This window comes from Salinivibrio sp. SS2 (genome assembly GCF_001722075.1).
Classification (GTDB): domain Bacteria; phylum Pseudomonadota; class Gammaproteobacteria; order Enterobacterales; family Vibrionaceae; genus Salinivibrio; species Salinivibrio proteolyticus.
In genome coordinates, this window is the sequence record NZ_MEBP01000062.1 from 1 (window position 1) to 114910 (window position 114910).

117 protein-coding genes and 5 tRNA genes (1 of these 122 cut by a window edge) are annotated in these 114910 nt (G+C 50.6%); 62 read left to right on the forward strand and 60 right to left on the reverse strand.

What is annotated here, in order from left to right; genetic code table 11:
* Positions 1–382: 382 nt before the first annotated feature.
* The 5 genes from BGK46_RS04360 to BGK46_RS04380 form a co-directional block, all read right to left on the reverse strand.
* Positions 383–1390, reverse strand: a complete 1008-nt coding sequence (locus tag BGK46_RS04360; RefSeq protein ID WP_069587354.1) for a hypothetical protein — start codon at positions 1388–1390, stop codon at positions 383–385.
* Between the two features lie 133 nt (positions 1391–1523).
* Entirely contained in the window at positions 1524–1946 is a 423-nt protein-coding gene (locus tag BGK46_RS04365; RefSeq protein WP_025674526.1) for a CBS domain-containing protein, read from the reverse strand.
* Positions 1943–2293, reverse strand: a complete 351-nt coding sequence (locus BGK46_RS04370; RefSeq protein ID WP_069587355.1) for a P-II family nitrogen regulator — start codon at positions 2291–2293, stop codon at positions 1943–1945. The genes BGK46_RS04365 and BGK46_RS04370 overlap by 4 nt, the downstream gene beginning before the upstream one ends.
* A 9-nt stretch (positions 2294–2302) precedes the next feature.
* Positions 2303–3085, reverse strand: coding sequence for a DUF1538 domain-containing protein (locus BGK46_RS04375; protein ID WP_069587356.1), 783 nt, complete (start codon positions 3083–3085; stop codon positions 2303–2305).
* Positions 3082–3807 carry a DUF1538 domain-containing protein gene (locus BGK46_RS04380; protein WP_069587357.1) on the reverse strand — a complete coding sequence of 242 codons (726 nt, stop codon included), beginning with the start codon at positions 3805–3807 and terminating at the stop codon, positions 3082–3084. The genes BGK46_RS04375 and BGK46_RS04380 overlap by 4 nt, the downstream gene beginning before the upstream one ends.
* A gap of 235 nt (positions 3808–4042) precedes the next feature.
* Between BGK46_RS04380 and BGK46_RS04385 the strand changes: the two genes are divergently transcribed.
* Positions 4043–4936: a TIGR01777 family oxidoreductase gene (locus tag BGK46_RS04385; protein ID WP_069587358.1), complete on the forward strand. Its 894-nt coding sequence runs from the start codon at positions 4043–4045 to the stop codon at positions 4934–4936.
* Between the two features lie 132 nt (positions 4937–5068).
* Here the strand turns inward: BGK46_RS04385 and BGK46_RS04390 are convergent, their stop codons facing one another.
* Positions 5069–7510 carry an ABC transporter permease gene (locus tag BGK46_RS04390; RefSeq protein ID WP_069587359.1) on the reverse strand — a complete coding sequence of 814 codons (2442 nt, stop codon included), beginning with the start codon at positions 7508–7510 and terminating at the stop codon, positions 5069–5071.
* On the reverse strand, positions 7500–8186 hold the full coding sequence (locus BGK46_RS04395) for an ABC transporter ATP-binding protein (RefSeq protein WP_069587360.1): 687 nt from the start codon (positions 8184–8186) through the stop codon (positions 7500–7502). Before BGK46_RS04395 ends, BGK46_RS04390 begins: the two co-directional genes overlap by 11 nt.
* Here BGK46_RS04395 and tesA point away from each other — a divergent pair.
* From tesA to BGK46_RS04410, 3 genes are all read left to right on the forward strand, one after another.
* Positions 8185–8799 (forward strand): multifunctional acyl-CoA thioesterase I/protease I/lysophospholipase L1, encoded by a 615-nt coding sequence (gene tesA, locus BGK46_RS04400; RefSeq protein ID WP_069587361.1) that lies wholly within the window; start codon positions 8185–8187, stop codon positions 8797–8799. The genes BGK46_RS04395 and tesA overlap by 2 nt on opposite strands.
* Positions 8800–8810: 11 nt before the next feature.
* The gene (locus tag BGK46_RS04405) at positions 8811–9656 is read left to right on the forward strand and encodes an SDR family oxidoreductase (protein WP_069587362.1); all 846 of its coding nucleotides are present in this window, start codon (positions 8811–8813) and stop codon (positions 9654–9656) included.
* 392 nt (positions 9657–10048) lie between these two features.
* On the forward strand, positions 10049–10903 hold the full coding sequence (locus tag BGK46_RS04410; protein ID WP_069587363.1) for a co-chaperone YbbN: 855 nt from the start codon (positions 10049–10051) through the stop codon (positions 10901–10903).
* Between the two features lie 21 nt (positions 10904–10924).
* Here BGK46_RS04410 and cueR read toward each other — a convergent pair whose 3' ends face one another.
* On the reverse strand, positions 10925–11371 hold the full coding sequence (cueR, locus tag BGK46_RS04415; protein WP_069587364.1) for a Cu(I)-responsive transcriptional regulator: 447 nt from the start codon (positions 11369–11371) through the stop codon (positions 10925–10927).
* Between the two features lie 107 nt (positions 11372–11478).
* Here cueR and BGK46_RS04420 point away from each other — a divergent pair, with 107 nt between their 5' ends.
* Both BGK46_RS04420 and BGK46_RS04425 read left to right on the forward strand, forming a co-directional pair.
* Positions 11479–14421 carry a cation transporter gene (locus BGK46_RS04420; RefSeq protein ID WP_254659657.1) on the forward strand — a complete coding sequence of 981 codons (2943 nt, stop codon included), beginning with the start codon at positions 11479–11481 and terminating at the stop codon, positions 14419–14421.
* A 12-nt stretch (positions 14422–14433) separates the two neighbouring features.
* The gene (locus tag BGK46_RS04425) at positions 14434–14871 is read left to right on the forward strand and encodes a DUF411 domain-containing protein (protein WP_069587365.1); all 438 of its coding nucleotides are present in this window, start codon (positions 14434–14436) and stop codon (positions 14869–14871) included.
* A 173-nt stretch (positions 14872–15044) separates the two neighbouring features.
* Here the strand turns inward: BGK46_RS04425 and BGK46_RS04430 are convergent.
* Positions 15045–15121: transfer RNA gene (locus tag BGK46_RS04430), tRNA-Pro, on the reverse strand.
* Positions 15122–15173: 52 nt separating this feature from the next.
* A tRNA-Pro gene (locus BGK46_RS04435) sits at positions 15174–15250 on the reverse strand.
* Positions 15251–15556: 306 nt separating this feature from the next.
* On the opposite strand from BGK46_RS04435, the gene BGK46_RS04440 reads away from it, so the two are divergent.
* Positions 15557–15694, forward strand: coding sequence for a DUF3149 domain-containing protein (locus tag BGK46_RS04440; RefSeq protein ID WP_069587366.1), 138 nt, complete (start codon positions 15557–15559; stop codon positions 15692–15694).
* A 147-nt stretch (positions 15695–15841) separates the two neighbouring features.
* The gene (gene smrA, locus BGK46_RS04445) at positions 15842–16426 is read left to right on the forward strand and encodes a DNA endonuclease SmrA (protein WP_084781267.1); all 585 of its coding nucleotides are present in this window, start codon (positions 15842–15844) and stop codon (positions 16424–16426) included.
* Between the two features lie 101 nt (positions 16427–16527).
* On the opposite strand, the gene BGK46_RS04450 is transcribed toward smrA, so the two are convergent.
* The 6 genes from BGK46_RS04450 to BGK46_RS04475 form a co-directional block, all read right to left on the reverse strand.
* Entirely contained in the window at positions 16528–17142 is a 615-nt protein-coding gene (locus tag BGK46_RS04450; RefSeq protein ID WP_069587367.1) for a LysE family translocator, read from the reverse strand.
* 18 nt (positions 17143–17160) lie between these two features.
* A complete protein-coding gene (gene ybaK / locus BGK46_RS04455; RefSeq protein WP_069587476.1) occupies positions 17161–17634 on the reverse strand; it encodes a Cys-tRNA(Pro) deacylase in 474 nt (157 codons plus the stop codon).
* A 98-nt stretch (positions 17635–17732) separates the two neighbouring features.
* Positions 17733–19406, reverse strand: a complete 1674-nt coding sequence (gene ushA, locus BGK46_RS04460) for a bifunctional UDP-sugar hydrolase/5'-nucleotidase UshA (RefSeq protein WP_069587368.1) — start codon at positions 19404–19406, stop codon at positions 17733–17735.
* A 308-nt stretch (positions 19407–19714) separates the two neighbouring features.
* Complete coding sequence (locus BGK46_RS04465) at positions 19715–21076, reverse strand: Na+/H+ antiporter NhaC family protein (RefSeq protein ID WP_069587369.1); 1362 nt, start codon at positions 21074–21076, stop codon at positions 19715–19717.
* A gap of 306 nt (positions 21077–21382) precedes the next feature.
* The gene (locus BGK46_RS04470) at positions 21383–22930 is read right to left on the reverse strand and encodes a DHA2 family efflux MFS transporter permease subunit (RefSeq protein WP_069587370.1); all 1548 of its coding nucleotides are present in this window, start codon (positions 22928–22930) and stop codon (positions 21383–21385) included.
* 2 nt (positions 22931–22932) lie between these two features.
* Positions 22933–23973, reverse strand: coding sequence for an HlyD family secretion protein (locus tag BGK46_RS04475; RefSeq protein ID WP_069587371.1), 1041 nt, complete (start codon positions 23971–23973; stop codon positions 22933–22935).
* Between the two features lie 131 nt (positions 23974–24104).
* On the opposite strand from BGK46_RS04475, the gene BGK46_RS04480 reads away from it, so the two are divergent.
* Positions 24105–25031, forward strand: coding sequence for a LysR family transcriptional regulator (locus BGK46_RS04480; RefSeq protein ID WP_069587477.1), 927 nt, complete (start codon positions 24105–24107; stop codon positions 25029–25031).
* Positions 25032–25122: 91 nt separating this feature from the next.
* On the opposite strand, the gene kdsA is transcribed toward BGK46_RS04480, so the two are convergent.
* The 6 genes from kdsA to hemA are packed head-to-tail and all read right to left on the reverse strand — an operon-like array spanning position 25123 to position 30442.
* A complete protein-coding gene (gene kdsA, locus BGK46_RS04485; RefSeq protein ID WP_069587372.1) occupies positions 25123–25974 on the reverse strand; it encodes a 3-deoxy-8-phosphooctulonate synthase in 852 nt (283 codons plus the stop codon).
* A gap of 33 nt (positions 25975–26007) precedes the next feature.
* The gene (locus BGK46_RS04490) at positions 26008–26814 is read right to left on the reverse strand and encodes a SirB1 family protein (RefSeq protein WP_069587373.1); all 807 of its coding nucleotides are present in this window, start codon (positions 26812–26814) and stop codon (positions 26008–26010) included.
* 4 nt (positions 26815–26818) lie between these two features.
* Complete coding sequence (locus BGK46_RS04495) at positions 26819–27202, reverse strand: SirB2 family protein (RefSeq protein ID WP_069587478.1); 384 nt, start codon at positions 27200–27202, stop codon at positions 26819–26821.
* Between the two features lie 32 nt (positions 27203–27234).
* Positions 27235–28080 carry a peptide chain release factor N(5)-glutamine methyltransferase gene (gene prmC / locus BGK46_RS04500; RefSeq protein WP_069587374.1) on the reverse strand — a complete coding sequence of 282 codons (846 nt, stop codon included), beginning with the start codon at positions 28078–28080 and terminating at the stop codon, positions 27235–27237.
* Positions 28081–28082: 2 nt separating this feature from the next.
* A complete protein-coding gene (gene prfA, locus BGK46_RS04505) occupies positions 28083–29171 on the reverse strand; it encodes a peptide chain release factor 1 (protein WP_069587375.1) in 1089 nt (362 codons plus the stop codon).
* Positions 29172–29182: 11 nt separating this feature from the next.
* Positions 29183–30442: a glutamyl-tRNA reductase gene (hemA, locus tag BGK46_RS04510; protein WP_069587376.1), complete on the reverse strand. Its 1260-nt coding sequence runs from the start codon at positions 30440–30442 to the stop codon at positions 29183–29185.
* A 270-nt stretch (positions 30443–30712) separates the two neighbouring features.
* Between hemA and lolB the strand changes: the two genes are divergently transcribed.
* The 8 genes from lolB to BGK46_RS04550 all read left to right on the forward strand — a co-directional run bounded on the left by lolB (position 30713) and on the right by BGK46_RS04550 (position 35571).
* The gene (lolB, locus tag BGK46_RS04515) at positions 30713–31303 is read left to right on the forward strand and encodes a lipoprotein insertase outer membrane protein LolB (RefSeq protein ID WP_069587377.1); all 591 of its coding nucleotides are present in this window, start codon (positions 30713–30715) and stop codon (positions 31301–31303) included.
* Positions 31293–32153: a 4-(cytidine 5'-diphospho)-2-C-methyl-D-erythritol kinase gene (gene ispE / locus BGK46_RS04520; protein ID WP_069587378.1), complete on the forward strand. Its 861-nt coding sequence runs from the start codon at positions 31293–31295 to the stop codon at positions 32151–32153. The genes lolB and ispE overlap by 11 nt, the downstream gene beginning before the upstream one ends.
* A 32-nt stretch (positions 32154–32185) precedes the next feature.
* Positions 32186–33133 carry a ribose-phosphate pyrophosphokinase gene (locus BGK46_RS04525; RefSeq protein ID WP_131825056.1) on the forward strand — a complete coding sequence of 316 codons (948 nt, stop codon included), beginning with the start codon at positions 32186–32188 and terminating at the stop codon, positions 33131–33133.
* A 170-nt stretch (positions 33134–33303) separates the two neighbouring features.
* Positions 33304–33894: an aminoacyl-tRNA hydrolase gene (gene pth, locus BGK46_RS04530; RefSeq protein WP_069587379.1), complete on the forward strand. Its 591-nt coding sequence runs from the start codon at positions 33304–33306 to the stop codon at positions 33892–33894.
* 25 nt (positions 33895–33919) lie between these two features.
* The gene (ychF, locus tag BGK46_RS04535) at positions 33920–35011 is read left to right on the forward strand and encodes a redox-regulated ATPase YchF (protein ID WP_069587380.1); all 1092 of its coding nucleotides are present in this window, start codon (positions 33920–33922) and stop codon (positions 35009–35011) included.
* 256 nt (positions 35012–35267) lie between these two features.
* Positions 35268–35344: transfer RNA gene (locus BGK46_RS04540), tRNA-Met, on the forward strand.
* Between the two features lie 49 nt (positions 35345–35393).
* Positions 35394–35480, forward strand: a tRNA-Leu gene (locus BGK46_RS04545).
* A gap of 16 nt (positions 35481–35496) precedes the next feature.
* Positions 35497–35571, forward strand: a tRNA-Gln gene (locus BGK46_RS04550).
* Positions 35572–36064: 493 nt separating this feature from the next.
* Here the strand turns inward: BGK46_RS04550 and BGK46_RS04555 are convergent.
* The 5 genes from BGK46_RS04555 to BGK46_RS04575 form a co-directional block, all read right to left on the reverse strand.
* The gene (locus tag BGK46_RS04555; protein ID WP_069587381.1) at positions 36065–36562 is read right to left on the reverse strand and encodes a hypothetical protein; all 498 of its coding nucleotides are present in this window, start codon (positions 36560–36562) and stop codon (positions 36065–36067) included.
* Entirely contained in the window at positions 36543–36902 is a 360-nt protein-coding gene (locus tag BGK46_RS04560) for a hypothetical protein (RefSeq protein WP_069587382.1), read from the reverse strand. The genes BGK46_RS04555 and BGK46_RS04560 overlap by 20 nt, the downstream gene beginning before the upstream one ends.
* 544 nt (positions 36903–37446) lie before the next feature.
* Positions 37447–37812 carry a hypothetical protein gene (locus tag BGK46_RS04565; RefSeq protein WP_069587383.1) on the reverse strand — a complete coding sequence of 122 codons (366 nt, stop codon included), beginning with the start codon at positions 37810–37812 and terminating at the stop codon, positions 37447–37449.
* Between the two features lie 142 nt (positions 37813–37954).
* Positions 37955–38566 carry an HAD family hydrolase gene (locus tag BGK46_RS04570; protein WP_069587384.1) on the reverse strand — a complete coding sequence of 204 codons (612 nt, stop codon included), beginning with the start codon at positions 38564–38566 and terminating at the stop codon, positions 37955–37957.
* A gap of 27 nt (positions 38567–38593) precedes the next feature.
* The gene (locus BGK46_RS04575) at positions 38594–39754 is read right to left on the reverse strand and encodes a 2-octaprenyl-3-methyl-6-methoxy-1,4-benzoquinol hydroxylase (RefSeq protein WP_069587385.1); all 1161 of its coding nucleotides are present in this window, start codon (positions 39752–39754) and stop codon (positions 38594–38596) included.
* A 304-nt stretch (positions 39755–40058) separates the two neighbouring features.
* Between BGK46_RS04575 and miaB the strand changes: the two genes are divergently transcribed.
* From miaB to BGK46_RS04605, 6 genes are all read left to right on the forward strand, one after another.
* On the forward strand, positions 40059–41483 hold the full coding sequence (gene miaB, locus BGK46_RS04580) for a tRNA (N6-isopentenyl adenosine(37)-C2)-methylthiotransferase MiaB (protein ID WP_069587386.1): 1425 nt from the start codon (positions 40059–40061) through the stop codon (positions 41481–41483).
* 54 nt (positions 41484–41537) lie between these two features.
* Complete coding sequence (locus BGK46_RS04585) at positions 41538–42614, forward strand: PhoH family protein (RefSeq protein ID WP_069587387.1); 1077 nt, start codon at positions 41538–41540, stop codon at positions 42612–42614.
* Entirely contained in the window at positions 42611–43081 is a 471-nt protein-coding gene (gene ybeY / locus BGK46_RS04590; RefSeq protein WP_069587388.1) for an rRNA maturation RNase YbeY, read from the forward strand. Before BGK46_RS04585 ends, ybeY begins: the two co-directional genes overlap by 4 nt.
* Positions 43082–43099: 18 nt before the next feature.
* Positions 43100–43972 carry a CNNM family magnesium/cobalt transport protein CorC gene (gene corC / locus BGK46_RS04595; protein ID WP_069587389.1) on the forward strand — a complete coding sequence of 291 codons (873 nt, stop codon included), beginning with the start codon at positions 43100–43102 and terminating at the stop codon, positions 43970–43972.
* On the forward strand, positions 43968–45533 hold the full coding sequence (gene lnt / locus BGK46_RS04600) for an apolipoprotein N-acyltransferase (RefSeq protein WP_084781274.1): 1566 nt from the start codon (positions 43968–43970) through the stop codon (positions 45531–45533). The genes corC and lnt overlap by 5 nt, the downstream gene beginning before the upstream one ends.
* 71 nt (positions 45534–45604) lie before the next feature.
* Entirely contained in the window at positions 45605–46183 is a 579-nt protein-coding gene (locus tag BGK46_RS04605) for a YSC84-related protein (RefSeq protein WP_069587391.1), read from the forward strand.
* Positions 46184–46284: 101 nt separating this feature from the next.
* Here BGK46_RS04605 and BGK46_RS04610 read toward each other — a convergent pair whose 3' ends face one another.
* Positions 46285–47439, reverse strand: coding sequence for a DUF2066 domain-containing protein (locus BGK46_RS04610; protein ID WP_069587392.1), 1155 nt, complete (start codon positions 47437–47439; stop codon positions 46285–46287).
* Positions 47440–47690: 251 nt separating this feature from the next.
* On the opposite strand from BGK46_RS04610, the gene BGK46_RS04615 reads away from it, so the two are divergent.
* Positions 47691–48941, forward strand: a complete 1251-nt coding sequence (locus BGK46_RS04615) for a uracil-xanthine permease family protein (protein ID WP_069587393.1) — start codon at positions 47691–47693, stop codon at positions 48939–48941.
* Between the two features lie 64 nt (positions 48942–49005).
* Here BGK46_RS04615 and gltX read toward each other — a convergent pair whose 3' ends face one another.
* From gltX to zipA, 3 genes are all read right to left on the reverse strand, one after another.
* Complete coding sequence (gltX, locus tag BGK46_RS04620; protein ID WP_069587394.1) at positions 49006–50430, reverse strand: glutamate--tRNA ligase; 1425 nt, start codon at positions 50428–50430, stop codon at positions 49006–49008.
* Between the two features lie 105 nt (positions 50431–50535).
* Positions 50536–52545 (reverse strand): NAD-dependent DNA ligase LigA, encoded by a 2010-nt coding sequence (gene ligA, locus BGK46_RS04625; RefSeq protein ID WP_069587395.1) that lies wholly within the window; start codon positions 52543–52545, stop codon positions 50536–50538.
* Positions 52546–52660: 115 nt separating this feature from the next.
* Positions 52661–53569 carry a cell division protein ZipA gene (gene zipA, locus BGK46_RS04630; RefSeq protein ID WP_069587396.1) on the reverse strand — a complete coding sequence of 303 codons (909 nt, stop codon included), beginning with the start codon at positions 53567–53569 and terminating at the stop codon, positions 52661–52663.
* A 262-nt stretch (positions 53570–53831) separates the two neighbouring features.
* Here zipA and cysZ point away from each other — a divergent pair, with 262 nt between their 5' ends.
* The 5 genes from cysZ (at position 53832) to crr (ending at position 58653) form a co-directional block, all read left to right on the forward strand.
* Positions 53832–54590 (forward strand): sulfate transporter CysZ, encoded by a 759-nt coding sequence (gene cysZ / locus BGK46_RS04635; RefSeq protein WP_069587397.1) that lies wholly within the window; start codon positions 53832–53834, stop codon positions 54588–54590.
* A 191-nt stretch (positions 54591–54781) separates the two neighbouring features.
* Complete coding sequence (gene cysK / locus BGK46_RS04640) at positions 54782–55750, forward strand: cysteine synthase A (protein ID WP_069587398.1); 969 nt, start codon at positions 54782–54784, stop codon at positions 55748–55750.
* Between the two features lie 318 nt (positions 55751–56068).
* Positions 56069–56326 (forward strand): HPr family phosphocarrier protein, encoded by a 258-nt coding sequence (locus BGK46_RS04645; protein ID WP_069587399.1) that lies wholly within the window; start codon positions 56069–56071, stop codon positions 56324–56326.
* Between the two features lie 50 nt (positions 56327–56376).
* Complete coding sequence (ptsI, locus tag BGK46_RS04650) at positions 56377–58104, forward strand: phosphoenolpyruvate-protein phosphotransferase PtsI (RefSeq protein ID WP_069587400.1); 1728 nt, start codon at positions 56377–56379, stop codon at positions 58102–58104.
* 39 nt (positions 58105–58143) lie between these two features.
* Positions 58144–58653 carry a PTS glucose transporter subunit IIA gene (gene crr, locus BGK46_RS04655; RefSeq protein WP_069587401.1) on the forward strand — a complete coding sequence of 170 codons (510 nt, stop codon included), beginning with the start codon at positions 58144–58146 and terminating at the stop codon, positions 58651–58653.
* Between the two features lie 58 nt (positions 58654–58711).
* On the opposite strand, the gene BGK46_RS04660 is transcribed toward crr, so the two are convergent.
* Together BGK46_RS04660 and BGK46_RS04665 are read right to left on the reverse strand one after the other, a co-directional pair.
* A complete protein-coding gene (locus BGK46_RS04660; RefSeq protein WP_069587402.1) occupies positions 58712–59635 on the reverse strand; it encodes a Dyp-type peroxidase in 924 nt (307 codons plus the stop codon).
* Positions 59632–60135: a DUF2919 domain-containing protein gene (locus tag BGK46_RS04665; protein ID WP_069587403.1), complete on the reverse strand. Its 504-nt coding sequence runs from the start codon at positions 60133–60135 to the stop codon at positions 59632–59634. Before BGK46_RS04665 ends, BGK46_RS04660 begins: the two co-directional genes overlap by 4 nt.
* Before the next feature lie 120 nt (positions 60136–60255).
* On the opposite strand from BGK46_RS04665, the gene BGK46_RS04670 reads away from it, so the two are divergent.
* Positions 60256–60603 (forward strand): DUF2956 domain-containing protein, encoded by a 348-nt coding sequence (locus tag BGK46_RS04670; RefSeq protein ID WP_069587480.1) that lies wholly within the window; start codon positions 60256–60258, stop codon positions 60601–60603.
* Positions 60604–60674: 71 nt separating this feature from the next.
* A complete protein-coding gene (locus BGK46_RS04675; RefSeq protein ID WP_157893177.1) occupies positions 60675–61046 on the forward strand; it encodes a DUF1499 domain-containing protein in 372 nt (123 codons plus the stop codon).
* On the opposite strand, the gene BGK46_RS04680 is transcribed toward BGK46_RS04675, so the two are convergent.
* A complete protein-coding gene (locus tag BGK46_RS04680) occupies positions 61043–61321 on the reverse strand; it encodes a winged helix-turn-helix domain-containing protein (RefSeq protein WP_025740011.1) in 279 nt (92 codons plus the stop codon). The two genes, BGK46_RS04675 and BGK46_RS04680, sit on opposite strands and share 4 nt — an antisense overlap.
* 233 nt (positions 61322–61554) lie before the next feature.
* On the opposite strand from BGK46_RS04680, the gene BGK46_RS04685 reads away from it, so the two are divergent.
* From BGK46_RS04685 to BGK46_RS04700, 4 genes are read left to right on the forward strand one after another with little or no spacing between them, the layout of a single operon-like run.
* Positions 61555–61902: an ArsC family reductase gene (locus tag BGK46_RS04685; RefSeq protein WP_069587405.1), complete on the forward strand. Its 348-nt coding sequence runs from the start codon at positions 61555–61557 to the stop codon at positions 61900–61902.
* 38 nt (positions 61903–61940) lie between these two features.
* The gene (gene dapE, locus BGK46_RS04690) at positions 61941–63074 is read left to right on the forward strand and encodes a succinyl-diaminopimelate desuccinylase (protein ID WP_069587406.1); all 1134 of its coding nucleotides are present in this window, start codon (positions 61941–61943) and stop codon (positions 63072–63074) included.
* Complete coding sequence (locus tag BGK46_RS04695) at positions 63071–63769, forward strand: M15 family metallopeptidase (protein ID WP_069587407.1); 699 nt, start codon at positions 63071–63073, stop codon at positions 63767–63769. Before dapE ends, BGK46_RS04695 begins: the two co-directional genes overlap by 4 nt.
* The gene (locus BGK46_RS04700; protein ID WP_069587408.1) at positions 63757–63939 is read left to right on the forward strand and encodes a DUF2897 family protein; all 183 of its coding nucleotides are present in this window, start codon (positions 63757–63759) and stop codon (positions 63937–63939) included. The genes BGK46_RS04695 and BGK46_RS04700 overlap by 13 nt, the downstream gene beginning before the upstream one ends.
* Before the next feature lie 62 nt (positions 63940–64001).
* Here BGK46_RS04700 and purC read toward each other — a convergent pair whose 3' ends face one another.
* Genes purC through dapA form a run of 3 tightly spaced genes read right to left on the reverse strand, consistent with a single transcriptional unit; the run spans position 64002 to position 66700 of the window.
* On the reverse strand, positions 64002–64715 hold the full coding sequence (gene purC / locus BGK46_RS04705; RefSeq protein ID WP_069587409.1) for a phosphoribosylaminoimidazolesuccinocarboxamide synthase: 714 nt from the start codon (positions 64713–64715) through the stop codon (positions 64002–64004).
* Between the two features lie 59 nt (positions 64716–64774).
* Entirely contained in the window at positions 64775–65806 is a 1032-nt protein-coding gene (bamC, locus tag BGK46_RS04710) for an outer membrane protein assembly factor BamC (protein WP_069587410.1), read from the reverse strand.
* Between the two features lie 15 nt (positions 65807–65821).
* Positions 65822–66700: a 4-hydroxy-tetrahydrodipicolinate synthase gene (gene dapA / locus BGK46_RS04715; protein ID WP_069587411.1), complete on the reverse strand. Its 879-nt coding sequence runs from the start codon at positions 66698–66700 to the stop codon at positions 65822–65824.
* A gap of 271 nt (positions 66701–66971) precedes the next feature.
* Here dapA and bcp point away from each other — a divergent pair, with 271 nt between their 5' ends.
* Positions 66972–67445 (forward strand): thioredoxin-dependent thiol peroxidase, encoded by a 474-nt coding sequence (bcp, locus tag BGK46_RS04720; RefSeq protein WP_069587412.1) that lies wholly within the window; start codon positions 66972–66974, stop codon positions 67443–67445.
* Between the two features lie 78 nt (positions 67446–67523).
* Here the strand turns inward: bcp and BGK46_RS04725 are convergent, their stop codons facing one another.
* From BGK46_RS04725 to BGK46_RS04735, 3 genes are all read right to left on the reverse strand, one after another.
* Complete coding sequence (locus tag BGK46_RS04725; protein ID WP_069587413.1) at positions 67524–68960, reverse strand: FAD-dependent oxidoreductase; 1437 nt, start codon at positions 68958–68960, stop codon at positions 67524–67526.
* A gap of 105 nt (positions 68961–69065) precedes the next feature.
* A complete protein-coding gene (locus BGK46_RS04730; RefSeq protein ID WP_069587414.1) occupies positions 69066–70145 on the reverse strand; it encodes an AI-2E family transporter in 1080 nt (359 codons plus the stop codon).
* Positions 70146–70155: 10 nt separating this feature from the next.
* The gene (locus BGK46_RS04735) at positions 70156–70377 is read right to left on the reverse strand and encodes a sulfurtransferase TusA family protein (RefSeq protein ID WP_069587415.1); all 222 of its coding nucleotides are present in this window, start codon (positions 70375–70377) and stop codon (positions 70156–70158) included.
* A 132-nt stretch (positions 70378–70509) separates the two neighbouring features.
* Between BGK46_RS04735 and BGK46_RS04740 the strand changes: the two genes are divergently transcribed.
* The 4 genes from BGK46_RS04740 to BGK46_RS04755 are packed head-to-tail and all read left to right on the forward strand — an operon-like array spanning position 70510 to position 73436.
* Positions 70510–72024 carry a beta-barrel assembly-enhancing protease gene (locus BGK46_RS04740; protein WP_084781269.1) on the forward strand — a complete coding sequence of 505 codons (1515 nt, stop codon included), beginning with the start codon at positions 70510–70512 and terminating at the stop codon, positions 72022–72024.
* A 24-nt stretch (positions 72025–72048) separates the two neighbouring features.
* Complete coding sequence (arsC, locus tag BGK46_RS04745; RefSeq protein WP_069587416.1) at positions 72049–72405, forward strand: arsenate reductase (glutaredoxin); 357 nt, start codon at positions 72049–72051, stop codon at positions 72403–72405.
* A complete protein-coding gene (gene wrbA / locus BGK46_RS04750; protein WP_069587417.1) occupies positions 72402–72992 on the forward strand; it encodes an NAD(P)H:quinone oxidoreductase in 591 nt (196 codons plus the stop codon). The genes arsC and wrbA overlap by 4 nt, the downstream gene beginning before the upstream one ends.
* 36 nt (positions 72993–73028) lie before the next feature.
* Positions 73029–73436 (forward strand): DUF2069 domain-containing protein, encoded by a 408-nt coding sequence (locus BGK46_RS04755; RefSeq protein WP_069587482.1) that lies wholly within the window; start codon positions 73029–73031, stop codon positions 73434–73436.
* 54 nt (positions 73437–73490) lie between these two features.
* On the opposite strand, the gene BGK46_RS04760 is transcribed toward BGK46_RS04755, so the two are convergent.
* Positions 73491–73976, reverse strand: a complete 486-nt coding sequence (locus BGK46_RS04760; protein WP_069587418.1) for a zinc ribbon-containing protein — start codon at positions 73974–73976, stop codon at positions 73491–73493.
* 107 nt (positions 73977–74083) lie between these two features.
* Between BGK46_RS04760 and leuS the strand changes: the two genes are divergently transcribed.
* From leuS to lipA, 12 genes are all read left to right on the forward strand, one after another.
* Complete coding sequence (gene leuS / locus BGK46_RS04765; protein ID WP_069587419.1) at positions 74084–76660, forward strand: leucine--tRNA ligase; 2577 nt, start codon at positions 74084–74086, stop codon at positions 76658–76660.
* A gap of 15 nt (positions 76661–76675) precedes the next feature.
* Positions 76676–77299 (forward strand): LPS assembly lipoprotein LptE, encoded by a 624-nt coding sequence (lptE, locus tag BGK46_RS04770; RefSeq protein WP_069587420.1) that lies wholly within the window; start codon positions 76676–76678, stop codon positions 77297–77299.
* A complete protein-coding gene (holA, locus tag BGK46_RS04775; RefSeq protein ID WP_069587483.1) occupies positions 77299–78321 on the forward strand; it encodes a DNA polymerase III subunit delta in 1023 nt (340 codons plus the stop codon). Before lptE ends, holA begins: the two co-directional genes overlap by 1 nt.
* Positions 78322–78391: 70 nt before the next feature.
* Positions 78392–78709: a ribosome silencing factor gene (gene rsfS / locus BGK46_RS04780; protein ID WP_069587421.1), complete on the forward strand. Its 318-nt coding sequence runs from the start codon at positions 78392–78394 to the stop codon at positions 78707–78709.
* A gap of 3 nt (positions 78710–78712) precedes the next feature.
* On the forward strand, positions 78713–79183 hold the full coding sequence (gene rlmH, locus BGK46_RS04785; RefSeq protein WP_069587422.1) for a 23S rRNA (pseudouridine(1915)-N(3))-methyltransferase RlmH: 471 nt from the start codon (positions 78713–78715) through the stop codon (positions 79181–79183).
* A gap of 6 nt (positions 79184–79189) precedes the next feature.
* Entirely contained in the window at positions 79190–81076 is a 1887-nt protein-coding gene (mrdA, locus tag BGK46_RS04790; protein ID WP_069587423.1) for a penicillin-binding protein 2, read from the forward strand.
* Positions 81073–82191 (forward strand): rod shape-determining protein RodA, encoded by a 1119-nt coding sequence (gene rodA / locus BGK46_RS04795; protein WP_069587424.1) that lies wholly within the window; start codon positions 81073–81075, stop codon positions 82189–82191. Before mrdA ends, rodA begins: the two co-directional genes overlap by 4 nt.
* A gap of 5 nt (positions 82192–82196) precedes the next feature.
* Positions 82197–83015 carry a septal ring lytic transglycosylase RlpA family protein gene (locus BGK46_RS04800; protein WP_069587425.1) on the forward strand — a complete coding sequence of 273 codons (819 nt, stop codon included), beginning with the start codon at positions 82197–82199 and terminating at the stop codon, positions 83013–83015.
* A gap of 91 nt (positions 83016–83106) precedes the next feature.
* Positions 83107–84279 carry a serine hydrolase gene (locus BGK46_RS04805; protein ID WP_069587484.1) on the forward strand — a complete coding sequence of 391 codons (1173 nt, stop codon included), beginning with the start codon at positions 83107–83109 and terminating at the stop codon, positions 84277–84279.
* Positions 84280–84421: 142 nt separating this feature from the next.
* A complete protein-coding gene (gene ybeD / locus BGK46_RS04810) occupies positions 84422–84691 on the forward strand; it encodes a DUF493 family protein YbeD (RefSeq protein ID WP_069587426.1) in 270 nt (89 codons plus the stop codon).
* Positions 84692–84775: 84 nt separating this feature from the next.
* Entirely contained in the window at positions 84776–85426 is a 651-nt protein-coding gene (gene lipB / locus BGK46_RS04815) for a lipoyl(octanoyl) transferase LipB (RefSeq protein WP_069587427.1), read from the forward strand.
* Positions 85423–86388 (forward strand): lipoyl synthase, encoded by a 966-nt coding sequence (gene lipA, locus BGK46_RS04820; RefSeq protein WP_069587428.1) that lies wholly within the window; start codon positions 85423–85425, stop codon positions 86386–86388. The genes lipB and lipA overlap by 4 nt, the downstream gene beginning before the upstream one ends.
* Positions 86389–86471: 83 nt before the next feature.
* Here lipA and BGK46_RS04825 read toward each other — a convergent pair whose 3' ends face one another.
* From BGK46_RS04825 to BGK46_RS04850, 6 genes are all read right to left on the reverse strand, one after another.
* Entirely contained in the window at positions 86472–87725 is a 1254-nt protein-coding gene (locus tag BGK46_RS04825; protein ID WP_069587429.1) for a glutamate-5-semialdehyde dehydrogenase, read from the reverse strand.
* 16 nt (positions 87726–87741) lie between these two features.
* Positions 87742–88899, reverse strand: a complete 1158-nt coding sequence (gene proB / locus BGK46_RS04830; RefSeq protein ID WP_069587430.1) for a glutamate 5-kinase — start codon at positions 88897–88899, stop codon at positions 87742–87744.
* Between the two features lie 85 nt (positions 88900–88984).
* On the reverse strand, positions 88985–89386 hold the full coding sequence (gene crl / locus BGK46_RS04835; protein WP_069587431.1) for a sigma factor-binding protein Crl: 402 nt from the start codon (positions 89384–89386) through the stop codon (positions 88985–88987).
* A 114-nt stretch (positions 89387–89500) separates the two neighbouring features.
* A complete protein-coding gene (gene frsA, locus BGK46_RS04840) occupies positions 89501–90754 on the reverse strand; it encodes an esterase FrsA (protein ID WP_069587485.1) in 1254 nt (417 codons plus the stop codon).
* A gap of 157 nt (positions 90755–90911) precedes the next feature.
* A complete protein-coding gene (gene gpt, locus BGK46_RS04845) occupies positions 90912–91367 on the reverse strand; it encodes a xanthine phosphoribosyltransferase (RefSeq protein WP_069587432.1) in 456 nt (151 codons plus the stop codon).
* A 56-nt stretch (positions 91368–91423) separates the two neighbouring features.
* The gene (locus tag BGK46_RS04850; RefSeq protein WP_069587433.1) at positions 91424–92716 is read right to left on the reverse strand and encodes an NCS2 family permease; all 1293 of its coding nucleotides are present in this window, start codon (positions 92714–92716) and stop codon (positions 91424–91426) included.
* Positions 92717–93455: 739 nt separating this feature from the next.
* Between BGK46_RS04850 and BGK46_RS04855 the strand changes: the two genes are divergently transcribed.
* Entirely contained in the window at positions 93456–94931 is a 1476-nt protein-coding gene (locus BGK46_RS04855; RefSeq protein WP_069587434.1) for an aminoacyl-histidine dipeptidase, read from the forward strand.
* Here BGK46_RS04855 and dinB read toward each other — a convergent pair.
* From dinB to bolA, 10 genes are all read right to left on the reverse strand, one after another.
* Positions 94928–95977: a DNA polymerase IV gene (dinB, locus tag BGK46_RS04860; protein ID WP_069587435.1), complete on the reverse strand. Its 1050-nt coding sequence runs from the start codon at positions 95975–95977 to the stop codon at positions 94928–94930. The two genes, BGK46_RS04855 and dinB, sit on opposite strands and share 4 nt — an antisense overlap.
* Positions 95978–96059: 82 nt before the next feature.
* The gene (nqrM, locus tag BGK46_RS04865) at positions 96060–96281 is read right to left on the reverse strand and encodes a (Na+)-NQR maturation NqrM (RefSeq protein ID WP_069587436.1); all 222 of its coding nucleotides are present in this window, start codon (positions 96279–96281) and stop codon (positions 96060–96062) included.
* Between the two features lie 30 nt (positions 96282–96311).
* Positions 96312–97328, reverse strand: a complete 1017-nt coding sequence (locus BGK46_RS04870; RefSeq protein WP_069587437.1) for an FAD:protein FMN transferase — start codon at positions 97326–97328, stop codon at positions 96312–96314.
* An 84-nt stretch (positions 97329–97412) separates the two neighbouring features.
* Positions 97413–98636 (reverse strand): NADH:ubiquinone reductase (Na(+)-transporting) subunit F, encoded by a 1224-nt coding sequence (gene nqrF / locus BGK46_RS04875; protein WP_069587438.1) that lies wholly within the window; start codon positions 98634–98636, stop codon positions 97413–97415.
* A 31-nt stretch (positions 98637–98667) separates the two neighbouring features.
* Positions 98668–99264, reverse strand: coding sequence for an NADH:ubiquinone reductase (Na(+)-transporting) subunit E (nqrE, locus tag BGK46_RS04880; protein ID WP_069587439.1), 597 nt, complete (start codon positions 99262–99264; stop codon positions 98668–98670).
* Between the two features lie 6 nt (positions 99265–99270).
* Positions 99271–99903: an NADH:ubiquinone reductase (Na(+)-transporting) subunit D gene (locus tag BGK46_RS04885; RefSeq protein ID WP_069587440.1), complete on the reverse strand. Its 633-nt coding sequence runs from the start codon at positions 99901–99903 to the stop codon at positions 99271–99273.
* A complete protein-coding gene (locus tag BGK46_RS04890) occupies positions 99896–100699 on the reverse strand; it encodes a Na(+)-translocating NADH-quinone reductase subunit C (protein ID WP_069587441.1) in 804 nt (267 codons plus the stop codon). The genes BGK46_RS04885 and BGK46_RS04890 overlap by 8 nt, the downstream gene beginning before the upstream one ends.
* Positions 100689–101930 carry an NADH:ubiquinone reductase (Na(+)-transporting) subunit B gene (locus tag BGK46_RS17395; protein WP_069587442.1) on the reverse strand — a complete coding sequence of 414 codons (1242 nt, stop codon included), beginning with the start codon at positions 101928–101930 and terminating at the stop codon, positions 100689–100691. Before BGK46_RS17395 ends, BGK46_RS04890 begins: the two co-directional genes overlap by 11 nt.
* Positions 101931–101933: 3 nt before the next feature.
* Entirely contained in the window at positions 101934–103274 is a 1341-nt protein-coding gene (locus BGK46_RS17400) for a Na(+)-translocating NADH-quinone reductase subunit A (RefSeq protein ID WP_069587443.1), read from the reverse strand.
* Between the two features lie 410 nt (positions 103275–103684).
* On the reverse strand, positions 103685–103993 hold the full coding sequence (gene bolA, locus BGK46_RS04905) for a transcriptional regulator BolA (RefSeq protein WP_069587444.1): 309 nt from the start codon (positions 103991–103993) through the stop codon (positions 103685–103687).
* Between the two features lie 193 nt (positions 103994–104186).
* On the opposite strand from bolA, the gene BGK46_RS04910 reads away from it, so the two are divergent.
* From BGK46_RS04910 to BGK46_RS04940, 7 genes are all read left to right on the forward strand, one after another.
* Positions 104187–105314 carry a methyltransferase gene (locus BGK46_RS04910; RefSeq protein ID WP_254659658.1) on the forward strand — a complete coding sequence of 376 codons (1128 nt, stop codon included), beginning with the start codon at positions 104187–104189 and terminating at the stop codon, positions 105312–105314.
* 19 nt (positions 105315–105333) lie between these two features.
* The gene (locus tag BGK46_RS04915) at positions 105334–105903 is read left to right on the forward strand and encodes a YajG family lipoprotein (protein ID WP_069587446.1); all 570 of its coding nucleotides are present in this window, start codon (positions 105334–105336) and stop codon (positions 105901–105903) included.
* A gap of 2 nt (positions 105904–105905) precedes the next feature.
* Positions 105906–106466: a peptidylprolyl isomerase gene (locus tag BGK46_RS04920; RefSeq protein ID WP_069587447.1), complete on the forward strand. Its 561-nt coding sequence runs from the start codon at positions 105906–105908 to the stop codon at positions 106464–106466.
* 21 nt (positions 106467–106487) lie between these two features.
* On the forward strand, positions 106488–107879 hold the full coding sequence (locus tag BGK46_RS04925; protein ID WP_069587448.1) for an AmpG family muropeptide MFS transporter: 1392 nt from the start codon (positions 106488–106490) through the stop codon (positions 107877–107879).
* 215 nt (positions 107880–108094) lie between these two features.
* Positions 108095–108910 carry an outer membrane protein OmpK gene (locus tag BGK46_RS04930; protein ID WP_069587449.1) on the forward strand — a complete coding sequence of 272 codons (816 nt, stop codon included), beginning with the start codon at positions 108095–108097 and terminating at the stop codon, positions 108908–108910.
* A gap of 110 nt (positions 108911–109020) precedes the next feature.
* Positions 109021–109908 (forward strand): 2-dehydropantoate 2-reductase, encoded by an 888-nt coding sequence (locus tag BGK46_RS04935; protein WP_069587450.1) that lies wholly within the window; start codon positions 109021–109023, stop codon positions 109906–109908.
* Positions 109909–109910: 2 nt separating this feature from the next.
* On the forward strand, positions 109911–110513 hold the full coding sequence (locus tag BGK46_RS04940) for a DJ-1 family glyoxalase III (protein WP_069587451.1): 603 nt from the start codon (positions 109911–109913) through the stop codon (positions 110511–110513).
* A gap of 56 nt (positions 110514–110569) precedes the next feature.
* Here BGK46_RS04940 and thiI read toward each other — a convergent pair whose 3' ends face one another.
* The 3 genes from thiI to pomA all read right to left on the reverse strand — a co-directional run bounded on the left by thiI (position 110570) and on the right by pomA (position 113907).
* Positions 110570–112018 (reverse strand): tRNA uracil 4-sulfurtransferase ThiI, encoded by a 1449-nt coding sequence (thiI, locus tag BGK46_RS04945; protein ID WP_069587452.1) that lies wholly within the window; start codon positions 112016–112018, stop codon positions 110570–110572.
* Between the two features lie 147 nt (positions 112019–112165).
* Positions 112166–113101 (reverse strand): flagellar motor protein MotB, encoded by a 936-nt coding sequence (locus BGK46_RS04950; RefSeq protein ID WP_069587453.1) that lies wholly within the window; start codon positions 113099–113101, stop codon positions 112166–112168.
* Positions 113102–113145: 44 nt separating this feature from the next.
* On the reverse strand, positions 113146–113907 hold the full coding sequence (gene pomA / locus BGK46_RS04955) for a flagellar motor protein PomA (RefSeq protein ID WP_069587454.1): 762 nt from the start codon (positions 113905–113907) through the stop codon (positions 113146–113148).
* 222 nt (positions 113908–114129) lie between these two features.
* Between pomA and xseB the strand changes: the two genes are divergently transcribed.
* The gene (xseB, locus tag BGK46_RS04960; RefSeq protein WP_069587455.1) at positions 114130–114375 is read left to right on the forward strand and encodes an exodeoxyribonuclease VII small subunit; all 246 of its coding nucleotides are present in this window, start codon (positions 114130–114132) and stop codon (positions 114373–114375) included.
* On the forward strand, positions 114368–114910 hold the 5' portion of the coding sequence (gene ispA, locus BGK46_RS04965) for a (2E,6E)-farnesyl diphosphate synthase (protein WP_069587456.1). The gene runs 357 nt beyond the window's last position; the window shows 543 of its 900 coding nt (coding positions 1–543); the start codon lies at positions 114368–114370; its stop codon lies off the right edge, out of view. The genes xseB and ispA overlap by 8 nt, the downstream gene beginning before the upstream one ends.

The window sequence follows — 114910 nt, forward strand, 5'->3', positions numbered from 1 at the left end:
GTTGTTTTATGTGGCAGATCTGAGACCGGTTTTGAGGCGTTGATGATCTGATCGCCGCTAGAGTGATAAGTTCAATGATTTAGGAAACAACGCCTACTGAAATGCTCAAGCCCGCGCTGAAAAGTGCGGGCTTTTTGGTATTAGGCGCACTCAAAACAAATCACGGATAAGCTACACTCAAGCGGTAATCTGGTGCCAAGGAGAGTCAGACCTATGCTAAACGCTCCAAACGCAAAGCTTCTCACTTTTGACCCAGCAGCGTTCTTGGACAACCAAGAAGCGGTGCAAACGGCCGATCCCGCATTTATCACCGACAAATTAGGTTTAAAATAATTTTTAATTAACACCTCCCCCTCCAGCCAGCGCATTAGATAAATAACGCTCAGTCAAATTTCATTAATTTTTCTAGATATTTCACCATTGGCTCAAATTCGTTTCTCAAAGCCTCTTTTTTATCAGGATCATTTTCGCTTAATAACAAACCATGAAGAATATTCCTCATCAAGTGATAAGATTTATTTGTATCCTCTAAAGCACTATAAATAAACCTTTTACTCGGATATTTAAATTTATCAACCAAATACCAAAAGGTTACCTTTCCTTTCTTTACATCAAGAATCGCTTTATTAATCATATGAAAGCACTGATCTGCACCTTTTTTAACAGGATGGACAACAAAAAGGCCAGTGCTATGACTTTGAATTTCGATCATTAAGGAGTCAAAAAATAAAGCATGCTTATCATTTACAGCTTGGTGCAAAGACAACTTACTATCGACACCACAGAAATCCAGGATTCTACTTAAACAGTCTTCCAACTGTTTTATTTTATCGTCTGGCTCATACATATTAAAAATAACTCTATTACTCTCTATATGAATCACATCTCCTACGCTAAGATTATGACTCGGATTAATATTTAAAAAAGCCTGAATAAGAGTAATATTAACACCGAACTTTCCGACACCTCCCTCATTAACACTCTCTTCTGCGTCTTTAACAAGCAACCTAATCTCTGATATCAGACTTTCATTAACCTTATTGCTGAAACTCTCTAATTTGCTACTAGGAAAAAAACGTTTGTACATTGCCGTCTTATTGTAAAAAGAGAATGAGGTCTCATTTTCTACGCTATTTAACAGGCTAAAGAACTCTTCTTTGTGAGTTTGATGTTTTTGAAACTCCCACAACTCATTTTGCTTTTTTCCTTGTAAAACAATAAAAATCAATGTTGCTGATGTTGAAATTGCAGCTAAAGCCGAGCTACTTGCAGCAAACAATGTTATCGATTTTTGCCATGCCAGATCATCAATGACACCTAGAAGCCCAACAAAAAAAATAAGCACAATTGGAAAAATAATAGCTAATGTAAAAAAAAGTAGTATTTTCATCTCTTTGATAGCTCGGAAACGTGATTTTAATATAGGAACACGAGAACATTAGTTAACTTGACAAATAATATATTTAAGATCAATGCAATAGGGCTATATGGATAATAAAAAAAGCGCTATTCGGCGCTTTTACTCAGTCCTTCCTATGCTGGCTCTCCACTTCTTCGGCGAGCATGCCGTAGATCACGATCAGGTTATAGCTGACCATGCCGAGGACTTGGCCGTTTTCGATCACGGGGGCGCGGCTGATGCCGAAGCGTTCGAATAAACGAGCGCAGTATTTCACATTCATATTGGGAGAGACGCTAAGCGCGGGTTTGGTCATAATTTCATAAACATTCACCCGTGATGGGGCGCGGTTTTTGGCGAGCACTTTTTTGGCAATGTCGTTCATTAACACAATGCCGAACTCGTCATGCTCATCGCGTTTATTGACGATAATCGCTTTCACTTCTTGTTCGCGTGCAATGCGGATCGCTTCTTCGACCGTGGTGAGCCCATCAATACACACGGCATGGGCATGCATCACATCTCTTACCGTTTTATGTTGTTTCATAACTCGTCCTTCACCACTTCAGTTAATTCTCGCATTTGGTGGGCCACGCCCACGGCATCTTCCACATCAATTTGCACCGCAATGCCACTGCCGGAGGTGGCATCAAACTCGCCCACGTCATTAATGGTTTCGAGTATGGCGCGTGATAAGTGCTCTTCCACCAGGAAGATGGCCACGTCTCGCTGCACATCCAGCGTCAGCCCTAAAAAGGTTTTCTTTTTCACCAAACCTTCGCCACGCGCGTTGTTAATGATGGTTGCGCCGGTGGCGCCGGCTTGTCTGGCGGCATCGAGCACCGCATCGGTTTTGGCATCTTCAATAAACGCCATGATTAATTTGAACCGCATAGGCTCTCCTTACGATGAACGCTGTGCGTGCTTTTTTTGTAAATAGGCTGTGATTTGGGCATAGCCCATCACGGTGATCATCGGAAACAAACTGGCAAACGCAATTAAGCCAAAACCATCAAGCATCGGGTTTCTTCCCGGTACGGTAGAGGCTAGCCCTAACCCCAGCGCCGTCACCAAGGGCACGGTGACGGTTGAGGTGGTCACCCCTCCAGAATCATAGGCCAAGGGCACGATAAACGGCGGGGCAAAATAGGTTTGGATCACCACCACCACATAGCCGGTGATGATGTAGTAATGGAGCGGGTCGCCCACCACAATGCGATAGCACCCCAAGGCAATCCCCATTGCCACGCCAAGCGCCACCGAGGCGCGCAACCCGTTCACTCGGATCGCCCCGCCCGAGACTTTGGCGGCTTTAATCGCCACTGCGATCAATGAGGGCTCGGCCACCGTGGTGCTAAAGCCAATCGCTGCGGCAAACAGATACACCCAGTAATAGGCTTGCCAATTAATCTCGCCGCCCGCTTTGAGTGCCGCGCCGACAAAATCGGGAGCGGTCAGCTGCTCGGCCATCGACGATCCCAGCGGGAATAGCGCCAACTCCAGCCCCATTAAAAACAGGCTCAAGCCCAAGATGACATAGAAAAAACCGAGAATGATCCGTTTGGGGTTATTGAGCGCTTTGCGTAGTACAAATAGCTGAAAACCAACAAGGATCGCAATAATGGGGATCACATCGCGCACGGTGGAGAAAAAGGTGTCGAGAAACAGGGTGAGTGGATTGTTCATGCCACCACCATGCCGTAGGCCATCACGAAGATCATCGGTGATAGCGAGGCGAATGCAATCAAACCAAAGCCATCCACCATCGGGTTACGCCCTTTGATCACGGTTGCCAACCCCACGCCGAGCGCGGTCACCAATGGCACTGTAATCGTGGAGGTGGTTACCCCACCCGAGTCATAGGCAATACCGATAATGCTGGGCGGTGCCACCATAGTCATCACCACCACTAGCAAGTAGCCGCCGATAATTAAGCGGTGGATCGGCCAACCTTTCATAATCCGCACTACGCCAAGCACAATCGCAAAGCCGACAGAAAGCGCCACGGTTAGCCGCAGGCCGTTGGCATAGCTGTCTTTGGCTGCCTCTGTGGTGTTTATCATCCCACCGTTAGCGGCGACATCTGCTGCTTCCGCCGCCACCGCGGTGAGTGCAGGTTCCGCAATCGTGGTGCCAAAGCCAAGTAGGAAGGCAAACGCAATTAACCACCCTAAACTGCCTTTGTGGGCCAGCGAATGCGCCATCGATTCGCCAATCGGGAACAGCCCCATGTCTAAGCCGTACACAAATAAGGTCAGCCCAACCACCACGAGCACTAGCCCAATGGTGATGGATAACCAATTGGGCAATGGCTGGTTAAGGACAACCACTTGAAAGAAACCAATCACTAAAATGATGGGTAAGAGATCGCGAAAACTGCCAAGTAGTGATTTGAACAACGCCTGCATGTGGGTGACATGACTCCCTGCGTAACGAACATCGACCTTGAAAAGGCATAGTGTTTATATGCCTATTTATGTTAGCACTCCCAATGTGCGGTGCGAGTGACAAAGCAGAAAACTGCGCGATCAAACCAATTTTCGCTGCCACACGTAACAGGATACAAAGCAACCACTTGCGCTTAGTGGAAAAGCCCCTTAGCGTTAACAGCAGAAATTTCGTCACCCTTTTAGGACTCTAGGCATGAATATTTTAATCACAGGTGGCACGGGCCTGATTGGCAAAGCCTTGGTCGCCAAGCTGCAGCCTCAACATCAACTCACCGTGCTCTCGCGCGACAAAGAAAAGGTGACAAAGGTATTCGGGGACTCGGTCGCCGCGATAGAGCGTCTTGACGACCTTCCCCACCTGAATGATTTTGATGCTGTGATTAACCTTGCCGGTGAGCCAATTGCCGATAAGCGTTGGAGCGAGCAGCAAAAAGGGATCATTTGTACCAGCCGTTGGGGGCTAACAGAAAAGCTGGTCGAGAAAATTCATGCCAGCAGCACGCCACCTCATACCTTTATTAGCGGCTCGGCAGTGGGGTACTACGGCGATCAGCAAGATCATCCATTCGATGAAACCTTGGTGGTTCATGCCGATGATTTTGCTCAGCACGTGTGTCATCAGTGGGAAAAAATTGCCTTAAAAGGCGCTTCACAACACACGCGGGTCTGCCTGCTGCGTACCGGTGTGGTGTTAAGCGCTGAAGGCGGCGCCCTAAAACGGATGATGTTGCCCTACCAACTTGGCCTTGGTGGCCCGATTGGTAAAGGCCAGCAATACATGCCGTGGATCCATATTGATGATATGGTCGCAGCGATCATACATTTGCTCGACTCGCCTGCACTGCAAGGGCCGTTTAACTGCACCGCGCCAGAGCCGGTCACCAATAAACGCTTTAGTCAGGCGCTAGCCAGTGCCTTAAAACGCCCGCACCTTTTCTTTGTGCCTACCGTGGCGATTAAGGCCATGATGGGGGAAGCCTCGCACTTGCTGCTCGATAGCCAGCGCGCCCTGCCCCATGCCCTTGAAGATTCAGGGTTTAAGTTCCAACACCCCAAAGTAGAAGAAGCGATGGCGTCACTGTTTTAAGCGCCCATTCGCTTTTCGCCTAAGCATGTTGCTGGTTAGATTTTTCGGGCGTTCTCCACAACAAAGCGGGTATCAAAAAAATTGATACCCGCTTTTTGCATATGAAAGGCGAAGCTTATCCGCCGCCCCGTATTAACGCCGCTGTGGATCAATCAGTTTGCGCAGCATTGAGGCGACCGTGACAAACACCAGCGCCACCGCCAACACCGGCAACACCGCCCAAAGCTCAGGGTGCAAGCGTACCTCCATTTCAAAGCCCCATTTCAGCAAACCAACCATCGCCGCTTCTGCGCCCAGCACCGCCATCAGGCCCGATACAAAGGCCATCACGCCATATTCGCTCCATAAGGTGCGCTGAATACGGGTGCGGCTCGCACCCAAGGTGCGATAGAGGTTTATCTCCTGCTGGCGTTCGCTCAGGCTGATACGCAGCAAGGTGAGCAGCAATAACAAGCCGCTGATCACCGCCAGCCCCGCTAACACCGAAAGCGACAAGCCAATTTGACGCAAAATCGATTGAATGCGGCTGCTCATGGTGCGTAAATCAAGCAGCGTAACGGTCGGGTACTCCCGTGCCAAGCGATTGAGCAAAGGCGTTTGCGATTCATCAAGCCTGAAGCTCACCAGCCAGTTAGCCGGTTTATCGGCAAGCGTCTCGCGGTCGAAAATAAAGTAGAAGTTAGGCCGCATATTGCGCCACTCGACTTCACGAATCGAGTTCACCGTGGCAGTAAAGTCTTGGCCGGTGACGCTAAAGATCAGGTTGTCGCCAATCTCAATCCCCAAGCGCTCGGCTATGTCTGCCTCCACCGACACGCCATTCTCGGTTGGCCAGTCTCCGGCAATCACCTCATTGTGCGACGGCAAACTGTCTCGCCAAGTGAAATTAAGCTCGCGACGTAGTGCTTCATCCACTTCATCGCGCTCAACTTCATCGGTTGGGATCTGGTAACGCTCACCGTTTTTGCCCACCAGCCGGCCACGCACTATGGGATAGGCATCAGATCGCATCAAGCTGGCGTCATCGAGTTTACCCACATAGCCTTGCTGCTCGCTCGGAGCAATATTCAGCGCAAACACATTGGGCGCATCGGGCGGCAGCATCCGTCCCCAATCAGCGAGCAAATCGGTACGCAGCAGCCAGATGATAGCCAACAGCATAAAGGAGATCGCCAGCGCCCCTAATTGCACGCTGCTAGCCAGTTTGTTGCGGGTAATTCGGCTAAGGGCTAATTTCACCGAAGGGGCACGCACCCGTGATTTCACCAACCGGAGCAAGCCTAACCCTGCCAGCGCCAGCAAGACGATCATCACTGCCATCGCCCCCAGCACCGTCCATAGCAAGGTGTTATCAAACGCCCACAGTGCAAGTGCTCCCACTGGTATCGCGATTAAGATCGCCGCAGTGCCGCGACGTTGACGCCCACGGGCAGCCTGAGATTGCACGGCAGCCAACGCAGGCGCATCCAGCAATTTAAGCAGCGGCACGCCCAAGGCAGGCAACGCCACCAAAAGCGCAACACCGGGCGCAAGCACCCAAGGCACCCAGCCATAGCTTGGCAGCGGTGAAGGCAGCACATCGGTCAGCGGCAAGCGCAATAACACTTCAAGTGTGTAACCGGCGGCCAAGCCTACGGCGGTGGCAAGGACAAACAATAAGGTTAACTGCCGAGCCAACCAGCGTCGCACCCATTGTTGGCTGGCGCCGAGGCTTTTTAGCATCGCCACCAAATCCGCGCGGCTTTTGGCGTAGTGCTGACAAGTTAAGGTTAACGTCGCCGCGGCCATCACAATCACCAGTACCACGGTTAATGACAAGTACTGACGGCTACGATCCAGCATATCCCCAGTGCGATCGGAGGTGTTTTCATCCACCCAGCGCTCACCATCTTGCAGCGTATAGCTGGCTTTAGCCGCGCTTAGGCTGGGCTCGTCACCGGTTAAAAAGTAGCGATAACGCACCCGACTGCCTTCGCGCACCACACCAGCGGCAGGCACATCGGCTCGATGCATCATCACCGCAGGCATTTGGCTAAAGGGGTTAAACGAAAGTTCCGGCTCTGCGGCCAAGGTACCGCTCACCGTTAAATCGAGGTTACCAATCGATACGGTGTCGCCCGCTTTCACATCCAGCAAGCTAAACACCCGCTCAGACAGCCATAGCTCACCGGGTTGAATGCGTCTGTCACCGCCAATGGCTTGACCGTTTTGCTCCAGCACCAAGTCACCGCGTAGCGGATAAAGGCTATCCACCGCTTTCACGCTCACAAGCTGCATCTTTTGCTCGCTGAATGCCATGGTGCCAAAGCGGGTTTGGGCAGATACTGTGGCGCCAGCTTGTTTAAACGCCTCAATTTGCTCGGTGTTAAGTGGCTGACGAGTACGCAGCACGGTATCGGCGGCAATCAGGTTACGCCCTTGCTGGGTGAGCACGTTTTCAATGCGATCGGCCAATGCTGATAGCGCAAACACACAGGTGATAATCAGTGCCAACGCCACCGCCACGGGCCAAATTTGCCCGTGTAACAGTTCGCGCCACGCCCAGCGATTGAGTAGTCCGTTGTTACTCGCCATTCACTCGCTCCTGTAGCTTGCCGCTGTCCATCATCAAGGTACGCTGACAACGCTTGGCCAGCGCCGGATCGTGAGTAACCAACACCAAGGTGGTGCCATGCTTTTCGTTCAGCTCAAACAATAAATCGATGATGGTCGCCGCGGTTTTTTGGTCGAGGTTGCCGGTCGGTTCATCGGCAAACAGCACTTGCGGGCGAATAATAAATGCACGTGCCAAGGCCACTCGTTGCTGCTCCCCGCCAGAGAGTTGCGACGGCAAATGGCTTTCGCGCCCTTGCAAGCCCACCGAGGCCAGCAGTTGCTTGGCGCGGGTTTCGTCTTCTTCCTCACCACGAATGGTCAGCGGCAGCATCACGTTCTCAAGCGCGTTCAGTGACGGCACCAGTAAAAAACTTTGGAACACAAACCCCACCGATTCGGCACGAAGCGCCGCACGCGCATCTTCATCCAAAGAGGAAAGCTTGTGGCCGAGCAGATCGACCTCGCCTTCACTGGGCGTATCTAGTCCTGCAAGCAAGGTCATTAAGGTGGATTTTCCTGCGCCGGACACGCCCATCAATGCAATCGACTCGCCTGCCTCGATTTGTAGCGAGACATCCTGCAGAATGGTAAGCGGCTGTTCGCGTGTCACGACATGTTTTGCAATTTTTTCGGCTCGAATAACAGGAGAGGCCATGTTACGCATCCTTACTTTGTTGTGTTTTTTGTGGGTGAGCAGTGCCAGTGCACAAACGCTCCTTGTCCTTGGTGACAGCTTAAGCGCTGGCTACCAAATGGCGGCTGAACAAGCCTGGCCTGCTAAGCTGCCGCGCGCGCTCAACGACCATGATGTCGAGGTTGAGGTGATCAACGCCAGCATTTCCGGCGACACCACCGCCAATGGCCTGCAGCGTCTGCCGCAATTATTAGAACGCCACCAGCCCGAATGGGTGCTGATTGAACTCGGCGGCAACGATGGCCTACGCGGTTGGCCATTTAATCGTATACGAGACAACCTTGAGCAATTGATCACCCAAACTCGCGCGGCCGATGCCACGCCTTTATTGGTACAAATCCAAATTCCGCCAAATTATGGCCAGCGCTATGCACAAGGATTTGCTGATATTTATCCTACACTGGCAGAGCAAACACAAACCCCCTTGCTGCCCTTTTTTATGGAGACTGTGATCCAAAAGCCTGAATGGATGCGTGATGATGGCATTCACCCGATGCCGGAAGCACAACCTTGGATTGCCGATTTTATGGCAGAAAAACTCGCGCCGTATTTGTCTGATGCGCCAAAATCATGAGTGAGGATGTCATGGAAACGGCTTCGCCATTAAACAACGCCATTTTAATCACCGGCTGCTCCACCGGCATCGGCTATGCCTGCGCCAAAGCTTTGCATGAGCAAGGGCACACGGTGATCGCTAGTTGCCGAAAGCCTGACGATGTCAGCCGTTTACAGCAAGAAGGCTTAACCTGTATTCAGTTGGATGTGTCAGACACGACTAGCATCAACCAAGCGGTCGACACCATCGAGCAAATGACAGGCGGCAAACTCTTTGCACTGTTTAATAACGGCGCTTACGGCCAACCCGGCGCGCTGGAAGATTTGCCCACCGATGCCTTACGCGCTCAGTTTGAGACCAATGTGTTTGGCTGGCACCATTTAACCCAAGCCTTGTTGCCGATGCTGCTTAATTATGGCGAGGGACGCATTGTGCAAAATAGCTCGGTGCTGGGCATAGTGGCATTGAAATACCGCGGCGCGTATAACGCCAGCAAATTTGCCCTCGAAGGCTGGACCGATACCCTGCGCTTAGAGCTTAGCGACACGCCGATTAAGGTAAGCTTGATTGAGCCTGGCCCGATTGAAACCGCGTTTCGTGCCAATGCGCTCAGCGCCTTTAAACACTGGGTCGACCCTAATAAAAGTCGCCACCAGCACGCATATCAAAGCCAAATCGACCGTCTTGCTGCAGACGAAGGCGGCAACAGATATACTCTGCCCGCCGACGCGCTCGTTGCACCACTGACGCATGCACTGTTCTCGCCTCGACCCAAGGTGCGTTATCGCGTCACTCAACCGACAGTGTGGATGGCGATCCTCAAACGGCTCCTTCCCAGCCGTTGGCTCGATCGTGTCTTGCTCAAAGGCAGTTAATGCAATGGGAAGGTGATCGCAAAAAAAACGTGTTTCATGTCGCAATTGTCACATCAATGTCATAGATCGCGATTAATCTAGCTTGCATGAGTGGAAGCGGCCACTTGCTGACACGCTTTCCTTCATTGGCAGCCAAGCTGCCAAGCCAATAACACCGACAATAATAAACAACAGGAGCCGGCTGATGACCTTGCATCAATTGAACTGGCTCTGCTTGAGCGTCGCTTTGTGCGTGGTGCTCGTGTTGTAACCCGCACTCGTCATCTTTGATGGACTCGCTTGCAGACCGACGAAATAGGCCACCCTTGGGTGGCTTTTTCGTATCTCAGCTGCTTGAATTTCGACGCATTTGCCCCCACCCTTATTGCAAACACACTTCGTCGGGATCCATGATGCACGCAAACTATATCGTTGAATTAACCGAACATAATTTTCAGCAAATTCTTGAGTCTTCTTCACGCACGCCGGTGCTGGTGTATTTTTGGGCCAACATGATGCCCGAAAGCGTTGAGCTGAAAACGGTTGTCGAGCAGGTGGCTCACGATAGCCACGGCACCTTTACGCTCGCCACGATCGACTGTGAAGCGCAGCAGCTGATTGCCGCCCAGTTTGGCGTCCGCGCACTGCCAACGCTGGCGCTGTTTAAAGATGGTCAACCGGTGGATGGCCTTGCGGGTCCGCAAAATGAAGAGACGGTGCGCGAAATGCTGAATAAGCACCTGCCAAGTCCAGAAGACCAAGCGTTTGACCAAGCGCGTCAATTGATGGCGGAAGGCAATTACACCGATGCCTTGGTGATCTTAAAACCCCTTGAAAGCAGCCACGGTGAGAAGGGAGACTTTAAACTGGCGCTGGCCGAATGTCTGGTCGAGACCCAGCAGTTTGATGCAGCGCAAGCCGTGCTCGATACGGTGTTGATGCAAGATCAAGACGCGACCTACAAAGGGCTGATAGCGAAAATTGAATTGCACAATCAAGCGGCTGACGCGCCAGAGATCCGTAACTTGCAAGATGCACTGGCCGAGAACCCAGATAATGCAGATATCGCCTATGAGCTTGCGGTGCAATTCAACCAAATCAATCGCAGCGAAGACGCACTTGAGCTGCTGATGAACATTCTCCGTCGCGATATGAATCACGCCGATGGAGAGGCGAAGAAAACCTTGATGGATATTCTGGCCGCATTAGGTCAAGGCAACGAAATTGCCTCACGTTATCGCCGTCAACTTTACTCGCTACTGTACTAATTTTTTACCCATGCTTGGCAGCTATTTCGCCGACGCTTTGCAGCACTGACTTTCGGTAAGACCAATGCTGCCTAGCTCACTGTCTCCGCGCAGGGCTTCGATGATCGGGCACTGCGCGTCACCATTACCGGGACACGCTTGGGTAAGCGCTTGAAGGGTGGTTTTCATCGCCGCCAGCTCGGCGATTTTTTCATCGATCTCTACCAATTTAGTCTCGGCGCGTGCTTTCACATCCGCACTGCGTAACGACGGATCGCGCGATAATGCCAACAAATCCGCACTTTCCTCCAAGGTAAACCCCACCAATCGCGCCCGACGGATCATTTGCAACTCACTCACGTGCTGGGCGCGATAATCACGATACCCATTGTCGGCGCGGTGTGGCGGCGTGATCAGCCCTTTCTGTTCATAAAAACGAATGGTTTTAGTGGTTAAACCGGTTTTTTCGGCGACTTGCTGAATTTTCATTCTCGCTCCTTGACCTTCCAGTAGCTATAAGGTTTATGGTTCAGTTTACTCGATGTTGCGACGTTTCCCCAACACGTGCGCCGTGTTGTGATCATTAAGGAGCGGAAATGACAACCATAGATACCACCATGACTTATTACACCTTGCCTCTCGACGGGCTGAGCTGCAACGGGTGTGTGAAAAAAGTGACCCAAGCAGTGGCAACGGTCGATAACGTCCGAATAGAAAAGGCGGATACACAAGCTATCTCGTTAGAAGTGCTCGGAGATAACCCTGATGCGACGCTTAAACAGGCCGTCGACGCGATCGAGGCTCTGGGATATCAAGCCGGTTTTCGTCATGCCTTGGCGTTAAGTGGGCTGAACTGTGGACGCTGTGTCGCCAAAGTCGAAGCGGCATTGGATGCCCTACCCACCGTGTTTTCGCACTCGGTAACTAAAACCCATGCAGATATTCATACCAGCTTGAGCTTGGACTCCATCATCCAAACCATTGAGAACCTTGGCTATCAAGTCGGTTATCAGCATGAATTGGCTTTGTCGGGGTTAAGCTGTGGTCACTGCGTGGCGAAAGTGGAGCGTGCGCTCGATGAAAGCGATGCCGTTTTTGACTATCAAGTCAGCAAAGACGCGGCGACCGTGCGCACCACGCTCAGCGCCGAGACGCTAATTGAAACGATCGCATCGTTAGGCTTTGAAGCCACACTCATCGACCCCAGCCAAGCAACGCCCTCATCAACCGAGCCGCATCAATCGCAAACCGAAACCGCCGAGGTTGAGCAACAGGCCAAAGCACAGACGCGCACTGAGCCTTCATCCAGCCACTCACGCATGCAATTTGTGTTATCCGGCATGACATGCGCAAGCTGTGTCAAAAGTGTTGAAACTGCTATCAGCAGTGTGGACGGTGTGGCCAATGTTAGCGTGAACCTTGCTGAACGCAGTGCCATTGTCAAAGGCAATGCGACGGCAGCGGCGATTATTCAAGCAGTAGAAAACGCAGGCTATGGCGCCGAGAAGGTAGAAGATGATAATGACCGCCGTGAACGCCAACAGGCTCAACAAGCCTCTGAGCTGAAAAGCTTTAAACGCAGCACCCTGGCTGGGTTAGGGCTTGGCGCACCACTGATGGCATGGGGGATATTGGGTGGCAGTATGACCATTCAATCGACCCAAGATCAGTGGGCGTGGGGCGTGATTGCCGTGCTGACCCTGATCTTACTTGCAACCGGTGGTCGCCACTTCTTCGCGAATGCGTGGCAAGCGTTGATGCACAAACGCGCCACCATGGATACCTTGGTTGCGCTCGGCACGGGGGCGGCGTGGCTGTACTCAACCGCCGTCGTCGTGGCACCGGCATTATTCCCTGAACAAGCACGCCATGTGTATTTTGAAGCCTCGGCAATGATCATTGGTTTGATTAGCTTGGGCCATGCGATTGAAGCGCGCGCACGTGCCAATACCTCCAAAGCGCTAGACCAGCTGCTTGATTTGCAACCGCCCACTGCCCTAGTGATTGAAAATGGCCAAGAAACCGAGCGCCCATTAAGTGATGTGGAAAAAGGCATGACTCTGCGCGTGAAACCGGGTGCCAAAGTCCCTGTGGATGGTGAAGTGGTTGATGGCAGTAGCTATATCGATGAATCCATGCTAACTGGTGAACCGGTACCGGTGCATAAGCAAGCCGGAGATACCTTGCATGCAGGAACCGTAAATCAACAAGGGGGCTTAACCTTTAAAGCCACCGGCGTGGGCAGCGACACCATGCTGGCACGGATTATCGATTTAGTGCGTGAAGCTCAAAGCAGCAAGCCAGAATTAGCCAAGTTAGCGGATCGTATCTCCTCTGTGTTTGTGCCTGTGGTCGTGTGCATCGCGCTACTTACTGCTGCTATTTGGTATCTTGTCGGCCCTGAGCCTTCAGTGAGTTATATGCTAGTGACAGCGACCACGGTGTTAATTATTGCTTGCCCGTGTGCGCTTGGGCTGGCGACACCGCTATCGGTCACCGCTGCGGTGGGACGCGCGGCTGAAATCGGGGTGTTAATCCGTGATGCGGACGCACTACAAACGGCCGCCAAGCTGCATACTCTGGTGTTTGATAAAACCGGTACGCTGACACGCGGCCAGCCTGAGGTAACGCATATTCATGCCCTTCATGGCGAACAAGATCGCCTCATGGCTATCGCGGCCTCCATGGAACAACATTCCGAGCACCCCTTGGCACGCGCGATTGTGGACTATGCCAAAGCTCAAGCACTCTCATTGCCCGAATCAAGCGACTTCAACAGTGAATCCGGTAAAGGGATCCAAGCCAAAATTGACGGTGAGCGTTACTACATCGGCAACCAAGCGTGGATGCGTGCGCAAGGAATGGATACCCGCCCCCATCAACACGATATTGATGCCATGACCCAACGCGGTGAGACCGCCATTTATCTTGCCAATGAGCAGGCAGTGCTGGCGCTTATCGGGATCAGCGATCCGATCCGGGACGATGCGATTGATGCCGTCGCGCGACTGCAACAACAAGGGCTCGAAGTCATCATGCTATCAGGCGATCACCCCGATACAGCCAATGCGATCGGTCGCCAATTAGGCATTGATCATGTGATTGCAGGTGTGCTTCCGGATGGTAAGTCCGAGCAAATTCAAGCGCTGCAACAGCAAGGTAAGCGTGTGGCAATGGTGGGCGATGGTATTAACGACGCCCCCGCTCTTGCGCAGGCAGATGTGGGTGTTGCGATGGGCGGCGGCAGTGATATTGCGATTGAAAGTGCGCAAATTACGTTAATGCACCAACATCTTGGGGCACTTGCCAACGCGATTGCTTTATCTCAAGCCGCCGTGCGCAATATGAAGCAAAACCTGTTTGGCGCCTTTGTTTATAACACGCTGGGGATCCCAGTGGCGGCCGGTATTCTTTATCCCTTTACCGGCATGTTACTCAGCCCCGTGATTGCCGGTGGCGCAATGGCATTGTCTTCGATCACTGTGGTGACCAACGCCAATCGACTACGTTTTTTCAAAATAAAATCAGATGAGAAGTAACAAGGAGCGACAATGAAGCGTTTGCAACTACTGGTAGCAACCGTAGGCCTGATGAGTGCCTCCGCGATGGCCGCGAGCGGTGTAGTGTATAAATCGCCCAGCTGTGGCTGTTGCGACGATTGGGTTGAGCACATGGAGCAAGCCGGTTTTGAGCTGGAGGTTAAACCGCACAACAATATGACCGCCGTCAAACAAGAGATGGGCGTGCCTGCCGACATGCAATCATGTCACACTGCACGCATCAACGGCTACGTGATTGAGGGCCATGTGCCCGCGCAAGAAGTGAAAAAGCTCCTTGCCCCCCATACAGGCTATGAAGGCCTCGCTGTCGCCGGCATGCCGATCGGCTCGCCGGGCATGGAATATGGCGATCGCCACCAGCCCTACACAGTGATGGCATTTGACGAAACAGGTCATACTAAGGCTTTCCAGCACTATCCTAAGCCTTAAGCTCTCACCTGTCAGAAAATGAAAAAACCCCAGCCAAAAGGCTGGGGTTTTGCGTTGGTCGGTGAAGAGGGCTTCGATGCGACCGGGCTTCCGGACCCCGACCCTCTGCTAGCATAACTCCGACGCTCCATCTTGATATAAAAAACCCCAGCCAAAAGTCTGGGGCTTCTTGTTGGTCGGTGAAGAGGGATTCGAACCCCCGACCCTCTGGTCCCAAACCAGATGCGCTACCAAACTGCGCTATTCACCGTTAATGCTTTTTACGTCAACCAAGTAACCTTGGATCACTCAGTTTTAAATAGTGGTCGGTGAAGAGGGATTCGAACCCCCGACCCTCTGGTCCCAAACCAGATGCGCTACCAAACTGCGCTATTCACCGACATATGACAAGTTGTACGAATTGACGCTTATCTTGTCAAGCGAAGGGCTATGCGACCAAGTGCATCCCCGCGCTGAGGTGGCCTATAATACTCAAGCCCACCGAAACCTCAAGCCCTGTCCGATAAATTTTTGCTTGTTCACGCTTAAGCGGTGAAAGAAACGTCAGTTACGTAGAGACTGTGATCCAATTCCCGTTAACATATGTTTATTATTTGTTCGCCACCCTGACCTGATCCTGATCAGTATTCAACCAACTGCCTATTGGCATTCTGACCCTACATTAACGGACACGAGGGTACAGACTATGGACTTTTGGCTTGATCTCCTTTTCGGCAACGCAGTCGGTTTGTCATCCATGATTGTCATCATCTGTACATTTGGCTTAATCAGCTTTTTTGGTGGTTACTTCATCTACAAAGTGATGACGTCCAAACCTCAGTAACCTGTTTTTTATTGCCTACCTAACTTTAAGCATTCTTGCTTAGTCCAGGGTCACATGGTTGGTCACAGAATGTGGCTCTGGGTTTCTTTTTTTAATTTCGTTTATACTGTCCCCAAATCGTATCAAACCACACATGGCATAAGAGCGATGAGTGATAAAAATGAGTTTGATTTGTTCCGCGAGATGATGTCTGACGTTGACCCCATTGAGCAGGACAAAGTAGAGACCCAACCGGCATCTCACCAGCCCACTGAAGCACAGCTGGCACGACAGCAAGCGGCGCAAAAGCTGGCCGACAGCGACCCTGAGTATTTGTCGTTGGATTACGCCGCTATGGTGAAGCCGGACGAAGTAATGGCCTATAAGCGCGCAGGTGTGCAAGAAGGCGTGTTCCGTAAACTGCGTTTAGGGAAGTATGACATTCACGCAAGACTCGACCTGCATAAGATGTCGTTGGAAAAAGCGCGCGATGAAATTTTACGCTTTTTAAAACAATGCCAGCGCATGGATATTCGAACCGTGGTGATTGTGCACGGTAAAGGAGAGCGCAGTAACCCGCCGGCCATGATGAAAAGCTATGTATGCCAGTGGTTACAGCAAATCTCAGATGTCCTTTGTTATCACTCGGCGCTGCGCCATCAAGGTGGCTCGGGAGCGCTTTACGTGATGCTGAAAAAAAGCCAAGAGAAAAAATTGGAAACGCGCGAGCGCCATTTGAGCCGCCGCGCCTAGCGAATGTACCCCAACACGACACGGCGCTGTCTTGCGCCAAAGAAAAAAGACTGGTGAGCCACCAGTCTTTTTTTGTATTTATGTTTCGGCCGTTATGCGGTTTAAAGCGTCACCACTACCCGAACCGATAGCGCGATTAACACCACGCCTGAGAGCTTATCCACCCAAACGGCATGTTGGCGTAGCTTATCGACCACACTGGCACTAGAGAGCAGAAACGCGATCAGCGTATACCATAAGCCATCAATCAGTAGCGGTGTTAAAACAATCACACTGCGACTGAAGAAATCGGTGCCAATTGCGACAAACTGACTAAATAAGGCAATGAAAAAGAGCGCCAGTTTGGGATTAAGCATCGAGATCATCGCACCATCCCGCGCCGCCTCACCTAAGCTTGCCGGTTTACCCGCTTCAAGTTTGGACGCCACGCCACCTTGGCTCAACAAAGATTTGACGCCAAGCCATGCTAAGTAAGCCGCCCCTGTATAGGCAATCCCGGTAAAGAGTAACGGCGATTGTTTGAAGATCACGGCTAAGCCCAACATGGTGATCAGCGCATACAAACCGACGCCAAGCGCGTGCGCCCAAGACGCAACAATACCGTGTAAGCGACTGTTGGCGAGGCTATGTTTCGCCATCACCACTAAACTCGGCCCGGGCGACATCGCGCCGAGCATACACACAAGCGCCAATGAGGCCCAAATGGTGAATGTCATACTGGATTATCCTTATGGTTATTCGCCGATCGCCGCGTATTTGCCCGCGGTCAACGCTAACAAATCCGCCGGCGATAGTTCTATTTCTAATCCACGACGACCGGCGCTAACACAGATCGTCTCAAACTGTTGTGCAGATGCATCAAGTAATGTTGGCAAGCGTTTCTTCTGCCCCAGAGGGCTAATCCCGCCAACCAAATAGCCTGTCACCCGTTGGGCATTCGCCGGTTCCGCCATCACCGCCTTTTTACCACCTGCAGCTTTGGCTGCCGCTTTCAGATTGAGCGAGCCTTTCACCGGTACCACTGCGACCGCCAGTTGTTTACTGTCACCATTAATGCAAAACAATAGCGTTTTAAATACCCGCGCAGGATCTTGCCCAAGTGCTTGCACCGCTTCTTCGCCAAAGTGTTGGTTGTTAGGGTCGTGTTCATATTGATGAACGTTAAACTTAATCCCATGTTTTTCAGCTAATTTAATCGCTGGTGTCATCATGCTTCTCTACAGCTAAAACACATCGCACTATCATTGCATAAAAAAAGCGGCACCGCATCGGTACCGCTTTGTCATCATGGCAATCTTAATCAGATTTACTTGTAAACAATTTCGCCCTTCGGTGCGTAGTCGTTCACATCAATTGGGCTGTGCGCTTCTAGATAGTCTTTCAGCACTTCAGCATCCACGAAACCTGTGTTTACGTTACCTGGATGGTTGGTCAGTTTTGGATAACCATCACCACCCGCTGCGTTAAAGCTTGGCACGGTGAAGCGGTAAGTTTTGTCCATATCTAATGGCTCACCACCGATTTTCACATCGTGAACTTTACCGTTTTCAACCACCATCGAGATACCGGCAAACTGTACATACGCACCAGAATCAACTGGCTTAGTGCCGACAACATTCAGGTAGTCCAGCACTTCTTTACCGCTCATATCGGTGTACGTCACCATGTTGCCAAATGGCTGTACTTTCAATACGTCTTTGTAAGTGATGTCGCCAGCAGGAATCGAATCACGTACGCCGCCGGAGTTCATCACCGCAAAGTCTGCTTTCGCACGCTCCATGTGTGACATGGCGATCAGGCGACCAAGGTTGGTTTGTTGGAAACGCACCACATCACGATCACCTTCAAGCTTGCCATTGCTCTTAGCAATTTTGACGTTGAGTTTTTCTTGGCCTTTGTCTTGGTATGGCTTCAAGAAGTCATACAGCGCTTGATCTTTCGCGATTTCATCTTGGATGAATACACGTTTCTTCTCACCGTTCACCTCGATTTTTTTCTTCAGGTTCACAGGGATCAGATCATAGCTAACGAGGTTCAAATCGCCGTTTTGGAATTCAAACTCCGCCTTACCGACATATTTGCCCCACTCGTGCGCTTGCATGATCCACGCACCGTTTTGCTGGTCTGGCGTACATGCATCACCCGGCTGGAAGTTTTTGTTGTACATGTTTGGACCTTCCATGCACACCGGCTCTTGCGAGTGTCCACCGATGATCAGATCCAAATCACCTTCGTCAATATAACGCGCGAGCGCCACATCACCCGGTGCGTTCACACCGCTTTTACCATCGGCATAGTGGCCCATGTGTGTAGCAGCAATGATGATGTCTGGGTGCTCGGTTTCTTTCAACTCTGCGATCAGTTTCTTCGCTTCCGCTTTTGGATCACGGAATTCCAATGAACCGATATACTCTGGGTTACCGATTTTGGCGGTATCTTCCGTGGTTAAGCCAATCACAGCAATTTTAAGGCCGTTGCGCTCAAACATTTGATAAGCTTGGAATTTGCGCTCGCCTGTCTCTTTATCATAGATGTTGGCTGACAGCATTGGGAAGTCGGCCCATTGCATTTGCTTTTCAAGCACGCTCAGTGGGTTATCAAACTCGTGGTTACCGATCGCCATTGCATCGTAACCAATTTGCGTCATGCCTTTAAAATCTGGTTCCGCTTGTAGCAAGTCAGACTCAGGCACACCGGTGTTGATATCACCGCCTGAGAGCAATAGCACCTCGCTGCCTTCTGCTTTTGCTTCGGCACGCAACTCATCAATCAGCGTTTTGCGCGCAGCCATGCCGTATTCGCCGTAGCGGTTGTGCCAGAAACGACCGTGGTGATCGTTGGTATGAAGAATGGTTAACTTATAAGTGGTATCTGGCGCCCAACCGTGTTCTGGTGTTTCTGAGCCTGTATTGGCGCACCCTGCCAATGACGCAATTAACGCAGCACTGACCGCTGCCTTCAAAGAAAGACGTTCCTTCATGATCTAAGACCTTATTAGCGATGGATAAGCCACCATCGACGACTGTCGACGATTAGAAAACGCCGACTAGTTTAAAAGAATTCATGCTATCCCGCTGGTCTATTTCATTATTTTGTTGCGATGATCACCGTCAGTTGGGCAAAAATCGTCACTTTGGTGATCGAGTCATAAGTTATAGAGCCTAAACTCTAATCAATAGCGAAATCGGCGCATCCTTTGCTTGCGATTTCGCTAGGGCCAACAAAAAGCCTTTGCGTTAGGCAAAGGCTTTATGAGGTGAGCCATTTTAATAGTGCATTATCAGGCCATTACTGCTGACGGGTGTTAAACCAGTGTCGGCTGGCAATGGCAACCAGTGCAGAAATGGCAAGGAAGAAGCAGTAGTACGAATGGCTTACAATCACCAGTGGCGAGAGGCCAAAGCTAGCACCCAGCAGCAGGATTTGCGCGCCATAGGGGATCATACCCTGTACCACACACGAGAAAATATCGAGCAGGCTGGCACTGCGTTTCGCAGGCACCTCGTGTTCACTAGCAATGTTCTTCGCCACTTGCCCTGACACTACGATAGCAACCGTGTTGTTGGCGGTACACACGTTGGCGAATGACACCAACAAGGCAATTCCAAACTCGCTGGCCCGTGAGTGGTGGTTGCCTTGGTTTTTCTGGAAACGGGCAATCACTTTATTGACCGTGTTGGTTAAAAAGCTTAATCCACCTTGGCAGCGCATCAGCTCTGCAATACCGCCAATCATCAAAGACAAGATGAAGATCTCTTGCATGCTGGCAAAGCCGTCTTTGACATGCTGGCTAAAGCTCATCAAGGTAAAATCTGGCGTGCTCATTAGCCCGACGCCCATCGCCAGCAAAATCCCCGCAGTCAGCACCACAAACACATTCAGCCCTGCGAGCGCCAAGACGATGATAGAAAGGTACGGCACAACCGCGAGATAGTTAATGCTTTCAGGCGCGTCCACCGGCGCACTTTGGTTGTTGAACACAAATAAGATAATGGCAGCAATGGCGGCAGGAATGGCTATCCCGACGTTCTCTTTAAACTTGTCGCGCATGCTACAGCCTTGTGAACGTGTTGCCGCGATCGTGGTATCGGAAATAAACGACAGGTTGTCACCGAACATCGCACCGCTGAGCAGCACCCCCGCCATCACTGCCGGTGACTGGCCGGTCGCGGTCGCCATGTTCAATGCAAAGGGAGCCAGTGCGGCAATGGTGCCCATTGACGTACCCATTGCCGTGGAGATAAAGGCCGCAATCACAAACAGTCCCGGCAGAATCAGGCTTTCTGGGATCAAGGTCAGCCCCAGGTTGACCGTCGCCTGCACACCACCCGTGGCGTCAGCCACTGATGAGAAGGCACCCGCCAGCAGGTAAATCATACACATGGCGATAATATCACCATGGCCCATGCCACGGATAAGCTGTTCAATCGCGGTATTCAGCCGCTCACGGCTGAGTGCAAGTGCCACCATCACCGCCGGTAAAATGGCGACATGTGCGGGCAGTTGATAGAAGGCGTAGTCCGCGCCTTCTAAGGTAAAGTAAACGCCTGCACCAATAAAAAGGGTTAAGAATAATAATAGGGGCAGCAGTGCAAGGGCAGAAGGCTGCGGCGTTGTGTTTGCAGATGTTGTCATGGCAGTTTTTGTCATACCTCTTATAAAACTGTGATCCAGATTACAGCCCTCTAGCCATCCAGTCAACAAATAGACGTCTAAACATCTAAAAATCTTAACGGCTCGTACTCGCTGCTAGACAGTGTTTCGCAACCAAGGCTGATCTTGCCCGCAAGGCAACCCCGAACAAATGACACGGCGGCAGACGAAAAGACAGCGACAATAGCCGAATGCATCGGACAACACCGTTTGTCGGTCAAGCTACTTGAACTTATCAGGAAGGATAGCGAAGGAAGCGGCAGTACACCGCTCCCATTTTGCGTGGTGACTATCGAGCGGGAGTTAGTCTTCGAGCGAGAGGATCACTACGGCTGCCAATGCTAAAAAGCCGGTCATCACAATAAAGGCATCGTTGTACGCCATGATCGCGGCGTCACGTTGCATCACACTCAACACGCTGGCTTGTGCTTGATGCAACGCAGTGGTGGCATCACTGCCTGTGGCGATAAACCAATCTGTTTGTTGGTGCAAACGCTGCCAACCTTGCTCGCTCACTGTGGACAAGGTGGCTTTGATGTTCGCCAAGTGCAAGCGTGTTTGGTTATCTAGCAAGGTCGCTATCATGGCAATGCTAAACGCACCGCCCAAATTACGCATCACATTGGTGAGTGTGGAGGCATCTGGCGTGTCATCACGCTGGATATGCTTCAGTGCCACTATCGACAAAGGCACCATAATAAAGGGACTACCAATGGCACGCAGGATCATGGATAAAACCAGCTGCTGACCACCAAAGTCGACGGTCATGTGTGTATTGACGTAACAACTTAACCCAAACATTACAAAGCCAAATGTCACCATGTGAGTTGGGCGAAACACGCGCATTAACTTAGGCACGAGCGGAAAGAGTAACAACTGTGGCAGCCCCATCCACATCAGCACTTGGCCAATTTGCATCGCGTTGTAGTGTTGGATTTGGGTGAGATACAGCGGCAACACGTAAATCGAGCCAAGTAAGGCCATACCCAAAATTAAATAGGCAAAGCAGGATAAGGCAAATTGCTTGTCTTTCAGTAGCCGCAAGTTCACCAGTGGACGGGGGTGTTGCAGTTCGTTAATCACAAAGTAGACGATGTTCACCACGGAAATCGCACTGAGCGTGAGAATAAATGATGAGCCAAACCAATCTTCACGATTGCCCTCTTCAAGCACCACTTCTAAGCAGCCAAGCCCTAATGCCATAGTGGCAATTCCGACCCAATCGGCCTTTTTCAGCAATGACAATGATAACGGCGTATCTTCTAGCCCGTAGCGAATCATGGCTATCACCAGCATTGCTGGTGGAATATTAATGTAGAAAATATAGTGCCACGACAGATTTTCCGTCAGCCAGCCACCAAAGGTCGGTCCAATAGCAGGCGCAAACGTCGCCGTGACACCGAACATCGCCATACCAATCGCCCGTTTGTTGGCAGGTAGCAGTTGCACCACCAGCGAGAAAGCCAGTGGGATCAGCGCGCCGCCACTAAATCCTTGCATGGCGCGAAACACGATCATCGCACTCATGTTCCATGACAGTGAGCACAAAAAAGATGACAGCGTAAACACCGCGGTGGTCCATGTCAGATAGCGCCGTACGCCCAGCGCCCGCGATAACCAGCCACTGAGCGGGATCGCAATCATCTCAGCCACCAGATAGGAGGTCGAGATCCACGAGCTTTCGTCCAAGGTCGCCGACAGCGCCCCTTGAATATCTTTTAGCGATGCATTGGTGATTTGAATGTCGAGAATGGCCATAAAGGCCCCAATCAACCCACCCAAGAGGGCGATCCAGTTTTTGAGCGGTACCCGATCGCTGTAGGCATCGGCGGTTAACGCAGTCGCGGTCATCTTCAGCCTCGTGTATCTACCGTTGCAATCACGGATAGCCCAGGCAATAACTTGGCTTTAAGTGGCTGATCGGGGATCCGGACTTTAATCGGCACCCGCTGAACAATTTTCGTAAAGTTCCCGGTGGCATTTTCAGGGGGCAGCAGCGCAAACTGTGCGCCCGTGGCTGGCGAGAAACTATCGACCACGCCATGCAGTGCTTGTCCGGGAAAGGCGTCCACTTCAATATCCACCGATTGCCCCGGCTGAATATGCGCGAGCTGTGTTTCTTTAAAATTCGCTTCAACCCACACCTCCCCTTGAGGCACCAAGCTGACTAACGGCATACCCGGCTGAACCAGCATGCCAACGCGTAAGCTCCGTTTGCCAATCACCCCATCAACGGGCGCATAAAGGCGGGTATCATCCAAGTTAAGCTGCGCTTGAGTCAGCTTAGCAGTGGCGTCATCAATCGCAGCTTGGGCTTGTTTCAGCTCACTGGCTAACACGGCCAATTGGTCACTGGCGGCATGATGCGCGGCTTTAGCTTGTTCTAGCTGGGCGAGTCGCACTTTTTGCTGCGCAAGTTGGGCATCCAATTCATCTTCAGACGAATAATGCTGCGCGATTAAACGCTGGGTACGGGCCACTTGCTGCTTGGCGCGATCGTACTCAGCTTGCGCGGATGCCATCTGACTCGCGGCTTGGCGGATCTTGCTGTGCTGTAAGGTTTGCTGTGCGTGCAGATGCTCGACATTCGCGCTTGCCGAGGCGAGTGCTGCTTTAGCTTGGGAGACTGCGGCACGATAATCGCGATCGTCAATTTCCGCCAATAAGGTTCCGGCTTTTACAAATTGGTTGTCGTCGACATATCGGGCAACGATATAGCCAGAGACTTTGGGACTGATGGTGACAATATCCCCTTTTAGGTAGGCGTTATCGGTCGACACATGATACTGCCCCTCTATCCACCAGTACCCGGCACCAAGCGCACCAATCACGAGGAATATCAAGGTCGCCAATAGTGGCGCTTTAACGCGTTTCGAAGCGGTTGAGGCTGTCATGAGGTCTCACTAATGTTAATTAAATCAATACCAAGCAAAGTGTTTCGAATTGTAAACCAATCGTATTAATTAATAATCGCGCTATAATCAAAAACACTGTTGCACAAATTAAACTAATTAGAGGAAGGATGTTGGACTTCAATGCGCTCGCCATCCTAGTGAAAGTGGTGGAATTAGGCAGTTTCACGCAAGCGGCTGAGGCACTGGGAATGACAAAATCGACGGTCAGTCGAAAAGTCTCTGACCTTGAGCGCAATCTAGGTGTGCGTTTGATCACGCGCTCCACGCGCAGTTTAAAGCTGACCGCAGAGGGCGAGCGCTTTTACCAATCGTGCCTGTTGGCGAAAGACATCATGGAACAGGCAGAAGTTGAAATCACCGCTCACCAAGAATTGATCCAAGGGGATTTAAATGTGGTGATGCCCGTTGAGCTCGGTCATCAGGTATTGGGGCCTTACATCAACGAGTTCATCAAGCTGCATCCGCATATCCGCGTGCACCTTGAGATGAGTAACCGTGAAGTCGACATTATTGGTGAAGGCATTGACCTCTACGCGCAAGTCGGGACACGCAAAGACTCAAACCTCGTTTCACGCCTGCTCACCAATTCAACCCGTGTGGTAGCGGCAAGCCCGGCGTATTTAGCCGAAACTGGCATGGTGCAAAGCCCTGCCGATCTTCGTTCACCGCATCGTCAAGTCAAAGTGTATAACCAAGCGGTGAAGCTCTTGGCGTGGGAGTTATATGACAAGCAGGGGCAGAGTTTTAGTGTCGACCTCCCCTATCAGCTGCGGGTCAACACCATTACAGCCTCGTTGCAGGCATGCCTTGATGGCCTCGGTATTGCGGTATTACCGACGTTCTTATGTCGACCGCACTTTGAGTCAGGTCGTTTGGTCCAACTGCTTAGCGACTGGCAAATGCCGGCGGTACCCATCAGCTTGGTGTATGCCAATCGTACCTTGATGCCCAAACGACTCCGCACTCTGATTGACTATTTAGTAACGCGCCTAAACGAAGACATGCAACAAGGTGTGAGTGCCACACGTATCGACTAATAGGCGACCGCTCACCGTGAAGGCGTGACCGCAAGCCGCGAATAAAAAAAGCTGCCAATAGGCAGCTTTCTGGGTGTCGATCATTCGCCAATTAGCGAATATCAATCTCTGCAAAGTTTTTAATCACATCATCCAGCGCTTTCATTTGCGCAAGGAAAGGCTCGAGTTTATCCAGCGGTAGTGCTGAAGGGCCATCACAACGTGCGTTGTCTGGATCTGGATGCGCCTCAATGAACAAACCCGCAATCTTGGTTCCTAATCCAGCACGCGCTAAGTCCACCGTTTGTTGGCGACGACCACCAGATGCAGCGCCCATCGGATCGCGACATTGCAGGGCATGAGTAACATCAAAGATGATCGGGCTGCCGTTAGAGGCCTTTTTCATCACATCAAAGCCCAGCATATCTACGACCAAGTTATCGTAACCGTAGCAGCTGCCACGCTCACACAAAATCACTTTCTCGTTGCCGCACTCCGCGAATTTATCCACGATATTCCCCACTTGGCCTGGGCTCATAAACTGGGGTTTTTTCACGTTGATCACCGCATCGGTTTTAGCCATCGCTGCCACCAAGTCGGTTTGACGGGCCAAGAACGCTGGCAGTTGGATCACGTCCGCCACTTCCGCTACGGGTGCCGCTTGCTCTTGCTCATGAATGTCGGTGATCACTTTGACGCCAAAGGTGCTTTTCAGCTCTTCAAAGATCTTCAGGCCCTCTTCCATTCCCGGCCCACGGTATGAGTGTACGGATGAACGGTTCGCCTTATCAAAGGAGGCTTTAAAGACATAAGGGATGCCCAGTTTGTCCGTTACCTTGACGTAGTGTTCACAGATTTGCATCGCTAAATCGCGAGACTCCAGCACATTCATGCCAGCAAACAGCGTAAAAGGACGGTCGTTAGCCACTGGCATATCGCCAATATGAACGGTTTTTTGCGTCATGGTCAGTTCCTTGGTCGCACTAAACGTAGCGCGCTAATGTAAAGTCGGTTGTTCTTCGTTGAGCACTTTCACTTGCATCTTTAACAGCTCTGCCGCCGGATCATCCGGGCATTGCTCAATAAAGTACTCATAGTCGGTCGCCGCAACCCGATCACAATCGAGTTGCTGAAAGATATAGCCGCGATCGCGAATCTCGTATGGGTCGTCAGGGCTAAAGGTTAGCGCGAGTTCGCTACAACGTAATGCCATCGCGTACTTTTCTTCGCGCAATAACGCACTTTTGGCGACGGCCAACCAACGACCAATGATCGATGGGTGGTCACTCACTTCAAGGTGCGATGGTTCTAGCTCAGCAAACGGCCCTTGACTGCCTATCAGCCAGCCACGCAGGGTTCGCATGCTGACACGCTCACCATCAAATGGATTGAGGTATACGGGGGTGTCTTCTAACTCATCAATGCGCAACAGCAGCTGAGTTGGAAAGCCTACCGGTTTGACGGGTAGCGAGAGGCGCTCACACAGGTACAAAAAGATCGCACCTAGCGAGACTGGGATCCCTTTTTTGCGCGACAGTACATGGTGAATAAAGACGTTCTCCGAGGAAAAGTATTGCTCGAAGTCGCCCGTAAATTGCCATTGATGATAGAAAAGGCGACGCAAGCCCTCGAGGCGCAAAGCCATATCGGGTTCGCTGCCCAGCAGATGTTCGGCTTCGTCCGCCAACAGCTCCAGTGAGGCCTGAACGTGATTAACATCGATCGACGGATCGAGCGCGTGGTTCAATGTTAAGGCGCCCTCTGCCAGTGTGAGCTGATCCAGTTGTTGATCGGTTAATGGCATCCTGTTATCCCATTAGGTGTGGTACTTTCGTTAACGCTAAATTGGCTGCTGCGTATGCCCAACCCAAGGCGCCAAAGAACGCAAAGGTGCGAAAGAGTTTGCCACGGCTGTAGTGCAAGGTGACAAATCCGAGCGCAATGTAAGCCAGTACACAAGTCAGCTTTTCGGTCATCCACGCCCCGCTTGGCGTAAATGGCACAAAACCTGTTACAAAAATCAGGCCAATTCCGGTGGTCAATAATACGGTATCGACAACATGGGGTGTCACTTTGACCCATTTTTTGTTGAGCATCTCACTGCCACGCATCACCCAGAAAAAGCGGATCACGAACAGAGAAAGGCTCAAGACAATACTCAATAAATGGGTATGCTTTAGTGCCATGTAGATCATAAAAAGTTCCTGCTTCCAGTCAGTTAGAATTATACGTTCTGAGCGACAGTGACTCTATCTAGCCCAGCGAGATCCTGCTGGGTTGCAATATTGCCCCATCCTTGTCGTTGCCAAAGCGCGCGCACTGCTGCGCCTTGGTCATAGCCATGCTCTACCATTAGCCAACCAGATGCGGCCAAATATGTCCGCGCAGTCGCACCAATGTGGCGAATATCTGCCAGCCCGCTCTCGTCTGCCACCAGCGCACTCGCTGGTTCAAACCGTACGTCGCCTTGCTGCAAATGCGGATCGGCACCGTCGATATAGGGCGGGTTGCTGACAATCAGATCAAAAGGCTGCATGTCGCTGAGCGCATCAAACCAATCACTTTGAATAAAGTGCGCATTGGTGATTTGATTGTCGTGTGCATTCCGGCTGGCTAATAATACCGCCTCAGGCATCACATCGACGCTCACCACGGTGGCATCGGCACGCTCTGATGCAATCGCCAATGCAATCGCCCCCGTGCCTGTGCCTAAATCCAATACCCGACATGGCTTATCCGGTAACACCGCCAGTGCTTGCTCGACTAACAGTTCCGTTTCTGGGCGTGGGATCAAGGTCGCGGGCGACACCGACAGGCGCAGCGTCCAAAAGTCGCGATAGCCAAGAATATACGCCACGGGTTCGCCTTGCAGACGACGCGCAAACAGCTGACGAAACTGGGCAAGCTGAGCAGCGGTCAGTTTACGGTCAGGCCAGGTATACAAATAACTGGTGGGCTGATCGAGCACGTGACAAAGCAGCACCTTCACGTCAATGGCCGCCGAGCCATGCCCGACAGCGCTTAATTCATGGGTACTATCCGCTAACAGTGCGCTAATCGTGGCAGTCATAATTATTGTTGCTCTGACAACGCCGCGAGTTGGTCGGCCTGATGCTCTTGAATCACAGGGTCAACCAAGCTATCCAAATCGCCTTGCATCACTTCATCTAAACGATAGAGGGTTAAGTTAATGCGGTGATCAGACACTCGGCCTTGTGGATAGTTGTAAGTACGGATACGGTCGGAGCGATCGCCTGAGCCTAACAAGTTACGACGTGTTGAGGCTTCTTCGGCAGCGCGCTTTTCTTCTTCCGCTTTAATCAAACGAGCGGCCAGTACTGACATCGCTTTGGCGCGGTTTTTGTGCTGTGAACGTTCGTCCTGACACTCCACCACTGTGCCGGTTGGCAAGTGGGTGATACGAATGGCTGAGTCGGTGGTGTTAACGTGCTGCCCCCCCGCACCCGATGCACGGAAAGTGTCCACTTTCAAGTCAGCAGGGTTAATCTCTGGAATTTCTGCTTCTGGCACTTCAGGCAAGATAGCAACGGTACACGCAGAGGTATGTACGCGGCCTTGCGATTCTGTCGCCGGCACACGCTGGACACGGTGGCCGCCAGATTCAAATTTCAGCACACCATATGCGCCCTCGCCAGCCACGCGCGCGATCACTTCTTTAAAACCGCCGTGCTCACCATCGCTCGCGCTGATGATTTCAATCTTCCAGCCACGTTGCTCGGCATAACGGCTGTACATACGGTATAGGTCGCCTGCAAAAATCGCGGCCTCATCACCGCCTGCGCCGGCACGGATCTCAAGGAAGCAGTTGCGATCATCATTAGGGTCTTTGGGGAGGAGCAAGATTTGCAGCTCGTCGGTCAAGTCGGCAATGCTCTGCTTGGCCTGTTCGACTTCCTCTTGCGCCATTTCGCGCATCTCTGGGTCGTCCTCATTTGCCATTTCTTCTGCGGCTACCAAGTCTTCTTGTGCTTGCTTGAACTGACCGAAACACTTAATCACTTCTTCAAGCTGAGAGTATTCTTTGGACAGCGCACGGAACTTGTTCTGATCGTTAATGATCTCTGGCGTACCCAACAGGTGCTGAACTTCTTCATAACGCTCGGCCAGTGATTCTAGCTTGGCTAAAATTGATGCTTTCATAAATCTCTTCGTTAGTTATCACTGTCCAGCCCAAGACAGGCACGCATCACCGCCAGTTTTTCTGGCTCACCATTTTGTGCTGCTTGCTGCATTGCCTGTGTCGGCGTATGGATCAGTTTATTTGTTAGACGATTGCTCAATTGGCGCAATACGCTTTCGGCATCTGCGCCATTAGCCAACGCCTGAATGCTTTGTTCAAGCTCGGCTTGTTTGATCTGCTCCGATTGAGTGCGGAATTGCTTAATACTATCAACCGCCTCTCGTGAGCGTAGCCAACGCATGAAATCGGCGCTTTCTTCCGTCACGATCGCTTCGGCTTGGATCGCGGCTACTTTACGCTGTTCGCGATTGCGTTCCACGATAGATTGCAAATCATCCACACTATACAGATACGCGTCGGCTAGGTTGCCCACTTCTTCTTCAATGTCTCTTGGCACGGCGATATCGATCAGCAACATTGGCTGGTGACGGCGCTGTTTCAGTGCTTTTTCTACCATGCCTTTACCGATAAGCGGCAAAGGGGCGGCCGTTGAGCTAATCACGATATCTGCTTTCGCCAAGTGCTCTGGGATCGCTTCAAGCCCAATCACCTGCGCATTAAATTGGTCTGCCAAACACTGCGCACGAGATTGAGTCCGATTGGCCACGATAATGTTGCTGCACTTGTGTTCATGCAGGTGCTTGGCCACTAATTCTATCGTCTCACCGGCCCCGACCAGTAAGGTGGTGACGTCGGATAACGACTCAAAGATCTGACGCGCTAAGGTACAAGCCGCAAAAGCAACAGAGACCGCATTGCCGCCGATGTCCGTTTCGGTTCTCACCCGCTTGGCAACGGCGAACACTTTTTGAAACAGCTTTTCCAACGGGCCCGCAATCAGATTGGCTTTTCCGGAACTGGCATAAGCCTGCTTCACTTGGCCTAGAATTTGTGGCTCACCGAGTACCAAAGAGTCCAACCCACACGCTACGCGCATCAGGTGTTTCACCGCTGCTTGTTCTTCGTGATAGTAAATGCTCGCCATCAGGCTATCACTGCTTAGGTGATGGAAGTTGGTCAACCAATCTACCAGCACACCGATCCCCGGCTGACGCATGTCGGCGTACAGCTCAGTGCGGTTACACGTTGAGACGATCACACAGCTTCGTACTTGAGGGTGGTCGGTCAGTTGCTGCAACGCTTGTTCCAGTTGTTGCGGCGAAAAGGCGACTTTCTCCCGCAAGTCAACGGGGGCCGTTTTGTGATTGATTCCGAGAACTAACAGGCTCATGAAGCGTTGTTACCGACAGCACCAGTAAGGATTGGAGCGGAGGATTTTACTTGATGGCCCCCGTGAATTAAAGCGAACATTGATATGCATCATCCTCTTGGCGTGGAAATGTGAAGCCTCGCGAGATTGGTGGCTTCCTCGCCAAACCCGTACCGCATCCACGGATACAGGCACGATAGGCGTCTTCTTTCTCCGCACAGCTTGTGGCAAAGTAAGCGCATCACGGCCCTGATGCCGCTTTATTGACGTCAAAGAAAGGATACTCAGCACATGCTTGCTCCCCTACGCGCCTGCGTCATCGCCGCCTGTATCGCTATTTTGTCGGGCTGTGCCACCGCCCCGCCACCGTCGACTCAATGGCAAGCGCATCAGTCGGCGTTAACGGCCATCGATAGCTACACGGCGAAAGGCAAGGTCGCGTTTATTTCACCCCAAGAGCGGTTTTCAGCGAATTTGTATTGGCATCATCAGCCAGAACAATCCACGCTCCGTCTGACCAATTTTTTAGGGACCACCCTACTCTCGCTTACTATCGAGCCGCAGCTTGCCACCGTGGTGGATGACCAAGGCCAAGTTTATACCGACTCAGACGCGGCTCGCTTGATTGAGCGGCTTAGCGGCATGTCGTTACCGATTGACGCGCTGCCCGCTTGGTTGCTTGGCTTACCACAATCGCGAGATCAATTTGAGCTCGGCGATGATAACCGCCTCGCCCGTTTAAGCAACGCCCAAGGCTGGACCATTGATTACCTCGGTTACGATGGTAGCACGCAGCCGGCGCTGCCTTCGCGTATCACCTTAAAAAGCCCCCAGCAAACCGTAAAGCTGGTTATCTCCAATTGGACGCTTGATGATGAATGACACCACATTTTGGCCCGCTCCCGCCAAACTGAACCTCTTCTTGTATATCAATGGCCGCCGTGAGGACGGCTACCACGAACTCCAAACCTTGTTTCAGTTTTTGGACGTGGGCGATACCCTTGCCATTACGCCTAACCAAACAGGGGCGATCAGCCTCAGCCCTGCCATGGAAGGGGTGAAAGAAGACGATAACTTGATTGTCAAAGCCGCCAAGGCACTGCAAGCCCATACAGGATGTCCCTACGGGGCGCACATTAATATCGACAAACGGCTCCCTATGGGCGGCGGATTAGGGGGCGGGTCATCAGACGCCGCCACCACCTTAGTTGCGCTCAATCATTTATGGCAGACTCAGGTCAGCACTGATGAATTGGCGGCTCTTGGATTGCGTTTGGGCGCTGACGTGCCTATTTTTATTCATGGTCAGGCAGCATTGGCTGAGGGCGTGGGTGAAAAATTTACACCGGTGTTACCGGAAGAAAAAGTTTACTTAGTGGTTAAGCCGGACGTGTCGATTTCAACCGCTGCAATTTTCACTCATCCTCAGTTGCAAAGAAACACGCCAAAGCGCACAGTTTCTGAGCTAATGGGGCAAAAATACGAAAACGATTGCGAAAAGATAGCCCGTAAACAATTCCCCGAGGTTGATAAGGCTGTTTCGTGGCTGCTAGAATACGCGCCGTCTAGGATGACTGGGACAGGCGCGTGCGTGTTTGCCGAGTTTGACACCGCACAAGATGCCCAGGCCACACTCGACATAATGCCTAACTGGCTGACAGGGTTTGTTGCACGTGGGTTGAACCGTTCACCCCTACTTGATGCGCTACAGCAGCAAACTGTGAGTCAGTGACTACTAAATGGATGCAACCCGAGGTTTCCACCGTGCCTGATATGAAGCTGTTCGCTGGTAACGCGACACCCGTTCTCGCCCAACGTATCGCAAACCGTCTTTACATGTCACTGGGTGACGCCACTGTCGGCCGTTTTTCTGACGGCGAAGTGTGTGTTCAGATTAACGAGAACGTGCGCGGTAGTGACGTGTTCGTCCTCCAATCTACCTGTGCACCGACCAATGACAACTTAATGGAATTGGTCGTGATGATAGACGCGTTCCGACGTGCATCGGCAGGTCGTATAACCGCAGTAATCCCTTACTTTGGTTATGCCCGTCAAGACCGCCGCGTACGTTCCTCCCGTGTTCCTATCACCGCAAAAGTTATTGCAGATTTTCTTTCTAACGTTGGCGTTGACCGCGTCCTTACCGTGGATCTCCACGCAGAGCAAATCCAAGGCTTCTTCGACGTGCCTGTCGACAACATCTTTGGCACCCCTGTTTTGCTTGAAGACATGCTAGCGAAGAACTTGGAAGATCCTGTTGTTGTCTCTCCTGACATCGGCGGCGTGGTTCGTGCGCGTGCAACCGCGAAACTGCTCGACGATACCGACATTGCCATCATCGATAAACGTCGTCCACGTGCGAACGTGTCTCAAGTTATGCACTTGATTGGTGACGTTGAAGGCCGTGACTGCATCATCGTTGATGACATGATCGATACCGGTGGCACCCTGTGTAAAGCCGCTGAAGCGCTGAAAAACCGTGGTGCTAAACGTGTATTCGCTTACGCGACTCACCCTGTATTTTCTGGCGACGCGCCGAAAAACATTGCGGAATCTGTCATCGATGAAATCGTGGTGACCGACTCCATTCCGCTAAGCGCAGAAATCCAAGCGACCGGGCGAGTCTCACAACTGACTCTGTCTGGCATGCTAGCGGAAGCGATTCGCCGTATCAGCAACGAAGAATCCATCTCTGCGATGTTTAATTCGTAATAGACGCATCCTTAGTAACAGCGCCCTGCCTCTGTGCAGGGCGTTTTTTTATCTGTCTATTTTCAGTGCTGACTCGACCGCTGAGTCGTAACAATGGTAGGATATGGCGCCTTTTGGGGTGGGCAGAATGCTCACCGGCTATGATGGGTAGATAAACAGCGAGAAACATCGTGAGTAATCAGATCCGCTTATTAGTTGGATTGGCCAATCCGGGGCCAGAATATGCCCAAACACGCCACAACGCGGGCGCTTGGGTCGTGCAAGAACTTGCGCGGATCCACAATGCACCGCTGAAAGAAGAAAAAAAGTTTTTTGGCCTGACCGGCCGCATTACCGTACACGGTCAAGATCTGCGTTTGTTGATCCCAACCACTTACATGAATTTGTCCGGTAAAGCCGTTCAAGCACTGGCTAATTTTTACAATATTCCCGTCGATGCCATCATGGTGGCGCATGACGAGCTAGACTTGCCACCGGGTGTGGCAAAGTTTAAGCAAGGCGGTGGACACGGAGGGCACAATGGCCTGCGTGACATCATCAGTAAATTAGCTAACGATAAATCGTTCTACCGACTCCGGATTGGTATTGGCCATCCGGGTCACAAAGACAAGGTAGCGGGATATGTGCTCACCAAAGCCCCCGCCAACGAGCAAAGCCTGATCGAACAGGCCACGGACGAGGCGGTTCGTAGCCTCGATATCTTGCTCAAAGACGATCTTGCCAAAGCGCAAAACCGTCTGCATACCTTCAAAGCACAGTAATTTTTGATTAAAGGGTTACCATCTCATGGGTTTTAAATGTGGCATCGTGGGCCTACCAAACGTAGGTAAATCCACTCTGTTTAATGCACTGACCAAAGCTGGCATTGACGCAGCTAACTTTCCATTCTGTACCATCGAGCCAAACACTGGCGTGGTGCCTGTGCCTGACTTGCGCTTGGATGCGTTAGCCAAGATTGTTAACCCCCAAAAAGTGCTGCCAACCACCATGGAATTTGTGGATATCGCGGGACTAGTCGCTGGTGCATCACGTGGTGAAGGTTTAGGAAACAAGTTCCTCGCCAACATCCGCGAAACCGATGCAATTGGTCACGTGGTACGTTGTTTTGAAAACGACAACATTGTTCACGTTGCCGGTAAAGTCGACCCTGCGGATGATATCGATGTTATCAACACCGAGCTGGCACTGGCCGACCTTGAAAGCTGTGAGCGCGCCATTCAGCGCAACACCAAAAAAGCCAAGGGTGGCGACAAAGACGCCAAGTTTGAGCTAACAGTGCTTGAAAAACTGCTGCCTGTGCTGGAAGAAGGCAACATGTTGCGTTCTGTCGAGCTAAGCAAAGAAGAAGAAGCGGCAGTACAATACCTCAACTTCTTGACGCTTAAGCCCACTATGTACATTGCCAACGTCAACGATGATGGCTTTGAAAACAACCCTTACCTCGACAAAGTACGTGAGATTGCCGCGCAAGAAGGTGCCACCGTGGTTGCCGTGTGCGCGGAAATTGAAGGCGAAATTGCCGAGTTAGACGCCGAAGAAGCGGCTGCGTTCTTGGAAGAAATGGGGCTGGAAGAGCCAGGCCTTAACCGTGTGATTCGCGCCGGTTATGAACTGCTTACCCTGCAAACCTATTTCACGGCGGGTGTTAAAGAAGTGCGTGCTTGGACCGTGCCAATTGGCGCCACTGCTCCGCAAGCGGCAGGTAAAATCCACACTGACTTCGAAAAAGGCTTTATCCGTGCTGAAGTGGTCGGTTATGAAGACTATATTGCGAACAATGGCGAAAGCGGCGCGAAAGAAGCCGGTAAATGGCGCCTAGAAGGCAAAGACTACATCGTAAAAGATGGCGATGTGATCCATTTCCGCTTTAACGTATAAGCACGTAATGCCTCTTGGGTGAGTTGTCGAGACCCCACCCTTATCAGAAAAAACCAGCCTCCGGGCTGGTTTTTTCTTCCTACCGTTCAACGCGATCCGCCACCTCCTCGATAGGCTTTGCCGCTAAATTGTCCAAAATGGCGATTATTGCAGCCAATGAATGCAAAATCGCAAAAAAAACAATAACCAGACCTTGACGACTTTCGCCCAGATCCGCATAATTCGCAGCGTCTTAAGGCACTACGCCTGACAGAGTGGCTACGTAGCTCAGTTGGTTAGAGCACATCACTCATAATGATGGGGTCACAGGTTCGAATCCCGTCGTAGCCACCATTATTTTATAATTCGGTCTGCGTTTTCGTCACCGGGTTATCCACCTTTTGCGGAGGTGGCGGAATTGGTAGACGCGCTAGCTTCAGGTGCTAGTGTCCGAAAGGACGTGAGGGTTCAAGTCCCTCTCTCCGCACCAAGTTAGGCAACGCTACTGGGGTATCGCCAAGCGGTAAGGCAACGGGTTTTGATCCCGTCATTCCCAGGTTCGAATCCTGGTACCCCAGCCATATTAAAAAGCCCACATCATGTGGGCTTTTTTGCGTTTAGGGACATCAAAAACGTTCCGCGCTATTTTCCAGCTTGTCGATGTTCACTCCGATCCAACTCATCCTAACAACGTTTCTCCCTTTCAATTTGCGATCAGAGTGACAAGCCTTCCACAACTACGGCTAACTCATCGCACTGCAGAACGTTTTCTTTCCCTCTGAGTCACGGGGTTGAATCGAAGCACTCGACCCGTACGATACCTACAAGGTGACTTACATGTGTACCAACCGGCGTACCTTTGCGGTAGAAACCGAGCATCAAGAAAGTGGTATCTACTGCGATATGCTCGAGGATCGCTTTGAAGCGGTGACTAGTTTGGTCACGCAGTTATGATGGTTGCGTAAGTGACATAATCCGCATAACTTACGTAAGTTATGCGGGTTATTGAATGATAAAGAACGAAAGTTAACCCTAGTTTGCTAGCTTACTATCGAAACTGTCAGATTCTATTTTTTAATCTTCGTACAAGAGTTTCACTTGTAGAGGATTGAAGGGCTTATTAAAAGGCTCTTTTTTAGATAACATTTTAATGTTAAGGAAATCTAAGTCGCTTAAGGTTTCCCTTTGCTTCTCGTGCATAAACACTTTTTTCAGTGAAAGCCACTCATCTAGCCTTTTCGAATCACCTGTTTCTGCTGCATAATAAAGAAGATCTTTCGTATAATTAGCTTCTTCCAATGAAGCGCATCTATCCATGGCCATTTGGCTTAACATGAGTAGTGCGGTGCCTCGCTGTTCATTAGATAATTTACTAAACCATTCCGAATCGATGTCCTCTTTTTCAATAGGACTACGGCTTTTTAGACAAGACTCAACTTTACTGTTTAAAACATCATAGGACTCTAGCATTTCACCACGAAGATGATCTGACCAAGTATTTGCACTAATGGAAGGTGACAGCCCTAGAAACAAAGCAAGTAAGGCTATTTTTTTATAGCGAGTTATAAACACAGATCCAAAACTCCCTCTCTTTTCCCATGGATATGTCTGCAGTTGATGCGGCGATTTGTTCGAGTTTAGCTCGACGAATAGCACTAACCCCTACGACAGCTTCAGAGAACAATTTCCAATTATACCCTACCAAATTATATGATATGGCACCCATGTTCGCACTAAGATAAGTATCTCTACCAGCAAATATACTAAAAGAGGGTGCAGCCATTAGTACGTTTTCCAGTAGCGATGACATATCTACTACTTTATTCATTTGATTGACTGCATCAGTTGTTTTTGAAGTAGGTTCAAAACCCTCAATGCTACAGTAATCACCTTTTACAGGGGATACGCTCATATCTTTATCCGGTTAAAAAAAAATAACTCTTAAAAATAACACTTTTGTTTGGTTTTTAAACAGATAACATTGGAACAAATATCACGAATTTCGCCATTGTTTGTATTTACTGAACAGTCACCACTTGCAACCTATTCTATTAATTTACAAATAAAACAAACGCTTACTGTATTTTAAAAAACAAGGTATCCAGTAGTAAATCCAACCACCATTACGATGATAGCGGTAAGCGCCATATTGTTAATGACCCACTCGTCCATTATCTATCCCTCATGTTTTTGTGCATCTGCATAAGACTATACCAGAGAAATGCCGTTCTTTTTGTCTCACATTGCCTCGCCACCCTGTACGTAATCAGTGCTTGTCAGACACATCAGTCGGTAATCGTTTCGTGCGTACGAAAAAATATAGGCGCTTGGGGTGAGTGCAGGATTCGTAATGTGCTGGCATTTGGTACCAAAATTTATGTGAGCCAACATGACGCCTCCGTCAATCACAGATAGTCTCACACTTATCCACTGAAACTGTTATACCACTATCGATATTACGCGTCTGTCAACGAACGAACAAAGGTAGTTAGGCCGTCCTTGGTGAGGAGGTGCAGGCCAAAATCCAGATCGAAATAGTAGACGTACCCTTGGTTCTCTTCACCAACGCCAAGACAAAATACAGCGTTTCCGTAGCTGGCCATAAACGGAAGGATCGCTTCGTTATCGAGATATGGGGCAAAGTTCAGGTATACCTCTTCTAACTCATCTTCGGCAAACACTTCTTCAATTGATAATGTGTCGTCGGGAATGGCTTGGTTGACGGCATCATAATCAGCAAGGTCGACAACCTTATCTAAAAGCTCGTCTTCTTGCTCCCAAATAGGTGCCAGCATGCTTTTGGTTGTGGTGATGATTTTCATCTATGTTTCATCATCTGCATTCTTAAGAAAAGAGTACTCAGTGTACATAACTAACACTCAGTGCTATGTCCGCTAGAGGTTCACTTATCGTATATCTCCATCTCTCAATAAGATAATTCAATAGCGACTGGCTTTGAACCCACTACACCACGATTCCCAGCTTGGCGAGTTCTGCGCGGCATTGCTGTGCATCGATAAAGGGGATACCCGCCATGCCTAGCGCTTTGGCACCTTCTACGTTCGCAACCCTGTCATCCAAAAACACACAAGAGGCTGGATCGAGGTGGTAGTCATCCAACAAGCGTTGATAAATGGCAGGCTCGGGTTTTAGGTACCCTACTTCGGCTGACACGATGGCACCATCAAACAGCGACCAAAACGCATAGCGCTGTTTTAAGAACGCAACAATTTCGCGCACATTATCGGTTAACGCATAAACACCGTATCCGGCCTGTTTGGCCGAGTGAAGTAACTCGACACTACCGTAAAGGCAAATTTGAGTCTGTTTAATATAATAAAACAGTGCCTCAAGCTGCGCAGGGCTTAGCGACGTTTCTTTGGCAAAACGTTGCTTGGCTTGCGCTTCGGTGAGCGTGCCACGGTTCAGCGCTTGCCAAGTGTCACTGGGGAAGATTTGATTGGCATACGCGTGGGCATCCACCGCGTCCCCTAAGGTTAGACGGATGATTTCTTCCGGTGACCAACGCACCATCACATTGCCAATATCAAAAATAATCGTCTGGTAGTTCACCATATCGCGTCCTTGTTCTTGTCACGAAGACTAGAGCCCTAACGCATACTTCAATACATGTTTTTTCACTGGGCCACTGTGTTCGGCCAGTTTGAACACCGCATTACGCGCCAGTTTTAAAGGCGTAATTCGATTGCTAAACGCGGCATAAAACACATCCATGCTGGTTTGCATCATCATGTTATCGGTGCGGCGTGCTTTCTCATAAGCTGCTAATGTTGCATTATCCTGCCAGTGTTCGCCTGCATCGGCACAGGCATCCAGCAGGGCCGTTACATCTTTAAAGCCTAGGTTCACCCCTTGCCCTGCGAGTGGGTTAATGGTGTGGGCAGCATCACCAATCACCACAACGCCATGACGATGGTACTGCTGCGCATGGCGTCGCGTCAGCGGGAATGCGCCCCAGTTGACAGGCGTTACCTCTCCAACTTCGGCGGGGAAATTCGCCACAATCTCTGCTTTTAACTGCGCCGCATCTAACTGACACAATTGCTGAATACGTTGAGGGCTGTCGTACCACACCAAGGAGGCTTGCTGGCCGCATAGCGGCAAGAAGGAGCGCGGTCCTGAAGGGAAGAATTGTTGCCACGTGATATCTTGCTGCGGCGACGCGGTTTCGACATTGATCAGCATGCAATGTTGGCGATAGTCCCAACTGGTGATGCCAATCTTGGCGTAGTCTCGCACTTTGGAATTTGCGCCATCCGCACCAATCAACCACGGCGCTGTCAGTGTGTCGCCGTTGTCTAACTCAACATAGTGTTGCTGCCCTTTTTGATGCATTGATGTAATCGACGCGGGCGAGAAAACGTGCAAGTTGTCATAGCGTGAGAATTGCTGCCAGAGTCCGAGTTGAATCAAACGGTTTTCGACCATATATCCCAGTTGGGGTAAGTCGAGTTGTTCTGCGCTAAAGCAGACACGGCTGTCTTCCGCTTCCCACGTTTCAAGGCGGCGATATGGACACACACGCATGGCTTCAATGTCCGTCCATGCCCCTAAATCGGACAGTAGCGCCACCGACGCATGAGAGATAGCCGAAACACGAAGATCCATTGGCTGTGAGGACGAAAATGACTGGGGAACTTGGCGCTCAATCAATGCAACCTGACGCCCCTGACGCGCTAATCCCAACGCAGTGGCTGCACCCACCATGCCACCGCCAACAATAATGATTTCAAATGGGTTCATGACTATCTCTTTTTACCAGCAATGAGGGCATTCTACTGAAGGTTAACGAGAATTCGACCTAAATCAGATCAAATTGCGTCAATGTTCTTGGCAGTAACCACCATAAATGCGAGTCAGGTTGTGTCCTTTGTCAATGCCTTACCAAGATTGAAGGTTCTGAGGATCATTTCATCGGCCCTGTGATCTGGTCAGCGTTATTGGAAAGCAGTACAATACGCGGCTTGCCAAGCTGATTGACTGGTTAAAAACCACACAGCTTGAGGGGTAATGTCGACCATAAGATTAAAAACGAGCGTAAAGTTACATGGCTAAGAAACTGCTGATTAAAACCTGGGGTTGCCAAATGAATGAGTATGACTCATCCAAAATGGCAGATCTGCTCAATGCTTCCGGTGGTTACGAGCTGACCGAGCAACCAGAAGAAGCAGATGTTCTCCTCCTAAACACCTGCTCTATCCGTGAAAAAGCGCAAGAGAAGGTTTTCCACCAACTCGGGCGTTGGAAAACACTGAAAGACAAAAATCCAGATTTGGTGATCGGGGTTGGTGGCTGTGTAGCAACACAAGAAGGCGACCACATCCGTGAGCGCGCACCTTATGTGGATGTAATTTTTGGCCCGCAAACGCTGCACCGCCTTCCTGAGATGATCAAACAATCACGCTCAGATCATGCGCCCGTGATGGACATTACCTTCCCGGAAATCGAGAAATTCGATCGTCTTCCCGAGCCGCGTGCAGAAGGACCGACCGCTTTCGTTTCGATTATGGAAGGCTGCTCGAAATACTGTACCTTCTGCGTGGTGCCTTATACGCGCGGTGAAGAAGTGAGCCGTCCGCTCGACGATGTCCTGTTTGAGATTGCCCAACTGGCCGAGCAAGGTGTCCGTGAAGTGAACCTGCTGGGGCAAAACGTGAATGCCTATCGTGGTGAAATGCACGACGGTGAGATTTGTACCTTTGCCGAACTGCTGCGTTATGTGGCCGCGATCGATGGTATTGACCGTATTCGCTACACCACCAGCCATCCGGTTGAGTTTACTGACGATATCATCGAGGTGTATCGTGATACCCCAGAAGTGGTGAGTTTCCTCCACTTGCCGGTGCAAAGCGGTTCGGACCGTATTCTGACTATGATGAAGCGTCCGCACACCGCTATCGAATACAAGTCGAAAATTCGTAAGCTGCGTCAAGCGCGTCCTGATATTACCATCAGCTCTGACTTTATCGTCGGCTTCCCGGGTGAAACGGACCAAGACTTTGAAGCGACCATGAAGCTGATCACGGATATCGACTTCGATATGAGCTTTAGTTTTGTGTATTCACCACGCCCTGGGACGCCAGCCGCCGATATGCCTGACGACACCCCAGAGCAAGTGAAAAAAGAACGTCTGTACCGCCTACAGCAACAAATTAACAGCCAAGCGATGCGTTACTCACGCCTGATGCTCAACACGGAGCAACGTATTCTAGTTGAAGGCCCATCTCGTAAGAATCTGATGGAGCTACGCGGCCGTACCGAAAACAACCGTGTCGTTAACTTTGAAGGCTCTGTCGATTTGATTGGCCAATTTGTTGACGTCAAAATTACTGAAGTGATGCCAAACTCGCTCCGCGGTGAGCTGGTTCGTACTGAAAAAGATATGGACCTGCGTGTCGCCGTCTCGCCAACCGAAATCATGGCGAAAACACGTAATGAAAACGAGCTTGGCGTTGGTGTATATACTCCTTAAGGAGTTCATCGATTCAAAGGCGCCGGGAAGCCGGCGCCTAAAGCGAGGATAACCTTGTCTAAAATTATCACTCTTGATCTTACTTTAGAGCCAGCCGATAACACCCGACTTGCCAATCTTTGTGGCCCGTTTGACGACAATATCAAACAATTAGAACGCCGCTTGGGTGTGGAAATTAATCACAGACACAATGCGTTTTCGATTGTTGGCAAGCCACATACCGCTAATGCCGCGGTAGATATTCTCAAGCATTTGTATGTTGATACTGCCCCAGTGCGTGGCAGCTACCCAGACATTGAGCCGGAAGCCATTCACTTGGCAATCAAAGAATCGGGCGTACTCGAGCAAACCACCGAATCAAGCATCCCATACGGTAAAGAGATTAATATCAAAACCAAAAAAGGGGTGATCAAACCGCGTACGCCAAACCAAGCGCAATATATTGCTAACATGGTTAGCCATGACATTACCTTTGGTATTGGCCCGGCGGGAACCGGTAAAACCTACTTGGCGGTCGCAGCGGCGGTTGATGCACTTGAGCGCCAAGAAATTCGCCGTATTTTGCTGACACGTCCTGCCGTAGAGGCCGGTGAAAAACTGGGCTTTTTGCCCGGCGATCTCAGCCAAAAAGTCGACCCTTACCTGCGCCCTTTGTACGATGCCTTGTTTGAAATGCTTGGCTTTGAGCGCGTTGAAAAGCTGATTGACCGTAACGTGATTGAGGTCGCGCCGCTGGCCTATATGCGTGGCCGTACCCTCAATGACGCTTTTATTATTCTCGACGAAAGCCAAAACACGACGGTGGAACAAATGAAAATGTTCCTGACTCGGATTGGCTTTAATTCGCGCGCTGTGATCACCGGAGATGTGACACAAGTGGATTTGCCACGCAACGCGAAATCAGGCTTACGTCATGCCATTGAAGTGCTCTCTGATGTCAAAGAAATCAGCTTCCACTTCTTTCAAGCTGACGACGTGGTTCGCCACCCCGTGGTGACGCGTATTGTTCAAGCCTATGATAAATGGGAAGCGGAAGATGCGCGTGCACGCAAAGAAGCCGAAGCGCGTCGTCGTGAGGCACGCGAAGCACAAATGAATACTGAACACAGCCAATCGCAGGAACAATCATGAGTTATTACGTGGATGTTCAGTTGGCGTGTGATAATACTGACGGGTTGCCCAGTGATGATCAGCTCCAAGCTTGGTTTGAACACGCCGTACGCAACGCGCGTGAACAAGCGGAAGTCACGATTCGTCTGGTTGACGAAGGTGAGAGCCAGAGCTTGAATCGCGATTATCGTGGCAAAGATAAACCCACAAATGTGTTATCGTTTCCGTTCGATGCCCCTCCCGGTATCGACATTGATTTGCTCGGCGATCTGATCATTTGCCGCCAAGTGGTTGAGCGTGAAGCTGAACAACAAGGCAAGCGACTGATGGATCACTGGGCACACATGGTCGTGCATGGCAGTTTACACCTGCTTGGTTACGACCATATTGAGGATGATGAAGCCGAGCAAATGGAAGCCTTAGAGCGTGACATTTTAGCTACCATGGGGGTGCCAGATCCCTATGCGAACGACTTCATTGAGCGTTAACTAACTGAATGAATTTGAATGAACGACGATAATTCGCAAAACGCAGACGGTCCGAGTAGGAAGACCTTCTTCGAGCGGCTAGGACAGTTTTTCCAAGCTGATCCTAAAGACAGACAGGAACTGGTGGATGTGTTCCGCGATTCAGAGCAAAACGCCCTGATCGACCATGACACAAGAGACATGCTGGAAGGTGTCATGCAAATCTCCGACATGCGTGTTCGAGATATCATGATCCCCCGCTCGCAGATGGTAACCGTTGAACGATCGCAGTCTTTGGAAGCGATCATTAATATCATCATTGATGCCCAACACTCGCGTTATCCTGTGATCAGCGATGACAAAGACCATGTTGAAGGCATCTTACTTGCGAAAGATCTGCTGCGCTATTTGCGCCCAGATGCCGAAAACTTCGATATCGAGAAGGTGTTACGCCCTGCCGTGGTGGTACCTGAGAGTAAACGCGTTGACCGCTTACTCAAAGAGTTCCAAGAAGAACGCTACCACATGGCGATCGTGATCGATGAATTTGGCGGTGTATCGGGCGTGGTCACCATTGAGGATATCTTGGAAGAAATCGTTGGCGAAATCGAAGATGAGTACGACGAGGACGACGAACAAGAAATCCGTCAGCTAAGCCGCCATACCTTTGCGGTAAAAGCACTGACCACGTTAGAAGACTTTAATACACACTTCGGCAGTCAGTTCCAAGACGATGTGGTAGACACCATTGGCGGCTTGGTTATGACCAGCTTTGGCCATCTGCCCGATCGCGGCGAGGAAGTGGATATCGAACATTTCCACTTTAAGGTGACCTCGGCAGACAGCCGTCGTATCATTCAGCTACAAGTCACCATTCCTGACAGTAGCGAACCTCAAAGTGAAAGCGATTAATCACATTGTGCGTCAAATTGGGCAGCCCCTCGCGGCTGCCCTGCTTGGTGCCAGTGCCACCCTTGCCTTTGCCCCCTTCTCTTACTGGCTGCTAATGCCGGTATCGCTTTGGGGTCTATTCCTGTTGCTCCAATCCGCCTCTCCCAAAAAGGCCAGTTTGCTCGGCTTTTGCTGGGGGCTCGGTCAATTTGCCACCGGCGTCAGCTGGGTGTATGTCAGTATTGACCATTTTGGAGGTATGCCCGCCATAGCAGGCTTGTCCTTAATGGCGCTGCTGGTAATGTATCTTTCGTTGTATCCCGCGTTATTCGCCGGTGTGTTAGCGCGCTGCTCGGTACGCCATGCCGCGATTAAATGGCTGATTCTTGCGCCTAGCCTATGGCTCGTGGCCGACGGGTTACGAGGCTGGGTCTTCACCGGTTTCCCGTGGCTGTGGCCCGGCTACAGCCAAATTGATAGCCCTTTAGCTGGCCTGGCGCCAGTGCTCGGTGTGCAAGGCATCACTTGGCTGCTGGTGCTAATGGCAGGGTTGGCGACTTTAATCACGCCCAAATGGGGCGCTTGGCAAGGACGCAAGCAGTTAGCTGGTCTCGCGGCGATCGCTGGCCTATCCGCGTGTGCCTACGGACTTAACACCATCCAATGGGTTGAAGCGCATCCTGAGAAACAACAAACGGTTTCACTGATCCAAGGCAATATTCCCCAAGCGTTAAAGTGGCGTCCCGATCAACGCTGGCCAACCTTAATGAAGTACCTAGATCTCACCCGCCAACATTGGGATAGCGATGTGGTGATCTGGCCAGAAGCGGCCATTCCGGCGTTGGAGCGTGACTTACCTCGCTTTTTTGAGCAATTAGATACCGCCGCGAAAAATAACCACACCACGGTCATTACCGGGGTGTTAGACCAAAATGCGGCAGGGCAATATTTTAATAATGTGATTGCGGTTGGCGCCGATACGCCTAGCTATCAGTATCCCGCGCCGAAGCAATACAGCAAGCATCATTTGCTCCCGTTTGGTGAATTCGTTCCCTTTGAGTCGTTACTGCGTCCGCTTGCGCCTTTATTTAATTTGCCCATGTCTTCGTTCTCACCGGGCGAGGCCATACAGCCTGCATTGCCGGCCAATGGCTTGGCCTACATTACGGCGCTTTGCTACGAAATTGCGTTTCCAGCGCAAATTCGCGCCAACTTGACGCCGGACAGTAACGCGATTATCACTTTATCGAATGATGCATGGTTTGGCCGCTCAATTGGCCCATTGCAGCATTTAGAAATTGCGCGGATGCGCGCGCGTGAGTTTGGCTTGCCGGTCATTCGTGCCACCAATAATGGTGTGACTGCGATTATGGATGCACGCGGCAATATTCAGCAATCCCTCCCGCAGTTTGAAACCGGTGTGCTTACCACCACTGTCACCAGCACTGTGGGTATCACCCCCTATCGTCAATGGGGTAATACCCCGCTTTGGATTTGGGTGATGATAAGTGGGCTTATTGGCTGGCGATATCGCGGCCAGCCTTGTCATCGCACCCCACGGAAAATTTCCACACGCGCCTGACATTTGTCCGCCTAAACTGACGTAACGTGTGATGTGAAAGACTCACTTTGATGACGAAGAGGGATAAAAACATGTTACGTCGTTCTTATGTATGGTTGAGCATGGCGTTAGTGGCACTGACCGCCCTAGTGGGCTGTGCTACCCATTCTCAGCAGGATCAGATTAGCCAAGCAAACTTGGCACGCGATCAGTTTTATCAATATCCGCAAACCCAACCCTTTTTTGATAACGCCTATGGCTATGCCGTGTTTCCTTCAGTCGGTAAAGGCGGCTTTTGGGTGGGCGGCGCATACGGTAAGGGCGTGGTATACCGCCAAGGTCAGCCGGTCAGTGCAGCTGAGTTAAAGCAAGTGTCGGTCGGTCTTACTTTTGGCGGACAAGCCTTCAGCGAAATCGTCTTTTTTGAAGATCAAGCCGCGTATGACCGCTTTATGAAAGGACAAGTAGAGCTGGGCGCACAAGCCTCCGCGACTGCCTTAACCGAAGGCGCCTCTGCGCAAGCCGGCACCGCAGGCACCTCGGCGTCAGCCAGCAACCGTCAATCAAAAGCCTATTACGTTAATGGTCTGACTGTCTTTACACATGCTAAGGGTGGCCTGATGGTCGAAGCGGCACTTGCAGGTCAGCAATTTAGCCCGGCCAACTGGTAGTCGCAGCGATGAACCATCTATCTTAAACGGGAAAGCCAAACGAAAAAGGCCAGCGTCATACGCTGGCCTTTCTATTCGTGTCGTGTATCGTCGGCATACGGTTACGAGGCCTGCCAAACAAACCACAGTGTCGTGTCATCCTCAGCCAAAACATCTCCTTCGAGTGTCTGCTCATTGTTGAGTCGAACGCCCTCCTCCGAGCTATCTAATGCTGAGCCGGCTGGCTGCTGTGGTGACGTTTCCATCTTCTCACTACCTGCATAATCGAGCCGTTCTTGCGGAGTCATAAGACGGATTTCGCGATTCGCGGTCAGCTCGTTAATCAGTGCTTGTTGTGACGCGGCTAAACGTACCGTAAATCGCAATGCATCTCCCTCGAGCTCCGCAAGGTGTGCGCTTTGTAGCGCATTTAATCCCGCTAATGTGCGCTCTAGCTGGACATAATCATCACCACCTTGTACGCCTGCAATCGCCAACGTCACCGCTTGACTGTCATCATTTTGATCGAACACCACGGCAGTACGGGTCGCATAATAATCGGCAACCGCATTGATCATGGCCGCACTGTCACCTTGCCCGCGCTGTTGATCGGCTTGCAAGTCGCTCGCATCGGGGAAGAATTGCCAACGTATGCCCTGCGGGATCAGTTTGGCAATCACAATGCCGTCCGCTTGATAGCGCTGACTTGCGTCGCTAACCGGACCAATAAAGCCTCCCCAAAGATCACTGGCAGAAATAGCCATCAGATCATCAAAATCACCCACCGGCACCAATACGGGCAAACCACGCTTGGCAGCACTGTCTCGCAAGGCGTCAACCAAAGCCACATCGCTTTGTTCCCACACAATCTCGCGTTCAGCACTACGATCGTCCACCAGCCATACTAAAACGGACGGACGCGGCGTACCCCATAAAGGCAACCCCGCATCACGCAGCAGCGCTTGCACTTGCTGGCTATCAAAGCCCACTTCAAGGGTCCGTACCGATTCATTGTTCTCCGTACGCGCCGTTTCACCATATCCTAACTGGGTGATCAAACCATCCACATCATTAAGACGATTCTGCACACTGGGATTATCGGCAATGTCACGTTGTCCCGAGACTTTGACCAACACATCCAGCAAGCCTTGTTGCTTAGCGGCTTGTTGCGATGTTTGAGCGCCGTTATCTAACGGTACGCTTGCATGGTACAAATTACTGGCAAAGGCACTGGGTAGCCACAGCATAGCCATCATGGCCATTACAAATCGGATCATAGTTTTTCCACATTGATTGATGGGATGTTGGGATCATAAGCGCTCTTGTCCTCTCTCAGCAATGCTCTTACCTAAAAAAGACCAGATTCCTAACCGCTGGCTCACATAGTCCTCTCAGCGCGCTGGGTCTCGCCATCATAGTGCAATCCGTTACATTGGTTTTTTGCTACCGATCTCACATTGATAAATATGACAAGCATCACATCTTGGCTTTGTGCTAACATCTCGCGATTTTTTTTGGAGGTGAGACTATGATGCAAGTTTTACAAGGCGCACAGATGCTATTTGTTGCATTTGGCGCATTGGTATTGGTGCCATTATTAACCGGGCTTGACCCCAATGTGGCCCTCTTTGGTGCCGGTATTGGAACCCTGATTTTTCAACTTATCACCCGTCGCTCCGTCCCCATTTTCCTCGCCTCTTCTTTCGCCTTTATCGCTCCCATTCTTTACGGTGTTAACAACTTTGGTATTCCCGCTACCATGGGCGGTCTAATGGCGGCTGGGGTGGTTTATCTGATTATGGGCGGCATTATCCGTGTCAAAGGCGTCGACATTATTCACAAGTTGTTGCCACCTGTGGTGGTGGGTCCTGTCATTATGGTGATTGGTCTGGGGCTTGCGCCAACCGCGGTCAATATGGCGTTGGGGAAAAGCGGCGATGGCGGCACGCAAATTATCGCCGGTGATGTTGCGATTTGGATTTCGTTGCTATCGCTGCTGACCACCATAGTGATCAGTGTGTTTGCTAAAGGCTTCTTTAAGTTGGTGCCGATCTTGGCGGGTATCGTGGTGGGATATATCGCCAGCCTCATCATGGGTGTGGTCGATTTCAGCGCTGTGACTCAAGCAAGCTGGTTCGCCATGCCCGCCTTTACACTACCGGAATTTAATATCAACGCTATCTTATTTATGATTCCCGTGGCGATCGCTCCCGCTGTTGAGCATGTGGGCGATATGCTGGCGATTTCGAATGTCACCCGCAAAGACTACCTGAAAAAACCCGGTCTTCACCGCACCATGGCAGGTGACGGTGCCGCGACCATTGCCGCGTCTTTGTTCGGTGCACCACCTAACACCACGTACAGCGAAGTCACCGGTGCCGTGATGCTCACCAAAGCATTTAACCCAGTGATTATGACCTATGCTGCATTAACGGCGATTGTGTTGGCCTTTGTCGGCAAGCTGGGCGCGGTGTTACTGACCATTCCTTTGCCTGTCATGGGCGGGATCATGATCTTGTTATTCGGCTCTATCGCGACGGTGGGATTAAATACCCTGATCCGCAATCAAGTCGATCTACATGACTCTCGAAACCTCGCGATTGTCGGTGTGACCTTGGTCTTTGGTATTGGCGGCATGGCCTTTGGCATCGGCGATTTCAGCTTACAAGGCATTAGCCTGTGTGGTCTGGTCGCGATTGTGCTTAACCTTGTGTTGCCACGTAAAATGGGCGAAAACCTTATTGTTGACAGTGCGCAGATGGAAGAAGGCTCGCACTAATCCCCGATCGAAAAAGGGCGCCTAGCGCCCTTTTGGATTTTCCCACCTAAGGTGGTTGGGTTGATTAACCTTGCGCCGCACGCGCTTCAACAAGCTTAATCGCTTGCTCAATACGCGCGACCACACGGTCTTTACCAATCAGGTGCATGACCGCATCCACAGAAGGCGACTGACCACCACCAGTGACCGCAACACGCAATGGCATACCCACTTTGCCCATACCCACATCCAAATCGGTACAGGTATCGGCGATCACCGCTTTTAAGGCTTCCACGCTCCAGTCTTGCAGCGCTTCAATTTTGCCTTTCGCCACTTGTAATGGCTCTAGTGCCACCGGACGCAGGTGCTTTTTCGCCGCCGCTGGATCGATCTCATCAAAGTCTTGATAGAAGTAACGGCTTTGCTCCGCCAGCTCTACCAAGGTATGACAACGCTCGCCGACCAGCTGGATCACGTCGGTGATGACCGGGCCTTGGCTAATGTCGATGCCAGCTTGATCGAGGTGCCACTGCAGGTGCTGCGCGACCTCTTGCGGATCGGCGTGCTTAATGTAGTGGTTGTTCAACCACAGCAGCTTTTCAGTGTTAAACGCTGAGGCTGACTTGCTGATCGCTTCAAGGCTAAACAGTTCAATCATCTCATCGAGCGAGAAAATTTCTTGGTCACCATGTGACCAGCCCAAGCGCACCAAATAGTTCAGCAACGCATGAGGCAAGAAGCCCTGATCGCGATATTGCATAACGCTAACCGCACCGTGGCGCTTAGACAGTTTCGCACCGTCGTCACCAAGGATCATCGAGCAATGCGCAAACTCAGGAACCGGTGCGCCCAGCGCTTTGTAGATATTGATCTGACGTGGGGTGTTGTTGATGTGGTCTTCACCACGCACAACTTGGGTGATCCCCATATCCCAGTCATCCACAACCACACAGAAGTTGTAGGTTGGGCTGCCGTCGGTACGGCGGATAATCAGATCATCCAGTTCACTGTTCGCAATTTCAATACGGCCGCGGATCTTGTCGTCAAAGACAACCTTACCCTCTTTCGGGTTGCGGAAACGGATCACATGCGGGTCATCCGCCTTGGCGTTTTGATTCGCTTCAATCACTTTTGGATGATCAGCGTCGTAGCGTGGCTTAAGACCGTCTGCTTTTTGTTGCTCACGGATCTCATCGAGCAGCTCTTTCGGGGCATAGCATTTATAGGCTTTGTCTTCCGCCAAAAGTTGGTCAACAAGCTGGTTATATCGGTCAAAACGCTTGGTTTGATAATATGGACCTTCATCCCACGTTAAACCCAACCATTCCATCCCTTCTAAGATGGCGTCGATGGCCTCTTGGGTTGAACGCTCAAGATCAGTATCTTCAATACGCAATACAAATTGACCGCCTTGGCTGCGTGCTGCTAGCCAAGAATAGAGTGCTGTACGCGCACCGCCCACGTGCAAAAAGCCGGTTGGGCTGGGGGCAAAGCGGGTTTTGATAGTCATTAGGATCCCTATCCCAGTGGTGAGAATGATGAGTGACAGTTAGTTTACCAGTACAGGTAAATTCCACAATCGAGGCCACGGGATTCCCCCGAAGCCTCACGGTATTTATTGGTTGATCAATGCCAGCATGCCGTCTTCATCTAACACGGTCACACCTAAATCTTGCGCTTTGGTCAGTTTCGAGCCAGCGGCTTCACCGGCAATCAAGATATCTGTTTTCGCCGAGACGCTTCCGGTCACTTTAGCCCCTAACGCTTGCAGCGCGGCTTTTGCATCCGTGCGCGACATTTGCGACAAGGTACCAGTCAACACGATGGTTTTTCCCGCCAAAGGCTGTGCTTGCGCATCCGTTTGTTGGGCCACTTCCGGCCAGTGGATCCCAGTTTCCAACAATGCATCCAACACATCTTGGTTGTGGGGCTCGGCAAAGAAGCGAACAATATGGCCCGCCACAATCGTCCCAACATCAGGGACCGCAATCAAGGCTTCTTCATCCGCGGCGCGCAGCGCGTCGAGGGTTTTAAAATGTGTGGCCAAATTTTGTGCCGTGGCTTCGCCAACCTCACGGATCCCCAACGCATAAATAAATCGAGGCAAGGTGGTCGCTTTGGCTTTTTCTAGCGCATCAATCAGATTTTGTGCTGATTTTGGCCCCATTCTATCCAAGGCGGTGACACGGCCCGCCGTGAGGCGAAACAGATCAGCGGGGGTATGAATCAGCTCTTTTTCAATCAGCTGCTCAACGATTTTATCACCGAGGCCATCAATATCCATCGCCTTACGCGAGGAGAAATGCTTGATGGCTTCTTTACGTTGCGCAAGGCAAATTAACCCGCCAGTACAACGCGCCACGGCCTCACCCTCAACACGAGTGACCGCAGAATCACAGACAGGACAGGCTGTTGGAAAAACAATCGGCTGCGCATGTTCAGGACGGCGGCTTTCTACCACACCGACCACTTGTGGGATCACATCCCCTGCGCGACGGATCACCACGGTATCTCCGATATGAACCCCTAAACGCTCAATTTCATCGCCATTGTGTAGGGTCGCATTGCTGACCGTCACGCCCCCGACAAAAACAGGCGCCAGTTTTGCGACCGGTGTGATGGCTCCCGTCCGTCCCACTTGGAACTCAACATCGTTGAGGGTGGTAATTTCTTCTTGAGCCGGGAATTTATAAGCAATCGCCCAGCGGGGAGCGCGCGCAACAAAGCCTAAGGTTTGCTGGCTTTCAATGCTGTCGACTTTTATCACCACCCCGTCAATTTCATAGGGCAATGCATCACGTCGGGCTAAGATGTCTTGGTAGTAGCGTTTGACGCCAGCTAAATCCGTCACCTGTTTGACTTCAGGGCTAAGCGCTAGCCCCCACTGTTTAAGCTTTTGCAGGCGTTGGAACTGCCCCTCGCCAAACGGTGTCGACATAATGCCAACGGCATAGGCGTAAAAACTAAGCGGACGGCTGGCGGCAACTTTAGGGTCCAGTTGACGCAGACTACCAGCGGCAGCATTGCGCGGGTTGGCAAAGGTTTTATCCCCTCGCTTGAGGGCCGCTTCATTCAGTGCTTCAAAGCCCGCTTTAGGCATAAAGACTTCACCGCGCACCTCAAGGCGCGTCGGCCAATCTCCCGCCTGCAACGTCAACGGGACGTTACGAATCGTTTTCACATTGTGGGTGATGTTTTCACCTGTGGTGCCATCGCCTCGGGTCGCAGCTTGGACCAAGACACCATTTTCGTAAATCAAGCTAACCGCTAAGCCATCAAGTTTTGGCTCACAGGTATAGGTGACCGGCTCGCCATCACCGAGTCTGTCTTTAACGCGGCGTTCAAAGTCAGCCAGATCGTCATCACTGAAGGCATTGCCCAAAGATAACATCGCCAACTCGTGGGTCACTGTCTCAAATGCGCTAAGCGGTGCGCCCCCCACACGCTGACTCGGCGAATCAGCCGTCACCCATTCAGGATGCTCAGCTTCAATGGCCAGCAACGTTTGCATTAAACGATCGTACTCCGCGTCCGGCAGCTCAGGGCTGTCTTCGACATAGTAACGATAGGCATGGTAGTTAAGCTGATGCTTCAACGCATCCAGTTGTTCTTTGCTGTAAGCCATGATTGATCTGTTGTGACTGATTGAGTGACAGGCAAGTATATACGTATTAACGGCGAAGATGGAGATGTGTGCGAGCAGGTGGTTGGCCGATGAACAATCACCGACCAACTTCGACCTATGCAGAGAAGGCTTTAACCCGCTCTCGGTACTCGTCAAGGCGAGACGGCGTCATCATGGCGCGAGCATCGTCAAGCACCAGCCCGCCAAGCTCATCAGCAATCTGCTGCGCGGTTTGTAGCATCAGTTTGAAGTTTTGTTCAGGCTCACCATAACAAGGCAGAGTCATAAAGAAGCTAATTCCCGGCGTTTCAAAGCCATCAATATGACCGATATCAAAGGTGCCTGGTTTTACCATGTTCGCGACACTAAACAGCACTTTGCCTGTGCCTGACGGATCCGAATGACGGTGATAAATCCCCATATCACCAAAGCGCAAACCATGCTGCTCAAGACTGTTGGTTAACTCAAGACCGTTGAAAATGGCATTGTTGTTGGCATGAACATGCAAAACAAGCACTTCAGTTTCATCTTCCGTCTCAGCGGCATCATTTTGCTCAGCGTCATGCTCGGCAGTGTCTGGTTGCGGCGTGTCATCACTGACCGGCGCAGTATCCTCACCGTCTTCTGCTTGATGGGCGGTAAAGGGCGCGGCGGATTGCTCGCTAGCAGCAGGCTCAGGGGTATCGTCAGCTGCCGACATGGATGGAAAAGCAGGCTCTACAGGGTCTGTCTTCGCCGATTCGTCGGCGAATAAGGGGTCGACATCGGGTTTATCACCAAAACTAACCGCTGGCTCTTTGCGGCTGGGTTTCGGATTGTCGCCAGAGGCGCTTTTGACGACTCGGACTGCGCCTATCCCGTCTTGATCAAACCCTTGGTCGTCTTTGCTGTCATCCAATTTTCCCAGCGGCTTTTCACCAAACTTGGTGCTCTTTTCTTTCTTATTGGTCCAGAGGCCATGCAACAGCAAAGCTGCAATTGCTAATGCTCCCAAAACAATCAGTACAAGGCGCAATTCCTGCATCGTCGATTCTCAAATCTGTGTTTGTTCAGCGTATTGATTAGCTTATGGCATAGCGTGCGCAGATACGCAAACGCTTTGTCGATCATAAGCGGGCCACATTGACTAACGCAATGCGTAATCGGTCAACTTAGTTAACTGTATCAAAAGTTGGGGAGAATTTAACGAATACAGCGACAGAAATGCGTAAAGTTTCCACGCATTTGACCGTTGTCAGCACCTCGGTTGGGCCAGTAGTATAACCACAAATCAAAAAGGAGATGTCATGACCCACCGTGTTCATCCTCAGCCTCGAAGCGGGGCTGGCTATTTGTTACAAGGTTTTTCACTAATGCTGACGCCGGGATTACGGCGTTTTGTCGTGATCCCGATTATCGTCAATGTGTTATTGATGGGCGGCGCATTTGCTTATTTGTTGTCTCAATTTGGCGATTGGATTGATACTTGGCTTGCGACCCTCCCAGAATGGCTGTCTTGGCTGTCCTTTGTGCTTTGGCCGCTGGTCGTGATTGCTATCTTGGTGGTGTTTTCCTACTTCTTTAGCACTTTAGCTAACTGGATTGCAGCACCATTCAACGGTTTATTGGCGGAACATTTAGAGGCCAAGCTGACCGGCGCCCCCTCGCCCAATGACGGCATGCTCGATGTGGTTAAAGATCTGCCACGGGTAATGAAACGCGAATGGCAAAAACTGATGTACTACATTCCCAAGGCGCTGGGGTTGCTGCTGCTATTATGGATCCCCGCCTTAGGCCAAACACTCGGTCCTGTGTTGTGGTTTTTATTTAGTGCTTGGATGATGGCCATTCAATACTGTGATTATCCGTTTGATAACCACAAGGTGGCCTTCCCCACCATGCGCGACAGCCTGAAACAACGCAGAGGCACATCGCTCAGCTTTGGGGCTGTGGTGATGCTGTTTACCATGACGCCAGTCCTGAACCTGTTAGTTATGCCTGCTGCCGTATGTGGCGCCACTGCATTGTGGGTCGACACTTATAAATCACGACTCGGGCGCTACTAGCTGGTTGTGACCTCACCCAAAAACCTCTACGCTCAGAGAGAAAAGCTCACAATTTCAGTGGGCTTTTCTTCTATTTGCCAATCATATATTGGTCGATGTCACAATAAGATATAACCAACTGATCCTTTTCAAAACAGGCATCAGAGATATGCTTATAGCCAAACTAATCGGTGTCATGAAGGAACGATACAATGGGTAAGATTTACGAAGACAACACACAAACTATCGGTAATACCCCGCTGGTTCGCCTCAATCGCGTAGCTAAGCCAAACGTGCTCGCCAAAATCGAAGCGCGTAACCCGAGCTTCAGCGTCAAGTGCCGAATCGGCGCCAACATGATTTGGGACGCCGAGAAAAAAGGCACCTTGAAACCCGGTATTGAGCTGATTGAACCGACCAGTGGTAACACGGGGATTGCACTCGCTTATGTTGCCGCCGCACGTGGTTATAAACTCACCCTAACGATGCCTGAGTCGATGAGCTTAGAGCGTCGTAAGCTGCTTAAAGCGCTGGGCGCGAAGCTGGTGCTGACCGAAGCGCCGAAAGGCATGAAAGGGGCAATCGCAAAAGCAGAAGAAATCATGGCCGCAGAGCCCGGCAAATACCTAATGCTGCAACAGTTCGATAACCCTGCTAACCCTGAAATTCATGAAAAGACCACGGGACCTGAGCTGTGGGACGATACAGATGGTGAGATTGACGTGTTTGTTGCGGGTGTCGGTACTGGCGGAACACTGACCGGTGTTAGCCGCTACATCAAAAACACCCAAGGTAAGGCGATCACGACCGTCGCCGTTGAGCCTGCAGAGTCGCCTGTGATTGCACAAACTTTGGCCGGTGAAGATGTGCAACCTGCCCCTCACAAAATTCAAGGCATTGGCGCGGGCTTTGTTCCTAAAAACTTGGATGTCAGCCTGATCGACAAAGTGGTTTCCGTCACCTCAGATGAAGCCATCGAAATGGCACGTCGTCTGATGGAAGAAGAAGGCATTTTGGCTGGTATTTCATCAGGTGCGGCTGTGGTCGCTGCCAACAAAATTGCTGAGCTTCCTGAGTTTGCAAACAAGAAGATCGTCACAATTTTGCCAAGTGCTGCAGAACGTTATCTCAGCTCACCGCTATTCGCAGGCATGTTTACCGAGCTAGAAAACGAACAGTAACAGCAGGTTAGTGCGTAAAGCACATTTACCTCCCCCTGACAAAAGGCCCACATCGGGCCTTTTTTGTTTGATTTTTATATTAAGCTTTAGTAAAAAACGTCTGCCTTTTTATTTTCCGCATCAAAATAAAAGCGACATCACCTGATGAGCGGAAGGTCAAAAACGGCAAAAAGATGACAGGAAATTGACATGGATTAAGCTATACGGTCAATTTCTTGGTTAGGTTAACGCCAACGGATAGCGAAAATGCCCGTCAGCGGTTAAGCTAATCTTAGATTTAATACATAGATTTAAAAAAATAGAGATACGGGGTGAATCATGTATAAGAAGCAAGTTGAAATTACTGCAGAAAACGGCCTACACACTCGTCCAGCAGCGCAGTTCGTGAAAGATGCGAAAGCCTATGATGCTGACATCACTGTTGAGTCTAACGGTAAAAGCGCGAGCGCAAAAAGCCTGTTCAAACTTCAAACCCTTGGCTTGACCAAAGGCACCATGGTGACTATCTCTGCTGAAGGTGCGCAAGCACAAGAAGCGGTTGATCACCTAGTAAAACTGATGGGCGAGCTGGAGTAATCCGGCTCTTTTTCTATCGGTTTTAAGTTTGGTAAACGTAAGGTAAAGCTATGATTTCAGGCATCCTGGCATCACCTGGTATTGCTTTCGGTAAAGCACTGCTGCTGCAAGAAGAAGACGTTGTAATCAATAAAAACAAGATTGCCGCGTCTCAAGTCGATCAAGAAATTCAGCGCGTATTGGATGCTCGCGAAAAGTCTAAGACGCAACTTGAAGCGATCAAAGACAAAGCAAGGGAAACCTTCGGCGAAGAGAAAGAAGCCATCTTCGAAGGTCACATCATGCTGCTAGAAGATGAAGAGCTGGAAGAAGAAATTGTCAGCTTCATCAAGTCAAACCTAGCAACCGCCGACCACGCCATCTACAGCGTGATTGAAGAACAAGCGGTGACGCTTGAGTCACTCGACGACGATTATCTGAAAGAGCGCGCCGCAGACATTCGTGACATTGGCTCACGCTTTGTGAAAAACGCGCTAGGCATCAACATGGTGTCTCTCAGTGCAATTAACGAGCAAGTGATCTTGGTCGCCAACGATTTAACGCCTTCTGAAACGGCGCAAATCGACCTGAACCATGTGCTGGGCTTTATCACAGACATTGGCGGACGTACGTCTCACACCTCGATTATGGCACGCTCACTTGAGCTTCCAGCCGTGGTGGGTACTAACGATGCGACTGCGAAAATTAAAAATGGCGACATGCTGGTACTGGATGCCGTAAACAACAAGATTGTTGTGAACCCATCTGAAGACGAGTTGGCGAAATTTAAAGCCATTCGCGATCAGTACCAAGCGGAAAAAGCTGAGCTGGCAAAATTGAAAGATTTGCCTGCAATTACGCTGGACGGTCACCAAGTTGAAGTCTGCGGTAACGTAGGTACTGTCAAAGACTGTGACGGTGTCAACCGTAACGGTGGTGAAGGTGTCGGTCTTTACCGCACCGAGTTCCTATTTATGGACCGTGATTCACTGCCTACCGAAGAAGAACAGTATCAAGCGTACAAAGCGGTCGCTGAGGCGGTTGATGGTCATCCAGTGATCATCCGTACCATGGACATTGGTGGCGATAAAGATCTGCCATACATGGATCTGCCTGACGAAATGAACCCATTCTTGGGTTGGCGTGCAGTGCGTATCAGCTTGGATCGTCGTGAAATTCTGCGTGACCAACTCCGTGCTATTTTGCGTGCATCTGCACACGGTAAAGTCCGCGTGATGTTCCCAATGATCATCTCTGTTGAAGAAATCCGTGAGCTGAAAACCGCGCTAGAGACCTACAAAGCTGAGCTGCGTGAAGAAGGCCTCGCCTTTGATGAGTCACTAGAAATTGGTGTGATGGTAGAAACACCAGCGGCCGCCGCCATTGCTCATCACCTTGCTAAAGAAGTCGACTTCTTCAGCATCGGAACTAACGATTTGACCCAGTACACCCTGGCTGTCGATCGTGGCAACGAACTGATTTCTCACCTGTACAATCCGCTGTCACCGGCAGTATTGACGGTTATCAAGCAAGTGATTGATGCCTCACATGCCGAAGGTAAATGGACCGGAATGTGCGGAGAACTTGCAGGGGATGAGAAAGCAACGTTACTATTGATGGGTATGGGCCTGGATGAGTTCAGTATGAGTGCCATCTCTATCCCTCGCATCAAGAAGATTATCCGTAATGCCAACTTTGCTGATGTGAAAGCGATGGCCGACACAGCCCTCAATCTGCCAACTGCGGCAGAAATCGAAGCCTATGTCGAAAAATTTATTGCGGAAAAAACCGTCTGCTAATATACAATCAGCAAAGAATTACTGCTTAGGAGCAACACTATGGGTCTGTTCGACAAACTGAAGAAGTTGGTGTCAGAAGACAGCAACGACGCAAGTGCTATTGAAATTATCGCCCCATTATCGGGTGAGATCGTCAACATTGAAGACGTGCCTGATGTTGTGTTTGCTGAGAAAATCGTCGGTGATGGTATTGCAATCAAGCCTTCAGGCGACAAAATGGTAGCACCTGTAAACGGTACTATCGGTAAGATTTTCGAAACCAACCACGCTTTCTCTATCGAGTCTGAAGATGGCGTTGAGCTTTTCGTTCACTTCGGTATTGATACCGTTGAGCTGAAAGGCGAAGGCTTTAAGCGTATTGCAGAAGAAGGCCAAACAGTGAAAGCGGGCGACACCGTGATCGAGTTTGACTTGGGCATGCTGGAAGAAAAAGCTAAATCAACGCTAACACCGGTTGTTATCTCTAACATGGACGAGATCAAAGAGCTGACTAAGCTTTCTGGTGCCGTCACTGTAGGTGAAACACCTGTACTGCGCGTGACCAAGTAATTCAAATTTGGTCGACGATAAGAAAACGCAGCCTCCGGGCTGCGTTTTTTATTGCCCGTTATGCAACACCGGGTTGGCTAAGACGCTCCACATATTGCGCTAACGTGGCCTGTGAAGGCATAAACATAATGGCGCCGGTCACCGCTTGGGTAAAGCTTAACATCATGTCGGTTTTGCCATCGCGTTCACCAAACATGCTATCTAACATCACATCCAACGGATGTTGCTGTTGGCAATAGGCAAGGAACAATAGCCCATGCTCGCCACTGACACTGCCGTATGGCAGGCTCTGACGAAGAATTTTCAGGCCGACCCCGTTTTCTTTGATGTCCACCCGCCCAACGTGGGATGTATCCGGCATGTCCTCAAGTTCGATGGAGTCAGGCTTGGTGCGTCCAATCACCTTTTCTTGTGCCGCTTGCTGTAACCGCTCCCAAGCTGGTAGATCATGGACATAGCGTTGGACCAAAGCCACACTGCCCCCTGCAAACGGTCCGTCTGGGATCACTGCAACCGCTTCACGCGCAAGGCCTTGCGGATTTTCCGTGCCATCGATAAATCCTGTCATATCACGCGCATCGAGATAGCGGAACCCTGCTGTTTCATCCACTACATCCACGACTTTCTTAATGGGCGTTAACCATTGTTGAAAAACATAGAAATTCAAATCGTGCCGCAAACCATGAAGATGAATAAAAACATCACAGTCAGTGTGAGGCGCCCGATGTTTGCGACTCTCTCGGGGATGAAAGTCTGTCACGCCCTCCGGATAAGCTAACCCGTGGGCACGACAAAAAGCAGGGCTAAATCCGACCGCCACGCCCATCTGAGCATCACCGAAGACCTCTTGCGTTTGCTTAGCAATCTCAGCCAACCGCTGACATTGCTGTAGCACCAAGGCGGCATCGTTAGTGACCTTAAGCATCACATACAATGCATAGGGTCCACCATCAGGGACAATCGCGGACTGTGCCTGTGTCATGTTACTTCTCCTTTGTACTTATTGTTTTCTGTGGCGCTTAAATGTAAGCCGCTGATAAATTGGTAAAAAAAACGTTTCACCCGTCGGCTTCTTAACCAATACAAGCTCCCCCACACCACCCATAATCCGTGGCATGCAATCAACCAATGAAACTGCCCGTCAGTGGCCATTAACGTCCTAAGCACCTGCGCCCCTTCCCAGCACCAGACCGGCCAAATTAAGGCATAGCCCCAATGCCAAAGGCGCTGAGCCCACCAAGGTGCACGGTGACAATTGCCAACCAACAACAGAAGTATGAGAGGCAACACGCCCACCGCCAAACTGGCGTACAAGGCAGATTTGTCTGGATAAAATAGTGTCAGCAATTCACTGCCTTGCTGTCGACTAACCCCTGCCATCGCCAGCAGCCACCATGCACGGCTTAATAAAATAAGACAGATCAGATAAGTTACGGGCGCTTTTAAAAAGCCCTTCTCGTCATAATGATGAAGTGTGTCCATGTGTATGCCAATATCATTGCGCTATTGACCAACATGACGCCCACGCCGAAAAACTGCAAGATCCTGATGAGAATTTGTTACTCTATTCACCTGATTTATCATCCGCAGTACGGAGCAAACATGGGTAAACAAGCAGCCGCTGTTTCGCCTGAAACACAGCAAGAAGCCATGCGTGTGGCCAAAGCGACACAAAAGCCTGGGCAAACCAAAGCCCAAACCAAACTGATTGCCCAAGGCATCGAGAAAGGTATTGCGCAATATAAGAAAGAGCAAAAAGCCAAAGCGCGCGCACACGACAAAGCTCGGAAGAAAAAACAAAAACAAGCGAGTGAGCACACCGACACTGTCACTGCTAGCGCACCGCCACAACCGACAACATCTGCGCGCGATCGCAGCGATAGCCGTCTACCTTGGCTATTATTGGTGATCAGTTGGATTGGCTTTATTGGTTACCTATGGGTGGGATAATGATAAGAACACGGACATTGGGGTTACTCGTGGCATTGACGCTTACAGGGTGCTCGACAGGAGACAAGATCATGAAACAGCCGCCGGTTACCGCCTGTGGAGACAGCCCTAACTGCGTATCAAGCAAGGATACTCGACCCAAGTTTGCATTATCACCTTTCACCCTGACCAGTGAGTCTGTCCGGTTTGACGATATCGTCAACACCATTGCCAGTCTATCGGGCGCGAAGCTTATCTCTCAACAAGATAACTATGCCCACTTTACCTTCACGACCCCAGTACTGCGCTTTGTCGACGACGTCGAAATATCAGTGCACGGCACAGAACTGACGCTGCGCTCCGCATCTCGTGTTGGCTACTATGATTTTGGTGCCAATCGACGACGCGCTGACGCAATTCGTCAGGCGTTACGCGATACCAAACTCATTACACCGTCGCCTTAGTTGATATAAGAGCGAATATCGCGCTTCTTATCTTCAACCCAGTCGCGGCGGAAGGGGCCCCAGTCTTTTAGCTGGTAGTACCCATCATTGTGGCGCTTGCCATCTTGGATAAAGGTCATATCGATTCCCAAGCCCGATAGCGACTTTAAGACATCTTGAATGGTGCGACGTGGCCAGCCCGTCGCTTCAATTAAGCGCGGTACATTAGGACGTTCCATTTCTTCAACAAGCGCGGCGAGATACAAGCGCCGTGCAAACACAGGATTTAGTTCCATACGAACCTCCGAAAGTTCTGATTAATCCCATTATTCATGTCGGGTAATAGGAGGTTTTGCGTTCGATCAAAACGCCATCAAATCGACGTGCTGCAGGCGTATTTAGCGGGAGAATTCACAGTCTGCGCGAGATCTCTACCTTGCTATTCATCAGCACATCGATCCCGCGCTAGGTATTGCGTTCACTCTCAACCAGTGTCACTCTTTAATCACGCAAAAACACGACCTAAAAAATCATGACAACTGTATTTGGCATTAAAAACTGCGACACCCTAAAAAAAGCGCTGAAATGGTTAGATAACCAAGGCATCGACTATCAGTATCACGATTATCGCAAGGATGGCTTAGACGCGTCGCTGCTGCGCACCTTCGTTGCTGAGCTCGGCTGGGAAGCGTTGGTGAATAAACGCGGTACGACCTACCGCCAACTGAGCGATGAGCAAAAAGCCAGCCTCGATGAAGCCAGTGCGATAGCCATCATGCTCGATAACCCTGCGATCATTAAACGCCCCCTACTCGTACACAAGGGTAGCTACTATCTCGGCTTTAAAGAGAACCAATACGCTGACATTTTTGCGTAATGTGATATTCCGTTCATTCTCGTTGTAAGGAAACTAAGATGACTGACAGTGCTACCCTGTCTTTGGCAAAAGATTTGATTAACCGTGAATCAGTCACCCCAGAGGATGCGGGCTGCCAAGATGTAATGATTGCACGCTTAAAAGCATTGGGCTTTACCATTGAGCCGATGGTCTTTGAAGATACCACCAACCTGTGGGCACGCCGTGGCACCCAAGGACCATTATTTGCCTTTGCTGGTCATACCGATGTGGTGCCCGCCGGACCGCGCGATCAGTGGCACACGCCACCGTTTGAAGCCGTGGTGATTGACGACCATCTCCATGGTCGCGGCGCCGCCGATATGAAAGGTTCACTGGCCGCAATGGTGGTGGCGGTTGAGCGTTTTGTCGCTGAAAACCCAAACCACCCCGGCTCGATTGCCTTTTTGATCACCTCGGATGAAGAAGGGCCATTTATCAATGGTACGACGCGCGTGGTTGATACACTGGTCGCACGCGATGAAATCATTGATATGTGCATTGTTGGTGAACCTTCGAGTACCCATCATGTGGGGGATGTAGTCAAAAATGGCCGTCGCGGATCAATTACCGGCGATTTGTATGTGCAAGGCACTCAAGGGCATGTGGCCTATCCTCACTTAGCCAATAACCCCGTGCATCAGGCCATGCCGGCCCTGACTGAGCTCGCGCAAACGGTGTGGGATAACGGGAACGACTTCTTCCCTCCGACCAGCTTTCAAATTCCTAACATTCAAGCGGGAACTGGGGCTGCGAATGTGATCCCGGGCGAGTGTCATGCACAATTTAACTTCCGCTTTAGTACCGAGCTTGATAGCGAAACCATCAAGCAACGGGTCTACTCCATCCTTGATGCTCACGGGTTGGAGTATCGTCTTGAATGGACCCATAGCGGCGATCCCTTTTTAACCGACAAAGGCACCCTACTCGATGCAGTGGTCGAAGCGGTGGAAGAAGTCAATCATCAAACGCCCCAGCTGTTAACCACAGGTGGCACGTCTGATGGTCGCTTTATTGCTAAAATGGGCGCACAAGTGATTGAACTGGGTCCGGTGAATGCCACAATTCATAAAGTGAACGAGTGCGTCAGCATTCCCGATCTTGAAAAGCTCACCGACATGTACCAAAAAGTGCTGGAGAAAGCCCTACGTTGACCTTAAGCCTTGCACAATTAACCGGACAAGATACGCAATTTCTCGTGCCAATCAATGCCCGGCCAAATGCGCCTTGTTTGCACCCCGAGGTGCTTGAGCACTTTGAGGCGTTGCGCCACAGTGCGCAACAAGCCGGCTTTACGCTAACCATCGCCAGTGCTCATCGGTCTTTTGATAGACAACTGGCGATTTGGAATGGCAAATACCGAGGCGAAAAGCCGGTCTTAGACGACCACGGCCAACCGATTGACATTCACACCCTCAACGATAACGAGCGAGTGAGAGCTATCTTGCGTTGGTCCGCCCTGCCGGGCACCAGCCGTCATCATTGGGGAACGGATTTGGATGTGTTTGACCAACAGGCATTGGCACCCGGTGAATCGTTAGCGCTGACACAAGCAGAATACGATCATGGACCTCAGGCCCGATTCGCAAATTGGCTGCACGCTCATGCGCCGCGCTACGGATTTTTCTTCCCCTATGCGCAGGACCATGGAGGCGTTGCTCGCGAGCCGTGGCACATTAGCCATATCGCCACCAGCCAACCTCTGCTTAATACCTTGACCGTAGATGGCTTGCATCGCGTGATTGCGCAAGCGCCCATTCTGGGACAGCAGGCTATTCTTGAACAACTAGATTGGATATATTCAACCTATGTCACCAACATCTGCGAGGTGCACTCATGGAATGGCTAACCAATCCTTATGTGATTATCGCGATTGTGGTCGCGGTCGTGGTCAGCAATATTATGGCGCTTAAGTACACAGCGAATGCTAAGTTTGGGCTTAAATATAAAGATAAACCTGACGATAAAACCGACGCTGACGAAACACACCCCGACGACACTCCATCGACAAAAAAATAGCGCCATCATGGCGCTATTTTCTCTCAAATAAACGCAAACGTTTGCGTTTTTAAGCCAAAAAATTACAGGTTCAGGCCGATACGCTTCGCCACTTCAATGTAGGCTTCAACAACGCCACCCAAGCCTTGACGGAAGCGGTCTTTATCCAGTTTTTCTCGGGTGTTGGCATCCCACAAACGGCAGCCATCTGGGCTAAACTCGTCACCGAGGACAATGTTTCCTTGATGGTCAACACCAAACTCGAGTTTGTAATCCACCAGCAACAAGTCACCTTCAGCAAACAAAGCTTTCAGCACATCATTAACCTGATAGGTCAGCGTTTTCATGGTCTCCAGTTGTGCTTGTGTGGCAAACCCTAGCGACTCACAGAGCGACTCATTGACCATAGGATCATGCAACGCATCATTTTTAAGAAACAGCTCAAATGTCGGTGGCGTCAACGCCGTGCCTTCTTCAACGCCTAGGCGACGACACAAAGACCCGGCGGCAATATTACGGACCACACATTCTACTGGGATCATCTCCAGTTTTTTTACCACCGCTTCGGTATCAGACAATAGCTGATCCATTTGGGTCGGGATGCCAGCCGCTTCCAGCTTTTGCATGATGAAGTGGTTAAACTTGTTATTCACTTCCCCTTTGCGATCTAGCTGCTCCACTCGCTCACCGTCAAACGCAGAGGTGTCGTTACGAAAGTGCAGAATAAAGCGGTTTTCATCATCAGTTGCATACACAGACTTCGCTTTGCCGCGATACAACTCAGCACGTTTTTCCATTACCTATACTCTCCATTAGGCGCTAAAAACGAGGGACGCCATAAGGCGTCCCTGGGTGATTATGGGGTTGGCGCATTGCCAAGCTGGGCAATAACCGCTTTCAGTGCAGGACTCAAGGCTTTGAGCGTTTCCTCTTTCACTGGTTTCCCTTTGCTGGTGGTCACGTTGATTGAGGTTCGGTTCCCCAAATCGCCTAACAGCAAGGTATAGCTATTATCGCTTAAACTAATTGGCGCAACGCCCAACGCTTGCCAACTTTCATCGCTGGGTGCGACGTGGCGTGTTTTCACAGTGCCTTGCGACTGATTGCGGCTTTCAATGGAAAAACCGAGCGGCTTGATGATCGCTGGCAGCTTTTCCCACACCACATCATACGGCGCGCGGGCAATAATAACCGGCAAACCGCTGCGATCAGTGCCAAAGCTGATTGGAATATCAGACTGGCGCTGCTGTGCGACACGGCGAGCTTCGGCACGCAAGGCGGCATCATGACTCACCGTGATCAAATTAGTCATCAGAGTGTTATAACGCTCGCTTAGGGCGGGCGTCAGCGGCTGCTCACCTTTTTGCACACTCCATTCAATCAAGTTGACACCGAGGGCGAAACGACGGCCCTGCTCCAGGCGAGCAATACGAAAGCGCGCCTGATGCTCGCTGTCTTCTTTTTCCCACGCAATCCAGCCCGTCTCGAGCTGATTCTCTTCGCGCTGAGCAACCGGGATGGTGCCGTCATCCGCCAAGCGCTCCACGGTTTGCCAAAGTGAAGACAGCTGCTTTTCATTCACCACCGCTAAGGTAACCCCGCGGCTGTCTCGCTCAATGCGTGCTCCCGGCACAAGGTCCAACACCTGACGCGGCGGACGAATGTCTACGTCTTTGCCCACCTCTCCCTCAAAATCTTGTGATGGGATTTGGTAGTTGGTTGAAAAGTAGGGCGCTTGGTCTGGCAACGTTTGCCATTCTGAAAGCGGGGTCGTGTTTAAATAGTCGAAATCATCTTTCGCCTGACGACGTTGCTCGGCGCCACCACTGCAAGCAACCAATCCGGTTACCATGATGGCACAAAGGCCGAGCCTAAATACTGGTTTCATTCGCACTCCAACAGCTTAAACAACACCTGCAACCTGCATGGCCTCGCGCACGGTGGGGCGCAAGTGTTCGCTTAATTCGGTTAATGGCAGACGTAGATGGCCATCCTCAATCAAGCCCATTTCACGGACTGCCCATTTCACAGGAATCGGATTGGCCTCGTCAAAGAGGTGGCGATGCAATGGGATCAAGGTTTCGTTAATCGCGTGTGCTTGGTCAGCCTCTCCGGCACGGGCGAGTTGGATCATTTTCGCCATCTGTGCCGCAGCCACGTTATTGGTCACGGAGATCACACCGTGGCCCCCTGCAAGCACAAAATCGAGACCTGTTAAATCATCGCCACTGAATAAGAGGAAGTCGTCGCCACAAAGTTCCTTATGAATGGCTACGCGGCTCACATCTGCCGTGGCATCTTTTAAGCCGATGATGTTGTCAAACTGTGCCAAACGCGCCACGGTTTCGGGTTGTAAGTCAACGGCGGTACGCCCAGGCACGTTGTACAAGATTTGTGGTAAATCGCTTGCTTCGGCGATCGCTTTGTAATGCTGGAACAAGCCTTCTTGAGTGGGCTTGTTGTAATAAGGGGTCACGCTCAAACAAGCTGCAACGCCTGAGCCTGCAAACATTTTACTGAAGGTAATAGCTTCATGAGTGGCATTGGCCCCCGTACCCGCGATAACAGGGATACGGCCATCGGCGAATTCCAAGGTCTTTAAAACGACCTTGATATGTTCGTCAACCGTAACAGTCGACGACTCACCGGTCGTACCAACTGCGACAATAGCATCGGTTCCCGATTGGATATGGAACTCGACCAGTTTTTTCAGGCTAACGTAATCAACTTCGCCGTGTGCATCCATTGGTGTGACAAGCGCCACAATGCTTCCAGAAACCATGTTTGTCTCCCTTCGTGTTAATGATGCAATGTTACTTTTGGCGTCTGGCAAACACAAGAACAACCCTACGCGCAACACAGGATTACCAGAAAATTTTTTCGTCGCTGCCAGACCGTGTGATTAAGGTACCATTCAAGGTGACCAACATGGGGTTAATTTCCGGTCAAAGGATGTCAGCGCACAGTGATCGCCACATCAGCGGGTTGCGTAAATTCGTCAAGTCCCTATCATCGTTGAATAACTCGCGAACAACAAAAAGGAAACCTCTCGCATGCAAACCTTGACTGCTGGCGCCACCGCGCCTGACTTCTCACTACAAGATCAAAATGGCGATACGGTCACGCTTAGCCAATTCAAAGGCGACAAGCGTGTTCTGGTTTACTTTTACCCAAAAGCCATGACCCCGGGCTGTACGACGCAAGCTTGCTCACTGCGTGATACCAAAGCAGAACTGGATGCGTTGGACACCGTGGTGTTGGGGATAAGCCCCGATCCGGTAAAAAAACTGGCGCGCTTTGTTGAGCGTGACTCACTGAATTTCACCTTGTTAAGCGACGAAGACCACGCTGTCGCCGATGCTTTTGGTGTTTGGGGACCGAAGAAATTCATGGGTAAAGAGTACGATGGCATTCATCGCCTCAGCTTTTTAATTGGCAAAGATGGCAATGTTGAACATGTGTTCAACAAGTTTAAAACCAAAGACCATCACCAAGTTGTGTTGGACTACTTACAGCAAGCCCGATAGCGGTTATCGCCGTCCATTTCCCTTAACGACAAAGAGCATGGCAAACGCCATGCTCTTTTTTGGGGAGCGAATACACCATTAACCCACGGGTTTGGCTAATCCTTCTGGGTAGCCCCGCTCCGTCGCTAATTGACACGCGGTCGCAACAATCTGCGCGTGACTCGGACGCGGCAAAGGATAGGTTGCGTCAGGCGAAAGCCATCCAACATCTTCAAAGTGCGAGAGAACCTTGTTGATAGCAGTCAGTGCCGAAGAGGCTTTGACAATCTCTAAACGTGCATAACGCTCACCATCGAACGACACATCAGAGGCACGCAAAGACGGATCCTCTCCGGGGATCTGTTGTGCGCCACACAGTGGTTTCCCCCCCACTTCAGCGTCCTGAAAATCAGGGAGCCACTGCGCGAAGTGCGCAATTGCCCGCTCGGTGCGCTCGCAGGCATGTGACCATGACCAACCTTGATCGATGTTTTTCACATACTCGGCAGCCACAGCCGGCTGCGCCGAGTCGTGGGTGCTACTGACTAAGCCCCCTTCGAACAAAGTAATGTCTTTGGTCATGCCATGGAGCTGGAAGAAGCCATCAGGATACGGCGTCAGCTGCGCCATGCCTTGTGGCGTACCGCGTTCACCGTGAACAATGATTTCTGGCCACTGACAAGTACTGCTTGGCCAATGGGCAATGTAAGCCGCTTTGTATTCGACAAGACGACGACGCGCAAAACCCGCTTGATCATCAATGGTACCAGTTCTAAAACCCGCCGCATTAATCAGATAATCCACATCCGTTGATTGAACTTGCCCGTGTGCATCTTGGTAGGTGACTGTCCACCCCGCGCCATTTGCTTGGGTGTTAATCACTTTATGATTAAACGCGAGCTGGCAGTGCGAGACGTCGGCAAGGGCGAGTTGCGCTTCAGCGGCAAGGCGGAAAACACTCAAACCATACTCTTGTACCAATACCAGCGGATACTTCATGCTATCGAGGCGCAAGGACTTTGCAACGGGCCACATCCAGCGTTCGGCCGCGTCGGTTAAGCTTTCATAGTCTCGCTGTTTTAGCGCGGCTAAATCGGCTTGATGAAAGAGGCGAAAATACTCTTCGGGTTCGCCCATCACCTTGTTGGCATTATCCATCTCGACAAGTTGCGCGTAGCGTGCTTGCAGGGTCTCTAGGCGCGCAATCACACTATCCAGAGATCCTTTATCTTGCTGAGGAACAGCCAGAACCGTAGGACGACGGTTGACTGAGTGTGGGTACATGCGCACTGTCGCAACGGACTGCTCGAGCAAGGTTAAGCACTGATCGAGTGAAATTTCACGGTAGAGGTTGCCCCCTGCATGCAAGTGGCAAATAGGTGGACCATTCACTAACCCAGTGCCTGCTTCAAACAACTGGGTGTCGATACCACGCTCTGCCAGCCGCAGCGCCGCCGTTGTTCCCGCGACACCGCCACCAATGACCGCGACACGAAACCGATTTACCTGTGTTTGTTGTTGCCTATGTTGTTCCATGCCAACTCTTTTCTATGTACTGCTTTTTTTGGGCCAAATTGGTGCGGAAAAGGCACGCGCTTCCCCGCTCAACCTTGTTTATTAGAGCGGCGAACGTGAGATGGATCACTGAGCATCAGGTTTCGGATCGTCCTCAAGCTCAATCACAGGCAACGCCTGCCAAACCGCCTTCACCAAGGTCGCCAATGGAATAGCAAAAAATACGCCCCAAAAGCCCCAGAGTCCACCGAAAACCAGTACGGCTATTATGATGGCAACGGGATGCAAGTTGACAGCCTCAGAAAACAGCACTGGCACTAATACATTGCCATCAAGCGCTTGAATCACGCCATAAGCAATCATGACGTACCAAAACTCAGGCGTGAGCCCCCACTGAAACAGCGCCACGATTGCGATTGGTAAGGTGACAACCGCCGCGCCGATATAGGGGATCAGCACCGAGAACCCGGTCGCTACGCTAAGCAGTACCGCATACTCGAGCCCTAACACGCTGAACGTCACATAGCTCACGCTGCCTACGATCAAAATTTCCGTGACCTTGCCACGAATATAATTGGAGATTTGTTGGTTCATTTCATGACCCACACGCGAGGCTAAGCGTCGATTACGGGGCAATAAACCTTTAAACATGGCCAACATTTCTTGCTTATCTTTAAGCAGGAAAAATACCAACAGCGGCACTAACACGAGATACACCGCCAAAGCGACCAAGTTCACTAGCGAAGACAGGGATCCTTTCACCAAGGTTTCGCCCATACGTAGCACGTTATTTTGCAGCGTATCGACAAAGGTGTTGATCATATGAGGCTTGATCAATTCAGGGTAGCGTTCAGGCAAGCTTAGCATCAGCGCCTGCACGTTATTAAACATGTTGGGCACATCCGCCACCAAGTTTACCCCTTGGTTCCAAATGGTCGGCACTAAACCAAAGGCCGCCATCATAGTCATGCCCACAAACAAAGTGCTGACCACCATCACCGACAAGGTGCGCGGCAAACCAATGCGGGTTAAGCGATTAACGGGCCAATCCAGTAAGTAAGCAATCACAATGGCAGCCAGTAACGGCGCCAGTAAATTGCCAAAGAAATAGATAGTGATAAAGCCAACCAGCAAGATGGCAACCAAGCTCACTGCATGTGGGTCGGAGAAGCGCCGCCGATACCAGCGGTTTAACATATCAAACATAATCGATCCGTTATTCTTTGGTTACTTTCAAGCGCGCCTGTTGTGGCCTATCCAGCCACTCGATGATAAAGGTTTGCTGTTCAAAATAGCGCGGAATGTCTTGTTGCGCGCCGGCATCCCCCAGCAAAATGATAAGCTGATCACCCTGTCCTAACTGTGCGGCAGCACGTTTGGCAAGCAGTAATGCCATCGGGCAGACATGCTCACGTAAATCAAGCGTTTGACATTCCATTCTGTCTCACCGGTAGGTATTATCGCCTGCATTGTAATGGACATTAGACAGAACGCCAACGAAACCCACACGCATTTTATTGGTCTGTATCCTAGGTTACATTCCGTTTGCTAACGAAAGGTTCACGCTATCATGCCGCTACGTGCTTTGCGCCATTCACACTCTCTTCTGCCGTCTAAACGGTCGGGTCGCCGCTTGTTGGCCTATCTGTTAGCGGGCCTTTTGGCTACCGCCCCCGCTACCGCCAGCACCGAGCAATATGGATTCGATTTACCGGATATCGGCACCGCCGCTGCGGGGACACTGACCATTGCGCAAGAGAAGGAATTTGGTGATGCCTATATGCGGATGCTGCGCGCCAGTAAACCCATTATCAGCGACCCATTGCTTTCTGAGTATGTGAATGCGCTCGGCCATCGTCTTGTCGCCAATGCCAATGATGTGCGCACCCCTTTTCAGTTTATTCTCATTGATAACCAAGCGATTAATGCATTCGCGTTCTTCGGCGGTTATGTCGCTATGCATTCTGGCTTGTTTTTACATGCCAATACTGAGAGTGAACTTGCGTCCGTCATGGCGCATGAAATCGCCCACGTGACACAGCGTCACTTAGCCCGCAGCATGGAAGACCAAGCCAAGAAATCCCCACTGACAGTGGCCGCACTGGTGGGGTCGCTGATGCTCGCCATTGCCGCACCAGAGGCCGGTATTGCCGCTGCTCATGCTGCCACAGCAGGCACCATTCAAAGCCGTATCAATTATACGCGCCGGAACGAAGAAGAAGCCGATCGGATCGGCATCGACACCTTAGCTCGCGCCGACTTCGATGTCAGCGCAATGCCTCGCTTTTTCACTCGACTGGCCGATGAATATCGCTACGCCAGTAAGATGCCGGAATATTTCAGCACTCACCCGTTACCCGAATCACGTATCACCGACTCTCGGGCTCGAGCGCGGCAATACCCTCAAAAGCGTGTGCCTCTGTCGCCCGACTACCAACTGGCACGTGCTCGCATCGTGGCCCGTTATAGCGGCATCGCCGCCGAATCGGCGATGGATTGGTTTGAGCGTAAGCTGAAAAAAGCATCACCGGCGGAAAAACAAAGCCTCAACTATGGCGTGGCACTCTTGCACATTGATGCGCGTCGCTTCGATGAAGCACGCGCTTTGCTAACCCCCCTTATTCAAGCGCAACCAAACAATCGCTTTTTCATCGATGCGATGACAGATCTTGATATTGGCGAGAAGCACTTTGATAAAGCGCTTTCACGGCTGAATGATGCACTCGCCAATCAGCCCGACAACCGCGTCCTACTCCTGAACCGTGCTTATACGTACGTCAAAGCCCAACGGGGTCAGGAAGCCATTCCGGCGCTCGAGCGTTACACCCACCAATATCCCGATGACAGTAACGGCTGGTTTTTGTTACAACAAGCGTATGAGAGTACCGGTACGCATCGGGATGGCGAGCTTGCCGCCCAAGGCGAGCGCTACGCGTTGCGTGGTCAATGGTCAAAAGCCATTCGTAATTACACACAAGCCAGCCAACTTGTCGAGTTGGGAAGCTTGGCACAAGCACGCTATGATGCGCGGCTTGATCAGCTTCGCCATCAGCAAGCGCGCTTTAACGCCCTAAAAGATCGTTAATTCATTCAAATAAGGATATCTGTCGTGACCACTATTACGCTTTATCACAACCCGCGTTGTTCCAAAAGCCGTGAAACACTTGCACTGCTCGAATCCAATGGCGTGCAACCAAACATCGTTAAGTATCTGGAAACGCCTCCGTCAGCCGACACGCTGACCGCCTTGAAAGATAAGCTCGGCATCCGCTCATTCCGCGACATGATGCGTACCAAGGAAGCAGACTATAAAACCGCGCAGCTGGGTGATGCCAGCGTGACGGAAGCACAACTGCTCGACGCGATGGTCAACAACCCTAAACTCATTGAGCGCCCGATCGCCGTTAAAGCTGAGCGTGCCGTTATTGGTCGTCCACCAGAAAATGTCCTGGATCTTTTGGCATGACAAAGGTACTGGTGCTTTACTACAGCCGCTCAGGCAATACGCGCAAACTGGCGCAACAGCTTGCGCGAGGCATTGAATCTCAGGGCGTGGAGGCCGTGTTACGTACGGTGCCAGAATTGCCGAGTTACACAGACGGAAAAACACCGGCCCATTCAGCCAGCGATCCTTTTGTGACTCGCCAAGACTTGCTCGACTGTGACGGGCTAGCCTTAGGTAGCCCGGTGCGTTTCGGCAATATGGCCGCACCACTCAAGCATTTTATCGACAGTACCAGTGCCGAGTGGCTCTCTGGGGCCTTAATCGATAAACCTGCCGCTGTGTTTGGGGCCGGCTCTATGCTTCATGGTGGACAAGAAACCACCCTGCTCACCATGACGGTGCCCCTGCTACATCACGGTATGATTCTTGTTGGCGTACCGCACAGTGAAAGCGCACTGCACACCACTCAAGGCGGTGGTTCGCCCTATGGAGCCTCGAGTGTGAGCGACGCTCAAACGCCTTTGCTCGCCGATGAGAAAAAAATAGCCAATGCGCTCGGCCAACGGCTCGCTTCACTCGCGCGCACGCTCAACCCCACTAGCTCTTAAAAGGACATCACAGTGACTGACCCTCGTCTTGCATTGATGCGTAAACTCTCGCTTGCCAGCAACCTTGGCCTAATCGCTTGGGTAGCGCTTTGGCACGCCTACCTATCTCCTCACCCGCACTTAAACGCGTGGGCGGTCACGATCGGTTGGCTGGTGCCTTTGCTGTTGCCACTACCTGGATTGATTAAGGGCAAAGCGTTCACTCACGCCTGGGCCAACTTTATTTTAATGTTTTACTTTTTGCATGCCCTGACCCTGATATATGTCGATGAGGGCGAACGCTGGCTGGCAGTCGCCGAGCTTGTGCTGGTCAGCTGTGCATTTTGGAGCAATATTGTGTTTGCCCGCTGGATGGGAAAAGCGCAAGGACTTAAATTGCCTCGACTATCTCAGGTTGAGAAAGAAGAAAAAGCACGCTTTGAAAGTGCCAAAGGTGAAGAATAAGCCCGCCTGATGCATGGATAACGCAAGGGCCGGGGTTGCCGGCCCGCTTTTGATTTAGGCTGGGTAAGCGCGACGGGTAAAAAAGCGATGCCCGCATTTCACACAAGGATGAATCACATCCACGCGATTATGGCGAGTCTGGTGCTGGCATTGTTCACATTGCAATATACCTAACCCCACAATCTCCCCGGCTTCGTACACCCCTTGATGCTGCAAATCATCAAACACTTCACGCCATTCCAACTGCGTTCGATCGGTGATCTCCGCCAGTTGTTCCCAAATGGTGTCCGCAATCAGGTCGTTAAAAACTTCACTGTCTATCTCATCGGCCTGTGATTTGTCATATTGCGCGCCAAACGCTCTCACATCACGTTTGAAGTACGCCTCAATCAATGCCCATTCATCTTTGGTCAAATCCGCTGCTGCCTTAAGGTATTGCTCCGACAACTCCACCCAGCGCGCAAGGGATTCAGGACTGTTTTCCAGCGCCTCTTTAACGCGCTCGATGATGCTTTGTTGGGGATCTTTCTCTTTATTCATCGTCCTGCTCCTGATTCAAGTGTTGTTGCGGTCTTTGCCTTTCGTTATTCTATGACGATATTTCTCTTTCAGGTTTTACCTTTCTCACAGAATCTCGGAAGCCATCGATGCAAGAACAATATAGCCCGCAAGATATTGAACAAAAAGTTCAAGCCCATTGGGACGAAAATAAAACCTTTGTGGTTCATGAAGACCCTAACAAAGAAAAATTTTATTGTCTTTCTATGTTCCCGTACCCCAGTGGTCGTTTGCACATGGGACATGTGCGCAACTACACCATCGGTGACGTCATTTCACGCTACCAGCGCCTGCAAGGTAAAAACGTGATGCAGCCTATCGGTTGGGACGCCTTTGGCCTACCCGCTGAGGGCGCAGCGATTAAAAACAAAACCGCACCGGCACCTTGGACCTACGAAAACATTGATTACATGAAAGGCCAGCTGAAAATGCTGGGCTTTGGTTACGATTGGAATCGTGAAGTCGCCACCTGTAGTCCAGATTACTACCGCTGGGAACAAGAGTTCTTCACCAAGCTTTACAACAAAGGGTTGGTATACAAGAAAACCTCGTCGGTAAACTGGTGTCCGAATGACCAAACCGTTTTGGCCAATGAGCAGGTGCACGAAGGCTGCTGCTGGCGTTGTGACACACCGGTTGAGCAAAAAGAAATCCCGCAGTGGTTTATTAAAATCACCGACTATGCAGAAGAACTGTTGCAAGACATCGATAAATTGGATGGTTGGCCAGAAATGGTTAAAACCATGCAACGCAACTGGATTGGCCGCTCTGAAGGGGTTGAACTGACCTTTGAAGTAGAAGGCGATCACCCTGCACTGGATGTGTACACCACGCGTCCTGATACCCTGATGGGCGTCACCTATGTGGGCATTGCCGCTGGTCACCCACTCGCGGATGCCGCTGCCAAACAAAATCCAGCGTTGGCTGAATTTGTACAAGAGTGCCGTAACACCAAGGTTGCTGAAGCCGAGCTTGCAACCATGGAGAAAAAAGGCATGGCAACCGGCTTGTACGCGACACACCCTCTAAACGGTCGTCGTGTGCCTATCTTTGTCGCCAACTTTGTCTTGATGGACTACGGCACAGGCGCCGTCATGGCCGTGCCAGCACACGACCAGCGCGACTTTGAGTTCGCCAGCAAATACGGCCTCGATATTGAACCGGTGATCCTTGACGAAAATGGCCAAGCACCAGATCTGTCCGAGCAAGCGCATACCGAGAAAGGCAAACTGTTTAACTCTGGCGAATTTGATGGCCTAGACTTTGATGCCGCTTTTAATGCGATTGCCGACAAGCTTGAATCGCTGGGTAAAGGCAAGAAAACCGTTAACTTCCGCCTGCGTGACTGGGGCGTTTCTCGTCAGCGCTACTGGGGTGCACCTATCCCAATGCTGAACACAGAAGACGGTGAAGTGGTGCCTGTCCCTCGCGAGGAACTGCCTGTCATCTTGCCAGAAGACGTGGTTATGGACGGCGTGCAAAGCCCGATCAAAGCCGATAAGCAATGGGCGCAAACCCAGTATCAAGGCAAGCCTGCACTGCGTGAAACCGACACCTTTGATACCTTTATGGAGTCATCTTGGTATTACGCGCGCTATTGTTCGCCACAAGCAGACCAAATGCTCGACCCAGCAGCCGCGAACTACTGGCTGCCGGTGGACCAGTACATTGGCGGAATTGAACATGCGTGTATGCACCTGCTTTACTCACGCTTCTTCCATAAACTGCTCCGTGACGACAACATGGTCGACAGTGACGAGCCGTTTAAGCAGCTACTTTGCCAAGGCATGGTGCTTGCCGACGCCTTCTACTACAACGACGATAAAGGCGTGCGTGTTTGGGTCTCGCCAACCGATGTGACCGTCGAACGCGACAGCAAAGGCAAGATCATCAAAGCTATCGACAATGAAGGACGCGAAGTCGTGCACACTGGCATGACCAAGATGTCAAAGTCGAAGAACAATGGTATCGACCCACAATTGATGGTCGAAAAATATGGTGCCGACACCGTACGCTTGTTCATGATGTTTGCCGCGCCAGCAGAAATGACCCTTGAGTGGCAAGAGTCAGGCGTCGAAGGCTCTCACCGCTTCTTGCGTCGCGTATGGAAATTGGTTTACGAGCACAGCGCAAAAGGTGCCGTCGCAGCACTCGATGCTAGCGCCCTGAACAATGAGCAGAAAGCACTGCGCCGTGACGTTCACAAAACCATTGCTAAGGTGAGTGACGACATGGGTCGTCGTCAGACGTTCAACACTGCGATTGCTGCGATTATGGAGCTGATGAACCGTTTGGTGAAAGCACCACAAGAGAGCGAGCAAGACCGAGCCGTGCTGGATGAAGCGCTGAAAGCGATTGTTGTGATGCTCTACCCAATCACCCCACACATCAGCTTTACGCTGTGGGAAGCGCTGGGTGAACAGCACATTGATGACGCACAATGGCCACAGGCTGACCAAGACGCCATGGTTGAAGATGAAAAGCTCATCATCGTCCAAGTTAACGGAAAACTGCGTGCCAAAATCACCGTTGCCGCTGACGCCGAAAAAGATGCGGTCGAAGCACAAGCGATGGCTGATGAAAATGTGGTTAAGTTTACTGACGGGAAAACCGTGCGCAAAGTCATCTATGTACCAGGTAAACTGGTTAACATTGTTGCTAACTAAACAAGGAGCAGTAGCGTGACCCTGTTTAAACCTGTGTTTCGCTTCCTGCTTGTTGCGGTGGTCGCTTTGACCACCGCCTCTTGCGGGTTTGCCTTACGTGACAGCTACAACTTACCGGACGAGGTCACGCAAGTGTCGTTAACCAGCGTCGACCCCTACGGTGAGCTCACACGCCAGCTGCGCAATCAACTCAATCAACATAAGGTTGAACTGGTTGCACCAGCCAATACAGTGACCAATATTCACCTGCTTGGCGAAAGCAATAGCGAACAAACCCTATCGCTTTACCAAAACAGCCGTGTCGCAGAGAAAGAGTTCCGCTACGTCGCTCGCTACCGGGTGACTGTGCCGCAAAAAGGCAGTTATACTTTTTCAACCACGCTAAGTCGTAATTTCCTCGATAACCCACTGACTGCATTGGCTAAATCGGTCGAGCAAGACAAGCTGGTTGCGGAGATGCGGACCGAAGCAACACGCCAAATCATGCGTCAACTCTCTCAGCTTAAAGGTGATATTGCCGAGTTTGAGCGCCGTGAGGCTGAACAAGCAGCGTTGGAACAGCTTGAACAAGGTGAGCGTCCAACCAAGCCAGAAATCATTATTGAAACGCGTCAGACTGAGACTGATACCGCGCAATGATGAGAACCTATCCAGAACAATTGGCGCAGCAGCTCAAGCAGCCACTGCGCCAAACCTATCTCGTGTTTGGCTCTGATCCTCTGCTTAAACTCGAATCACGCGATGCAATTTGTCGCTCCGCTCGAGAGCAAGGGTTTGAAGAGCATCATCGCTTTATCATTGATGCTCAGCTCAATTGGCAGGAGGTGATTGATTGTTGCCAAGCGCTGAGTTTGTTTTCTTCACGCCAGATTATCGAAATCACCTGCCCAGAAAACGGCCTTAACACCACACAAGCCAAGCAATTGGCTGATATCGCGCAATGGCTTAATCCTGATATTTTATTGCTGGTGCAAGGCGAGCGTTTAAATAAAAAGCAAGAATCTGCCAAGTGGTTCACCGCCTTATCTCAGCACGGGCTCTATGTGGTGTGTAACACACCCGATGCCCGCCAGCTGCCGCGTTTTATCGAGCAGCGCTGTCAAGGGCTGGGGCTTAAACCGGATCAACCGGCATTGCAGTTATTAGCGCAATGGCATGAAGGCAACTTACTGGCGTTGGTGCAAAGCCTGCACATACTGCAGTTGCTCTATCCGGACGGCGCCTTAACGCTCCCTCGCATTGAAAGCGCCCTGTCGCGCCATCATCACTTTAGGCCTTTCCAACTTACCGATGCGTTATTAGAAGGAAAAGCGCAGCGCGCGCAGCGTATTTTGGAGCAGCTCTATGCAGAAGGAAACGAGCCTACCTTATTGCTACGATTGATCCAAAAAGAGCTCAAGCAGCTTTATGTGATTCATGAGCAAGGCCAACAAGGGCGACCATTAAACAAAATATTCGACCAACTGCGGATCTGGCAAACACGCCGACCCATGATGATTGCCGCGCTGAATCGCTTAACGCGACCGCGTCTGACTCAGCTTTTGCGGCAACTGGCTCAGCTCGAAATCGGTCTAAAAACCGATTACAGCCGCGATCCTTGGCCTGAATTGCACTATTTTTGCGCACTCATGTGCCAAACGCCTGAACCTCAGCCGCGCTAATGTGTCCAAATGGCAAGTGAGTGATATACTCGCTTGCCAGTAATCCAAACGGTAACCATAGAGGTCTCTTTTGCAAGCTACCGAGTTACAACAGTTTGTGGCCGATAAGGTCGATGATATGAAAGCCAGTGACATTGTGACACTGGATGTCCGTGACAAATCTTCCATTACCGATTTTATGGTGCTGTGCACCGGTAACTCCCGTCGCCATGTCGCTTCAATTGCAGAGCATGTGCGTGACGAAGCCCAAGCTATCAATATCGGCGCGATGGGCATGGAAGGCCAAGACGACAGCGAGTGGGTCGTAGTCGATTTGGGCGATGTGATGGTGCATGTAATGCAAGAAGAACAGCGCCAGCTCTATCAACTGGAAAAGCTCTGGAACTAATTGATGAAGATTCAGTTGATTGCCGTCGGCAATAAAATGCCGAAATGGGTTGAGCAAGGCTTTGCCGAGTACCAGCGCCGTTTTCCCAAAGATATGCCGTTAGAGCTGATTGAGATCCCCGCGGGAAAACGGGGCAAAAACGCCGACATTGCCCGCATTCTGCAAAAAGAAGGCGAAGCTATGTTAGCCGCGGTCAACCGCGGTAGCCGTATCGTGACACTCGACATTCCCGGTAAACCATGGGATACCCCGCAATTGGCTGAACAGTTAGAGAAATGGAAGCTTGACGCTCGTGACGTGGCGATCTTAATTGGCGGGCCAGAAGGATTGGCACCAGAATGTAAGGCCGCTGCGGAACAAAGTTGGTCTTTATCGCCACTGACACTGCCCCATCCGCTGGTACGTATTGTCATGGCTGAGAGCCTTTATCGCGCGTGGAGCTTAACGACTAACCACCCTTACCATCGAGAATAATCACGGATGAAGCGCCAACGAAGTCAAATTCGCGACCATAGCGCCGAAGCGGCGCTGTTTGTCCGCCGAGCGATTGTCTGCTTCGTCGGGATTATTGCCTTAGTCGGGATCTTGCTGACCAACCTCTATCACATTCAGGTGGTTGAGCACCAAGATTATCAAACGCGATCAAATGATAACCGCATTAAAGTGGTGCCTGTCGCGCCCAACCGCGGTCTTATCTATGATCGCAACGGCAAATTGCTCGCAGAAAACCGTCCGGTATATCATCTCGAAATCACCCCTGAGCAAGTCGATGATATGCCCGCCACCTTGGCGCGCTTACAGTCATTACTGTCGCTGTCTGACAGTGATATCGACAACTTCCAAAAAGAACGCAGACGTTCGCGTCGCTTTAACGCGGCACCGCTAAAGACCCAGTTAACCGATAAAGAGGTCGCCATCTTTTCCGCCCACCAGCACCAGTTTTCTGGGGTGGAAATCAAGGCGTATCTAAAACGCCACTACCCTTACGGCGATGCGCTAACCCATGTGCTCGGTTACGTTGCAAAAATCAACGACCATGATATTGCCAAACTGCGTCAAAAAGATGTGCTTAATAACTATCGCGCGACGCGTGACATCGGCAAACTCGGCATAGAAAAATATTACGAGCCCGTGTTGCATGGTAAAGCGGGCTATCAAGAAGTCGAGGTGAATAGCCGAGGCCGAATCATCCGCACCCTAAAATATGTGCCACCCGTGCCGGGTAAGGATTTGATCCTCAATCTCGATATTGATTTACAGCTTTATATTCGTGGCATCCTAGGTGATCGCCGTGGCGCTGTAGTTGTGCTCGATCCGAAAACATCTGGCGTTTTAGCCATGGTATCGACCCCCAGCTATGACCCGAACCTTTTTGTTCACGGGATTTCCAGCACCCAATACAGTGCCCTGCTCAATGACAAAGATCGGCCATTGGTTAACCGTGCAACATTAGGCATCTATCCACCGGCGTCGACGGTAAAGCCCTTTATTGCCGTCGCCGCACTGGAAGAAGGGGTTATTACCACCAAGACGACCCGCAACGACCCCGGTTATTGGCGGATCCCCAACTCTAACACTCGCCCTTTCCGTGACTGGCGTCCATGGGGACATGGCCGTGTAAATATCGTCCAATCGATTGAAGAGTCGGTGGATACCTTCTTTTACCAAATCGCCTATGACATGGGTATTGATAAACTTTCGTCTTGGATGGAGAAATTTGGTTTTGGTCAATACACAGGTATAGATATCCAAGAAGAAAGCAGCGCCAATATGCCTAACCGAGAGTGGAAAATGAGCCGCCACCGCCAACCTTGGTACAAAGGTGACACCATCCCTGTCGGTATTGGTCAGGGCTATTGGACCGCAACCCCAATGCAAATGGTCAAGGCACTGACCGTGGTATTAAACCGCGGCGAAGTCAGAGCGCCTAAATTATTGATGCTATCGCGCGATGAACAAGGCATGCATAAACCGACGCCTGAACCTTACCCACCGATAAAAGGGGTGAGCGATAAATATTGGGACGTCGCCCTTGAAGGGATGCGATTGGTTAATCACGGTCGTAAAGGCACCGCAAGACGCTCGTTCCGCACCGCAAAGTATGTCTCTGGCGGGAAGTCCGGTACCGCGCAAGTGTTCGGCCTGGGCGAAGATGAAGAGTACAACGCCGACGAGATTGCAGAGCACTTACGCGATCATGCGCTGTTTATGGGATTTGCTCCCTTTGAACATCCCAAGGTGGCAGTTTCTATGGTATTAGAAAACGCCGGAGGCGGGTCAAGCAACGGTGCACCCATTGCCCGTCGTATTTTTGATCATATCTTGATTGAAAAAGACGCTGCAGAGAATAAAGAGGCAAAACAATGAGTTCCTTAGCCCAAGTAAGCAGTAAGCGCTCATTATTCGAACGCTTGCACCTCGACTTGCCCTTGCTCATTGGCATTCTATTACTGATGGGCTTTGGTCTTGTGGTTATGTACAGCGCCAGTGGCCAAAGTATGGCGATGATGGAGCGTCAAGCGGTTCGGATGCTGCTAGCCCTGTCGGTGATGTTTGCGCTGGCGCAAGTGCCCCCGCGTCATTATGAGTTTTGGTCGCCGTATTTATATGTGATTGGCGTGGCCCTATTGGCGGCGGTCTTATTGGTGGGGGAGACGGCAAAAGGAGCCCAGCGTTGGCTTGACCTTGGCGTGGTCACCTTTCAGCCTTCCGAGATAATCAAACTTGCGGTGCCGCTCATGCTGGCCCGTTTTATCGGCAAGGATCCGCTCCCGCCGAAGTTTACGACCTTGCTGATCGCGCTCTTTTTGTTGTTTATGCCCACCATTATGATCGCGAAGCAACCCGACTTAGGCACCTCTATTCTTATTGCCGCGTCAGGCGTCTTCGTACTCTTTCTCGCTGGGATCAGTTGGAAGCTGATTACCGCCGCTGTCGTTGCTATCGCAGGGTTTATTCCTGTGCTGTGGTTTTTCTTAATGCACGACTATCAGCGCACCCGCGTGCTCACGCTCTTTAATCCAGAGTCTGACCCATTGGGGGCGGGCTATCATATTATTCAGTCTAAAATTGCAATTGGTTCCGGCGGGCTGGCCGGAAAAGGCTGGTTGCATGGCACACAATCGCAGCTCGAATTTCTCCCTGAGCGCCATACCGACTTTATCTTTGCGGTCATTGCCGAAGAATGGGGATTAATTGGTGTTTGCGCCCTGCTCGCCTTATACCTGTTTTTGATCGGTCGTGGGCTCATGTTGGCTAGCCGTGCCCAAACTGCATTCGGCCGTATGATGGCCGGTAGTATCGTACTCAGCTTTTTTGTTTATGTTTTTGTCAATATTGGTATGGTCAGCGGCATTTTGCCTGTGGTTGGGGTACCCTTACCTCTGATCAGCTATGGCGGTACCTCTATGGTGACCTTGATGGCTGGTTTTGGCATTCTCATGTCCATTCATACTCATCGAAAAATGCTATCTAGGGCTTAATAAACATGCGAGCGATTGTAATTCTTTTCGCCATGCTCCTGAGCGCGTGCAGTACGCAACAGGGCCGATATCAAATGGCTGACGACCAAGCACCCGAACGCCTTCCTGAGCAGGTGCACACTGATGATGCCCAGCCAAGGTATGAGCCTTATAGCTTAGCTGGCAACAAAGACTACACCTTAAATGGTCAACGCTACGAAATACTCCGTGAACCTCGCGGTTACCAAGAGGCGGGTATTGCCTCTTGGTACGGCCAAAAATTCCACGGCCATAAAACCTCTAATGGCGAAGTGTATGACATGTACTCCATGTCTGCGGCGCACAAAACCTTGCCTTTGCCGAGCTACGTCGAAGTCACCAATCAAAATAACGGTAAGAAAGCGATTGTACGCGTCAACGATCGCGGCCCTTTCCATAACGAACGCCTGATTGATCTCAGCTATGCGGCTGCAAAAAAGCTCGGTGTTTTGCAAACAGGTACCGCACCAGTCGCACTTCGTTTAATCTCTCCAGAGAAACCCGCGCAAGATGAGTGGCATTCGGCCCGCCATCATGCGTACTATGTCCAGTTGCTTGCATTGTCCGATGGCTTAAAAGCCAGCCAAAGTGCGGAACAATTAGCGAAAGCACACGGTCTACCTACCCACATTGCTCGCCGCGACCAAGTGTATCGTGTGCGTTTTGGTCCGTTTTACGACCGTGGCCAAGCTCAGCAAGCGATGCAAGTCGCTAAACAGCATCAACTGCCGGGCGCTTTTATCGTCACCGAAGCACTTGTTAATGACGACACATCTGTCACAAGTGCTAAAACAAACAATCAGTGAGTTAAAGGAATCGAGCCTGTCTCTCTGTGCCCAATTTGGTATAGTGAGCTTACAGTATCGACATCGATAACCGACAAAAGTACTAAAAATGATGAAAAAATCCGTTTCCCGCATGCGTACATTGCTATCTGCTGCGCTTTTCGTATCAGTGACGGCCCAAGCTGCGCCCGCTGTTGTACCCGATGCTCCACAAATTGCCGCCAAGGGCTACGTGCTTATGGACTACCACTCCGGTGAAGTCCTTGCCGAAAATAATGCCTACAAACGCCTTAACCCGGCCAGCCTCACCAAGATGATGACCAGTTATGTGATTGGCCAAGAGGTTGAGCGCGGTAACATCTCCATGGATGATGACGTGGTGATCAGCGAAAATGCGTGGGCGAAAAACTTCCCAGGTTCATCCAAGATGTTCATCGAAGTCGGGACCTCGGTGAAAGCAGCCGACCTTAACCGAGGCATTATCATTCAATCAGGCAACGATGCCTGTGTCGCGATGGCGGAGCATGTCGCGGGCTCTGAAGATGCTTTTGTGGATCTAATGAACCGTTGGGGTGAAACACTGGGCATGGACAGCACGCATTTCTCGAATGTGCATGGCCTCGACTCTAAAGATCTTTACACTACCCCTTATGACATGGCGTTACTGGCGCAGGCGCTGATCCGTGATGTGCCAGCGGAATACCGCATTTACAAAGAGAAAGCGTTTACCTACAACGGGATTACCCAATACAACCGCAATGGCCTATTGTGGGACAAGAGCCTTAACGTTGACGGTATCAAGACGGGCCATACCGATGGTGCCGGCTATAACTTGGTGAGCTCAGCCACTGAAGGCGAGATGCGTTTGATTGCTGTCGTGATGGGCACCAAAAGTGCTAACGCACGTAAAGCTGAGAGTAAAAAGCTATTGAACTATGGCTTCCGTTTCTTCGAAACCGTCGCACCACACAAAGCAAATGAAACCTTTGTGACTGAAAAAGTGTGGATGGGTGATACCGATGAAGTGTCACTCGGGGTGACCGAAGATACCTACGTCACACTTCCTCGCGGCAAAGCACAAGATCTAAAAGCGAGCTTCGTGCTGGAAAAAACCCTTGAAGCACCGATCAGCAAAGGGGATGTAGTAGGCAAGCTGTTCTATCAAGTGGATGGCGAAGATGTTGCCGAATACCCTCTGGTTGCGTTGAACGACGTCGAAAAAGGTGGATTATTCAGCCGGTTAATTGATTACATTGTTATGATGTTTCAAAACTTACTGGGCTAAGCCGCTTTCCATTTAGTCCCATTCCCGCCCACCAACTTGGTGGGCGGCTTGTTTTCTGTCCCAGAGCAGATTAGTATTTCGCGTTAATCGTGATCCATCGCACATAGGTATGCCGTTCTCGGCCTGCCCATTGGGAGTTAACATGCAAGAGCAACCAAAACTAAAAGACTTGCTGGAGTTTCCTTGTCAGTTTACTTACAAGGTTATGGGCCATGCTAAGCCTGAACTGCCGGACCTTGTTCTAGGTGTGATCCAGCAGCATGCGCCAGGCGACTACAGCCCAAAGGTGAAACCTAGCGCAAAAGGTAACTATCACTCGGTATCGGTGACCATTACTGCCACCTCTATTGAGCAAGTAGAAACCTTGTATAAAGAACTTGGCGAGATCGAAATCGTTCGTATGGTTCTTTAATCAGAATACCCACACGGCTGGCGGCTTTTAATCACGCCGCCAACCTCTATAATACCCCCACAGATAACAATATGGGTAATCGGTTTGCAGCACCAACTAGTTGTTAGATATCTGGGCCGCCGACCTTATCCGCAAACCTGGCAGCAGATGCGTGACTTCACGGATAGCCGTGATGCACATACTTGTGACGAAGTCTGGTTGGTCGAACATGATCCCGTCTTCACCCAAGGTCAAGCGGGTAAACCGGAACACGTTTTGGTCCCTGGAGACATCCCCGTCGTACAATCAGATCGAGGGGGACAAGTGACCTATCACGGTCCCGGTCAGTTAGTCGTTTACTTTTTAATTGATTTAAAACGTAAAAAAGTCGGCGTTCGAGAACTGGTTAGCCATATTGAAAATCTCGTTGTCGCTACCCTCGCCCATTATGGCGTAACCGCCTACGCGCGTCCCGATGCGCCCGGTGTGTATGTGGATAGCGCAAAAATCTGTTCCCTTGGGCTCCGTATTCGTCGCGGGTGCTCATTCCATGGACTGGCACTCAACATCAATATGGATTTATCTCCATTTCAACGCATTAACCCCTGTGGGTATGCGGGGATGGCGATGACGCAACTGAGTGATCAGGTTGAAGGCGCAACCCTAACAGACGTCCAACCTGTGCTAGTAGACACTTTAACTCAACAACTGGGATATACTCAGGTTGAGGTTACAACGGAAAGCAGCGATTTATGAGCAAACCGATTCAGATGGAACGCGGCGTTAAGTACCGCGATGCCGAAAAGATGGCGCTTATCCCGGTCAAAAATATGCCGACCGAGCAAAAAGAAGTGCTGCGCAAGCCTGATTGGATGAAGATCAAGCTCCCTGCCGAAACCTCTCGCATCAAAGAAATTAAAGATGCGATGCGCAAAAACAACCTTCACTCTGTGTGTGAAGAGGCCTCCTGTCCAAACTTGGCAGAGTGCTTTAGCCACGGTACCGCCACTTTCATGATTTTGGGTGCGATTTGTACCCGTCGTTGCCCATTTTGCGACGTCGCCCATGGCCGTCCAGTTGCCCCTGATGCGGACGAACCCAAGCATCTGGCGCAAACTATTAAAGACATGAAGCTTCGTTATGTCGTGATCACCTCAGTTGACCGCGATGACCTTCGCGATGGCGGGGCACAGCATTTTGCCGACTGTACCCGTGAGATCCGTGCGCTCAACCCTGAGATCAAAATCGAAACCTTGGTACCTGACTTCCGAGGTCGAATGGATCGCGCTCTAGATATCCTGCGTGACAATCCACCGGATGTGTTTAACCATAACTTAGAAACAGCGCCTCGCTTGTATCGTAAAGCGCGCCCCGGTGCCAACTATCAGTGGTCACTGGATCTGCTGAAAAAGTTCAAAGACATGCACCCAGATGTTCCTACTAAGTCTGGACTCATGATGGGCTTGGGCGAAACCAAGGAAGAGATCATTGAGGTTCTGAAAGACCTACGTGCCCACGGTGTCACTATGCTGACATTAGGTCAATACCTTGCGCCAAGCCGCCATCACCTTCCGGTTGAACGTTATGTGCCGCCCGAAGAGTTTGATGAGCTCAAAGCTATCGCGCTGGATCTTGGCTTTACCCATGCTGCATGTGGTCCCTTTGTCCGCTCTTCATACCATGCGGATTTGCAAGCCAAAGGCGTCGAGATTAAATAAGTCTCTATGCTGAGAATACAAAAAAGCCGCGCTCGCGCGGCTTTTTTTACGTTTTGCAAATAACTTGCGTTTGTATGCTTAGGTTATTGACGCGTCAGGTAATCTGCTTTTCCGACCCACTTGTACGTGGTCAGCTCTTCGAGTCCCATCGGGCCGCGCGCATGCAGCTTTTGCGTTGAAACGGCCACTTCCGCGCCTAAACCAAACTGGGCACCGTCAGTAAAACGGGTTGAAGCATTGACATAGACAGCAGCCGAGCCCGCACCATTGATAAAGGCTTCAGCAGCATCAATATCATTGGTCAGAATCGTATCTGAATGGCTCGCATTGTGTTCGCGCATATGACCGAGCGCGTCGTGCACATCGTCAACCACAGCAACACCGAGCGTTGGGCCCAACCATTCAGTATCAAAGTCTCCCTCAGCGGCTTCACGAAGCTGTGCGACACCGTCAAGGTAGGGCAAAGCACTATTCGCTGCGACAATCTTCAGTTTCTGTGCGTTAAGCGCTGGGATCAGGCGTGTAAACAACTGTGCCGCGACTTGCTTGTGCACCAATAGCGTATCCAAAGCGTTACAAGCGGATGGACGATCCGTCTTCGCATTAATGATCACATCCGGAGCGCGTTCAAGATCGGCACTTTGGTCCACATATAAATGGCTGATCCCAAAACCACCAATAATCACCGGAATCGTGCTGTTTTGCTTACACATTTTATGCAAACTAGCACCGCCGCGCGGAATAATCATATCCACGTACTCGTCCATGGTCAGCAGCTCTGCGACCAATTCTCGGTCAGGCTTGTCGATGTATTGCACCGCTGATTGCGGTAGTTCAGCCTTGCTCAGTGCAGATTGAATCACAGTGACCAATACTTGGTTGGTCGCAAAGGTTTCTTTACCACCACGTAAAATACTGGCATTGCCCGTTTTTAGACACAGTGCGGCAATATCGATGGTGACGTTAGGGCGCGCTTCATAAATCACACCGACAACACCCAGTGGCTCACGGCGCTTCGATAACGAAAGGCCATTTTCGAGCACTTTATGGTCAAATTCTTGCCCAACCGGATCGGGCAACGACACCACATTACGCACATCTGCAGCAATCGCCGATAAACGTGCTGGCGTGAGTGCTAAGCGGTCGATCAACGATTCGCTCATACCCGCCGCGCGTGCGGCTTCTAAGTCCGTTTGGTTAGCCGCTAAAATACTCGCTTGTTGCGCCTCTAATTCGTCCGCAATGAAGATCAGCGCGCGATTTTTTTTCGTGGTGGAAGTTGTCGCGAGTTGGTAAGCCGCCTCTTTGGCCGCTTTCCCCATCATTTGTAAACTCATGTTGTGTGCATCTCTTTTATTGATCGCCAATAACGACAAGGTCGTCTCGGTGTATGGCTACCGGTCCATACTCATAGCCTAAAATATCTGCGATTTGTTGGCTATGTGCACCTGCAATACGGCGAAGATCGGCCGCGGAATAACGGCAAATACCGCGCGCAAGGCATTGCCCCTCTACAGAGTAAATACGTGCGACTTCGCCACGCGCAAAGTCACCTTTGACGCGTACGATGCCTTTACTCAGCAAGCTGCTACCTTTTTGCGTCACTGCCGTCACCGCACCGGTATCAATGGTAATATCTCCCGCAGGAGGTGGTCCGGCTAATATCCAGCGTTTACGGCTCTCTAATGGGCTTTCTAACGGCAAGAATCGAGTGCCTGCGCTGTTACCGGCGACCACGTTTTGGATCACTTCAGGCTTGCTGCCAGCGGCAATCGTGACTTCTATGCCCGCACGTCGCCCAATATCTGCAGCCTGCAGTTTCGTTGCCATGCCACCGGTGCCAAGACCTGTAACACTGCCTCCCGCTAATTTGCGTAAGGTTTCATCAATCGTATGGACTTCCCGAATAAGTTCGGCATCGGGTTGCGTTCTCGGATCTGCCGTAAAGAGTCCGGGTTGGTCAGTAAGCAGCAATAATTTATCTGCGTTAGCTAAAATTGCCACCAGCGCAGAGAGGTTGTCGTTATCACCGACTTTGATCTCAGATGTCGCCACCGCATCATTTTCATTCACAATGGGAATGATGCCGTTGTCGAGTAAAGCATGGAGCATGTCTCGCGCATTGAGAAAACGCTCGCGGTGATCCAAATCAGCGCGGGTCAGCAGCATCTGTCCGACTTGAAAACCATAAAGACTGAAAAGATGCTCCCAGGTTTGAATTAAACGGCACTGCCCGACGGCTGCGAGCATCTGCTTATTGGCGACCGTGTCAGCCAATACCGGATAATCAAGGTGCTCTCGCCCAGCAGCAATCGCTCCCGAAGAGACAATGATCACTTGATGGCCTTGTTGGCGCAGGCGCGCGCACTGACGAACCAACTCAACCATGTGGGCTTGGTCAAGGCGTTGCGAACCGCCAGTCAGCACACTGGTGCCTAATTTTACAACGATGGTTTGAGAAGAGACGGTGGCTGCAATGTCACCGTCTCTAAGCGCGTCTTGAACTGTCATGATTGCCTGATTGACTAAAAGATAGATGTCTCTTTTATCAATCCCATGCCCATTTAACAAGGACTGAAATCAGGCAAATCACGTTTTAGTTAGAAAGGGCGAGTTCAGGCTCGGTCAGTTTTTGACTTGGGGAAAGGGAGAGCGATAGTTCATCGACCACCAATTGGCATAATTTGGTGTAGAAACTATCAAGGGTTTTCTCAACCTCAGCGCGCTGTTTGGCAGGGACAGCTTTTGCTAACCATTCCCCGTGCTCGTCATAGAGGCCATAACCGTAGTGATAACGGAACCCATCGTCTTCTGGGGTAAGCACTAGCCACCAGCCCCAGAATTCGCGCGCGTCGGGCTCCTTTTTCGCATCGACGCAGACAGACAAGCTATCAAAAAAATAGCTTTGTTCATCAGATTGCCCATCACGAAAATAAGGGCCCAGCGCAGTAAAACGTGTTTTTAACCGTCCATGAGAAAGCGGGAGCGTTTGGGTCATGGTGTCCTCCAGTGGCACTCTATCTACCTAAGCTCAAGGTATATCATGACGTTATCAATCAGGTGAACGCCAATCCCCCGCTTTCCGCACTCGATCACACCTTCGCCAGCTTAGTTACAAAATATTGGCAAACCAAGAGACGGTCTCACACAACGCACGATGATAGCCATCATGCAAAGGCGTATTCGGCAATATCACCGCTTTACCACCACGACTATAGGTCGCAATCAGTTTATTGTCGGATTCTGGACAAACCGGATCATCTTTTAAGCTCAAGGCTAAAATGGGCACATCGGTGCGCCGTCCGGTGAGTAAGCCTTGGTTTTTGAGTGACCAGGCCTGCAAGCGTGTCCGAAGCGTGTCGATAGGAATATGGCGACCGAGCCGCGACCCTAGTGTATCGAGGTACATGGGCGGCATTTTCTTCATCATTTGTGCATTGGTTAATAGCGAATGCACGATGCCTCCCAGCGCCGCACTGGCTTTGACTCTATGTGGTTCAAGAAAGGCTAACCGAACCGCTGGATTGGCGCCAAACCGGATCCCCATGGTGCCCACGCGGTGGTGATCCACCCAAGGTACCTCCGCCAGTTTATCTAACATGGCACGATGTAAGCGGCTGGTATCTTCATTGAGATGCCAATGACTGCTGTGCCCCACTGAGGGCATATCTAAGGTCAATACTGCGATATCTGCGGGAGCAAAGTAATCGACGAATACCCGCCATAAATCGGTTTGCAAACTGTCTAAGCTGCCACTGAGAATAACCACCGGCAGAGTCGCATCGGTTCTTGGCAGATACAGGTAACCTTTTAGCGATTTGCCATCGAGCGTTGTTTCTACGGTTTTAACCGTGAAGGGAAGCTTATCCATGGCATGCTCAAAGGCTTTGTAGGCCAGCGTTTCCGATTGCAAAGCGAGCGTATCGCCTTTGAGGTGAGGATACGCCGCGATACCGAAATAGGTACAGGCTTGCAGCCATTGCTGACTCGCTGCTTGATGCTCCCCTTTGTCTGCCAGCGCTTGGGCGCGCTTTTGGTGCTGCATGCCCACTGCTGTCCACTCGTAGTTCCAATTTCCCGAGCGGTAGCCTTCTACCGTATCCAGCAGACTGTCAACGGAGCGTGAATTATCCGAATGAGCAATACGGGCAAAAATGGCTTCCATCTCTACCGGATCCACTCCTTGCCACGTCCATTGTCCACGACGCCGCATTCGATACCAGCTGCGCTCACTATCTCCATCAAACGCCGAATAACTCGCTTGATCGATTTGCTGGATAGCGCCAAACAATGTCGACGTTTCTTTGGCATGTCTGTGTTTGGCAAACAGCTTGACCGACAAATTTTGAGATTCGCTTTCCGACACGTTCACTCCCGAGCGTTCAGTTTATGACGCTCCTAGTGTAAACCATACTCACAGCAAGGCCATGATTTTCAGTCAATCGCGTCCCTAGAAACCAAAAAACGCCGCAACTATGTGCGACGTTTTGTTGACAGCAGATTATCAATAACCTTGCTGGCTATTATTTGGCAATCGGATCCACATAGCTCACCGCCATATCCCACGGCTGCTCAATCCATGTGTCTTGCGCAATATCGACGATATAATCGTCAACAAGATGCTTACCCGCCGGTTTGGCGCTTACAGTCACAAAGCGTGCTTTAGGATAGAGTTGGCGCACCATTTCTGCGGTTCCGCCTGTATCAACCAAGTCGTCCACCACAATAAAGCCTTCACCATCCCCCGGTGCTTGTTTCACGACACGCATATCGCGCTGATGATCATGATCGTAGCTCGAGATACACACCGTATCGACATAGCGAATGCCTAGCTCACGGGCCAGAATGGCGGCAGGCACCAAGCCACCGCGACTCACAGCAATAATTCCCTGCCACTGGTCAGCGGGTAGCAGCCTCTCCGCCAATTGGCGTGTGTACATCTGCATGTTGTCCCAGGTGATGATGAACTTGTTACTCATGATGAAAACCTCGTGGCGTTTCTCGCCTTGTTATAACGTCAATGTGGGCGGCTGTTTTACACCAAGAAAACGAACTTGAGTAAGAACAATCCAGCCAAGATCCAGATACTGACAGGGACCTCACGCCCTTTGCCCGCAAAGGTTTTTACGGCACAAAACGCAATAAAGCCAAGGCCAATCCCGCTCGCAATCGAGTAAGTGAGCGGCATCAGCAAGCACACCACGACCACCGGTGCGGCTTCGGTCAAATCTCGCCAGTTAATCCCTACAAGACCTGACATCATCAAAATCGCAACATAAAAGAGAGCGCCAGCTGTTGCATACGCTGGGACCATACCTGCGAGCGGCGCAAAAAATAGCGCAAGCAAGAATAAGATCCCCACAACGACAGCAGTGAGTCCTGTACGGCCACCCGCTGCTACCCCTGACACACTTTCAATATATGAGGTTGTATTCGACGTGCCTAAAAGCGCCCCGACCGATGTCGCGGTACTGTCTGCCAGTAATGCACGATTTAAACGCGGCAGTTTACCATCTTTGTCCAAAAGTTCCGCGCGCTGTGCCACACCCACTAAGGTTCCTGCGGTATCAAAGAGGTCAACAAACAAAAATGCGAACACGATAGACACCAGACCAACTTCAAGGGCTCCGGCAAAATCAAGCTGCATAAAGGTCGGCGCGAGGCTTGGTGGCGCAGACATCACACCGTGATAAGGGACATCCCCCGCGACAATACCAATCACAGTGACCACTAAAATCGCAATCATGACCGCCCCTTTTAGGCCACGATGCACCAAACCAATAGTGAGGAAAAAGCCGAGTGCTGCCATCGCCGGGGCAAATGCCGTCACATCACCCAGTGCGACAAGGGTTGCCGGGTGATCCACGACGATCCCCGCATTTTGCAGTGCGATGAGCGCTAAGAACAAGCCGATACCCGCCGAGATACCGGTACGCAGTGACATAGGAATCGAGTTGATAATCCACTCACGAATTTTCAACACACTGAGTAGAATAAAACACAAGCCCGAAATAAACACCGCAGCCAGCGCAACCTGCCACGAGTGGCCCATTTGCAGCACCACTGTGTAGGTGAAGAAAGCGTTCAGGCCCATACCCGGCGCTTGAGCGACCGGATAGTTGGCGACAATTCCCATCACAAAACAGCCGACGGCAGCAGCCAAACAGGTGGCAACAAATACGGCGCCCTTGTCCATTCCTGCTTCAGCCAAAATAGATGGGTTCACGAAAATGATGTAGGCCATGGTGAGGAAGGTGGTCACACCGGCAATAACTTCGGTGCGAAGATCCGTGCCATGATCGCTGAGTTTAAATAAACGCTCTAACATCGTTGGTATCCCGAATAAAAGGTGGCGCATCATAAGATGCAAAAGGAAAACGTTTGCGTGTCAAAAATTGGCGCAAATCTTACCGATCGATGAAGGAAATTTCCAGCACGAAACCGCATGAATTGATCGGAATGTCATGGCTCTCGTGATGGTTGCCAACAAGATTGTCTATCATGACTGGCTTATCAGGCACCTGACATACCACCCATAAAAAAAACGCCACAACATTGTGTGGCGCCAGAACTAAAGCGTTTGCTTCTGGATCAGAAATGTCTCTGTAAGAGCGGGGGAATCGTAAAACTTACTTGCGGTACCCGAACGGCGCCGGATACGTAAATCCTTTGGTATACACTGACTGTTGGTTCCAGTAGTAGTTAGATACCATACCTTCCATCGTTTTTACCTCTCTCAAGTTTAAACCTAATGTTGTTCACATTTTGTCTCGGTTCCTTGGAGGCGAATACTCGGGTTCACTCCATGAACAGTCGATAACCTGTGTTATCAGTGTCTAGATAATAGCCCACACGTAATTATATTACAAGCTATAGAGTGACCAGAGTCACAAAAAGTTCATATTTGGTAGTTTTATTACGCCCACCACGCCTAGATATCCGGCATGCACTCTGTTTTTCCTTCCCTTGATCCTGCGACTGTCACCACCTAGTCGACAGTGGTATGCTTGGTAAAGTCCATCTATTTCAGTAAGGCCTACTGTTTAAAAGGCCAACAATAAAATAAAATGGAGTCTACCGTGTCTGAGATCAGCCAATTATCACCCCAGCCTGTTTGGGCTTTTTTTGACCAGATTTGTGCTATTCCACATCCCTCTTACCACGAAGCACAATTGGCAGCATTCATTGTCGATTGGGCGAAAGGCCGAGGTTTAGAGGTTCGCCAAGATCCCACTGGCAATATTTTTATCCGCAAACCGGCGACGCCGGGAATGGAAAACCGCAAAGGTGTAGTACTACAAGCCCACCTTGATATGGTGCCGCAGAAAAACGAGCACACCGAGCACGACTTTACCACCGATCCGATTCGCCCTTATATCGATGGCGAGTGGGTCACGGCGGATGGCACGACATTAGGCGCCGATAACGGTATTGGAATGGCCTCCTGCCTTGCCGTCTTAGCGGCTGATGACATTGAACATGGTCCGCTCGAAGTGTTGCTCACCACCAACGAAGAAGCTGGGATGGACGGTGCATTTGGCCTAGAAGCAGGCTGGCTTGAAGGAGAAGTGTTACTGAACACAGACTCCGAACAAGAAGGAGAAATCTACATGGGCTGTGCGGGCGGCGTCGATGCTAGCATGCACTTTCCGGTCGAGCGTCATCCCATCGGCGACAATTTTGCGCGTTTTACCGTCGGTATAAAAGGCCTAAAAGGCGGCCACTCTGGGGTGGATATTCACACGGGTCGCGCCAATGCCAATAAGCTACTTGCACGCATGCTCAGCCATCACCTCAGTGAGGTTGATGTCAGTCTGATTGCATTGCGAGGCGGCACATTGCGTAACGCCATCCCGCGCGAAGCCTTTGCAGATATTGCCGTGCCAGTCGAGCAAAAAGACGCATTAGCCGCGGCGATAGATAACTACGCCCAGTTGCTTCACGATGAGTTGGGACGCTTGGAGGAGAACGTCACTGTTGTACTCGATGCGTCTGACAATCAAGCCGACCCATTGACCCGTGCCGTACAATCTCGGCTACTCGCAGCCTTAAACGCGGCGCCAAACGGTGTTATACGGATGAGCGATGATGTTCCGGGTGTGGTAGAAACCTCACTGAACTTAGGCGTTATCCAAACCGATGAGCATACTATTACGGGATTGTTTTTGATCCGCTCATTGATCGATTCAGGGCGAGAAATGGTGCAAGGCATGCTGCGCTCACTGGCCGGTTTAGCAAACGTGACCGTCGAGTTTTCCGGCGCATACCCGGGGTGGAAGCCTGATCCTGACTCTGAAATCATGCATATTTTCCGCGATACCTATGAAGCTATCTATCAGCGTAAGCCTGATATCATGGTGATCCACGCGGGATTAGAATGCGGTCTATTTAAAAAACCTTATCCGGATATGGATATGATCTCGTTTGGTCCAACGATTAAGTTCCCTCACTCACCTGATGAGAAAGTGAACATTGAAAGTGTGGGTCACTATTGGCAACAAATGCGCGCTATCTTAAAAGCGATTCCTGAAAAGCACGCTTAAGCGAGTAAACTTAGCTGGGGGTCATTGTCGTCCCCCAGCCCTACCGACAAACCAATCAGCCGCACCGCTCTACCCTCGCCTCGATAAAACGCTTCATGCAACAAGGTATCAAATAGCCCTCGTTCTAACCGCTCACAGCGGTGTGCAACCGTCGTGGTTTGAAAGTCGTTGAATTTGAGTTTGACCCCTTGGCGACAAATCCGCCCATTCGCATCGGCTTTTTCGAGTCGCCGTTGGAGCTCTTCGTATAAAGTGTCTAGCCACTGTAAACAATCATTCAGCGCTGCAAGATCTTGCGATAAAGTGCGCTCTACGCCAACGGATTTACGTATCCGCTCCACTTGCACTGGACGTCGATCAATACCGTGTGCTCGCTGCCATAGTACCTGCCCAAATTTACCAAACCGCTGGATCAGTTCACCATGATCGCTACACTGCACATCTCTACAGGTAAACAAATTCAGTTCATGAAGCTTGGTTAAGGTGACACGTCCTACGCCCGGAATGCATTGCAAAGGGAGCTCAGCCACAAAGGTGTCGACCTCGTCAGGGGTGATCACGCATAAGCCATCCGGTTTGTTGATATCTGAGGCGACTTTGGCGAGAAACTTGATTGGCGCGACGCCTGCCGACGCGGTTAATGATAGCTCGTCGCGAATAGTGTGACGGATCGCTTCTGCAATGCGGGTTGCCGAGCCTTGATGACTGTCGCAATCTGTAACATCTAAGTAAGCCTCATCAAGAGAGAGGGGCTCAATAATATCGGTATAACGATGAAAAATAGCATGAAGCTGCTGAGAAACGGCGCGGTACTTGGCCATATTGCCACGCATAACCGTCAGACCGGGACATAGTTTAAGTGCTTGAGCCGTCGCCATCGCGGAACGGATCCCAAAGCGACGCGCGGGATAATTGCAGGTTGCAATCACCCCTCGCCCATCAGGTGACCCGCCAATCGCAAGAGGCACCTGTTGTAAGGCAGGGTTATCACGCATCTCCACTGCCGCATAGAAACAATCCATGTCGATATGGATGATTTTCTTCATGACAATCCTGCATGGCCACCAGATAAGACAGAGTGACTCACTGGTGGCTATCTACTGTACACCTGATCGCGTCAGGTCTCGGCTAGATAATTTGGTTTTTCTTCCACTCACGGGTTTTCTCTGCACGCGCTTCTCGCTTTTTACGTGCATCGCACGGCTCTGGGCAGTCGCATTCTTTTTCAATACCGATTGCGCCTAGGCCACCACAGCTCCCACTGATGGTTTTTTGCTGTACGATGTAGCCGATCGCCATCCCTGCAATCACAAGTACAAAAACAGCAAAGGTGATAAGAAATACTGACATAATTGCTCACCTACTATCGTTATTGCGTATTTAACGCTTTAAATAAGGCTTAAACGCCTCAGATGCGATTTCTTTAAAACCGTCATCCGTTTTCACTACCATAAAGGCAGGAATATTGGCTTGATTTGCCAATGCAACGGCTTTCTCTGGTCCAAGTACCATGAAGCCTGTTGCCAAACCATCCGCCGTCATACAAGACGGGTCCAACACAGTGACAGACACTAAGCGATGATGAATCGGTCGTCCTGTTGCTGGATCAATGATGTGCGAATAGCGTACCCCATCATGCTCAAAGTAATTGCGATAATCCCCTGACGTGGCAACCGCCATATCCCCAGGCTCAATAATCTCTTGCACCGACTGTGTGCCGGCACTAGGCTTTTCAATCGCGATGCGCCAAGGTACACCGTCTTGGTTCACACCTTTTAATTGTAACTCACCACCAATCTCAACCAAATAGTTATCGAGACCAAGTGACGCCAAATACTCAGCGACCACATCTACGCCGTATCCTTTGGCGATCGTTGACAAGTCGACATAAAGGTCAGGATTGGTTTTGGTCAACTGATTGCCCGATAAAGACAGGCTCTCTAACCCCGTCATCGCCATTCGCTGTGCGATTTCTTCGTCGGTCGGAATATTCTCTGGTCGTTTTTCAGGGCCAAAGCTCCAAAGATTCACTAACGGTCCAACCGTGACATCTAACGCGCCGTCGGTGAACGCGTTAAGACGCATCGCTTCTTTCACCACTTTCGCCGTCGCGTCAGATACCTCAACCGGAGAGTCAGCACGATGTTGATTGAAACGGCTCAGCTCCGAATCGTCTCGATACGTCGACATCTGGTCATTCACCAGCTCCAAACGCTTATCGATTTCTTTTTGGATAACAGCCTTCTCGGGCGTGTTTTCCGTTGCAATGTACTTAATGGAGTAATACGTACCCATTGTACTGCCATTAAGATGGACCAGCTCAGGTGAACGCTCACAACCGACCAAAGCCACGAGCAGTGTCAGCGTTGCCACACAGCCTAACCAAAACTTCTTCATATGGGTGTCCTTCGACGCGAGGTTGATACGTAAAATGGCTGACCCAAAGGCCAGCCATTAAAAGGTAAGTCACACGTTGTGATCTTAGCCGCCGAAGTCATCCAGAAGGATGTTTTCGTCTTCAACACCTAAGTCTTTCAGCATACCGATAACGGCTGCGTTCATCATTGGTGGACCACACATGTAGTATTCACAGTCTTCTGGCGCTTCATGATCTTTGAGGTAGTTCTCATAAAGCACGTTATGGATAAAGCCTGTGTAACCATCCCAGTTATCTTCTGGTAGTGGATCTGACAGTGCGCAGTACCACTTGAAGTTATCGTTCTGCTCTTGAAGCATATCGAAATCTTCAACGTAGAACATTTCACGCTTAGAACGTGCACCGTACCAGAAGGTGATCTTACGATCTGAGTTCAGACGTTTAAGTTGGTCAAAGATATGCGAGCGCATTGGTGCCATACCGGCACCACCGCCGATAAAGACCATTTCAGCGTCGGTATCTTTCGCGAAGAACTCACCGAACGGTCCTGAGATCGTACACTTATCACCTGGCTTCAGTGACCAAATGTAAGACGACATTTGGCCTGGTGGCACATCAGGGTTACGTGGTGGTGGCGTTGCCACACGCACGTTCAGCATGATGATGCCTTCTTCTTCAGGGTAGTTCGCCATTGAGTAAGCACGGATGATTTCTTCATCCACTTTTGACTCATAGCGGAACAAGTTGAACTTCTCCCAGTCTTCACGGTATTCCTCAGGAATATCAAAGTCTGAGTACTTAATGTGGTGCGGTGGCGCTTCAATTTGAATATAACCACCTGCACGGAAAGGTACAGACTCACCGTCAGGAATGCGCAGCTTCAGCTCTTTGATGAAAGTGGCTTTGTTGTCGTTAGAAATAACTTCACAATCCCACTTCTTCACGCCAAAGATTTCTTCTGGCAATTCGATCTTCATGTCTTGCTTTACAGCAACCTGACATGACAGACGCTCACCTTCACGTGCTTCACCTTTGGTGATGTGATCAAGCTCGGTTGGCAGAATATCACCGCCACCTTCTTTGATTTTTACGCGGCACTGGCCACATGAACCACCACCACCACAGGCAGAAGAAACAAACACACCAGCACCGGCCAGTGCACCAAGCAGTTTACCGCCTGGCTGAGTAACGATCGCCTTTTCAGGATCGTCATTGATATCAATTGTGACGTCACCGGTTGGTACCAGCTTGGACTTGGCGAACAAAATCACCAATACCAGCGCCAGTACAATCAGAGTAAACATCACTACACCAAGAATAATGTCCATTGACTATTCCTTTTCTCGCAGTTTACCCGGCTTACAGTTGCACACCAGAGAAAGACATAAAGCCCAATGCCATCAAACCAACTGTGATAAAGGTGATCCCCAAACCACGCAGTGCTGGCGGCACGTCTGAATATTTCATTTTCTCACGGATACCCGCTAGGGCGACGATGGCTAGCATCCAGCCCACCCCAGAACCGAAGCCGTAAACCACTGACTCTGCGAAGTTGTAATCACGCTGAACCATGAATGATACGCCACCGAAGATGGCACAGTTCACCGTAATAAGCGGCAGAAAGATACCCAGCGCGTTGTAAAGCGGCGGGAAGAAGCGGTCGAGTACCATCTCAAGAATCTGTACCAACGCCGCGATAACGCCGATGAAGGTAACAAAGTTCAAGAAACTCAAATCGACGCCTTTCACCAGCGCGTCTTCACGCAGAACCAAGTTGTAAACCAAGTTGTTAACCGGCACTGAGATGGTCAGTACCACAACCACGGCCACACCCAGACCAAATGCGGTTTTTACTTTCTTGGATACGGCCAAAAAGGTACACATACCAAGGAAGAATGCCAGCGCCATGTTCTCGATGAAGATAGAGCGCACTAGCAGGCTCAAATAATGTTCCATGTGCTATTACTCCTTCGCTTCAACTTGTTCAGGTTTGAAGGTACGCACAATCCAAATCAAAAAGCCGATGAGGAAGAATGCAGATGGGGCCAGAAGCATCAAACCGTTTGGCTGATACCAACCCCCTTCATTGACCACAGGTAGAATAGACACACCAAACACTGAGCCAGAGCCCAGTAGCTCACGGAAGAACGCGACTGTCATCAGCACAAAGCCGTAGCCCAGTGAGTTACCAATACCGTCAATAAATGATGGCAATGGCGACGACTTCATCGCATACGCCTCAGCACGACCCATCACGATACAGTTGGTAATGATAAGACCAACGAATACGGACAGCTGCTTAGAAATGTCGTACACGAACGCTTTCAATGTTTGGTCAACCACGATAACTAACGACGCGATGATCGCCATCTGAACGATGATACGTACGCTGTTAGGAATGTGGTTACGGATCAAAGAAACACACAGGTTTGACATCGCCGTTACGAACATCACCGCCAACGTCATAACAAATGCCGTTTGCATCTGTGTGGTCACCGCCAAGGCTGAACAAACACCGAGGACCTGTAAGGCAATCGGGTTATTGTCCAGTACCGGTGACAGAAGGTTTTTCTTCAGTTCTTTAGCTTCAGCCATCGATCAGGCCTCCCTCGCGAACTTTTGCTAGGAATGGACCAAAGCCCATATCACTTAGCCAGAAGTTAAACTGGTTCTGAACACCATTACTGGTTAGGGTCGCACCCGACAATGCATCGATACCGTGCTCACTGCCTTGAGGAGCGCCGCCTTTAACGATGCGAATCGCTGGCTCGCCCTGCTCGTTGAACAGCTTTTTGCCATCCCACTGCGCGCGCCATTTCGGGTTTTCAACTTCACCACCTAGCCCTGGTGTTTCACCTTGCTCGTAGTAAACGATGTCAGCAACTGTATTACCGTCGGGTTCTACCGCTACGAATGCGTACATCATGCTCCAAAGGCCAGAACCATTGACGGGCAGAATCAGACGCTGAGTTTGGCCCGCATCATCTTTAACCAAGTAGACCTTGGCCACGTCAGGACGACGACCGATATCAGCAATGTTTTCATCGCCACTCAGCTTTTTCGACAAGGCCGGATCATTGGCAGCCGCACGCTGATCGTAATCAGCTGCCGATTCAACATTGACCGTCTCAGGGCTAACAAATTCACCGTCATCTAGGCTGACTAGACGAGTCTCAATGTACTTGTTGTAAGCATCATTGATCGCACTTTTGCCACCCGTGACATCAATACCAGCCACAGAAAGGATGTTTTTCTGTACGTCTAGCTTTGCATTAATTTGTTGCAAAGGACGTAGCGCTACTGCTGCACCAGACACCACAATCGAGCACACCAAGCTCAATGCGATAACAACGAGCAGCGTCTTTTTAATACTATCGTTACTACTTGCCATTACGAGCCAGTCTCCGTTTGATGTTGCCCTGAATCACCAGGTTATCGAACAGTGGTGCAAACAGGTTCGCGAACAAGATCGCCAGCATCATCCCTTCTGGGTATGCAGGGTTAACCACGCGAATAATCACGGCCATCGCACCAATCAAAATGCCGTACCACCATTTTGCTTTATTGGTGAACGCAGCAGAGACAGGATCCGTCGCCATGAACATCATACCGAACGCAAAACCACCCAGTACAAGGTGCCAATGAGCAGGCATGCTAAACATTGGGTTGGAATCAGAGCCAATCACATTGAACAAGGTTGCCGCGGCGACCATACCGAGGAAGGTACCCAAGATGATTCGCCATGATGCAATGCGCATGTAAACTAGCGCCGCACCACCAATCAAGATGGCAAGCGTCGATACTTCACCCATTGAACCTGGGATGTTACCAATAAAGGCGTCCATCCAAGTCATGGTTTGACCGGTCACGTTGTGCATCAGCGCCATTTCACCGCCGGTTGACCATTGACTCAGTGCAGTCGCACCCGAGAAGCCGTCCGCAGCGGTCCATACCAAATCACCAGAGATTTGAGCAGGATACGCGAAGAACAAGAATGCACGGCCAGCCAACGCAGGGTTCAAGAAGTTACGGCCTGTACCACCAAAGATTTCTTTTGCAACCACCACACCAAAGGTGATACCCAAAGCGGCTTGCCATAATGGCAGCGTTGGCGGAACGATCAGTGCAAAAAGAATCGAGGTCACGAAGAAACCTTCGTTCACTTCGTGCTTACGGATAATACAGAACAGTACTTCCCAGAAACCACCCACGATAAACACGGTGGCATAAATAGGCAGGAAGTAGGTGGCACCCAAAACCATTTTGGTACCCCAACCTGCACTCGCAAGCGGCCCCGCAATCGCCTCAGTCAGCCAGTAGTGCCAGTTCCCTTCAATGATTTGCGCAAGCTGCGCGCCTTCATATAAATGGTTCAGGCCCATAATGGCTTGGTTACCTGTGTTGTACATACCCCAGAACATTGCGGGGAACACAGCAAACCACACCATGATCATGATGCGTTTCAAATCGATGCTGTCACGCACGTGAGCGCCAGCTTTGGTCACCATGCCTGGCGTGTACAAAATGGTCGCGACCGCTTCATACAGGGCAAACCACTTCTCGTGTTTACCGCCTGGCTCAAAGTGTGGCTCGATTTGCTCTAAAAAGTTTTTCAGGCTCATCTGTTACCCTTCCTTCTCAATTTTTTCCAGGCTCTCGCGGAGCATTGGGCCAAATTCGTACTTGCCAGGGCAGACAAATGTACAAAGTGCCAAATCCTCAGGATCTAACTCCAGCGCGCCTAACTGTTGCATACTATCTGTATCACCGGCACAGATATCACGCAGCAGCATAGTCGGCTCGATATCCAGCGGCATTACTCGCTCATAGTTACCGATTGGCACCATGGAACGATCACTACCGTTGGTCGAGGTGGTCATATTGAAAAGTTGGCCTTTGAACAGGTGGCCGAGGTACGCACGGGTCACAGAGAAGCGGTTTTTGCCGGGAGATAACCAACCGAACAACTCTTTCTCATTACCTTCGCGTAATACAGACACTTGCAGGTGGAAACGGCCAAGATACGCATGAGGACCAGTCGCTTTGGTACCCGAGAGTACAGAGCCTGAGATAATGCGGCTCTCGCCGGCCATCAACTCACCGTCCGTCAACTCATCAAGGTTAGCGCCCAGTTGAGTACGTACCAAGCGTGGCTTATTGACCATAGGGCCAGCTAAGGCAACCACGCGATCGGTGTTAAGTTCACCGGTCAGGAATAAATGGCCAAATGCAATGACGTCTTGGTAGTTTAGGTGCCATACCATTTTTTCCATACTTGCTGAGCGCAAGTGATGGATATGGGTACCGACAAGACCAGCTGGGTGAGGACCAGCGAAGACGTGCTGCTCAACGTTTGATTGCTTGCTTGTCGGTAACTCTACGTCTGCTTTACAAACGAATACCGTTTTTTCGGTAAGGCGAGAAACCACATCTAGGCCCGCAACGAAAGCCTCTTTTTGCTCATCAATGATCACTTTCGGATCCGCAGCAAGCGGATTGGTGTCCATGGCATTGACAAAGATAGCTTCCGGCACGGCATCAACCGCAGGCGACTTGCTAAAAGGACGAGTACGAAGCGCTGTCCACATGCCAGACTCGACCAGTTGGTCAACAATGGCTTGGCGATCTAGCGATGCCAACTGTGAGGCTTCATATTTATTAAACGTGACTTGCTCGTTTCCATCGACTTCAATGACGACAGACTGAAGAACACGCTTGGCACCGCGGTTAACTTCAACCACTTTACCAGCTGCTGGTGCAGTGAATTTCACGCCCGGATTCTTCTTGTCTTCAAAAAGAATCTGACCTTTTTTCACTACATCACCCACACGCGCGTGCATGGTGGGGCGCATTCCAACGTACTCTTCGCCAAGCAAGGCGACTTTCTTGACGGCTGGGCCGTCATTTATCACCTGAGTAGGAGTCCCGGCAATAGGGATATCCAAACCCTTTTTTATTGTAATCATACGCACTTGCACTACATTAACGGGAAAAAGAATTCTGTTATTGCGCAGTTAAAGACACGACTTTCGACTGTTTGGCGGCCATGACGGCCCACCGTCGCAACATCCTGCTAACCAAATCGTTACACAAAGGTAGCCTAGGTTAGTCTTTAAGCGCCGTATTCTATCACTAACCCCAGCGTTGATTCTATGGGTATTGTCACTGGAGCGTGGCAATTATCCATACCTGTACAAACAATACTCGCTGTAAGGTCACAGTTTCACTGCTGTTTTTTTGTTCACCTTAGCAGGCAATGCGAATGCGCGCCTGTGCTGGTGAAACGAAAGCCGTACGCAGTTACCACTCACCGAACCGCTCATATTTATGTAAGAATTTGTTGCCACAACGTGAAAACTCAACATCAGCGCTGGCGCTATTTGCCCCCACCGCGACAAGCGGGTGAATCCGGAGCTTGCGCTTGTGACGCCCACTCTTGCGGCGTGTAAGTGTGGATCGCCAACGCATGAATATGATGGGCCAACTCATCAGATAAGGTCGCATTCACTGCGCGGTGACGTTGAATTAAACGCTGACCGTCAAATGCCTCTGATACCACCACGACTTTAAAGTGGCTCTCTGACCCTTCTGGCACGTTATGCATAAAGCTTTCATTACGCACATCCAGAAAGCTAGGCGAAAAAGCCTGCTCGAGCTTCTCGGTGATCTGTGTTTGTATTTTCATTTTGCTTCCCACATTTTACACGGGGAGCACAGGTGCTCTCAGTGTAGATGCTATTGATGATTTTGCGACTTTCGCGGTGGCATGAGCTTTCAACACCAGAGATGACGCCACGTTTTAAATTGCAGTCTCTGGCTGAGTGCGACAATATACCCACTTTATCTAGCGCGACGCAAAAACTCCGATGAAGACTGAAATGACGACGCCTGCGGGCCAGCCATTAATACTCCACCGTTATCCCCGACGTAAAAACGAGACGCTGCAAGCGTTCGACGCAGCCGACGAATACTTGATTGAGCACGTGGCTGAGTTGTCATTACCGGCCGGTGCGCGTGTGTTGATCATCAATGATCACTTTGGCGCGCTAAGCTGCTGGGCGTCACAACAAGGCTATGACACGATTCAAGTCAGTGATTCGGTGGTGGCACAACAAGCAACTGTCCAAAACTTAGCCGCCAATGCCCTGCCTAGCATCGTCCAATTAACCAGCCTAGAGCCGCTGCCTGAGCGCATCGATGTGGTGCTATTACGGATCCCCAAAAGCACACGCATGTTGTCATGGCAATTACAACAACTTGCCGCGATCGCTGATTCATCCATCCCCGTTATCGCCGCGGCGAAGGCCAAAGAGATTCACACCTCAACGTTAAACCAGTTTGAGCACCAGCTCGGCACCACAGTGACCTCACTGGCGAAGAAAAAAGCACGCTTAGTATTTTGCACGCCGCGTGACGACAAACCCGAGTTAATCGACCAGCTACATACGTTCGATGTACCTGATTACACTATGACACTGGCGAATTACCCCAATGTATTCTCTGCGCAAAAACTGGATATTGCGGCGTATTTGATGTTACCGCACATTCCGAGTGAACCCGGATTAAAAAGGATTGTCGATCTAGGGTGTGGTAATGGTGTGCTTGCCTTGCAAGCGGCTCGAAACAATCCAAATGCCTTTATTCATGCCGTTGACGAAAGCCATATGGCTGTCGCATCGGCGCAACGTAACCTTTTAGCGCATCACATTGCGCCCACGCGCTTTGAGTGTGAAGCGCGGGATTGTTTGAGCGAGTTTGCACACCATGATGTGGACTTGGTGATGTGTAATCCACCATTCCATCAACAACAAGCCATTACCGATCATATTGCTTGGCAAATGTTTTGTGACGCAAAACGTGTTCTGACCAATCATGGCCGCCTTTTAGTCATCGGAAACCGACATCTCGGCTATCATGCTAAGTTAAAACGCCTTTTTGGTAATGTCTCCGTCATTGCGTCGAATAAAAAATTCGTTATTCTTCAAGCAGTACACGCCCAACATTAAGTAAAGGATGCTGAACACAATGAAAAAACTGCTCGTTGCCGCTGCCGTGCTTATCCTAGCAGGCTGTTCATCGCCGCGCGATCCGCAACTGACTATCGCGCCCAAACCCGCCACCTCAAACCAACAGCAAGTGAATAACTTGCCCGTGGTTGTGAAAAGCCGTGATCTGCGTACCGCCCAGTTTGTGGCTGTCATTGACAGTGGTCGCTCTAACGTGAAGCCCCTGCATGCTAGCCAGAATCTGCGCGTTGTCTTAGAAGATACCCTTTCTCGCCAACTTTCTTCGCAAGGCTTCCGTGTAGTGGCGAATGGCCCGGGAACACTGCGCCTCGATATTCTTGATGCCCTCGTGCGTGTAAAACACACGGTGTTTAAGCACAATATGGAAGCGTCGGTCCAGCTTCAGCTGGTCGCAGAGTCTCCTGATGGTCGCTTCGTGAAGCGTTACACTGGCAAATCAACCCAAGAAGGGATCAGCAGCGCATCGCCTGATGATATCGAAATGGCTCTGAACAACTTGCTTGAGGCGGTACTGCAAGATATTGCCAACGACGAGCAGTTGCTTAAGCACATGAAAGAGCACTTTTAATCATGCGTACCTTCTGCATGATGTGCATGCTTGCGTTGGCTGCATTGCCAGCGCAGGCGGAAGTGTTGGTGAAGGTGGATACAACGCTCGGCGCATTTACGCTCAGTCTTGATGAGCAAAAAGCGCCCAAAACCGTGGCTAATTTTCTCCGTTATGTTGATGATGGCAGCTATGTTGGCTCTCAATTTCATCGCGTGATCCCGGGGTTCGTGGTCCAAGGTGGTGGGTTTGATAAAGACCTTGAGCGCCTGCCGGTATATGACACGGTTGACAATGAATCCACTAATGGCCTGAGCAACCGACGCGCCACGATTGCGATGGCCAGAACCAATGACCCCGATTCGGCCACGCGTCAATTTTACATTAATATCAATGATAACGGCTTTCTGGACGCCACGCCCAACAAGCTTGGCTACACCGTTTTTGGTCGAGTAGTTGAAGGCTTTGTCACGGTGCAAAACATTTCATCTCAATCAACCGTGACGATCCCAAGCAAGCGGATGCAAGACGTGCCACAACAACCCATTGTGATAAATAGCATCTCTCGAATATCTTCTCAGTAGCTGACAGGCAGGCTTGCGATCATGTTACCTAATCTTAAGGGGGCGCTTGCGCCCTATGCCGACCGCCGACTCCTTTATGTGTTATTAATGGGCTGCTGTAGCGGCTTTCCTTGGGTGTTAATCGGCTCCAACTTAAACGGCTGGCTCGCGGATGAAGGGCTCTCTCGTACCGCGATTGGTCTATTCGGCTCGGTGTTTGTGCTGTATGCGGTGAACTTTCTCTGGGCGCCTTTGATTGATAGACTCAAAGTGCCCATGCTTAATGAGCGCTTCGGACAACGCCGCAGTTGGATATTGCTCACCCAAGCGCTGATTCTGATCGCAACCTTGGCCTTATCTCAGCTTAATTTACACGGCTTGACGGCCATTGATCCTTGGGTGACCACTGTGGTGCTTTCATCGCTGATTTTTGCGATTGCACTCGCCTCTGCCACCCAAGATATTGCCATTGATGCCTTTCGTATTGATAATTTTGCGGAGCATGAGACCGATAAGTTCCCACTTGCCTCTGCCATGTCCGTCATTGGATGGTGGACGGGATATTCTCTGCCCGGCTACATCGGTTTTATCAACGCTGACGCCATCGGTTGGAATCAGGTGTATGTGATCATGGCCGGGTTCGTAGGCTTAATGTTACTGGCCACCTTATTCGTTAAGGAGCCTGCCAGTGACCGCGAACAGCGCCAAGATGCCGCGACCCGTTACTATCTAGGGAAAGGATACAGCAGTGCACGCACTTGGTTAGCAGTGACTGTGTTTGAACCTTTTGCCGAGTTTTTCCGCCGCAACGGTGTAAAAGTTGCGTTAGCCATTCTGTTGTTTGTTTTTCTCTTTAAGATTGGCGAGGCCTTTTTGGGCCGGATGTCGATTGTCTTTTACAAAGATGTTGGCTTCAGCAATGAGCAAATTGGTTATTACTCCAAGCTCGTAGGTTGGGGACTGACCGTGGTGTATACCTTAATCGGCAGCTACATTAACTTGCGCTTTGGGGTAATCAAAGGCTTGTTTATTGGCGGGGTGGCCATGGCCTCCAGTAATTTGATGTTTGCTTGGCTTGCTGTGGTGGGGCCAGACGAGCACCTGCTGCTAGGCGCGATACTGGTGGATAACTTCACCTCGGCTTTCGCCACCATTGCCTTTGTCTCTTTCCTGACCTTCTTAACCGGGCGCGCTTTTTCCGCCACTCAATACGCGCTGCTTGCATCGTTGGGTAACCTTGGCCGTACCTCTCTCGCATCCTTTAGCGGTATGATGGTGGATTGGCTGGATAGCTGGTCAACATTTTTCGTAATAACCTCATTGATGGTGATCCCAGGTCTAGTCATGCTGCTCTATATTGGTAGACAATTTAGAAAAGAATCATCGCACCATGACGCACCTTCTGGACAATGTCTAAAAACCCGGCAGGACTAGCGTTTCCCCATCACAGCGGAGTGCAAAAAATTGCGCTCCGCACGTCATTTTCTTTTAATCAAGATCACAAAAAAATGACATGTAATCGGATACATTCCACCTTCAGTCACATCTAAAAATCATGTCTACATTTGTTACATTCTTTATGGTGAACTTAATCAATATACTGCCTCCATTGAACTCAACGGTTACACACTTAAGCAGAGGCAGTCACCATGAAAAAGTCCCTACTCGCACTTGCTGTCATGGCAGCTAGCGCCGCACCTATCGCCAACGCGGCTGATTACTCAGACGATATCTATAAAAACGATCATAAATGGCTTCAGTTTAACGCCATGTATGCCATCAACGAGAAACCTCAGTTCGGTCCTGACACCGATAAAGATCATAATTACCTCGAGATGGAATTTGGCGGCCGTAAGGGCGTGGTTGATCTCTATGGCTATGTGGACATCTTCGACCTTGCCGAAAGCGATAGCGACAACAACAATAAAAAAGGCGCGCCTAAAGCCTTTATGAAGCTAGCACCACGCTTCTCAATTGACGGCATCACCGGGCAAGACTTGTCGTTTGGCCCTGTACAAGAAGTATACTTCTCGACTTTGTTTAACTGGGGTGGTGGCGATAGTGACACTAACAACTCGTTCTGGGGTGTCGGTGCCGATGTTGAACTGCCTTGGTTTGGTAAAGTAGGCATGAACCTTTACGGTTTGTATGACATCAACAAAAAAGACTGGAACGGTTACCAATTCTCGACCAACTGGTTTAAGCCCTTCCACTTTTTCGACAACGGTAGCTTCCTGTCATACCAAGGCTATATCGATTACCAGTTTGGTGCCGATGACACTTTCAAAGGCAACAGCCAAGCGACCCACGGCGGCGCGATGTTTAACGGCCTATATTGGCACTCAGACAACTATGCCCTCGGTTATGGCCTTAAAGCCTATAACGATGTCTACTTGATTGAAGATGGTGGCACAACGGAAAGCTCAGGTATTTCCCACTACCTAAGCGCCACCTACAAATTCTAACTGACTGCGCCGGCCTCTCGGTCGGCGCTTTTTTCCTCCCCCCAACTTGTTTCTCTGTCTTGCTCCTACCTCGTGATAAACTATGCACTTTTAACCGCTCTGAGCTTGTCATGAACATAACTTTTATCGGTGCAGGCGCAATTGGTACTTTGTGGGCAACCCAATTAGTGCAAGCCGGTCATCGCGTGCAGGTGATCACCCGTGCAGGCACAGAAGTGTGTCGGCAATTGGTACTCGACAGCCATACCGTGACGGTCCCCGCTAACCAGCCACAAGCCATTACCGATTGCGATCTATTAATGGTGTGTACCAAGGCTTACGACGTCATGCATGCCTTACAACCTCTCATCGAGCAACTTCATCCCGATACAATTATCGTCTTAATGCACAATGGGATGGGACCACATGCGCAAATCAAAACGCTAGTGAGTCCGTCGCAACCTTTATTGCTCGCCACCACCTCACACGGCGTCTTTAGCCCCTCTCAAGGGAGCTATCAGCATACCGGCCACGGAGAGACTTACATCGGCGCGGCGAATCAGGCAGGTCAGCAGTGTGCCTTTGTCGCCGAGGTGTTGGATCATGCCTTATCGCCAGTGCACTGGCACGAAGCGATTATCCATCAGCTATGGCATAAGCTGGCGGTTAATTGTGTGATCAATCCACTCACCGCGATTCATCAAGTGAATAACGGAGCATTGTTATCTGCCGACTACCAAGACACCATCCAGTTACTTTGCCAAGAACTTGCCCGTGTGATGCAAGCTGATGGACTCGCCACCCATGCCGAACAGCTAAAGACACAAGCACTGGCAGTGGCACGCGCCACCGCAAATAACTATTCATCAATGAATCGCGACTGCTATCATGGCAGAAAGACAGAGCTTGAACAGATCACAGGCTATTTACTGGCTCGAGCGGCACATCATCAGATTAAGGTGCCTACCCACCAGGCGCTATATGATGCCGTGAAGCAACGTGAGGTACAAAAAGGATAATCATGAAACCGATTAACGTCTTAGTATGCGTGGCACCCGGCAGCGAGGAAATGGAAACCGTCACCGCCATTGATGTGATGAAACGGGCTGGTTTTTGTGTCACCGTTGCCAGCGCCGACCCTGAAGGTTCACTCACTTTAACCTGTTCTCGTGGCGTACAATTAGTGTGCGATGCACCTTTGGCGAGTGTGGCCGACCAGCCGTTTGATTGCGTCATTTTACCCGGGGGTATTGACGGGGCGCAATGTTTAGGCGATAGCGCGATCGTGACAGAAATTATCAAACAACAGCAAAGTGACCATGCATGGGTCGCGGCTATCTGCGCGGCTCCCGCGCTTGTCTTGCAGCGCCACCAGCTTTACCCCACCTCTCATATCAGTTGCCACCCCAGTGTTAGCGATCAGATCCCAGAGCAATGGCGCAGTCGGCGCCGTGTGATGACTGATTATGATCACAAGTTGATCACCAGCCAAGGCCCGGGCTCTGCGCTCGAGTTTGCCATTGAGATTGTTCACGCCTTGGCAGGGAAAGCACTGGCCTGGCAGGTTGCCGAACCTATGGTCCCCCTCCCAAACTTGCAGTACGAGAAAAAATTCGCCGAATAAAAAAACAGGCAGCGAGGCTGCCTGTTTTTTTTGCTTAAATCGAGCTTATTTCGCGATTAGCCGCGATAAACTTTGACATTTTCAAAGCCCATGTCTTTTAGATACAGCGCTTGAAGGCGGCTCATCACACCACGCTCACAGTACAGCAAGTAGGTTTTGCTTTGGTCTAGGTCGCCAAAGCGGGTCGCTAATTTAAAGAAAGGAATATGAACAACGTCAGTGCCGTCGATGTTCAGTGGCTTTTCCTCTTCTTCATCACTGCTGCGAATATCAATGACAATCGCGCCTTGCTCAGCCTCGTTAACCAGTTCAACCTCGGGGGCTTTTTCCTGACTGAGTTTCTCGATATCGCGAATATCCATCACCGAGGCATTGTTAACCACTTGCTCCAGTAACGCGAAGTCAAATTTCGCTTCCTCGGCCTCAAGTTTGGCTTTCTCGGCTTTGATCGTTGGGCTTTTCGAAATCACACCACAGAATTCAGGCATGGTTTTAGCGAAGTCTTCAGTGCCGATTTTGCGGGCTGTCTGGATAATGTCTTCTTTATCCCAGTTGATCAGCGGACGCAGGATTAACGTGTCCGTCACGTTATCAATCATGCGTAAATTGGTTAGAGTTTGGCTCGACACTTGTCCTAAGGCTTCGCCGGTGACCAGAGCTTGAATACCGAAACGCTCGGCAACCATGCTTGCCGCACGCATAAACATCCGCTTGAGCACGACTCCCATCTGACCATCATCGATGTTTTCGAGGATACTGGCGACAACCGGCTCAAAGTCGATAGAAATAAATTTCACTTTCGCCGACGAGCCAAACTTGTTCCACAGGAAGTGCGATACCTGCTGCACACCCGTTTCATGGGTTTTGCCGCCTAAATTGAAGAAGCAATAATGGACCTTGCTACCGCGCTTAATATGCAAGTAACTCGACACCCCTGAGTCGAACCCTCCCGAGATCAAGCTCAGCACATCTTCTTGCGTGCCGAGAGGGAAGCCACCCAAGCCAGTATGACGGTGCTTTACCAAGTTCAGCTTATCGTGGTCCACTTCCATCATCACGGTCACGTCAGGCTTTTTCAGCTGTACGCTGGCGGTCGGAACGGCTTGGTTTAACCCACCTCCTACGTAACGTTCTACATCAATCGAGGTAAAGTCATGCTGGCCGCGGCGTTTAGCACGCACGCAAAAGGTTTTTCCTTCGATTTGATGACGAACACCCTCAAGGGTGAGTTCATAGATGTGGTGTAAATCGTTAAATAACGTTTGCTCAACCTCAAGCACCGTCTGCACGCCCGGCGTGTTGGTTAATACATCCAGGACAAGCTGACGCTCGTTTGGTTGTTTTAACGTCACCTCAATGTGATCCCTACGGTTATATACTGCCGTATTATCTGTCCGACGCTTTAAAATATTACGAATATTGCATTCGAGGATTTTAGTAAAACGCTTTCTAACAGACTCACTTTTGACGATCACCTCAGGGTGAATTTTAACGATAAACTTCATAACCGGTTCGATACAGCTGGAAACAAGGTCGCGGATTATACAATAACCACGTCCCAGCTGAAACCGGGTATTTTTGCGTCTAAATAAAAGTGAAAAACCTGACCGTAATAAACATTTTTAATCAATCCATTACGGTCAGAATCTAGCTTATGGGGTAGATGCAGCCGCATTGTCGGCCGATATTTCATCTGAAAAGCTGGGTTTTCCTTGGATCACAGCGATTTCTACACGGCGATTGGCCGCACGGTTATCGGGCGAGTTATTGGGCGCGCGAGGCTGAGTGTCTGCCAACCCTTCCACTTTCATGCGCAAATGGTTAAACCCGGGCACTTTTTCCATTTCTTGCGCTACCGATACCGCACGCTGCGCGGATAAATCCCAGTTGGAACGGTACAGCTCCGATTCCAAAGGTGTGCTGTCCGTATGGCCTGACACTTTGATTTCACCGGGCACGTCTTTTACCAATTCCGCAATTTGACGTACCATGGGGCGGAACTTGGGTTGCAAAAAGGCTGAGTTCTGCGGAAACGCGCCTTTCTCACGAATACGGATAACCAGTTGTTGACCCAAGTTTTCAACTTCAACGGCCCCTTCTTCGATTTCACGTTCTAGCGCCTGCACAATCATTTTTTGCAACTGTTCCATTTGCTGCTGACTTTGTTGCTGCTCCAGTTGAGAAGCAACCTGTGCACTGGTGCCTCCCTCCATATCCGACGCAGTGCGTTGTGAGCCTCCTGAGCGGTCCGACTCCCCTTCTTGGAAATTAAGTGTTCGTTGGGTCATGTCGATGGTTTGCTGCATGATCACTTCAATAGGAGTCGGCTCTGGTCGCCCGGGACGGAACTCTTGCGCAATCACACTGGTGCCTTTGGGAATGTCTTTGACTTCCAAAACATTTTGTACCCCGAAGGCAAACTTCATCGACCCAGCAATTTGCTTAAACTTAAGCACATCCATCTCTGAAAATGACAACAGAAGGACGAAAAATGCAACAAGCAATGACATTAAATCCGCAAACGTCCCCATCCACGGTGGTAAGCCGGGGGGCGGGCATTTACATTCCTCTTCTTCTTGTTGTGCCATCTCGATTCCTTACCGAAGACAATCATAGTGTTGATAATCAATAATTAACTCTCAACATCCACTTCGCGTTTTTTCTCATTGAGATAATTTTTCAAGAAACCATCAATCACTCTTGGATTTTGTCCATCCTGAATTGAGAGCAAGCCGTCTGTTATTAGTCGCCGATTCAGTTTTTCTTGCTCTTTCCGTAACGTCAGCTTATTCGCGATGGGGATGGCAAATACATTCGCTAGTAATGCGCCATACATAGTGGTTAACAACGCCACCGCCATTGCTGGCCCAATCGCTTTCGGGTCATCCATATTCGATAACATTGCCACGAGGCCGATCAAGGTCCCAATCATCCCCATAGCAGGGCCGATATCCGCCATTGCTTTGAAAAAGCCAATACCACTCTCGTGACGCTCGTCAGTGAGCGAAATGTCCTTATTTAATGCTGTTCGCACCACGTCCGCATCATGGCCGTCAACGAGCAAGTCGACGCCTTTTTGCATGAAGGAGTTACTCACTTCCATTTCTTCGAGGGCGAGAAACCCGCCTTTACGCGCCGCGTCAGCCATCTCAATAATCTTGGCAATCAAATCTTCCGGGTCATCTGCTTTGAACATAAAAGCCTTACCCGCAATTTTGAATGAGGAGAAGAACTGTTTCATCGGGTATTGCATAAGAACAACGAAAAGGCTGCCGCCGAATACAATCAATACCGACGGTAGATCGACATACATCCCAAAATTACCGCCCAGTAGCATCGCCATCGCAATGAAGGCCAACGCTCCAATAAGGCCCAATACCGTCGCTATATCCACGTCAGTCTCCCTTAGATTACATCGGTTCGTTATTATTTGTTTTTGTTGTCTTTGGTTGTATCGGCAACCAATCCTATAGGTTTAGCGCAAATCCGCAAATACCAACAAGCAGAATGCGTGATTTGCAAAGCAGCGTTTGGGGCACAAAAATCGCCTGATGAATTTGACCCCCTGTCAGCACTGGGTTAACGTCTGCCCCTCCCTCTCTAATTTTATTGCATCATGGCTGTGAAGAAACCAGAAAATATGACCTTTGAGGACACCCTCAAAGAGTTGGATGCGATCGTCGGTGCTTTAGAGACTGGCGACCTCGCCCTTGATACGGCAATGAAGCGCTTTGAGCGCGGTATTGCGCTTGCGCGCCAAGGACAAAAAACCTTAGCAGATGCTGAACAGCGCGTTGAGATTCTGCTTTCTCAAGATGATGACGCGCCACTGACTGAATTTTCTCACGACGACAATGACTGATTCCGTTGTACAGCTCGCGCTGCGGGAGACGCAACACCGCAGCAACCAACAGCTATCGCGTTGGCTAGACACACTCTCGCATCAAGATTTACCGCTTATTAAAGCAATGCGCCACGGCTTACTGCTCGGCGGCAAGCGCGTTCGTCCTTTCTTGACCTATGCTACCGGACAATTGTTTGGCGTGCCCATCACTGATTTGGACACGCCCGCTGTGGCGGTAGAGTGCATTCACGCGTACTCCTTGATCCACGATGATTTGCCCGCCATGGATGATGATAGCCTGCGACGAGGTCAACCGACTTGCCATATCGAGTTTGATGAAGCGACCGCTATTCTCGCCGGGGATGCCTTACAAACCTTGGCGTTTACGGTGTTATCCGAAGGGTCGCTCAATCCAAACGCTGAATCTTACCGTATCGATATGATCAGAACGCTTGCAAACGCCAGTGGCGCCAGTGGAATGTGTCTAGGTCAAGCGCTCGATCTCGCCGCCGAAGGCCAACACGTCGGGTTAGAGGCGTTAAAACAAATCCAC

Bases quoted from the DNA above. Each gene is read 5' to 3' on its own strand.
- BGK46_RS04360 (WP_069587354.1), bottom strand. From the start codon at position 1,390: ATGAAAATACTACTTTTTTTTACATTAGCTATTATTTTTCCAATTGTG.
- BGK46_RS04365 (WP_025674526.1), bottom strand. From the start codon at position 1,946: ATGAAACAACATAAAACGGTAAGAGATGTGATGCATGCCCATGCCGTG.
- BGK46_RS04370 (WP_069587355.1), bottom strand. From the start codon at position 2,293: ATGCGGTTCAAATTAATCATGGCGTTTATTGAAGATGCCAAAACCGAT.
- BGK46_RS04375 (WP_069587356.1), bottom strand. From the start codon at position 3,085: ATGAACAATCCACTCACCCTGTTTCTCGACACCTTTTTCTCCACCGTG.
- BGK46_RS04380 (WP_069587357.1), bottom strand. From the start codon at position 3,807: ATGCAGGCGTTGTTCAAATCACTACTTGGCAGTTTTCGCGATCTCTTA.
- BGK46_RS04385 (WP_069587358.1), top strand. From the start codon at position 4,043: ATGAATATTTTAATCACAGGTGGCACGGGCCTGATTGGCAAAGCCTTG.
- BGK46_RS04390 (WP_069587359.1), bottom strand. From the start codon at position 7,510: ATGGCGAGTAACAACGGACTACTCAATCGCTGGGCGTGGCGCGAACTG.
- tesA (WP_069587361.1), top strand. From the start codon at position 8,185: ATGTTACGCATCCTTACTTTGTTGTGTTTTTTGTGGGTGAGCAGTGCC.
- BGK46_RS04395 (WP_069587360.1), bottom strand. From the start codon at position 8,186: ATGGCCTCTCCTGTTATTCGAGCCGAAAAAATTGCAAAACATGTCGTG.
- BGK46_RS04405 (WP_069587362.1), top strand. From the start codon at position 8,811: ATGGAAACGGCTTCGCCATTAAACAACGCCATTTTAATCACCGGCTGC.
- BGK46_RS04410 (WP_069587363.1), top strand. From the start codon at position 10,049: ATGCACGCAAACTATATCGTTGAATTAACCGAACATAATTTTCAGCAA.
- cueR (WP_069587364.1), bottom strand. From the start codon at position 11,371: ATGAAAATTCAGCAAGTCGCCGAAAAAACCGGTTTAACCACTAAAACC.
- BGK46_RS04420 (WP_254659657.1), top strand. From the start codon at position 11,479: ATGACAACCATAGATACCACCATGACTTATTACACCTTGCCTCTCGAC.
- BGK46_RS04425 (WP_069587365.1), top strand. From the start codon at position 14,434: ATGAAGCGTTTGCAACTACTGGTAGCAACCGTAGGCCTGATGAGTGCC.
- BGK46_RS04440 (WP_069587366.1), top strand. From the start codon at position 15,557: ATGGACTTTTGGCTTGATCTCCTTTTCGGCAACGCAGTCGGTTTGTCA.
- smrA (WP_084781267.1), top strand. From the start codon at position 15,842: ATGAGTGATAAAAATGAGTTTGATTTGTTCCGCGAGATGATGTCTGAC.
- BGK46_RS04450 (WP_069587367.1), bottom strand. From the start codon at position 17,142: ATGACATTCACCATTTGGGCCTCATTGGCGCTTGTGTGTATGCTCGGC.
- ybaK (WP_069587476.1), bottom strand. From the start codon at position 17,634: ATGACACCAGCGATTAAATTAGCTGAAAAACATGGGATTAAGTTTAAC.
- ushA (WP_069587368.1), bottom strand. From the start codon at position 19,406: ATGAAGGAACGTCTTTCTTTGAAGGCAGCGGTCAGTGCTGCGTTAATT.
- BGK46_RS04465 (WP_069587369.1), bottom strand. From the start codon at position 21,076: ATGACAAAAACTGCCATGACAACATCTGCAAACACAACGCCGCAGCCT.
- BGK46_RS04470 (WP_069587370.1), bottom strand. From the start codon at position 22,930: ATGACCGCGACTGCGTTAACCGCCGATGCCTACAGCGATCGGGTACCG.
- BGK46_RS04475 (WP_069587371.1), bottom strand. From the start codon at position 23,973: ATGACAGCCTCAACCGCTTCGAAACGCGTTAAAGCGCCACTATTGGCG.
- kdsA (WP_069587372.1), bottom strand. From the start codon at position 25,974: ATGACGCAAAAAACCGTTCATATTGGCGATATGCCAGTGGCTAACGAC.
- BGK46_RS04490 (WP_069587373.1), bottom strand. From the start codon at position 26,814: ATGCCATTAACCGATCAACAACTGGATCAGCTCACACTGGCAGAGGGC.
- prmC (WP_069587374.1), bottom strand. From the start codon at position 28,080: ATGACTGCCACGATTAGCGCACTGTTAGCGGATAGTACCCATGAATTA.
- prfA (WP_069587375.1), bottom strand. From the start codon at position 29,171: ATGAAAGCATCAATTTTAGCCAAGCTAGAATCACTGGCCGAGCGTTAT.
- hemA (WP_069587376.1), bottom strand. From the start codon at position 30,442: ATGAGCCTGTTAGTTCTCGGAATCAATCACAAAACGGCCCCCGTTGAC.
- lolB (WP_069587377.1), top strand. From the start codon at position 30,713: ATGCTTGCTCCCCTACGCGCCTGCGTCATCGCCGCCTGTATCGCTATT.
- ispE (WP_069587378.1), top strand. From the start codon at position 31,293: ATGATGAATGACACCACATTTTGGCCCGCTCCCGCCAAACTGAACCTC.
- ychF (WP_069587380.1), top strand. From the start codon at position 33,920: ATGGGTTTTAAATGTGGCATCGTGGGCCTACCAAACGTAGGTAAATCC.
- BGK46_RS04560 (WP_069587382.1), bottom strand. From the start codon at position 36,902: ATGAGCGTATCCCCTGTAAAAGGTGATTACTGTAGCATTGAGGGTTTT.
- BGK46_RS04565 (WP_069587383.1), bottom strand. From the start codon at position 37,812: ATGAAAATCATCACCACAACCAAAAGCATGCTGGCACCTATTTGGGAG.
- BGK46_RS04570 (WP_069587384.1), bottom strand. From the start codon at position 38,566: ATGGTGAACTACCAGACGATTATTTTTGATATTGGCAATGTGATGGTG.
- BGK46_RS04575 (WP_069587385.1), bottom strand. From the start codon at position 39,754: ATGAACCCATTTGAAATCATTATTGTTGGCGGTGGCATGGTGGGTGCA.
- miaB (WP_069587386.1), top strand. From the start codon at position 40,059: ATGGCTAAGAAACTGCTGATTAAAACCTGGGGTTGCCAAATGAATGAG.
- ybeY (WP_069587388.1), top strand. From the start codon at position 42,611: ATGAGTTATTACGTGGATGTTCAGTTGGCGTGTGATAATACTGACGGG.
- corC (WP_069587389.1), top strand. From the start codon at position 43,100: ATGAACGACGATAATTCGCAAAACGCAGACGGTCCGAGTAGGAAGACC.
- BGK46_RS04605 (WP_069587391.1), top strand. From the start codon at position 45,605: ATGTTACGTCGTTCTTATGTATGGTTGAGCATGGCGTTAGTGGCACTG.
- BGK46_RS04610 (WP_069587392.1), bottom strand. From the start codon at position 47,439: ATGATCCGATTTGTAATGGCCATGATGGCTATGCTGTGGCTACCCAGT.
- BGK46_RS04615 (WP_069587393.1), top strand. From the start codon at position 47,691: ATGATGCAAGTTTTACAAGGCGCACAGATGCTATTTGTTGCATTTGGC.
- gltX (WP_069587394.1), bottom strand. From the start codon at position 50,430: ATGACTATCAAAACCCGCTTTGCCCCCAGCCCAACCGGCTTTTTGCAC.
- ligA (WP_069587395.1), bottom strand. From the start codon at position 52,545: ATGGCTTACAGCAAAGAACAACTGGATGCGTTGAAGCATCAGCTTAAC.
- zipA (WP_069587396.1), bottom strand. From the start codon at position 53,569: ATGCAGGAATTGCGCCTTGTACTGATTGTTTTGGGAGCATTAGCAATT.
- cysZ (WP_069587397.1), top strand. From the start codon at position 53,832: ATGACCCACCGTGTTCATCCTCAGCCTCGAAGCGGGGCTGGCTATTTG.
- cysK (WP_069587398.1), top strand. From the start codon at position 54,782: ATGGGTAAGATTTACGAAGACAACACACAAACTATCGGTAATACCCCG.
- BGK46_RS04645 (WP_069587399.1), top strand. From the start codon at position 56,069: ATGTATAAGAAGCAAGTTGAAATTACTGCAGAAAACGGCCTACACACT.
- ptsI (WP_069587400.1), top strand. From the start codon at position 56,377: ATGATTTCAGGCATCCTGGCATCACCTGGTATTGCTTTCGGTAAAGCA.
- crr (WP_069587401.1), top strand. From the start codon at position 58,144: ATGGGTCTGTTCGACAAACTGAAGAAGTTGGTGTCAGAAGACAGCAAC.
- BGK46_RS04660 (WP_069587402.1), bottom strand. From the start codon at position 59,635: ATGACACAGGCACAGTCCGCGATTGTCCCTGATGGTGGACCCTATGCA.
- BGK46_RS04665 (WP_069587403.1), bottom strand. From the start codon at position 60,135: ATGGACACACTTCATCATTATGACGAGAAGGGCTTTTTAAAAGCGCCC.
- BGK46_RS04670 (WP_069587480.1), top strand. From the start codon at position 60,256: ATGGGTAAACAAGCAGCCGCTGTTTCGCCTGAAACACAGCAAGAAGCC.
- BGK46_RS04675 (WP_157893177.1), top strand. From the start codon at position 60,675: ATGAAACAGCCGCCGGTTACCGCCTGTGGAGACAGCCCTAACTGCGTA.
- BGK46_RS04680 (WP_025740011.1), bottom strand. From the start codon at position 61,321: ATGGAACTAAATCCTGTGTTTGCACGGCGCTTGTATCTCGCCGCGCTT.
- dapE (WP_069587406.1), top strand. From the start codon at position 61,941: ATGACTGACAGTGCTACCCTGTCTTTGGCAAAAGATTTGATTAACCGT.
- BGK46_RS04700 (WP_069587408.1), top strand. From the start codon at position 63,757: ATGGAATGGCTAACCAATCCTTATGTGATTATCGCGATTGTGGTCGCG.
- purC (WP_069587409.1), bottom strand. From the start codon at position 64,715: ATGGAAAAACGTGCTGAGTTGTATCGCGGCAAAGCGAAGTCTGTGTAT.
- bamC (WP_069587410.1), bottom strand. From the start codon at position 65,806: ATGAAACCAGTATTTAGGCTCGGCCTTTGTGCCATCATGGTAACCGGA.
- dapA (WP_069587411.1), bottom strand. From the start codon at position 66,700: ATGGTTTCTGGAAGCATTGTGGCGCTTGTCACACCAATGGATGCACAC.
- bcp (WP_069587412.1), top strand. From the start codon at position 66,972: ATGCAAACCTTGACTGCTGGCGCCACCGCGCCTGACTTCTCACTACAA.
- BGK46_RS04725 (WP_069587413.1), bottom strand. From the start codon at position 68,960: ATGGAACAACATAGGCAACAACAAACACAGGTAAATCGGTTTCGTGTC.
- BGK46_RS04730 (WP_069587414.1), bottom strand. From the start codon at position 70,145: ATGTTTGATATGTTAAACCGCTGGTATCGGCGGCGCTTCTCCGACCCA.
- BGK46_RS04735 (WP_069587415.1), bottom strand. From the start codon at position 70,377: ATGGAATGTCAAACGCTTGATTTACGTGAGCATGTCTGCCCGATGGCA.
- BGK46_RS04740 (WP_084781269.1), top strand. From the start codon at position 70,510: ATGCCGCTACGTGCTTTGCGCCATTCACACTCTCTTCTGCCGTCTAAA.
- wrbA (WP_069587417.1), top strand. From the start codon at position 72,402: ATGACAAAGGTACTGGTGCTTTACTACAGCCGCTCAGGCAATACGCGC.
- BGK46_RS04755 (WP_069587482.1), top strand. From the start codon at position 73,029: ATGCGTAAACTCTCGCTTGCCAGCAACCTTGGCCTAATCGCTTGGGTA.
- BGK46_RS04760 (WP_069587418.1), bottom strand. From the start codon at position 73,976: ATGAATAAAGAGAAAGATCCCCAACAAAGCATCATCGAGCGCGTTAAA.
- leuS (WP_069587419.1), top strand. From the start codon at position 74,084: ATGCAAGAACAATATAGCCCGCAAGATATTGAACAAAAAGTTCAAGCC.
- holA (WP_069587483.1), top strand. From the start codon at position 77,299: ATGAGAACCTATCCAGAACAATTGGCGCAGCAGCTCAAGCAGCCACTG.
- rlmH (WP_069587422.1), top strand. From the start codon at position 78,713: ATGAAGATTCAGTTGATTGCCGTCGGCAATAAAATGCCGAAATGGGTT.
- mrdA (WP_069587423.1), top strand. From the start codon at position 79,190: ATGAAGCGCCAACGAAGTCAAATTCGCGACCATAGCGCCGAAGCGGCG.
- rodA (WP_069587424.1), top strand. From the start codon at position 81,073: ATGAGTTCCTTAGCCCAAGTAAGCAGTAAGCGCTCATTATTCGAACGC.
- BGK46_RS04800 (WP_069587425.1), top strand. From the start codon at position 82,197: ATGCGAGCGATTGTAATTCTTTTCGCCATGCTCCTGAGCGCGTGCAGT.
- BGK46_RS04805 (WP_069587484.1), top strand. From the start codon at position 83,107: ATGAAAAAATCCGTTTCCCGCATGCGTACATTGCTATCTGCTGCGCTT.
- ybeD (WP_069587426.1), top strand. From the start codon at position 84,422: ATGCAAGAGCAACCAAAACTAAAAGACTTGCTGGAGTTTCCTTGTCAG.
- lipA (WP_069587428.1), top strand. From the start codon at position 85,423: ATGAGCAAACCGATTCAGATGGAACGCGGCGTTAAGTACCGCGATGCC.
- BGK46_RS04825 (WP_069587429.1), bottom strand. From the start codon at position 87,725: ATGAGTTTACAAATGATGGGGAAAGCGGCCAAAGAGGCGGCTTACCAA.
- proB (WP_069587430.1), bottom strand. From the start codon at position 88,899: ATGACAGTTCAAGACGCGCTTAGAGACGGTGACATTGCAGCCACCGTC.
- crl (WP_069587431.1), bottom strand. From the start codon at position 89,386: ATGACCCAAACGCTCCCGCTTTCTCATGGACGGTTAAAAACACGTTTT.
- gpt (WP_069587432.1), bottom strand. From the start codon at position 91,367: ATGAGTAACAAGTTCATCATCACCTGGGACAACATGCAGATGTACACA.
- BGK46_RS04850 (WP_069587433.1), bottom strand. From the start codon at position 92,716: ATGTTAGAGCGTTTATTTAAACTCAGCGATCATGGCACGGATCTTCGC.
- BGK46_RS04855 (WP_069587434.1), top strand. From the start codon at position 93,456: ATGGAGTCTACCGTGTCTGAGATCAGCCAATTATCACCCCAGCCTGTT.
- dinB (WP_069587435.1), bottom strand. From the start codon at position 95,977: ATGAAGAAAATCATCCATATCGACATGGATTGTTTCTATGCGGCAGTG.
- nqrM (WP_069587436.1), bottom strand. From the start codon at position 96,281: ATGTCAGTATTTCTTATCACCTTTGCTGTTTTTGTACTTGTGATTGCA.
- BGK46_RS04870 (WP_069587437.1), bottom strand. From the start codon at position 97,328: ATGAAGAAGTTTTGGTTAGGCTGTGTGGCAACGCTGACACTGCTCGTG.
- nqrF (WP_069587438.1), bottom strand. From the start codon at position 98,636: ATGGACATTATTCTTGGTGTAGTGATGTTTACTCTGATTGTACTGGCG.
- nqrE (WP_069587439.1), bottom strand. From the start codon at position 99,264: ATGGAACATTATTTGAGCCTGCTAGTGCGCTCTATCTTCATCGAGAAC.
- BGK46_RS04885 (WP_069587440.1), bottom strand. From the start codon at position 99,903: ATGGCTGAAGCTAAAGAACTGAAGAAAAACCTTCTGTCACCGGTACTG.
- BGK46_RS04890 (WP_069587441.1), bottom strand. From the start codon at position 100,699: ATGGCAAGTAGTAACGATAGTATTAAAAAGACGCTGCTCGTTGTTATC.
- BGK46_RS17395 (WP_069587442.1), bottom strand. From the start codon at position 101,930: ATGAGCCTGAAAAACTTTTTAGAGCAAATCGAGCCACACTTTGAGCCA.
- BGK46_RS17400 (WP_069587443.1), bottom strand. From the start codon at position 103,274: ATGATTACAATAAAAAAGGGTTTGGATATCCCTATTGCCGGGACTCCT.
- bolA (WP_069587444.1), bottom strand. From the start codon at position 103,993: ATGAAAATACAAACACAGATCACCGAGAAGCTCGAGCAGGCTTTTTCG.
- BGK46_RS04910 (WP_254659658.1), top strand. From the start codon at position 104,187: ATGACGACGCCTGCGGGCCAGCCATTAATACTCCACCGTTATCCCCGA.
- BGK46_RS04915 (WP_069587446.1), top strand. From the start codon at position 105,334: ATGAAAAAACTGCTCGTTGCCGCTGCCGTGCTTATCCTAGCAGGCTGT.
- BGK46_RS04920 (WP_069587447.1), top strand. From the start codon at position 105,906: ATGCGTACCTTCTGCATGATGTGCATGCTTGCGTTGGCTGCATTGCCA.
- BGK46_RS04925 (WP_069587448.1), top strand. From the start codon at position 106,488: ATGTTACCTAATCTTAAGGGGGCGCTTGCGCCCTATGCCGACCGCCGA.
- BGK46_RS04930 (WP_069587449.1), top strand. From the start codon at position 108,095: ATGAAAAAGTCCCTACTCGCACTTGCTGTCATGGCAGCTAGCGCCGCA.
- BGK46_RS04935 (WP_069587450.1), top strand. From the start codon at position 109,021: ATGAACATAACTTTTATCGGTGCAGGCGCAATTGGTACTTTGTGGGCA.
- BGK46_RS04940 (WP_069587451.1), top strand. From the start codon at position 109,911: ATGAAACCGATTAACGTCTTAGTATGCGTGGCACCCGGCAGCGAGGAA.
- thiI (WP_069587452.1), bottom strand. From the start codon at position 112,018: ATGAAGTTTATCGTTAAAATTCACCCTGAGGTGATCGTCAAAAGTGAG.
- BGK46_RS04950 (WP_069587453.1), bottom strand. From the start codon at position 113,101: ATGGCACAACAAGAAGAAGAGGAATGTAAATGCCCGCCCCCCGGCTTA.
- xseB (WP_069587455.1), top strand. From the start codon at position 114,130: ATGGCTGTGAAGAAACCAGAAAATATGACCTTTGAGGACACCCTCAAA.